This window comes from Streptomyces sp. NPDC008313 (genome assembly GCF_042956125.1).
GTDB lineage: Bacteria > Actinomycetota > Actinomycetes > Streptomycetales > Streptomycetaceae > Streptomyces.
Window position 1 is genome coordinate 173,014 of the sequence record NZ_JBIBFR010000008.1, and the last position, 114,462, is coordinate 287,475.

Below are 114,462 nucleotides of genomic sequence, written 5' to 3' on the forward strand. Positions count from 1 at the left end.
ACAAGGGTCGCCGACCGGAACCGGGACACCATCTCGCTCGAGGCGACCCCGGTCCAGAAGGAGGCCTTCACCACCCAGGGCAGCCTGCACGGCCACGCGGCGAAGACCGCCGACCTCCTGTACTGCGACCACCGCTCACCCCGACACCGACGACACCAACCCGAGAGGACGTTCTCATGTCCCGCCGCACACGACGGCACATCGCCCCGTTCGTCACCGCCGCCGGAACGGCGGGAGCGGTCCTGCTCCTGGCCGGGCCCGCCGCAGCACATGTCCGGGTCATCGGCGACGTCATCCCCGGCAAGCCCGCCACGCTCCAGTTCCGCGTACCCAGTGAACTGGCCGACGCCACCACGGTACGCGTCGTGGTAGCTGTCCCGTCCGACATCTCCGTCACCTCGGTGCCGGCGCTCGACGGATGGACGGAGAAGACCGTCACCGGGTCCGCCGGAAAGAGCTCCCAGGTGGCCTGGACGGCGGAGCCGGGGCACGAGATCGAGCCGGCCGCCAGCCAGACCTTCACGGTGAAGGTCGGGCCCGTACCGGACCGGTACTCCCTGACCTTCGACACGGAGCAGACCTACTCCAACGGCACGATCGCCGCGTGGAACCAGGAACAGACCGGGAAGAAGGAGCCGGAATTCCCCGCACCGGTCCTCGTCATCAACCCCGAGGCGAGCCCGGCACCCGGCGAGGCCGCCGACAGCCCGAAGTCGGGCACCGGGGAAAGCGCCGCTCCGCCGTCCGTCGCGGCGAAGCCCGCCGACACGGCTGCCGACGAGGACGAGGGGTCGTCCATGGGTCTGCCGCTCGCGATCGGGGCGGGAATCGCCGCGATCGGTGCGGCGGCCGCCGTCTGGGCGGCCCGGCGGCGCAGGGGTGGGGGTGCGTCGGCTTCGTGACGGCCGACTCCGCGGCCTGTCCCCGGCGCGGCGGATCTCCATGCGGGTGACCGGCTTCTGCCCGGTCGTCTCAGGTGCCCGGCCGGTGAGTACCCCTCTCCTCGAAAAGGTGTTCCGATGTCCGCAACCTTCGTTCCCGACCCTGCGGAGACCGCGGCGTCCCGCGGCTCCGTCGGCCGACGGGCCGCGGTCGCCCTGGCGGCGCGCGATCGCTGTGTCCGGGCGACACGCCGCTTCTCTGCCGCGGTCCTGGCACGCTGGGGAGTCCCCAGCGAGAAGTCCGAGGCGGCCGTGCTCATCGTGAGTGAGCTGGCCACCAACGCCGTACGGCACGGACGGTCCGACCTGACGGTCGCCCTCGCCCTCGTCGGCGACACCCTGCGGATCGACGTCACGGACTTCGGCGACCCGACGCCGCGGCCCGTGTCGTCCGCGGCCGGCGAGTGCGGGCGTGGCCTGGACATCGTCGCCTTCCTCGCCGACCGGACCGAGACGTGCCAGGAGGCCTGGGGCCGGCGGGTGACCGTCACCGTCGGAGTCACCGGTGTCCGGCACGAGGTCCGGCACGAGGTCCGGGCACCGGAAAGCCGCCCGCTCGTCGGGCAGGCCGCCACCGAGAAGGCACGCCTCAGCTGACCCACGACGGCAGACCGGTCCACGACGACGGGCCCCGGGCCCGTCCTTCGCAGGCCTTCCCGCCCCCTGTCCCCGAAGGCGGCCTGCCCCGTGCGGGAGTGTCGCGCAGCGGACTGTTCGCGGTGCCGGGCGGGCGGCGGAGGGCGAGTACGTGGGGCAACGGCTGCTGGAGGGCTGAGCACGCGCGGCGGATTCGTCGGCACGGTACTCCGGCCGGCACCGCGTCGGTCCGGACCGACGGGGCGGTCCGGACCGAGCGTCGGCGCCATGGGGCGGCGCCGAAGCGGCGCGGTCGTACGCGGTCGGACACCCGTCGAGTTCGTCGTACAGGCGCACGGGCGCACGCACGGGTGCAGTCGCACGAGCCCAGGACATGAGGGCGTACGGGCAAGAGGGCGTGAGGCCGGCCACGTGGGGCCGGGCACCGCCTACGCGGACGGGGCCTGGGGGAGCACGCGGAGTTGCAGCATCGCGGCGAAGCGCGCCTCGGGGCTGTCCAGGTCGATGCCGCCGATCTCGGTGAGGCGGCCCAGACGGTAGCGGAACGTGTTCGGGTGGACGTGCACCGCCGCCGCCGCCGTGCCGACGTCACCGAAGGCGTCCAGCCAGGCGCCCAGGGTCTCGATGAGATGCGCACCGCGTCGTTCGTCGTACGCGGCCAGCTTGGCGATGGGGCCGGTGAGTTCGTCGCCGCGGGCCGCGACGAGGTCGCGCAGTTCGCACAGGAGGGCCTCGACCTGTACGTCGGCGAGCCGGGCCACCCGCCGCCCGGTTCCTCCCGCGCGCAGTGCGCGCAGGGCACGGTCGGCGCCGGAACGCGCGTGGGCGAGGCCGCCGGCGTCCTGGCCGGCCGGGCCGACGCCGATCACCGCGTCGGTCCGCGACCCGACCCGGTCGAGGAAGTCGGCGGCGATACGCACCACCCGTTCCTCGCCGGCGTCGCCGTCCTGCTGGGCGGGGACGAGTCCGTAGGCGGTGTCGCCGAGCAGGGAGGCGGCGCAGTGCGGGTGCACCGCGCCGAGATGCATCGCGAACGCGTCGGCCAGGTGCTCCCGTTCGGTGGTCACGTCCGCGTCCGCCCCGGGGCTTTGCAGGCCGCCCGCGTCGTCCCTCGGCGCGAGGGCCAGCACCACGACCGGCCGGCCCGCCAGGCCGAGTCTGCTCAGCGCCTCGCGCGCACCGGCCCGCCCTTCGAGGGCGGTGCTCACCAGATCGGCGCGCAGCCTGCGTTCGACGTCGGCACCGGCCCTCAGCCGGAGCATGTGGAGCGCGACGATCTTGGCCGCGTCGCGCAGCGCCAGGCACCGCTCCGGGCTGAGGGGTTCGCGTACCGCGGCCCAGATCGACCCGATCGCCTCGTCGCCCGCGCGGACGGCGACCGCGACCCGCGGCACGGTGACGCCCTCCGCGCCGTCCCGCAGGGGCGGGATGCGGACGAGCCGGTTGCCACCGTAGAGGTCGCGGAAGACGCCGCGGGCGATGAGCTGCCGCGAGAAGCGCTCGGGGACGTGACGGCCGAGGATCGTCTCGGCCCGGGAGGCGTCGGCCTCGTGCTGCCGGCCCGAGAAGGCCAGCACCCGCCAGTGACGGTCCTCGATCGTCACGGGGGCGTCGATCAGCGCGGCGATCGCGTTGGCGACGGCGAACAGGTCGCCGGAGAGGGTGCCGCCCAGGGTCTCGGGGCCGTCCGTGCCGACGTCGCCCTCGGCGAGAACCGCGCGGATCATGGCGGAGACCTGGACCCAGGACGCCCCGGGGGTCAGCCCGAGGACGCCGACCCCCGACGCCTCGGCCGCCGCCGCCACCCTGGCGTCCAGTGGCACCGGGGCGCGTACCACCAGGGCGACGGCGTGCCTGCGTCCCAGGTCACCGAGCAGGCGGGCGATGCCGTCCGGTTCACGCAGCCCGACGCCGAGGACCAGGGCGTGCCGCGGCGGTGTGGAGTCCTCCACCGGGTCGTGGATGACGACCCCGCCGATGTCCTCGGTGTCGCGGGCGCCCGCGTGGACGACATCGAGCAGGGTGGCACCAAGGTTGTGCAGGACCCTGACAAGACCGCCGTGTACGTTCATGGACGGTGCCTCCCGGAGGCTTCAGTCAAGACAGCACCACACCTGGCGCGGACGGCGCAAGCCCCGCACGCGAACCAGCCGCCCGCGCACAGGGCGCTGGTCACGACCCGTCCCGGCCGGGAATCCACTCGACGAGCCGGGTGACATCCGCGAGCTCGGCCTCCAGCGGCTCCACGCCGATGCCGGGTCGGGTGGGTACCGTGAGGTGCCCGTCGCTCACGACGAACGGTTCGGTGATGTCGGTACGGTAGTAGCGGTCCGAGCCCGAGGTGTCGCCGGGCAGGGTGAAGCCCGGAAGGGCGGCGAGGGCGACGTTCGCGGCCCTGCCCAGCCCGGTCTCCAGCATCCCGCCGCACCACACCGGCACTCCCCGCGCGAGGCAGACGTCGTGGATACGCCGGGCCTCCAGATAGCCGCCGACCCGGCCCGGCTTGATGTTGACGATCGCGCAGGCACCCAGCCGGATCGCGTCCGCCGCCGCGCGCGCCGACGTGATCGACTCGTCCAGGCACACCGGTGTGCGGATGAGCCGCGCCAGGTCGGCGTGGCCGAGTATGTCCTCCTCGGGCAGCGGCTGCTCGATCAGCAGCAGGTCGAAGGGGTCCAGGCGGGCCAGGTGGCGGGCATCGGCCAGGGTGTACGCGGTGTTGGCGTCGACCTGGAGCGCCACGGCGTCGCCGAAACGTTCGCGCACCGCGCGGACCGGCTCCACGTCCCAGCCGGGCTCGATCTTGAGCTTGACGCGGACGTATCCGGCGTCGAGGTATCCGGCGACGCTGTCGAGCAACGCGGGAACGGAGTCCATGATGCCGACGGAGACGCCACACGCCACCCGGTCCCGCACCGCGCCGAGTTCCCGGGCCAGCGGACGCCCCTCGGCGCGCAGTTCGGCGTCCAGGACGCCCATCTCCAGCGCCGCCTTGGCCATCCGGTGGCCCTGGAAGGGTGCGAGCACCCGGGCCACGGCCGTGGCGTCGATCCGGCCGGCACCGGCGAGCGCCGGGACGAGGAAGCGGCGCAGGACGTCGGCGGCGGCATCGGCGTACTCGGAGGAGTACACCGGGCTCGCCATCGCCACGCACTCGCCCCATCCCTCGCCCTCGTCGGTGACCACGCGCAGCAGCAGTGCCTCACGGCTGGTGGCGGTCCCGAAGGACGTGCGGAAGGGTGCCACCAGGGGCATCTCAATGTGCCGTAGTTCGACACCTGTGAGCTTCATCGCTGTTCCTTGCCTGTCAGGGGAGAACCGTGTGTGCGAGTGCCTTCCGCGCCGGCGTCGTGGCCGGTGTCCTGGCCGGTGTCCTCGACACCGAAGGCGCCGGAGCGCCGTACGACGTACCAGCCGGAGCGGTCGAAGCCGGTGACGCGGGCGCCCTCGGCCATCAGTGTGCCGAGGACCTCACGCAGTGCCGAGCGCCAGTCCCTCGCCTGGTCCGGCGTCGTCAGGCGGAGCCGCTCGATGTCCGGGGGGACCGCGACGAGCAGGGTGGAGGCGTCGAGTGTGCCGGGGACCGGGGCCCCGCCCGGCCCGCTGTCCAGGGCCACCGCGGCGCCCGCCGCCCGGGCGGCGTCGGCGTCGGCCCGTCCGGGTTCACCGGCGCAGGCCGCGCGGACGGGCTCGCTGTCCAGTCGCCATCGCACGAGCAGACGGTCGGTCTCGTCGCCCGCGTTGATGCCGTCGTGCGTGTCGCCGTAGAAGTCGGTCAGGTACTCCTCGGGCCGCGCGGCGAGTTTGGCCAGGTTGAAGTACGAGTTGCGCCGTACCAGGGGGTCGTAGGTCCAGCTGATCTCCGACACGCCCCGCTGCATCGACCAGGCACGCTGGTGCAGTTTGAGGGCGAAGCCGACGCTGCGCCCGCGGGCCGCGTTGGACACTCCGGCGATGTGGCTGTGGACCGCCTCCTCCGCCGGGGCGCCGAAGAAGCCGACACTCGCGCCGACCAGTTCGTTCCCCTCGAAGGCTCCGCCGATGTAGTTGCCCGACTTCGCGAGGGCGCGCAGCAGTTCACCGGTCATCAGCGGACTCGCGGGCGAGGCCTGCCAGACGAAGTTGAACAGGCCCTGTATCGCGTCGAGTTCACGGCCGTCGCGCACCTCCCGGACCTGCACTCCCGACGCCTCGGCCGCTGCCGAGGCCAGGGCGGCGGCGTCGGCGGCACGGTGACCGGAGTCCCTGCTGCGGTGGTTCGAGTCGATCACAGGCGTGATGCCTCCTGCGGTGGGGGAGTCGGTCATGGACGGTCTGCCTGGAGGGGCCCGGAGGACTCGGTCGCCTGGCGCGCGTCGGTGAGCGGCGGACCGGCCAGCAGATCGGCCGTCAGGGCGGCCAGGAGAGCGCTGCGGCGGGGCAGTTCGGCGACGAAGACGTGCTCGTCGTCGGCGTGGGCTCCGCCGCCCACGGCGCCGAGCCCGTCCAGGGTCGGAGTACCGACGCCGGCGGTGAGGTTTCCGTCGGACGCGCCGCCGACAGCCACGCCGACGGGCTCGGGCATGCCGAGCCGGCCCGCCACGGCGACGGCGCGGGCGAAGAGCGCCGCGGAGGCGTCGCGCTCCAGCGGCGGGCGGTTGGGGCCGCCGCCGATCTCCAGCCGGGAACCGGGCAGGACCGCTCGCAGCGCCCGCATCGCGCGGTCCACCCGGGACTGCTCGGCCACGTCGCGCACCCGTACGTCGACCGCGAATCGTCCGGCGTCGGGAACGGTGTTCGTGGTGTTACCGGAGGTCAGCAGGGTCGGGGTCACCGTCGTACCGCGCCCGGGATCGGGCAGAGCGCTGACCGCGAGGACCTGATGGGCCAGTTCGACGGTGGCGTTGACACCGCGTTCCGGTTCCAGCCCGGCGTGGGCGGCGCGGCCGCGCACAGCGACCTCGTACAACGACACACCCTTGCGCCCGGTCTTGAGCGCGCCCCCGTCCGCGGACGCCTCCAGCACCAGCGCCGCCGCGCAGCCGGACGCCTCCTCCTCCACCAGGCGGCGCGATGTCGGCGAGCCCATCTCCTCGTCGCCGGTGACCAGGATGGTGACACCCGACGGGTCGGGCAGGGCCGCGGCGGCGTGGAAGGCCATGACCAGCCCGGCCTTCATGTCGAAGCAGCCGGGACCGCGTATCAGGCCGTCGACGATGCTGAAGGGGTGGCTGAGCAGCGAGCCGATCGGCCACACCGTGTCATGGTGCCCGAGCAGCAGCACCCGCCTCGGCGCGTCGCCCAGCCGCCACCGCAGATGGGTGCGCCCCTCGATGACGATCCGCTCCGGCCGGACACCGAGCCGGGCCGTCCCCACTTCCGCCACCACGTCGGCACTCGCCGCGACCGCGTCGAGGTCGGCGGACGGCGATTCGCAGCTGACGAGCGTTTCGAGGTCGGCGAGCATCCGGGGCAGCGCCTCCGTCATGTGCGCGACCAGCCCCGGGCCGGCCATCACGAGCCCGCCTTCGGGGTGGCGCGCACCTGGTGGTGCACGTACCGCTCACCGCTCGGCAGGGCGTAGAAGACCACCGGCTGCCAGGTCTGGCTGTCCGGTTCCCGGACGGCGAAGAGATCACCGGAGTCGTCGACGGGGATCATGGGGTACTCCTTGACGGGGTCGGGGACCAGAGCGGCGAGCGCGCCCGTGACCGTGGTGCGCAGCACAGCGCCGCCGTCCCCCTCCAGCACCTCGATCCGTGCCCCCGCCCGTTCGTAGACGCCGGTGTGCCGACGGACGTCGACGGACGGAGGACAGGGCGGGGGGGCCGGGGTGCGCGGCATGTCGACGTCCGCGAGCTCCGCGAGGATCTCGCCGAAGAGATCCGCGTACAGGTCGCGGCCGCCGTCGCCGTTGGTGAGCAGCACGACCGCGAGTCCCTGGTCGGGCAGCAGACGGAGGAAGGCGGACTGGCCGATGGTGTTGCCGTCGTGGCCGAGGACGAGTCGGCCGTCCCAGGTGGAACGGCTCCAGCCCAGGCCCCAGGAGTCGCCGAGCGTGTACGGGTCCGGAAGCACGGCGTGTCCGTCGGCCATCGCCGCGGTGCCGGCCTCGCTGAGCACACGGCCGCCGTGGGCGGTGCGCCCGCCGCACAGATGCGCGCGGGCGAAGGCCAGCACGTCGGCGGTCGTGGAGGTGATGAGCCCGGCCGGTCCGAGTGAGCGGGGCAGGCCCCACACCGGTGCCACCTCCGGAACGCCGCCGTCGCGTGCCGTGTGGCCCACGGCGGCCCGGTGCAGCAGCGCCTCCTCGGGCAGGGTCACGGTGTGCCGCAGCCCGAGCGGGGTGAAGATCCGCTCGCGCATCGCCTCGTCCCAGGTGGTACCGGTGAGTTTCTCCACGACCCGGCCCATGAGCGAGAATCCGGCGTTGCAGTACGACCAGGTGGTGCCGAGCGGGTGGTTCTGTGCCACGTCCGCCAGAGCGGCGACGTACTTCTCCAGGCAGTCGTCGCCGCGTCCGGTGTCGGTGAAGACGTCCCCGTCGATGCCACTGGTGTGGGTCAGCAGGTGCCGCATCGTCACGGCCTTCGTGGCCTGCGGGTCGGCCAGGCGCAGCTCGGGCAGCACCGCGGTGAGCGGTGCGTCGAGGTCGAGCAGCCCCGAGTCGACCAGCTGCATGACCAGGGTGGCCGTCCAGACCTTCGTGATGGAGCCGATCTGGAAGAGCGAGTCGGTGGTCGTCGGCACCCCCGTGTCCGTGTTGAGCACACCGTGGGCCGCCTCGACGAGCTCGTCGTGCCCTGCGCCGTCCTCGTCCGGACGTGTCCGCAGGATGCCCAGGGCCGCTCCGGGCACGTGATGCCGCTCGGCCAGGGCGGTGAGCCGCCGCTGCCAGTGCGCGGTGTCGATCGGTGGCCGGGCCGGGCCCGCGGGGTCGCCGGCGTAGCGTTCCACCCACTCGGCGACCCTGCGGTTGACGTCGAGCAGGTGCGACGGCGGGCCGTCCAGTATGAACATGTGCGAACCGCCCGGATACAGAACCAGCTGGGTCGGTACGCCGCGCTCGTGCAGGGCGGTGTGCCACTGATAGGCCTGCACCACCGGGCAGATGAGGTCCTGTGCGCCGTGGAACACCAGCGTGGGGGTGCGGACCTGGTCCACCCGGGTCAGGGGTGACATGGCCGCGTACTGCTCGGGCCGGGCCCAGGGCGGTCCGTCCAGTTCGTACGTGGCGAGGAAGTGCCCGTCCTCGGCGGAACCGGCCATGCCGGCGAGGTCGCTGACGACGCCGCCCGCGACCGCCGCGGCGAACCGGTCGTCGTGGCCGGTCAGGTAGCAGGTCATGTAGCCGCCGTAGCTGTACCCGGCGACCGCGAGGCGGCCGGGATCGGCGATGCCCTCGGCGACCAGCGCGTCCAAGGGTTCCAGGAAGTCCTTCGCGTCGGCCAGGCCCCACGCGCCGTGGATGGCGTCGAAGAAGCGTGCGCCGTAGCCGTCACTGCCCCGCGGGTTGAGAAGGAGTACGTTCCAGCCGCGGGCGGCGAGTGTCTGGTGGTAGAGGTGCACACGGTCGGCGGCGCCGTTCCACGCGTTGTGCGGCCCGCCGTGGATGTCGAGCAGCAGAGGACGCGGCGAGCCGTTCCCGTTCTCCAGGTCGCTGATCAGCCAGCCCTGCACCACGGTGCCGTCGGAGATCGTGAACTCCTGCTCCACACGCGGGAACAGCTCGACGCCGTCCAGGGCCGCGCCGTGCGCGGTGCACACGGTCTCGGCGCCCGAGGCGAGGTCGAGGGCGACGATCTCGCCGAAGGACGTGGGCGTGCCGAGGACGAGCGCCGCCGTGCCGCCTCGGACGGCCATGCCCGACACCTCACGCCCGGCGCCGCCGAGCACGAGGCGGGGCCGGTGTCCGTCCGCGCCGCCGTCGAGGTCGGCCGCGTACACGTGCGTGCAGCCGCGGTCGCGGACGCAGAACAGCACGGTGCGCCCGTCGTCGGTGAGTTGGGGCAGCGCGCCGGGGTATCCGGGGCCGCCGGGCATCACATTGCGGTCGAGCGCGGAGGCGAGGTCCGTGACACCCTCACCCGAGTCGTGGTCCAGAGGGACGTGCAGCAGCCCCGCATGGCCGACCGGACTCCCGATGTGGCCGACGACCAGCAGCGCGTCACCGTCCGCCGTCCACCCGGCGCTGAGGGCCCGGCCCTCGGTCGGTCCGACCCGCATCGGCACCGCACCGGTTTCCTGTGCGGCGATCACGTGGGCCGTGGCGTCGGCGGTCAGGTCGGCCCGTGGCGCCGTCGCGGCGGTGAAGGCCAGCCGGGTGCCGTCCGGTGACCAGGCCGGCGGCGAAGCGTGCCAGTCCCCGTCGGTGACCTGACGGCAGTGACCGGTGCCGGGATCGAGGACGTGCAGGTGCCGGCGGATCGTACCGACCAGACCGGTTCCGTCGGCCTGGTAGTCGAGCCGGTCGGCGACCACCGGCAGGCCGGGGGCCCCCGGGGCGTGCGTCCGCGGTCCGGCCGCGATGTCGACCGGTGCGGTGAACGCGATCCGCGTGCCGTCCGGGCTCCACACGGGTGCGCCGGCGCCGAGCGGCAGCCAGGTGAGCTGAGAGCCCTCACCACCGTCGACGGGCATCTGCCACAGTTGCGCCGGACCGTCGCCCGCACGCAGGAACGCGACGCGGGCCCCGTCCGGGGACCAGTCCGGCGCCTGGTCGTCGCCGCCGCGGGTCAGCTGCCGGGCGGCGCCGCCGGTCCGGGGCACCAGCCAGAGGGTGCGAACGGCCCGGTCGGTGTCCAGGTCACTGGTGCGCAGCACATACACGATCCGTTCGCCGTCCGGGGACAGCGTCGGCTGCTCCGGTGTCGCCACGTCGGCGAGGTCCTCGAGGCGCAAGGGCCGGGTCATGGGTGTCACTCCTTACTCGCGTGGGGGTGCGAAATGCTGAAGGGCTGGGGGAGCAGGACGTGTTCACCTCTTGGTAGGAGACCGGTCCGTCCCGTCCGGCAGATCCGGCAGATCCGGCCGACGGGTGGCGAAGTGGCAGGCGGCGACATGCCGATGGCCTCCGGTACCCGAAGAGGGGTCCAGGGTCAGGCAGTCCGTGCGCTCCGGCCGCACCGACGGCCCCACGGGGCAGCGCGGGTGGAAGCGGCATCCGGTCGGCACATGGTGCGGGTCGGGCGGTTCGACGTCCGTGACGGTGCCGTCCGCCTGCCCTGCGGTCTCCCACGCGTACCCGTCCCGCTGGGGCGCGGCCGCCAGCAGTTCGCGGGTGTACGGGTGCTGTGGGTCGGCCAGCACCTCGTGAGCGGGGCCGCACTCGACGATGCGGCCCAGGTACATCACCGCGATGATGTCGCTGACGTAGCGCACCACCGCGAGATTGTGCGAGATGAACAGCATGCCCAGCCGCATCTCCCGCTGGAGGTCACGCACGAGGTTGAGCACGGTGCCCTGGATGGACACGTCCAGCGCCGAGGTGATCTCGTCTGCGACGACCACCGAGGGCCGTCCTGCCAGCGCCCGTGCGAGGGCGACCCGCTGGCGCTGTCCGCCGGACAGTTCGGCGGGCCGGACGGCGGCGTGCCCCGCGTCGAGGCCGACCAGGTCGAACAGCCGGGCGACCTCGGTGCGGCGTTCCGCGGCGCCGGCGAGGCTGCCGCGCGGGATGGCCTCGGCCACCGAGTCGCCGACCCGCATTCTGGGGTCCAGCGAGGCGTACGGATCCTGGAAGACCATGTGCAGCGGCCTGTGCGCCCCGCGCGGCGTGCGGTGGTTCACCTCCTCGCCGTCGAGCAGCACCCGCCCGGCGGCGAGCGGCGCGAGGCCGACCGCCGCACGGGCCAGGGTCGACTTGCCGGACCCGGACTCCCCTACCAGGCCGACCACCTGCCCCGAGGGCACGGTCAGATGCACGGCGTCCACGGCACTCACCGCCCTGCGCCCCGTGCCGTAGCGCACGGTGACGCCTTCGAATCGCAGCTCGCTCACGGCCGTTCGTCCTTTCCGCCGGCGGGCCCGGCAGGCTGTTCGTCCCCTGACGGCGCGGCTGGACCGGTCTGCGGATACCAGCAGGCGACCCGGTGGCCCGGCTCGCTCACCCGTAGGGGTGGGTCGTCCGTGCGACACCGGTCCGTCGCGACAGGGCAACGCGCCGCGAAGGCGCAGCCGTCCGGGACCCTCTCCGGTGTGACAGGACGGCCCGGGATGACCACGAGCGGCCGGTCCAGGTCGGTCTCCATATGGGGCACGGTGGCGATGAGCGCACGGGTGTAGGGATGCCGGGCCGCGGTGAGCAGCCGGTCCGAGGGCAGCTCCTCCACGACGCGGCCCGCGTACATGACCAGGACCCGGTCGCAGGTCTGCGCCACCACGTTGATGTCATGGCTGATCAGCAGGAGCGCCACGCCGTCCGCCGCGCGGATGCGCCCCAGCAGGCTCAGCACCTGCCGCTGCACCGTGACGTCCAGCGCGGTCGTGGGCTCGTCGGCGATGATCAGCGTGGGACTGCCCATCAGCCCCAGACCGATCATCGCGCGCTGGCGCATCCCGCCGGAGAACTCGTGCGGGTACTGCGCCGCCCGCCGCTGTGCCGCCGGCACGCGTACCTCGCGCAGCCGTTCCACGGCCCGCGACAGTGCCTCACGCCGGTTCAGCCCCAGGTGCTGCTCGGCCACTTCGGCGAGTTGCCTGCCGATCCGCATGGCCGGGTTGAAGGAGGTCATGGGGTCCTGGAAGACCATCGCGAGGGATGTCCCCAGCAGGGTCCGCATGGCCGCACCGCCCTCGCCGGGGGAGAGCAGGGAGGTCCCGAGGAACTCCAGGCGGTCGGCGCCCACGACGCCCGGGTGCTCGACCAGCCGGCTCACGGCGAGTGCGGTGAGGCTCTTGCCGGACCCCGATTCCCCCACGACGCCCACCGACTCCCCCCGGCCGACGCTGAAGCCGACACCACGTACCGCGGTGACCGGGCCGCGGGCCCCGGGGAAGCTCACCCGCAGCCCCTCCACCACCAGCACCGGCTCCTCGCCGGACTCCGCGGTGTGGTGCGGTACGGACGGCGCCGGGGCGGCGGCGGGCGGAACATGGGTGCCGCGCGCGGTGGGGACACCGACGGCCTTCGCGACGGCCTCACCCGTGAGGTTGAAGGCCAGCCCGGCGATCACCACGGCGACGCCGGGCGCCAGGGCCGCGGCGGGGTGGGTGTAGATGCCGTTGAGACCCTCACCGAGCAGCCGCCCCCAGTCGTACGACGGCGCCTGGACGCCCAGCCCCAGGAACGACAGTCCCGAGAAGGCCAGCAGAGAGCCGCCGGCACCGATGGTGGCGTTGACGATCAGGGGTTCGGCGATGTTCGGCAGGACGTGGCGGGTGAGGACCCGCATCCTGCCGACCCCGGCGACGTGAGCCGCGCGGACGAAGTCCCGCTCGTCGACCGACGCCACCAGCGTCTGGGTGAGCCGGGCGAAGCCGGGTGCCGTCGCGAAGCCGATGGCCAGTACCGCACCCTTGGCGCCCACCCCGAACACGACGGCGAAGAACAGGGCGAGCAGCAGCCCGGGGAAGGCCACCGCGACGTTCACCACCGCCGTCACCACGCGTCCGGCACGGCGCCCCAGCAGGGCCGGCGCCGTGCCGAGCACCAGGCCGGTCACCACCCCGAGCAGCGTGGCCAGCAGCGCCAGAACGACCGACAGCCGGGTGGCGACCAGGACGCGGAAGAACACGTCGCGTCCGAGGCTGTCGGTGCCCATCCAGTGGCGGGCGGAGGACCCCTGGAGCAGTCGGCCGGTGTCGATGGCATCGGCCCGGCCGGACCACAGCAGCGGGCCGAACGCCGCCAGCAGCAGCACGAGCAGCAGGAGGCCGGCCGCGCAGAGGCCCAGCGGGGAGCGCAGCACGCCCAGCCACCGGTCGCCGCCCGGACGCTGGAAGACACCTCCGTCCCCGGTTCCGTTATGGGTCTCGTTTCCCTCGCCGGCCTTCGGGGCCCGGTGTTCCACCGCCATCGGTCAGCTCTCCCGGATCGTGGAACGGGGGTCGAGCAGGGCCAGGGCGACATCGACCGCGAGGTTCACCAGGAGGACACCCGTGCCGTAGACCAGGACGACGCCCTGTACGACGGGATAGTCCTTGGTGAGGATCGACTGGACGATGGTGCTTCCCAGACCCGGCCACGCGAAGACGTTCTCCACCAGCACCGTGCCGGCCACCAGGCTGCTCAGCAGCAGGCCGCCGATGGTGAGGGTGGCGGTCACGGCGTTGGGCAGGGCATGCCGCAGATAGAGCCTGCGCGGTGGCAGGCGTTTGGCCCGTGCGGTGCGGATGTAGTCCGTGTGCAGCACCGACAGCATCTCGATCCGGACGATGCGGGCCAGTACCGCCGCCGGCCCGGCGGCCAGCGACACCACCGGCAGCACATAGGAGGCGCCGCCGCTCCGGCCCGCCACGGGGAACCAGCCCAGCTCTACGCCGAACACCCAGACGAGACCGACGGCGAGCAGGAACTCCGGGACCGTGGCCACCAGGACGCTGGTCGTGGTGAAGGCCAGCTCCGTACGGTGACGACGGCCGCCGCGTGTCAGCACGGCCGCCCCCAGGCCGAACGGCACGGAAAGGAGCACCGCCAGCAGGAAGGAGGCCACGGCGAGGGCGACGGTGGCCGGCAGCCGGTCGCCGATCACCTGTGACACCGGGAGGCCGCTGGTCACCGAGGCGCCCAGGTCGCCCCCGGCCAGATCCCGCAGGAAGCGCACGTACTGGGTCATCAGCGGTTCGTTCAGGCCCAGTTGCTCCCGGCGCGCATCCACCACCTGCTGCGAGGCCGTCATCCCGAGCGCGCCCCGCACGGGGTCGCCCGGAATGAGATGGATCATCAGGAACGCGATCGTGACCAGCACCCACAGCGACGCCACCAGCCTGCTCAGGCGGCGTGCCGCGAAGCGCACCCAGGGGTGCTCCACCAGGCCGCGGGCCAGGCGGGGCGGGGTTCCCGCCTGCCGGGTGCCGGGGCCGGCCAGGAGCCCGTCGGCCGTCTGCGCCTTCATCTGTGCGCCTTCATCCGTGTGCGTTCATGGGCAGGTGCCTCGGGGGACGGCCGGCCGGTCATCCGACCATGCGGATCGAGGTCGGGGCGATGGCGCCGTCGACGAGGTCGAAGGTCGCGCCGTTGCCGAACGTCGGTGTGACCAGGTCGGCGAAGGGCACGACGTCGGCTCGCTCGAACAGTGCCTTCTCGGCGGCGGCCCACTCGTCGCAGCCCTTCGCGCCGGGGAGAGCCGAGGCGGCTTTGACATGGGCGGTGTACTCGGCGTTGTCGATGTAGCCGAAGTTGTTGCCGTGGGGCGGGGTGGGACCCGAGACGAAGGGCACGATCTGGGTGGGCAGGGTGACCGTCAGCGGCAGGAACAGCGCGTCCCACGAACCCTCGCCGGAGATGACCTGGTCGAACTGGCTGTCGGCCGCGCCCCGCAGGGTGACCTTCACACCGGCCTCCTTCCAGAAGGAGCGCAGCAGTTCGGCGGCGTTCTGCATCGGGGCGCCGCGGCTGGTCGGGTAGTAGAAGGTCAGGGCGAGCTTCTTCCCGCCCTTCTGCCGGACGCCGCCGGATCCCGCCTTCCAGCCGCGTGCCTCCAGGGCCGCCGCGGCGGCCGCCGCGTCGTACTCCGGCAGGTTGCCCTTGAGGGTGTCCTGGCTGCAGGGTGTCTGCCCCTCGGCGACCAGGCCGGCGGCCGGTGTGCCACCGTCGTTGGTGACCACCGTGCGCAGCTGCTTCAGGTCGAGGGCCTCGGTGAGCGCGCGCCTGACCTCGGGGTCGGCGGTCGGTTCGCCGTTCTTCTCGTTGAACCACAGTTGGCCCACCGGAGTTTGCATCGAGCGCTTGAAGCCGTGCCTGGCTTCCACCCGGGCCTTGTCCTGCCCGGTGATCACGGCCGCGTTGACCAGCTTGGCGAGCAGCAGGTTGGCCGCGGTGGCCTCGTTGCGGACGACCTTCAGCACCACCGTGTCGGGTAGCCCCTTGGCACCGGTCTTCCAGTCACCGGGGCCCCACGCGTAGTCCTTGCGGCGGGTGAAGGTGTAGTGGTCGTCGGCGACGGCCTGGGTGAGCGTGAACATTCCGGTGCCCGAGCCGCCCTGCTTGAGGACCGAACGGTCCTTGAGACCCTTGCCGCACACGATGGCCAGGCCGCCGATGTTGCGGCCGAGGAACGCGTCGGGGCTCGGCGAGGTCACGGTGACGGTCCTTGCCGCGTCGTCGGCCTCCGCCTTCGCTCCGGCGGGTACGTACAGGCCGGTCACGCTCGACCCGTTCTTCGGGTTCGCGACGTAGTTGATGTTGTCGGCGACGACGGTCGCGGTGAGCGGGGTGCCGTCGGAGCAGGTGACCCCCTCGCGCAGGGTGTAACTCGCGGTCGTCGACGTGCTCTTCCAGGAGCGGGCCAGCCTGGGGACCTCCTTGCCCGAGGTGTCGATGGCCACGAGTGAGTCGTACATGAAGGCGTCGACCTGGCCCGCGACGGAGAGTGTGGTCGCGTGCGGGTCGAGATTGCCGGGGTCGGCGGGGAGGGCGAGGGTGAAGGTCCCGCCCTCGACCGGCTTGCCGGACGTGCTGCCGCCGTCGGAGCCGCCGCACGCGGTCAGAGCGAGCGCCAGCGCGCCGGTCGTCGCGACCGCCGTCCACGTGTGTTTCATGGTGCCTCCCGCAGAAGGGTCGGACGGGCCGGCGCTGACCACCGGCCCGGGTGGTCACTCCGCCGTGCGGCGGTCTGCCCTGCCGGTGTGCAGGAACTGCGCGGGGCCGTCGGGGGCGCCGCCGACGAAGGCGTACGGCTGGTGGAATCCGCGCTCCGGCTCCTTGGCGATCAGCGTGTCGCCCTCGAAGGCGACCAGCTCGGACGTGGTGGTCTCCGCGCCCATCTCGGCGGCGAGTCCCTTGGGGACACACGTGACCCAGATCCGGCCGTCGTCGTCCTGGGTGACGGTGTTGTCGAACAGACTCGAGCCGTAGGCGCCGGTGTAGCGGCCGGCGTCGACGGGTCGGGGGTCGGCCGGGGGTGCGGGCAGCGGGGGGAGGTCGACACCGGCCAGCTCCCGCAGCACGTGCCCCACGACCTCGCGGTAGAGGCCGACGGGATCGCCGCCGTTGGTGAGCAGGGTGACGGCGAGGCCGTGTTCGGGCACCAGTCGCAGGAAGGACGCCTGTCCGATCGTGGTGCCGTCGTGCCCGACCATGCCGGTGCCGGCGCCGTCGAAGATCTCCCAGCCCAGGCCCCACGCGTCACCGAGCACACCGAGGCGGGGCACCTCCACCTGCCGCTCCCGCATGGTCTTCGCCGTGGCCTCGCTCAGCACGGTGGTGCCGTCGGCGGCCGTGCCGCCGTCGAGGTGCATCCGGGCGAAGGCCAGCAGGTCCCGCGGACGCATGGCCAGCATCGAGCCCGCGGGGGCGTTCGACGGGGCGAGGGACCAAACGGGAGCGGGCTGGAAGGCGTCCCCGGGGGACGGCTGCATGTGCCCGACCGCGGCCCGGTACAGGATCGCCTCGTCCGGTCCGCACGCGGCGTGGGTGAGGCCGAGCGGGCCGAACAGGTGGTCACGCAGACAGGCACCGTAAGGCTTGCCGCGCACCGCCTCGACCAGCCGGCCCAGCACGCAGTAGCCGGCGTTGTTGTACGAGAACAACCGCCCCGGGGAGAAGAGCTGCGGGGTGTCACCCAGTGTGGCGACGTACTTCTCCACACAGTCGTCGTCCTTGCCCGTGTCCGTGAAGATGTCGCCTTCGAACCCGGCCGTGTGGCTGAGCAGTTGCCTCACGGTGATCGCCGCCGCAGCGCTCTCGTCGGCGATACGGAACTCCGGCAGCCGGCTGCGCACCGGCGCGTCGAGGTCGACAAGGCCCTCGTCGACGAGCTGCATCACCAGCGTCGCCGTCCACAGCTTCGTGATGGAGCCGATCTGGAAGAGGGTGTCGGTGTTCACCTCCACCCCGGTCGAGAGGCTCAGCACCCCGGCGCCGAAGTCCGCGACCTCTCCCCTCAGGTCCACCGCGACCGCGGCGCCCGGCACGTCGTACCGGGTGAGCAGTTCAGGCAGCTGTTGCTCCCACCACGTCTGAATTTCGTTGAGTTTCGACATGCCGTGAACGTAGGGGGCGTGCGGGCGGCACGGATTCGTGCGGGATCACGAAGTAGGGCCCGCGGTTCCGTACGCGAGCACGAAGTCAGCAGCCGCGAGCCTGTGCTGGGGGTGGCCGTACACCGGCGGCCTCGGTGACCGAGCACCCGCGACACCGTCGAACGGCGCTGTTACGGAACCGGTGACGAGACGCGCGCAGCCCCGCCGTGTTCAGCCCCGACGACGCGTGGAGTCGCGGACGACCACCGCGCACGGCACGACCACGTCGCCCGGCTCCTTGCCGTCGAGCATGTCGATCAGTGTGGAGACGCACTCGGCGCCCAGGCGGCGGGCGTCCAGGCTGAGGGTGGTCAGGGGGACGTCCCAGTCGGCGGTGCCGGCAGACCGGTCGCTCTCCCGCATCACGCTGATCATGAGGTCGTCGGGGACGGCGAGGCCGAGCCGCCGGGCGGCGACCGCCAGTGCCTGGCCGTAGGTCTCGTTGAGGCCGTGGACGGCATCGGGCCGTTCGGGGGAGGACAGCAAACGCAGTGCCGCTTCCACAGGATCCTCCGAGGACGCCGGGGTTTCGACCAGGGGAGGCTGCCCGGTCGCGTCGCACCAGTCCCGGTAGAGGCGTTCGCAGTCCTGCGTGTAGGCGTCGGGCTCCGAGCCGGTGAGGAGGCCCGCACGTACGGCGCCGGCCTCGCGCAAGTGGTTGAGGACTTCGGTCATGCCCTGCTCCAGGTCGCTCTCCACGGTGGGGACGCCGTCGTACCCCGGATCGATGGGGCGTCCGTCGGTGACCACGGGCATGCCGCGGCGCGCGCAGTCGGCGAGCAGCGGGTCCTCGCGCACGGGGTCGACGATGATCAGCCCGTCCATGGGAACCCGTGCCCACAGACCGGATGCCGGGTCGCTGGGGATGGCCACGAGAGCGTAGTCACGTTCCACCGCGGCCATGGTGGCCCCCGCGGAGAAGGCGGCGTAGTAGGGCCGGTAGGTGCTCGCCCAGGGACGGTCCGACATGTGGCCGACGGCCAGTCCGAGGATGCCGGTGCGTCCGGAAACCAGGCCGCGGGCGACGGGGTCGGGGCTGTAACCGAGCTCCTCGGCGGCGCGGCGCACCCGGTCGCGGGTGGCCGGTGCGATCTGGCCCTTGCCTCGCAGGGCGTGGGACACGGTGGTGATGGACAGGCCGGTCGCCTCCGCCACATCGCGGATGCCGACGCGCCGGCCCGCCCCTTTGGCCCGTGCGGATCTACGGCTGGTCATGCCTCGGTCGCCCTCCCTTGTCGTGCCCGGTGCCCGCTACCGGTGCGGCCCCGCGAGGGGCCGTGGTGAGCACGGGCGTTCGTGGTCCCGTGAATGCCGGAGAAGATCGTTCCCGACTCCCGCGCCCCAAAACGTTTTGGTCTCTCCGCGTCCACGCTCTTGACGTACCCAAAACGTTTTGGGCACTGTAGCGCACCACCGGTTCCCGGCACGTCTCCTAGGAGCTCCATGCGTACCATCCGCACCATCGCCGTGCCCGCACTCAGCGCCGCACTTCTTACGGCTCTCACCGCCTGCGGCGGTTCCGCCTCCGGCAGCGGTGACTCCACCACCCACACCACCGACGCCAAGGGATCCCGCACCTACGGCCAGTGCAAGGTGACCGGTACCCGCGGCTCGATCCACCTCAAGACGGTCGAGAAGGACACCCTCACCGTCGTCGGAGACCTGCCCAGCCCCGGCTGGTGGAACGGCGACACCGTCCGCAAGATCGACAACGGCTACGAGTTCTGTATGGCCGCCAACCTGGCCTACCGGGCCGGCTTGCCCAAGCTCACCGTGCGCAACGTGTCCTTCGACGCACTCGTCGCCGGCAAGGCACAGGACTTCGACATGGCGCTCGCGGAGATCTCCATCACCGACGAACGCCGCAAGGTCGTCGACTTCTCGGCCCCGTACTTCGCCTCCAACATCGGAGTTCTGGTGAGGTCCGGCTCCAAGGCGACCCAGGACAACATCGCCGACCTGCGGCTCGGCGTGAAACAGGGCACCACCGGCGCCGACTTCGTCCGCGACAAGCTGCGGCCGAAGAAGGCACCGAAGGTGTTCGCCGGAGATGTCGAACTGCAGGCCGCCGTGCAGGCCGGCCAGATCGACGCCGCGCTCACCGATGTCGCGATCGTGTTGGGCAAGGCGCAGGACTCCGACGGGAAGTTCAAGGTGATCGGTCAGTACGACACCGGTGAGTCCTACGGGGCGCTCTACCCGAAGGACAGCGCGAACGCCGCCGCCCTCGACGGGGCCATCGAGGAGCTGAAGAAGGACGGCACGCTCAGCAAGCTCGCCTCGGAGTACCTGACCCGGGCCTTCGGCGGAGACCCCGAGTCGATCCCCGTCTGGAGCACCAAGTGACTCTCACATCCGCCTTGTCGACGACCAAGCGGACCGAGCCGCCGAGGAGCTCGCCCCCGCCGCCGGCCCTGCCGCTGGCCGCCGCGGCGGTGACAGCTGTCCTCGCCACCGCAGCACTGACCGCCATCACCGCCGTGTCCGCCAGCCGGGCGCTGCCCGGTGCCGTCATGCTGGTCGTCCCCGGGGCCGCTGTGGTGGCCGCCGCGGTGCTCACCCTGCTGAGACCCGCACTGCGAGCGGTGCGCTCGGCACGCACCGCCGCCGCGGCCTGGACCGAACAGCGCCGCGCCGATGCCCGCCGCGCCGCGTCCGAGGCCCGCGAGGACGCCTTGACGGCACTGGGCTGGTGCCTGGCCGCACTGGCGCTGCTCGGCGCGGTCTGGTTCCTGTGCACCAACGACCGCGCCGTGCAGCGCACCTTCTTCGACGGCGAGGTCATCGGGATCAGTTTCCGGGAGATCGTCTCCGCCTTCGGCACCAACCTGTTCATCGCCGTCGTCGCGCAGATACTGATTCTCGCCTGGGGACTGACCCTGGCCCTCGCCCGGATCGCGCCGGGCCGCGCGGGCCGCCCGCTGCGCCTTCTCGCCACCACCTACATCGACGGCTTCCGCGCCATACCGGCGATCATCATCATCTACCTGATCGGCTTCGGACTGCCGCTCGCCGAGGTGCCGATCCTCAGCGCCCTCAGCCCCGTCTGGTTCGCGATCCTGGCGCTGACGCTCACCTACGGCGCGTACGTCGCCGAGGTCTTCCGGGCGGGCATCGAGTCCATCGCCGCCGGCCAGACCGCGGCCGCCCGCTCCCTCGGCCTCTCCCAGCGCGCCACGATGCGCCACGTGGTGCTGCCCCAGGCGACCCGCCGAGTCGTCCCACCCCTGCTCAACGACTTCATCAGCCTGCAGAAGGACACCGCCCTGGTGAACGTCATCGGCACGATCGACGCCTTCAACCAATCGAAGATCTTCGCCTCGAACCACTTCAACCTCTCCTCGGTCACCGTGGTGGCGGGTCTCTTCGTCCTCATCACCATCCCGCAGGCCCGGCTTGTCGACCGCTTGGTCAGCCGGGAACAGCGGCGCGGCAAGGGAGCCTGACGTGGCCTTCATCGAGATCGACGCTGTCCACAAGAGCTACGGCGACACCGAAGTGCTCCGCGGCATCGACCTGGACGTCGAACAGCATCAGGTGGTGACCCTGATCGGCGCCTCGGGCAGCGGCAAGTCGACGCTGCTGCGGTGCGTCAACGGACTGGAGGACATCAACTCCGGTGAGATACGCGTCGGCGACGAGACCGCGTCCGGCCGCGGCACCGACCTGAACCGGTTGCGCCGCGACGTCGGCATGGTGTTCCAGCACTTCAACCTCTTCCCGCACATGAATGTCGTACGCAACGTCGCCCTCGCGCCGATGAGGGTGGCGGGAGTCCCGCGCGCCGAGGCGGAGGAACGGGCCCGCACCCTGCTCGCACGGGTCGGCCTCGCCGACAAGGCCGACCGCATGCCCGACCAGCTCTCCGGCGGACAGCAACAACGTGTGGCCATCGTCCGCGCCCTGGCCACGCAGCCGCGCGCCTTGCTGCTCGATGAGATCACGTCCGCTCTCGACCCCGAACTCGTCGCCGAAGTCCTCGCCATCGTGCGGGAACTCGCCGGGGACGGGATGACCATGCTGCTCGCCACCCACGAGATGGGATTCGCCCGGGAGGTATCGCACAAAGTGTGCTTTCTGCATCAAGGCGTCCTGCTGGAGGAAGGGCCTCCCGAGCAGATCTTCGAAGACCCGCAGGAGGAGCGCACCCAGGCCTTCCTGCGCCGCATCGTCGAAGCGGGCCGCCTGTGAACGCGCCGCGTGTGCTCGTCGTGGAGCACGAGAACGGCACCGGCCCCGCTCAGGTGGGCGACCGCCTCGCCGCTGACGGGCTGGACCTCGACCTCCGCCGGCCCTGGGCCGGTGAAGCACTTCCCCAGGGGCTGGGCACCTACGACGGACTGCTCGTCCTCGGCGGTTCCATGGGCCCCCATGACGAGGAGCAGGCTCCATGGCTGCCACGGGTACGGCACCTGCTGCGCCAGGCTGTGGCACACGACCTGCCCACCCTGGGCATCTGCCTCGGCATGGAACTGCTGACGGTGGCCTGCGGAGGCCAGGTCCGTCACTCCGAGCGGCCGGAGGTGGGCCTGTGCGAACTGACCACTCTGCTGCCCGCGTCCAGGGACGAACTGTTCGCCCCCCTCACGCAATTGGACACAGCGCCCTGCGCCGTCCAGTGGCACTGGGAGGAGACCTCCATCCTGCCCGAGGGCGCAGTCCCCCTCCTCACCAGCGAACGCTGCGCCCATCAGGCGTACCGTCTGGGGAAGGCCGTATGGGGAGTCCAGTTCCACCCCGAAGTGCTGAGTGGTGACATCGCCGCCTGGGGCGCGTCCGATGTCAGCCCCCTGCTGGCGCTGGGTCTCGACCCGGCCGCGATCCTCGCTCAGGTGGTCCGTGAGGAGGACCGGCTGCGCGCGCTGTGGGGCGGTCTCGCCGCGCGATGGGGCGGCATCGTGACAGCACGCCGGTCGATTGCCGCCGGCGGGTGACGGGGTGGTCGGAGCGGCTTCGCTCGAAGGTCTCCCGGGCGGCCGCTCCGACGGGCCACGCACCATCACGGTGTCCACACGCACGGCTCATGCTTGCCCCGCTGCCCCGCTGCCCCGCTGCCCCGCTGCCCCGCTGCCCCGCTGCCCCGCTGCCCCGCTGCCCCGCTGCCCCGCAGCCCCGCAGCCCCGCAGCCCCGCAGCCCCGCAGCCCACGGCGAGTGCGGGCACAGGTCCGATCCACCGCTGCCGACCACCACTGACCGATCCGCCCGGCCGGCCGGTGGAAGCCGCGGACCGGTCTCACCAGCCGAGCCGGTCGCCGAGCCGCAACCGCAGCCACAGCACCAGACGCTGGTCCGGGTCGGCCAGATCGAACCCGAAGATGTCCCCGGCCCGGGAAAGCCGGTACCGGATCGTGTTCGGGTGCACGGACAGCCGATGGGAGGCGACAGCGGTATCACCGTCGGCCTCCAGGTAGGCGAGGATGGTGGACGCGTAGGCGGTGCCGTGCTCGAGGTCATGGGCACGGACCGCAGGCCCGAGCCAGCGGGGGAGCACCTCGTGCGCGGCCAGCGTCCGAGCCAGCACGGACAGCGTCGCGCCGGCCCACACCTCGTCGATCGTGGCCACCTGGCAGGGTTCGGGATCCCCCGACCGCTCGGCGAGCACGCGCAGGACGAGATCCGCGTCGGCGCGTGAGCTCGCGCTCGAGCGCAGATCCTGGACGAGGGAGCCGAGTCCTGCCCGGATGGATACGCGCAGCGCGCCGTGGGCTCGCCGCGCGATGTCGGCGACGAGTTCACGGTGCTTGGGCGAAGACCCGCCCGGCAGCAGTGCGTAGACCGTTCTGTCGATCAACGCGCAGCCGTGACTGCCGTAGCGTGCCTCGCAGTGCAGGCTCACCAGGTCCGCGAGCCGGTCGGCCGTGTGTTCCGTGAGTACGTCCCCGGCATCGACGGAGGCGACGGCGAACGCGGCCACCGCGACGGGCAGGTTCGGGTCCAGGCCGAGCTGTGGCGCCACGGCGATGGCACTGCTCGGGTCGGTGAGCAGCCGCCGCAACAGGCCGGCGTACCCGCGCCGGACGGCGGACACCGCGGTACGGGCCGCGAGCAGGTGCAGCGCGACGTTGTCGGACACGTCGTGAAGAGCTTGTCCGGCGGCGGAGTCGAGGTGTTCCCCGGCGTCGACGACCCAGACCGAACCCAGTACCTCACTTCCCACGCGGACGGCGACACCGAGACGAGGCAGGCCTCCGGGAACGGCGGGGAACCGGCACGCGCGCTCCGCCCGGCTGAGCACACGGTACTGCTCGTCGTAGTCCGGGCCGTCCGGCACCTGGAGGCCGAGGATGCCCTGGCGGCGGCCCTCGTCGACGGCCTGGCCGGGCAGCGTGGAGTACGCGAGGATGCGCCGGTGCGGATCCTCGATCACCACGGCCCCTCCCACCATCCCCGCGATCGCGTTGGCCAGAGCGAACAGATCGCCGGCGGCCGGGACACCCGCGGTCTGCCCGGAACGCGCCGTCGGCGCGAGGGCCGACGAGATCATGGCGTCCAAGTGGTGCCAGGCCACGAGTTCATCGGCGGCGAGCAGCACGATGCCGGACCGCTGGGCGGCCTCCACCAGCTCGGTGACCGGCTCGCCGAAACTCTTGACCACCAGGCAGGCGTACCCGGCCTCGGCCGCCGAACCCACCAGCTCCTTCGCCTGCGCTTCGGCCGTCCCCACCCCGACGGCGAGCAGGATCGCGTCCCTGACGGGGGGAAGGGGCAGCGGGGCTCGCCGCTCGAAGACGAGCACGCCCGAGACCGGCACCGGACCGCTCGGCGGTACGGTCAACGGCCACATCAGCGACGGCCCCAACGCGTCGAGCACGTGGCCGAGATCGGGAACAGCCGTATCGAGCATCCTCACCTCTATGGCCAGACGCACAAAGCAGTCGTGGAATCTCTGGACAGGCACCGCATGTGGACGGCCGGGACAGACGCAACGCTGTACGCATGCCCATTCAAGCAGGCGTCTCACGGGCAGCCCCGACGACCGCCGGCGCCGCGGGCGGACACGGAATCCGCCCGCCCGCTCGCTGCAGAAGGAGACATCATGCGATACCGGACGAGTGCTGCCCTGGCTCTGGCGTTCGCAGCCTCTCTGGTGACGGCGCCCACCACGCCGGCCGCGACACCACAGTGTGACACCAAGCCCATTCGGACGGCGCTGAAGTCGCTGGAAGGTATCGGCGTCTCAGGGATCAGTGTGACGGTGAAGAGTCCGCTCTGCGGCGAGCGGAACACCGGTGTCGGCCTCGCCGACCTCAGGACGGGCCGTAAGGCCGTCGGCAACGAGCACAGCCGCATCGGCAGCGACACCAAGACCTGGACGGCCACCGTCGTGCTCCAGCTCGTCGGCGAGGGCAGGATCGAGCTCGACGACACCGTGGACCACTATCTGCCCGGTCTCATCCGCACCAGGTTCTACGACGGGCGCAGGATCACGGTCCGGCAGCTTCTGCAGCACACCAGTGGACTGCCCGACTACCTGGACGCGCCGTTCTGGGACGACGAGGAGGCGCACCGCTGGGACCACATCGAGCCCTTGCGGACGGTCGAGCAGGCGCTGACCCTGCCCCCGCCCGAAAGGACCACGTCCGGCTTCGCCTACTCCAACACCAACTACAATCTGGCCGGCCTGATCGTCACGAAGGTCACCGGCCGCAGCATCGGCACCGAGATCGAGGAACGGATCATCAAGCGCCTCGGACTGTGCGAGACGCAGTGGCCCGGCGACCGGACCACGATCCCCGGGCCGGACCTGCGCGGCTACGTGGAGCGGCGGGCCGGAACTCTGGTGGACAGGACGGAGTGGAACACCTCGGAGGCCGACGCGTCGGGGGCGCTGATCTCCGACGGGGCCGACACGACCGCCTTCTGGACCGCGTTGTTGACCGGGGAACTGCTGGCTCCGGCCCAACTCGCCGAAATGAAGAAGACCGTCCCGGACGACTTCCCGGGCGAGCGCTACGGCCTGGGACTCGAGCGCCACGAGCCCACCCCGGGCCTCGTCATCTGGGGACACAGCGGCAGTGTGGCCAGCGGCCACAAGTTCAGGAACGCCGTCACCGACGACGGCCGACGGGCCGTGACCCTGCTGATCGGCTCGGAGTCGTTCGACTCGGACAAGGTGGACTCCATCATGGCCACACTCGTGCACGACCTCCGCTGACCCTCTCCGCGCCGCCGTGAGGAGGCCTGGCAGAGCTTCCCGTACCCTCACTCGAACCCGCCCTGGTCCCTCGATCCCCCACGTGGGAACGGTGGATGCCGAGCCGGAGCGGGGAGACGTCGGATCTCCCTGCCCCGGCTCGACGACGCCGCCACAGCGGCGGTTTTCGATCGGCTGCCGCCGGTGGAGAGGGATCCTCGCGGCCCGTCACGTGGACGGCCGCCCGGCTGCATCCGCTTTCCCACGCGAAAGGCTCCGCCGTGTCCTTGGACCTGCATCACCGCGCCGTCGTCGCCGACGCCCACAACGACCTCCTCATGGCCGTCGCCGCCCGCCCCCCGAAGCTCTGGGGCGGCTTCTTCCGGGACCGGTGGCTGCCGCAGCTGCGTGAAGGCGGCATCGACATCCAGGTCCTGCCGGTGTTCATCGACGACCAGTACCGCCCCGAGGGGGCGCTCCGGCACACCCTCCGCATGATCGAATGCGCCCACGTCCTCGCCGAGGCCAACGCCGGACAGGTCGCTCTGTGCCTCGACGGCGCCGACATCGACGCCGCTCTCGCCGAGGGCCGGATCGCCCTCGTTCTCGCTCTGGAGAGTGCGCCGGGCATCGATGCCTCCGTCGAACTGTTCTCCACCCTGTTCCGGCTCGGTGTGCGGATCGCCTCGATCGCCCACTGGGGGCGCACCCCGCTCGCCGACGGCAGCCGGGAGGACGCCACCGGCAGCCGGCTGACCGCCCCGGGCGTCCAGGCGCTGCGGGAAATGGAACGCCTGGGCATGCTCTTCGACATCTCCCATCTGGGTGCGAGCGGCGTCAGCCACGTCCTGGAGCTCGCCACCCGCCCGCTGATCGCCACCCATTCCTGCGCCCGGGCTCTGAGGGACCACCACCGCAACCTCACCGACGACCAGATCCGCGGTGTGGCCGGCACCGGCGGCATGGTGTGCGTGAACTTCGTCCCGGACTTCCTCACCGACGACGAGGCGAAGGTGGGCGTCGAGCGGGTCGTCGACCACATCGAGCACGTCATCCGCGTGGCCGGGACCGACCACGTCGGTCTCGGGTCGGACTTCCTCCGTGAGGTCGTGGCGGACGTCACCCCGCCCTGCTGTGAGAACGCCGACGACGAGGAGCCCCAGTTCGACTTCCCCGACCTGGAGGGCCCGGCCGGCATGCCCCTGGTCACCGAGTCGCTGATCCGCCGGGGCCTGGCCGAGGAGGACATCCTGAAAGTACTCGGCGGGAACATGCGACGGCTCATGAGTGAGCACATGGGCTGACGCCCACTCGACCCGGCGTGGCGGCGTGCCCTCGGACGCCGGGCATCCGCGCCGGGCCGGGAAGCGACTGACGGCACGGCCTCATCGGTCACACCCACCCTCCCGGGCCGTTCACCACCTCACGAAGGACCGGCCCGTGCCGCATCGGAGCACTGAGATGAACGGATTCACCATCCGAGGACTACACCTCAAGGAGGACTTCGACGCCGTCAGCCTCCTCTACGCCGGCATCTGGGGCAGTGAACCCGGCAGTTCGCCTCTCTCCGCCGAGGCCATGCGGGCTCTCGCCTACGCCGGCAACTATGTGGCCGGAGCGTACGAGGACAGCCGGCTGGTGGGGGCGTCCGTCGCCTTCTTCGGCGAACCCATAGGCATCAGCCTGCACTCACACATCACCGGCGCCGTCATGGGCCGTGGTGTGGGCCTCGCCCTGAAGACGCACCAGCGGCAGTGGGCGATGGTCCGCCACCTGCGGCGCATCACCTGGACCTACGACCCGCTCATCCGCCGCAACGCCTACTTCAACCTCGTCAAGCTCGGTGCTCGGCCGAAGGAGTACCTGACGTCCTTCTACGGCGCGATGGACGACGCGATCAACAGCGGCGACGAGTCCGACCGGGTCCTTGCCGTCTGGGACCTCACCGCCCCCTCACCGCCCGCGATGTCCGAGCTGCCCGCCGGTGCCGCTCACGGTGTCCGCGATCACGAAGGCCGACCGGACACCGCTGAGACCGACGCCGAGACCGTGCTCATCGACCTACCCGACGACATCGAGTCCCTGCGCCGTACGGATCCCGTCGCCGCGATGGCCTGGCGGCTGGCCGTACGGCGAACGCTGGGCGGCCTGCTCGCCGAAGGCGCTCGCGTCGTCGGCTTCCACGAACGCCGCCGCTACGTCGTCCGGCGCCCCACAACCCGGTCCTGACCGCCCCGCAGAGGAGATCCCGGTAGTGAAGACGAAGATCTCCGGCGTCGAGTTGCGCCGGATCGCGATGCCGCTCGTCACCCCGTTCCGTACCTCCTTCGGCGTGGAGACCAGCCGCGACGTGCTGCTGGTCCGCGTCGTCACCTCCGACGGAGAGGGCTGGGCCGAGTGCGGAGCCATGTCCGAGCCCCGCTACTGCTCGGAGTACGCCGACGGCGCCCAGGCGGTCCTGCGCGAGTTCCTCGTCCCCGCCCTGCCGAAGGACGGCTTGGACGTGCAGGCGGTGCAACGGACACTGAAGCCCTTCACCGGCCACCGCCTGGCGAAGTCCGCGTTGGAGACAGCGTTGCTGGACGCCCGGCTCCGTAGCGCCGACGAGTCCTTCGGCTCCTACCTGGGCGCCGCCCGGGACCGGGTGCCCTGCGGTGTCTCCGTCGGGATCATGGACTCCGTGCCCGAACTCCTCGACGCGGTGGAGGAATACATCGCCGAGGGCTACCTCCGGATCAAGCTGAAGATCGAGCCGGGCTGGGACATCGAACCCGTACGCGCCGTGCGTGAACGCTTCGGCGGCGATCTGCTCCTGCAGGTCGACGCCAACGCCGCCTACACCCTGGCGGACGCCCGCCGGCTCGCGGGGCTCGACGACTTCGGCCTCCTGCTGGTCGAGCAGCCACTGGCGAACGACGACATGGTCCAGCACGCCGAACTGGCCAGGCGGCTGCGCACCCCGATCTGTCTGGACGAGTCCATCGAGTCCGCCGCCGACGCCGCGGCGGCCATCTCCCTCGGCGCCTGCTCCGTCATCAACATCAAGCCGGGCCGGGTCGGGGGCTATCTCGAAGCCCGTCGCATCCACGACCTCGCCCGCGCCCACGGCGTGGCCGTCTGGTGCGGCGGCATGCTGGAGACCGGCATCGGTCGCGCGGCCAACGTCGCCCTGGCCGCCCTGCCCGGCTTCACCCTTCCCGGCGACACCTCCGGCTCCAGCCGATACTTCGCCACCGACATCACGGAGCCGTTCGTCCTCACCGAGGGCCACCTCGAGGTCCCCGAAGGCCCCGGCACAGGCGTCGATCCGCTGCCCGACGTCCTCGACGAGGTCACCGTCTCGAGCGAATGGATAGCGCTGTAGGCACACCGACGGCAGGGCGCGGCCACTCGCCGGGACCCGGCTCCGGCCGTTGCCGGGTGGACCGAGGCCACCCGGCCGGGAGGCGACGAAGCCGCCTCCCGGGCCCCGGCCGGGCCCTCACAGCGGCAGCGTTATGCCGAGTTCCTGCATGGCGGCCGATGGAGGTCCGCCTTCGGAGCGCTCCGTCTTGTAACCCTTGACGCGCGGATCGAGAGTGCGGGGGTCGACCGCCTCGGCAGGCGCACCCTTGGCGTACAGGCCTTCGGGCCGGCTGTCGCGGTCGTGAGGCAGCAGCCAGAAGACCCGCCGGCGGAACGTACCCGAGGAACGGGAGGACTTGGCCTTCGGGCTCAGTCGTGCGTAGCCGACCATGCGTCCGTCCCGGTGGTAGGCGGGCTTGCCACCGCGCGTGGGCAGCCGGTCGAGGCTCTGACGGACGTAGTCGAGATGATCGATGTCCTCCAGCCACACGAGATCGGCTTCATGGCTGATCTCGTCCTCGGCGATCAGGGAGCTCATGGTGTCGCCTCCCCCTCGTCGTCGGTGAGCAGTCCGATGCCAGGGTAGTGCTTGCGCTGGTTGGAGAGGATCATCTCCTTGGGCGAGGCCAGCCCGACCAGTTCCCGGGTACGGGCAGCGAACGCACGCGAGGACATGGCCGGTGCGCCCTCGTTGCGACACCACGCCCGGTAGGCCGCGTAGAGGGTCGTCTGCTCGGAGCGCAGTTGGCAGCCGAGGCGGCAGCACTCGTCGTAGAAGCGGCCGGTGTGGTCCTCGGTCTCGGCGTACGCGGTGGTGGCGATGCGGACACGTTCGGGCCCGGTGAGGTCACGGTCGCCCGAGAGGTAGCGGCGCGCGCCGTCGATGAGCCAGCCGAGGATGCCGGGGCCTTCCTCGGCGACGAGGATGTCCGCCAGGTTGTCGATCTTGCGGTCGTCGGAGACGGTACGTTCGAAAGGGATGAGGCGCATACGGCGCCAGAACGCGAAACCTCCGGTACCGACCTCGGGCCGGTGATTTCCCAGCAGCCACAGTTTGTGGGTGGGCTGGAAACTGAAGAAGTCCTGCCGCATGCGCCGGGCCTTGATCCGGTCGCCACCGGTGAGAAGCTTGACCCGGGCCTCGTCGAATTTGTCCCCGTGCTTGACTTCGGAGCAGACGATGACGCGCCGGCCATGAAGTTCGGCCAGGTCAGTGGGGTGGCCCTCGTAGGGGCGAGCCATGAGGAAACCTGGTGGAGCGGCGTCCGCGTAGTCGCCGAGGAGCTTCATCAGCACGTCCAGCAGGACGCTCTTGCCGTTCTTTCCCGCGCCGAAGAGAAAGGGCAGGACCTGGCCGCCGACGTCGCCGGTGATGGAGTACCCGAGCAGCAGTTGCAGATAGCTGATCATTTCCCGGCCTTCGGTGTCGTCACCGAAGGTGTCGGTCAGGAAACGGTGCCAGCGGGGGGTGGGGCAGTGGTGCGGGCCGACGCTGGTGGAGCGGGAGTGGAAGTCCTTGTTCGGGTCGGGGGTCTTGATCAGACTCGAGCGCAGGTCGACGATGCCGTCGGGCGTGCACAGGGCATAGGGATCGGCGTCCAGACGGGCGGCGTTGAGGACCATGCCGGGCGCGGACCTGGCCTGACTGAGCATGGCGTTCATTCCGGTGGTGGACAGGGCTCGACGGCGGTGTGACTGCAGGGCCTGGGTGGTGTGGACGCCGCGCGGGTCGTGGACGGCGATGGCCTCGGCGAGGTCGCCGGCCGCCCAGAGCACGGTGTCGTCCTCGTCGATCTGCCAACGCGTGGTGTCCCACCGGTACCAGCCGATGCCGGGAACATGCCGGTAGTCGCGCCCGTAGAGCCTGACGAACAGTTTGGCATTGCCGCGGTCGGTGAGGGTGTCGGGCAGCAACCCGGCCGCTGTGGCGTCGCCGGCCGCCGCTTGCTGAGGGCCGGCCTGGGCGGGGAGGGGTACGGCGGCGGCCTGGGCGCGGATCTGGGCCGCGACGGCGGCGGGGTCGAAATCGAAGAGTGTCTCGTTGGCGGGGGAGGTCATTGACGCCATCCCCTCGGCTGCAGGGGGTGTTCGAGCCCTGCGGCGAGGCCACTGTCGATGATCTGCGCGGAACGGCGTTCCTGGCCGGGACGGACAGCGGCCGCTGTCTCCTTCAGAGCGCGTTCGGCGTCCTCCCGCGCGAGGCGGCCGGCTGCGACGAGCCCACCGAGCGTGTAGGCCGCACGGTTGAGGGTGTCGGTGAAGCCCGCGCCCTCGGAGACCTGACCGCAGGCCTGGAGGGGCTCGAGGATGGCGGTGAGCATGCGCTGGGCGCGGCCGCGACCGCCTCCGGCCGCGAATACGGCTTGCCGGGCGCGAGGCGGGACCGGTCGGGGCGCCGGGATGGTGAGCGCCGGCAGATGACCGGTGCGTTCCAGTTCCTGCGCGATCCACAGGGGCAGGCCGGCCGGTTCGCGTACATCGCCGATGGGTGTGTACGTGCCGTGCTCGGTGCTGGTGCCGGGAGCGATGATGTACCCCCCGTGCGCGCGGACGTCGACCTGCCAGGCGAGAGCACGGCCGGTGCTGGATCCGGAGGAACAGTGCCAACGCCGGTTGTCGACGGCCCGGTACCAGATGTGCATGCCCCCGGAGGGCGTCCGGACGCGCAGCGTTGCGGCATCCTCCGCCGGACTGGGCCGGCCCCGGAGGGCGGAGAGGACGGCGAGTGTGTGGAATCCGTTCGCCAGACCCGTGAGGTCGACGTCGTCGGCGATGGGAATGCCCGGCAGGATCCGGTCGCGGCCGGGGGGCTGGGTGGGATGGGCGTCGACATCGATCACGACGAGACGGGCGGGGCCACAGGCCACGCCGACCCCGAGTTCCGGGCGGGGCCCCCACCACTGGGCGATACGGCGCTGGTCGAGCGTCGCGGCATGAAAGCCATGACACCAGCGGCCGGCGGGGAGACAAGGGCATTCGGCGGGCGGATGTGACGCTCCGCGGCAGTTCGCGCAGTTCGCGACCGGGGTTTTACGACCAGCGGCGAGAGGATGCACGGGCCAGCCACGACGCGCACACCAACTGGCGGTGGCCAGTGAGCCGGCGACTGATGAAGCGGACGCCGACTGCTGTGGGTCGCTGTGAGAGAAACGCAGCTCAGCAGGCATCTTCACCCCCTATCAGCGACCGAAGCGACTCAACGACGGACACAGCGTATCGAACGTACCGGATCAGGTCATGGAACCTGCCGCGAGCGAGCTTCGTTCCGTGTCGATGATGCGACTGGCCGGAAACGATACAGCGACCGAGCTCGCTGAGAAGCGACTGAGCCATGTTCACCGGTGCCTCTGCGCGTGATGAAAAGGCCAGGTCACGGCCATCATCGACGGAGGTGAAGCGACTGAAACGGCCGAGGATGCTCAAAGTATGCCGAGCGGTGACCGCACAGTCGCTGAGCAGTTGGCCTGATCCCCTCCCCCGGACCCTGGGACGGCCTTGCCGACCGAGCGACGAGAACAGGCCCGGCGGTGGGCGCAGCACCACTACAGCCAGGAAGGCCGCAGTACACGCGAGACTTGTCCGCAGGGCGGCCAGAAGTCAAATCGCGGCGACGCGTCCGTCTCGTGACGCTGACCGGTGGTGCTCGAAGCGGACCCGATGAGAGTCCGTGACTCGCGGAAAGAAGTCTCGCCGGCCTTCAACACACGCAGCAGAAGCCGCGTATCCCCTGGCAAGTGAGCGTTCTCGGCGAAGGAGGGGTCGCTGTGGCGGCGAGGCGGACCACTCGATCGGCTCCGCCGTCCCGGCGACCGATACGGTCCCCTGGGCCGGCGCACAGGTGGGCCGACAGTGCTGGTGGATGCCCGATGGCTCATCACGGTGTCCCCCTGAGACCGGCTGGTGTGACGTGCTCAGCACATCAGCGGAGCTCCCGCGGGTCACTGCCGCGCACACCCCAGGACGGGGTACAGCAGGCTGTACCCCGTCCGGCTCGAGACGTCGACGGGGCTGGCGCTGCCCTCCACCCTGCTCCGCGGGTCGACCGCGGCCAGGGAGCCGAGTCCCAGGTCCGCCGGCTGGGCGTCCTCGTCGATCGCGCCGATCCCTTCCCGATGACCCGGCACCGAGGCCGCCAGGCCCGCACCCGTGTGAGCAGCGATCCGCTCCGCTCGCCCGGCGAAGTGGCGACCGGCCGACGGCGGCTCGCTACCCGGTAGCTCCTCGACGGTGTCGCTCATCCGGCGTCTCCTTGATCATCGGATCCGTCGTTCGTTGAACACTTCCGGCCTTCGTCGAACCCCTGTTTCCAGCGCGGCTGTTCGGCCGTCGGTCGGCTCGGCCCGCGTGCAGGAGTGGGCTCCTCCTGCACGCAGGAGCCCACTCCGGGGGAGACGCGTGAGGGGCTATTCCGTGCGCAGGCCCTCCGGGCGCATCATCCGCAGCAGCGGCGGCAGACTGATCAGCGTGACCACGCCGACCACGGCCGCGCCCACGCCGGTCATGGTGAGGACGCTCGCCCAGTCCATGGTCACCGGTGCACGGGTCATCTTCAGCAGTACCGCACCGAGGGTGACACCCACCGTCGTGGCCAGGACGAGGCCGAGCCCGACCGGGAGGGCCGTCTGCCACAGGACGGACAGGCTGAGTGTGCGGCGCCGGGTACCGAAGGCGACCAGCGCGGAGAGCAACTTCCTGCGTTCGCGCAGCTGTTCCAGCTGGGAGACCAGCAGGCTCGCGCCGATCAGTGCCAGCACGAAGGCGGATCCGACGAGCAGGCCGGTACGGATGGAGGTGTACTTGGCGTCCTCCCGGGTCGCCGACCAGCCGTAGACCTGTGCCAGGGGATCGATGCGGGCAGCGACGTTGCGTACGTACTCCCGTGAGTCCAGCACCGAGGGGTCCAGACGCAGGTAGACACCGTCCGCGAACAATGCGGGCGCGGCCTTTTCGGGCAGGGCGGCGGGGGTGGCCAGCAGACTGCCGGCGTCCCGCAGTGAGTCCTTGCGCGCGTCCACCACCCGTATGTTCGCCGGCACCGTCCAGGGCAGCTCCTTGCCGCGTTCGGCGGCGCCGTCGTACGACGGGTCGAGGTAGAGCCGCCGGCCGGGCTTCAGCAGGGTGATTTCGGATGCGTTGCTGGGGTCGGCGTACCCGCTCCGCGTTCGCGTGACGAACACGTCACCGTCCTTGCAGGAGGGCAAGGCGGCAAGTTCACGCAGGGCGGCGCAGTCGCCCACGGTCAGAGCGTTGCTGTTCTCCGGGTTGCGACGTGAGTCGCCGTAATCGGCGCCGGCCAGGGCCACCGCGGCCCGTACGCCCTTGGTGCCGGTGAATTCCCGCTCGATGCCGGACAGCGGCCTGGGGTCACTGAAGGTGACCTCCAGCTGAACCCGGCTGGGGTCCTGGCCGGTGTTCTCGACGTACTGGCTCTGCGTTCCCGTGAAGAGCATCTGCAGCGCGATGGCCCCGGCCACCGCCACGGCGATGCCGTTGACCATGCGGGCGGCGGTACCGCTGGTCAGCTGCAGCCGTCGCACGGCCAGCTGCCAGGACAGCCAGCCCTTGCCGAGCCGGACGACGACCGCCTCCACGCCCCAGGGCAGCAGGGCGGTGATGCCGATCAGCAACATCAGGACGCCGCCGATGACGAGGTACTGGTTGAAGTCGCCGTTCTTTCGGCCCTGGCCGATCATCGGGTACAGCATCGCGAGACCGGCCAGCGGCGGCAGCAGCCGCCACCACAGCCGGCGGCGGCGCTGCGCGGCCGCGCGCACGACACCGAGGGGTTCGACGACCACGCCGCGCATCGCCAGCAGCGTGACCAGCACCGCGGAAACCGGCACCGCCACCGCGACGAGCGCGGCAAGTGCGGGGGCGGGGTCGAGGTAGCTGGGCCAGACGCTCACGCCCAGCAACTCGCCGGTGCCCAGCTTCTGGCGGCCGAGCAAGAAGAAGCAGGTGCCCACGACCAGTCCGAGCAGGGCTCCGGCCAGCGCCTCGCCCGCCGCGATCCGCCGGGTCATCCCCCGGTCGGAGCCGACCAGGCGCAGCGCGGCGAGGCGGCGGTCGCGGCGTTCGCCGCCGAAGCGGACGGCGGCGGCGATGAACACGGCGACCGGCGTCAGCAGCACCACGAGCACGACCAGGACCATGAGCAGCAGTACCGGGTCGGTCTTCTTGGGTTCCGCGTCCGGCTTGCCGAACTCGGTCAGTCGCGTCACCAGGGTGGGGCCCTTGGGGTTCAGCCCCGCCGCGCCCGCGTAGTAGGCCAGTTCGTGCGAACCGATCAGCCCGCTCTCGCCGATCGTGCCGGTGATCTTGTACGACAGGCGCTCCCGCAGCAGTTTCGCGTCGTCCGAGTCCAGCAGGTCCTTGAGCGCGGGAGAGACCACCATCTCGCCCTCACCCGGGAATCGGTCGACCCCCGGTGGCAGGGGCGCCTTCCTGCCCTCGGGTTCTACGAGCCGGCCCATGATGTCGTCGTCGTGCCAGGTGGTGTCGGCGGCGGCGATCAGGAGCGTGTTGTCGGCCTTGGGCGGGTCCGTCGCGGACCACACGTCGGCGTAGCGGGCGTCCTCCACCGTGCTGCGGGAGGCGAACACGTTGGGCATCGCGGTGCACAACAGGAGCAGGGTGACGCCGAGGCCGACGCCGACCGCTGTCAGCGTCATGCGGACCCAGCCCTCGCGGCCGCCGGTGACGGCGAACCGGGCTCCCATGGTCAGGTCCCTGGACCACTGGCGCGGACTCATACGGCGCGCTCCATGTCCCGGGACTTTCCGTCGCGTACGAGGATCTCGCGGTCGGAGTAGGCGGCCACCCGTGTCTCATGGGTGACGAGGACGACGGCGGCGCGGGTCGAGCGGGCCGCCTCGGTCAGCAACTCCATCACGCGTTCGCCGTTGAAGGAGTCGAGCGCGCCGGTCGGTTCGTCGGCGAACAGTACCCGCGGGCCGGTCACCAGCGAGCGGGCAACGGCGACGCGCTGTCCCTGGCCGCCGGAGACCTCACCGGGACGTTTGCCGTTCAGGTCGGCGACCTCCAGGCGTTCCATCCAGCCGAGCGCCGTCCGCTCGGCTTCCTTGCGGGAGGTGCCGTTCAGCCTGAGCGGCAGGGCGACGTTCTCCACGCAGGTCAGTTCGGGCACCAATTGCCCGAACTGGAACACGAACCCGAACTCGGAGCGGCGCAGCGCGCTGCGCTGGGCATCGCTCATCCGCGTCAGCTCATGCCCGTTGTAGGTGATCGACCCGGAGTCGGGCGGAACGATTCCGGCGAGGCAGTGCAGCAGTGTCGACTTGCCGGAGCCGGAGGGGCCCATGATGGCGACAACCTCGCCGGGGCGGATGGAGAACTCGGCGCCGTCGAGGGCGTGAGTGTGCGCGTAGGTCTTGTGCAGGTCCTGCGCGGCGAGGAGGGAATCGGGGGAAGAAATTGTCATCGGGCTACAGCCTCACGGAGTCTGTCGAGTCGGGCGGCGGTCAGCTCCAGCCAGCGCAGGTCCGCATCCAGGTGGAAGAGGGCGTGGTCGCAGATCAACTGGTCCGCCAGATCGCCCTTGCGCTTGCGGTCGGTCAGTATCCGCATGCTGCTCAGGTGCTCGGAGCGTTGGGTGTCCAGAATCCCGGCGGCATCCCGGCGGGTGAGCAGCGCCAGGACGACTTTGGTGTAGAGGGCAGACCGGAGATACTCCTCCGCCTTCTGCGGGGTCGCGAGCCACTGCTCCACGTCGGTGACGCCGGCGTCGGTGATCGTGTAACGCTTACGCTCCGGGCCGTCGCCGGCCTCTACCCCGTCGACCTCGACGAGCCCGTTCTTCAGCAGCCGGGCCATCGTCGAGTAGACCTGACCGTAGTGCAGCGGCCGGTCGTGACCGAACTTCTCGTCAAAGGCCCGCTTCAGGTCGTAGCCATGACGCGGGCGGGATTCCAGGAGCCCTAAAAGGGTGTGACCAATGGACATGCGACCCACTATACACATCATGTATACATGGTGTGTATACAGCGAGCGTATAGTTCCTGGCAGGGCACGGCAGCACCGGGGAGAGAGCCGGAATCCCTGGTCGTCACCCCCCGCAAGCCGCACTCGCTGTTCGGCGACCGCGGCTACGACCACGGCATCTACCGCGACCAGGTCCGTGCTCGCGGCATCGTGCCCGCCAACGTCGGACGCGGAACCCGGCACGGCACCGGACTGGGCACTTACGGTGGGTCGTGGGGAAAACCTTCGTGCTGCTGCACGGCTTCCGACGCCTGCGGCTCCGCTGGGAACGCCGAGCCGACACCACGAAGCGTCATCCAGCCGCCGGCTGAACGGCCCAGCAGCACCACAGGTCCGCCGGCCGCGGCCGCGGGAACGGTGGCGGCCTGGGCGGTGACGAGGGCGTCCGCGCCGCACGTGACCCCGTCCCCGCGACCGGCGCCGCCGTCGACCGGACCACCGGTACCCGGACCACCGGTACCCGAGGTGACCACCCCGAGCCGGGAGCACGGCGGACGCGGTTCGGCGACCCACTGACGTACCACCCTCAGCGCCAGTCCGCCGCCCAGCGCACCGCGGCCGGCGGGCCCCGTCCGTCGCCGAGCGGCTCCGGTGGCGGCGGGTACGGCGCGACGACGACGGCCGGTGACGCGCCGCACTCCGCCAGGTCGGCGTACACCCGGACTCCCGAACCCGCGGGCGCGAGCACCTCCACCAGCGGTGCGCCGGCCGTGCCCAGGAAGGCGGTCTTCTCCCCGGGGCGCCGGGCATGCTCCCTCAGCGATTCCGGCAGCGGCCTGACGATGTCCGTGGCTGTACCCACCCGCTCGAATCCTCCTGTGTAGACCCGTGAGACCCGTGATGGAGGACGGTTTCGTGGTCCGCACGGTTGCCTGAGGACGGCTCGCAGGATTGCCTCCGGACGCCGCGCCGCCCGGCCGGCGGGCCGCTCACCACGGGCGCGTCAGTCGGTATCCGGATCGCCGGGCTCTTCGAGAAGATCGGAGGCGAGAGCGTCGGACCATGCCACGGCCCACGCGCGCAGAGCGGCGATGACGGCCTCGTCGAGGCCGTAGACGGCGAAGGCGTCGTCATCGGTCCACTCGGCGCCCGTGAGATGGGACTGCAGGTCCTCGCGTTCGAAGCGGCCGCGAGCGTGGCGGCGGCCGAACGCTTCGAGTTCGGCATTGGTCCAGCGGCGGGAAGCCGCGAACACGTCGATCAGATCGCGGGGGGCGCCGCGGTCCGCGAGGGCGCGGACCTTGGTCCCGATGACGTCCTCCTCCGCGAGGACGGGCCCGTAGGAGCTCTGGACGACCGGCCGCCAGAAGACCTCCTTGAGGATGTCCACTTCGCATTCCTGTCCGGTGGCCTGGTCGGACACGGTGAAACGGGCGGACAGCGGAGCGGTCTCCAGCGTGTGCACCTGCCAGCCCCGTGCCTCCAGCCCTCTGCGGAGCGCGGCCGCGATGTCGGCCATTGGGGCCGGATTCTCCGTGGCGACGTCCAGATGCTGGCTGGGACGGTTCACCAGACGGTGTGCCCGTACGGCGTACCCACCGGTGAGGACCGGAGGGTACGGGGAGCCGATGGCGATCACATCTGCCAGGAGCCGTGCGTGCAGCTCCGGCATGTCCGTCACGCGGCTGCCCCGGCACGGGAGGCGAGTTCGGGGAAGGCGTCTTCCCACACCGCGCGCACGGTGCGACCGACGAGAGTACGCAGCACTGGCCACATCCGCAGGAGCAGGTCCCGGTTCAGGAAGAGGGGAAGGTCGTCGTGCAGACCCTCGTGCAGGACGGTTCGGTACAGGCCCATGCGCCGGCGGGGTTCGGTCAGGTCGTACGAGGTCAAGCCGGACCAGGCCATGTGAAGCGGAAGGCTGACGACACCGGCGGCCGGGCCGTGCAACTCGTCCAACGACGCAGGCAGACGTCGCCGGAACTTCTCCCGGTACAGCGCGAGATCCTCGGCGTCCGCTCCCGGGAGGTTCCTCGGTGCGGGTGCCGGGTGTGACTGGCTGGAGACCATGGCTCCATTATGGCGGCCTGCGAAGCGGTGCGGGTCATCACATGGGAGACGGTGTCCGAAGCGGCCGTGGGCGGAGCCGCGGGGGAGACCCGCGGCTCCGCTCGCGGGTCAGGCGTGCGCGTCCGGGCCGCCGCCTATCCCCGGCACGCTGCATGCCGGGACCTTCGTCACCAACCGGGAGGACACCGCCCGGGTCGTGCCGTCGTCCTCGGACTCCGCCACGATGAGCAGCGTCTCACCGTCATGGATCAGGTCCGGGTGGATGTGGGCCTGCCAGGAGGGCTCCGAGTCGCTGAACGTCATCGGGTAGCGGTCGTGGGACCCGGGAGCCTCGGAGGGCGCGCCCGTCGCGCAGTGAGCGTCCCCCTCCAGGACGGCCGCCCGCACACCCATCTTGTTCAGTTGCCTCTGGAGGCCCGGCGCACCCTCGGCGCGACGCATCTCCAGGATCAGCGAGCCGTCGTCCTGCCGGGTCACGGCGTACGCGGGCGAGCTGCCCGAGCCGCTCACCGTCGGCACGACCACCGCCGCTGCCGCCGCCGCGGCGATGCCCGCCGCGATCGTGAACCGGACGCGGGGGCGACGGGCCGGGGCGCGGGTGGCCGTGGGAGCTGCTTCCGTGGCCGCCATGGCAGACAGCTCCGACGCCAGGCGCCGCTTGAAGTGGGTGGGCGTGCTCATGAGACAACCTCCAGGAGGGATTCTGTGTGTTCGGTGGCGGACGGACGTTCGGCACGCAGCTGCCGCTTGGCGCGGTGCAGCCGGCTGCGTACCGTCGCCCGGTTGAGCCCGAGGACCTGGGCGGCCTCACGCGGGGTGAGGCCGTCGACGGCCACCAGATCGAGGACCTCGCGCAGCGGCTCGCTCAGCCCGCTGTGCCGCTCGGCCAGCTCGCGCGCCGCCCGGCCCGCGTCGATCCGCTCCTCCAGCGCGGCGATGTCCTCTTCGTCCAGCAGCCGGTGCCCGTTCAGCCGGGCCACCGCGTGCTGCTCGCGGGCGCTGCCCCGGTAGTGGGAGGCCAGGACGTTGCGGGTGATGCCGTACAGCCAGGCGGCGGGCACCCCGCGCCTCGGGTCGTACTGGCCGGCGGCCTCCAGCGCGGCGACGAAGATGTCGGCGGTGAGGTCCGCGGCCACCTGCGGACAGGTCGTGCGCCGGGTCACGAAACCGAGGACGGCGTCGAAGTTCGCCTCGTAGAAGACCGCGAACCCGGCGGCGTCCGGCCGCGGTGGCGCGGCCCGGCCCGCACGTCGTTCGGGCCGTTTGGCCCGTTCGGGTATCAAGGGCACCCGTTCCTCCTCTGGTGGTCGGTGGTCCCTTCACCCGGTACTTGGTCCGGCGCGGGCAGGCTGTTTCACCGTGCCCGTCACGATGTCCGGGCGCCCCGGCGCATCGCGACGGGTGATAGGCAGCCTGGTGTCCGACGCGTGCGCCCCACCGTGTGACGTGGATCACGGGAACGGTGGCGGTGGCCCGGAGAGAAGAAGGTGTGAGGCACTCAGATATCGAGATACGCCGCCGGGTGCGCGACGGAGACCGCGAGGTCTTCGGCCAGCTGTACGAGGAGTTCGCCCGCGCCGTGTTCAACCACGCGCTGCGCATGACCGGTGACCGGTCGACGGCCGAGGACGTCATGTCCGAGACGTTCCTGACCGCGTGGCGCCACCGTACCCGTGTGCGGGAGGACGGCGGCACCCTGCTGCCGTGGCTGCTCGGCATCGCCACCCACAAGGCGGACAACGCCCGCCGCGGCGCATGGAGACGCCAGCTGTTCCTGGCACGTCAGCCCCGGCAGGGCCCCGTGGAGGACTTCGCGCCGCAGGTTGCCGGGCGCATCGACGACGTACGGCGCCTGCGGGCAGTGCAGGCTTCCCTGGGCCGGCTGCGGCAGCAGGAGCGGGAGGTGCTCGCCCTGTGCGTGTGGTCCGGCCTGGACTACCGGGAGACGGCCGAGGCACTGGGCATCCCGGTCGGCACCGTGCGCTCCCGTCTGTCACGCGCCCGGAAGAAGCTCGCCAGGCTCGCCGAAGAGGACACGGAACGACGCGCCGCCCACGGAGAGATGACAAGTGCGGCCGCCCTCGTGGTCGTGCCCGTGCGGAAGGAGCTCACATGAACGACCACACCGACTCCGCGTCCCCCGAGCGGCCTGGCGATCGCGAGGAGATCGCCCGCCTGCTGCCGGCCCCGGCCGACTGGGACCTTCCCCGCGAGCACCACCTTCGTCGCAGGGAACTCCTGATGGACCACATCGAACGCGACCGGGCCGCCACCCCCGTACGGCCGGCCCGCCGGCTGCTGCGGCCGGCCTTCCTCGCGCCGGTCACCGCCCTGGCCCTGGCCGGACTGCTGACGGCCGGAATCGCCCTGGGCGACGGTGACGGGAAGCCCGCGACCGGGACGGCCGCGGACATGCGGCCCGCCGCCGCGCTCCTGCGGCAGATCTCCGACGCCGCGGGACAGCGCGGCACCCTCGACGTCCGGGACGACCAGTTCGTCTACACCGAGGAGAAGGTCCGCGAGGCCGACCTGAGCAGTGGGAAGGCCGTGGTCTCTCCGCTGAAGGACTCCGAGAAGTGGATCGCGCAGGAGCCCGGGCCACTGAAGAAGCTCGGCCTGATCCGCAGCGACGGCGAGACGTTCCCCATGAACGCCGAACTCGGCGACACCGAGGGCACGCCCGCCGGGTTCAGCCGGCCCACCTACCACTGGCTCGGCTCCCTGCCGACGGACCCCGGTGAGCTGCTGGACTACCTGTACGCCAAGGCCCCGCACGCCGAGGGCCGGCAGCGGGACCAGGCGGTGTTCGAGCAGATCGGAGAGCTGCTCGGCGGGGTGGTACCGCCGCGGACGGCCGCCGCCCTGTACCAGGCGGCAGCGAAGATCCCCGGTGTCACCGAGGCTCCGCGCGCCCGGGACGCCATCGGCAGGTCGGGCCTCGGCATCGCCCGGGAGGACAAGCGTTACGGCGTCCACACCGAATGGGTCTTCGACGAGAAGGACTTCTCCTTCCTCGGCTCCCGCAGCTACCTGACCAAGGACGCGCCCTACGGCAAGGCCGGCACACTCCTGAGCAGCACGGCCGAGACCGGGACCGCCGTCGTCGACAAGGCCGGCCAGGTGCCCGGCGGTACGGACGGGACGCGGACCGCCCGCCGGAGCTGACGGCTCGGCACCACCGTCGCGACGCCCCGCCGGTCCGTTCACCGCCCGTCGGGGTATCCCGCTCTGTCTGCCGGATGACGCGCGGCACACGAGAACCCGCTCCCTGCGTGCGCTCGCCGGCCCGGCGTGCCGGCGAATGGCCGGTGTGCCCCTGCCTGGTACGGCCGCCGCACCGAACCCGGCCCTTCCCGGAGCGTCGGAGAATGAGCCGGTACGGTCCCGCCTGGGAGGTCGCGGGACCGTACCGGCACCGTGAGACGGCGGGCGAGGTGGAACACCGGGCCCATCCCAAGGCCGGACTTCCCCGCCTGCCACTCCCCGAGTGCTCCCCACCGCGGGGAGGCCACGGTCACCTGGGATACGCGGCTGCCGCGCCCTGTGTTGAAGGGCCACCGGAGAATTCCTCCCTCCGGGGCCATTCCCTTGCCCGTACAGGGGTGCTCAGCTGCCGGAGTCGTAGGCCGAATCCGTGGCTCCCGCCCGCTCTCCGTGGAACGGCCGCTCACCGGTGAGGTAGGGCTGCCGGCCGGCCCGGCTCTGCAGGAAGCGTTCGAAGAACGCGGTCACCCGGTGCTCGGTGACCAGGCGCTGATCATGTTCTCCGAGGCGAGGCTGGTCCACCTGCGGATGGTTCTGGCCGTAGTACTGGGAGGCGCAGGTTCCCGGACGGGTACCGGGCTGGGCGTCGTCGTGTGCGGCGACCTGGCCGCTGCTGGGGGACCACTGCCGGTTGTAGTAGTCGTGGTTGCCGCCGCTGGGTGCGTACTTGTAGAGGGGCGCCCGGTTGGCGTCGCGGTTGTCCTCGAAGTAGGAGCCGGTGTTGACCGCATCGCAGGTGCCCCACATGACGGCGAAGGGCGTCTTGGTCACCGGCTCGTTGTCCCAGTTGGAGGTGGGAGCGAGGGCGAAGGCGGCCTTGATGCCGATCCCGGCCGGCCAGTGGGTGGGCATCCGGCCCGTCGGCACGGCGTCGGGCGGATCCTCTACTGGGCCAATGGCCCAACTTTTCGGCGCATGATTGTCAGCCAGGTCACGACAACCCCATACTCCTGGCCCATCAGTACATTCTCGCGGTCCCGCCATGCCCGTCGACGGACATGCGGACATGCGTGCCACAGCGTGCAGGGGAGAGGGCGATGACGCCATCCGTCACCAAAGCCGAGCAGCAGACCGGCCGGCGCCTGCGGCTGGACGACCGCTATCGCACCGGAGAAGGGGTGGTGCACCTCTCCGGAATCCAGGCCCTCGTCCGCGTCCTCCTGGACCGGGCCGCGCGCGACCGCCGGAACGGGCTGCGCACCGCGACGTTCGTGTCCGGCTACGAGGGATCGCCCCTGGCCGGCTACGACATCGAACTCGCCCGGCGCGAGGCGCTGCTGCACGAGCACGACATCGTCCACAAGCCGGGGCTGAACGAGGAACTTGCCGCCACCGCCGTCATGGGCAGCCAGCTGGCCGGCCAGGTCGGCACCTCCCGCTACGACGGCGTCACGGGCATCTGGTACGGCAAGTCGCCCGGCCTCGACCGCGCCTGTGACGCCCTCCGTCACGCGAACCTGGTGGGCACCGGCCCTACCGGCGGCGCTGTCGCACTGGTGGGCGACGATCCAGGGGCGAAGTCGTCCAGTGTGCCGTGTGCCAGCGAGGCGACGCTCGCGGACCTGGCCGTCCCGACGCTCTACCCGGCCGACTCACAGGACGTCCTCGACTTCGGGATCCACGCGCAGTACCTCTCCCGGTTCAGCGGCCTGTGGGCCGGGCTGAAGATCGCGACCGCGGTGGCGGACGCGACGTCCACAGCACTTGTCGCGCCCGACCGGATCCCGGTCACCGACGGGGACGCGGACCCGAACCCGCACAGGCCGAGCGCGATGCTCCTGGGTGCCAATCTCATGGCCCTGGAGCGCAGCCTGCACGACACCCGGCTCCCGCGGGCCGAGGAGTACGCCCGGCTGCACGGCCTCAACCGTGTCGTCCAGCGCGGGCCGTCGGACAGGATCGGCATCCTGACGTCCGGCAAGACCTATCTCGACGTCCGCGAAGCCCTCCGGATCATCGGGCTCACCGACGCGGACCTCGCCCGGTACGGCATCAGGATCCTCAAGCTCGGCATGATCTTCCCCCTCGAACGCGACGCCGTCGTCGGGTTCGCGGACGGACTCGACGACCTGCTCGTCGTCGAGGAGAAGCGGCCGTTCCTCGAGGCCGCCGTCAAGGAGATCCTCTACGGCCGCCCGCGCGCCCCCAGGGTCTACGGCAAGGAGGGCCCGGACGGGCGGCCGCTGTTCAGCCGTTCGGGAGAGCTCGACGCGGACAGCGTCGCCACCGGACTGTCCAGGGTGCTCGCCCCGCTCGGCATCGAGTCCGCCCGCGCCTGGCGCCGGCGGCCCAGGCCCCGTACCCCGCTGTCCCTTCCGCTCCTGGCCCGCAGCCCCTACTTCTGCTCGGGATGCCCGCACAACACCTCCACCACCGCGGGCGGGGACTCGCTGGTGGGCGCCGGGATCGGCTGCCACGCGATGGTCGTGTTCATGGATGCCGAACAGGTCGGCACGGTCGTCGGCATGACTCAGATGGGCGGGGAGGGCGCCCAGTGGATCGGCATGGAACCGTTCGTCGACGACGACCACTTCGTGCAGAACATCGGTGACGGCACCTTCATGCACTCCGGCAGCCTGGCCGTGCGGGCGGCGGTCGCCGCAGGGGCGAACGTCACGTACAAACTGCTCTACAACGGAACGGTCGCGATGACCGGCGGTCAGGACGCCGTCGGCGCACTGCCGGTCGACCGGCTCGCCGCCACGCTGCTCGACGAAGGCGTGGCCAAGGTGATCATCACCACCGAGGACAGGAAGCGCGTACCCAGGGCCGGGCTGCCGAAAGCGGTGCGGGTCCTCGACCGGGCCGCCATCGAGGGCGCGCTGGCCGAGCTGAAGGCGACCGCAGGTGTCACGGTCCTCATCCACGACCAGGAATGCGCCGCCGAGAAGCGCCGGTCCCGGCGTCGGGGCAAGACCGAGACCCCGACGACACGCGTCTGGATCAACGAACGCATCTGCGAGGGCTGCGGAGACTGCGGCCGCAAGTCGAATTGCCTCTCGGTCCACCCCGCCCCGACCGAGTTCGGCCGCAAGACACGCATCGACCAGTCCTCGTGCAACCTGGACTACTCGTGCCTCGACGGCGACTGCCCGGCGTTCATGAAGATCACCCCGGCCGGCGTCGGACCGCGGCACACCGAACTCCCCGCCCTGGCGGCCGGTGACCTCCCGGAGCCGGCGTCCCGCGCGGCCGGTGGCGGCACCTTCGGCATGAGGATCACCGGCATCGGGGGAACCGGCATCATCACCGTCTCGCAGGTGCTCGCGACCGCGGCGGTCATCGACGGCCACCACGTGCGCAGCCTCGACCAGACCGGTCTGGCCCAGAAGGGCGGCGCGGTCGTCTCCGACCTGAAGATCACTCCCGGTCCCGTGGAACAGGGAGCCAAGATCGCCGAGCAGGGCTGCGACCTCTATCTCGCCTGCGACCCGCTTGTCGCGACCGACCCCAAGTACCTCCGTGTCGCCTCCCCCGACCACACGGTCGCCGTCATGAGCACGACCGAGATACCCACCGGACAGATGGTGGTCGACACGGAAGTCGGATTCCCGGTTCCCGACGCCATACGCCACGCCGTCGACGGCGCGACCCGCCAACTCGTCGCTCTGGACACCGGCGCACTGGCCACGCAGCTCTTCGACGACGAGCAGTACGCCAATATGCTGCTGGTCGGGGCCGCATACCAGACCGGGCGGCTGCTCATGACGGCGTCGGCCGTAGAAGAGGCCATCACCCTCAACGGAGTCGCCGTCGACCGCAACATCCAGGCCTTCCGCCGAGGCCGCCAGGCGATCGCCGACCCGGACGCACTGCGTGCCGCGACGGCCGGCCCGGCACCCGAGGAGCGGACGCCACCGCCGCTCCCCACCGGCACCACCGAACTCGTGGCCCGGGTCACCGGCCACGACGATCCCGGCTCCGAGCTGCACCGGCTCCTCACGGTGCGCGTGGCCGACCTCATCGGCTACCAGGACCGACGCTATGCCCGCGCCTATGCCGACTTCGTCCGGACGGTGGCGGACGCGGAGCGCGCTGCGATCGGTGACGACTCGACCGAGCTGACCGAGGCGGTCGCCCGCTGTCTGTACAAGCTCATGGCGTACAAGGACGAGTACGAAGTGGCACGGCTCGCCCTCGATCCGGCCGTCGACGAGCAGATCACCGCGGCGTTCGGCAGCGGGAGCCGACGCTCCTACCTGCTGCATCCGCCTGCTCTGCGTGCCGCGGGCGTGGACAGGAAGATCGCTTTCGGGAGCTGGTTCCGCCCGGCTCTCGCACTGCTGCGGGCGCTGCGACGCGTTCGGGGCACCCGTCTCGACGTCTTCGGGCTGCACCCCGTACGCCGCCTTGAACGCGAACTCGTCGATGACTACCGGCGGTCGCTCGGCGCCTCGCTCGCGCTGCTGACCAAGGACAATCTGGCCCTGGTCCGCCGCCTCGCTGAACTGCCCGACGTCGTCCGCGGATACGAAGGCGTCAAGCTGGCCGCCGTCGAGCGCTACCGGGCCGAGAAGGCGCGCATGATCGCCGAACTGGAAGAGGGTGCCGGACCGGTCCCGGCGGCTGCCGTGGAGGGCCCGTGACGCAGGCCCGGCCGTGGTAACAGCTGTTACCATACCGGTATGGCCAAGACACAGCTGGGCGCGCGGGTGGACGAGGACGTCGCGGAACTCGCGAAGAAGCGCGCCGCCGACATGGGGTTGAGCATCGGCGACTACCTCGCCCGCCTGGTACAGGACGACGCCAGCGGGCTGCGCGCCCGCGCGGTGGACGCCGCCGCCCGCTTCCTGGCCGAACACCAGATGGTCTTCGACGAAGCGGAGGACGCCCAGCGGACGTCCCGGGGAGCGCGCGCGGCCTGATGGACCTGCACATCGACGTTCCCTGGATCCTGCAGGTCGCCGAGGCCGCCGGGGTGAACGATCCGGCTCCCGACGACTACGGCGTCCCGGTCTCGGCGGTAGCCCGTCACCGGGCTGAGCTGTTCGAGCAGCCCGTCTACGACGGCCCCTACGCCAAGGCCGCCGCCCTGGTGCACACCCTGGGCCGGTGCCGCTGGCTGGAGCGCTCCAACCTGGCCGTCGCCGCCGCTGCCGGCGTCATGTACCTCGAGGCCGTCGGGATCACCGTCAAACCCGCCCGCGAGCACGCCGTCGCCCTCAAGGACCTGCTCCTCGACCCGGCCTGCACCGCCGCAAGGATCGCCACGGTGCTGCGGAGCTGGCCCACCGCCACCTGACCTGACCGACGCGCCCAGGCCCCGGGGGAATCACCTCCGCCCGGTCTTCGTCGACGCCGCTTCCTCCCGCCGGTCCGAGGGCGTGCCGGGAACAGGGCGAGAGTCCCCCGATCCAAACGAAAGACCCTGGGCGTTCACGTACGGCGCCAGTCCGCCCACGATGAGGGCCAGCCCTGCCTCGAACGCCGACTCGTGACCGATCGCCGGCACGTCGGGCGGGAGGTCCGCTGTGTCGCCGAGTGCGGCCTCCGCCTGCTCTTCCAGGACGCTGCCGACCGTGAAGCGGCCGGCAGCGAGCATCGCCATCTGGGCATGGCGCTCGGGTACGCCGGAGGTGACGAGGAACTCCATCTTGCGGCGGAGCCGGTCGAGGTCGGCGGTGGGGGTGCTGCCGGCGTGGAGCCGTGCACCGTCACGGCGCATGAGCAGGGTGCGCCTGAGGCTGCGCGTGTTCTCCAGGAACCATGCGTGCCAGTCCTCACCGGGCTCCGGCAGCGGGGCGGCCGCGTGAGGGGCCATGGCGGCCTCCGCCATGGCTGTCAGGAGGTCCTTCTTCGTGCGGAAGTACCAGTACAGCGACGGCTGTTCGACGCCCAGGCGTCTCGCCAGCCGGCGGGTGCTGACGCTGTCAAGTCCGACCTCGTCGAGCAGGTCGAGCGCCTCGGTGATCACCGTCTGCCGGTTCATCTTGGTCACGTTGACAATCTATCGCTGATAGATGACTCTGAGAAGGAATCATTCACCGATAGATTCTGAGGTGAGGGCGATGGCACGGCGATCAGGACCGGTGTCCTTGCGGGTACTCGTCGCGGGCGGAGGGATCGCGGGGCAGGCCCTCGCCTACTGGCTGGCCAGAGGCGGCCACCGGGTGACCGTGGTCGAGCGCTTCCCGGCCTTGCGGGCCACCGGAGCCCAGGTCGATCTCCGAGGGCAGGGCATCGAGGCCGTCAAGCGCATGGACCTCCTCGACACCGTCCGCGGCCAACTCGTCGACGAGGCAGGCGTCGCCTTCGTCGACGCCCGGGGCAGGCCCAGGGCGACGATCATGGCCAACACCTCCGGCCAGGGTCGGCAGAGCCTGACGTCGGAGTACGAGATCATGCGCGGAGACCTGGTGCGCATCCTCAACGAGGCGACCAGGGGCGACGTGGAGTACGTCTTCGGTCTGGGTGTGGACGGCTTCGAACAGGACGAACGCAAGGCCGTCGCGCACTTCTCCGACGGGTCTTCGGGCGAGTTCGACCTCCTGGTCGGCGCGGACGGGCAGGGATCACGTATCCGCAGGGAGATCCTCCCGGCGGGCTGCGACCCGTACTGGAGGGTCGGCGTTCACATGGCCTACTGGTTCATCCCGCGCATCGCCGCCGACAGCAACATCCGCGACACGTACATGGTCCCGGGTGGCCGCCAGATCATGCGCCGCAGTCACAACCCGACCGAGACGCAGGTGTACTTCGTGATGCGGGAGGAGTCCGAGGAAGCCTCGGCGATCCACCGGGAACCCGTGGAGCGCCAACAGGAGTTCTGGGCGGGCAGGTTCCGCGATGCGGGCTGGCAGACCGAGCGCTTCATCGAGGGCATGGGGACGAGCCCGTTCTTCTACTCCCAGGAGGTCGTCCAGGTGCGCACCGACACCTGGTCGAAGGGCCGGGTGGTCCTGGCCGGAGACGCCGCGCACTGCGCCTCCCCCTACAGCGGCATGGGAACCTCCGGCGGCCTGGTCGGCGCCTACGTCCTGGCCGGTGAGATCAACCGGCACCCGGACGACCTGCCGACCGCGCTGGCCGACTACGACACCGCGCTGCGGCCCTTCGTCAACAGGATCCAGAGCGAGGTCAACCCGCGCCTCCTCAAGCTCGGCATGCCCATGACGCAACGAGCGATCGACGCCTTCCAGGCCGCCACCTCGCTGGCCTGCTTCCTGCGCGTCCCCGACCTCGCCGCACGCTTCTCGAAAGAGGACCGCGGCGGTGACTGGCAGCTCCCGGACTACCCGGAGCCCCGAGCCGCCTGACCGTGCCGCACCCCCCGCCACGCCCCACGGTTTCTGTGCGAAGCCTCCCGGCCGAATCCGTGTCCCGGCCGAAACCCCGTCCGGCGCGAACCAGCCGTCAGGTGCGAACGGTCGTCAGGTGCGTCGCCCGGCCCGTCGAACTCCCGGCATCGGTGTGGCGGCGATCGTGCTGCTCATCACCTTCCGTACCCTGATCGCCGCCGGTCTGCCGCTGGTCACCGCTCTCATCGGGCTCGGCGCGGGTGTCTGCCTGATCATCGCCGCCGGCGTGGCCACCACGGCGATCACCCTCGCGCTCATGCTGGGGCCGGCCGTGGGATTCGACTACGCCCTGTTCATCGTCTCGCGGTACCGCACGGAACGGGCCGAGGGGCATACCGCCGAAGAGGCCGCCGGCCGGGCGATGGGCACCGCCGGTTCCGCCGTCGTCTTCGCCGGAGCCACCGTCGTCATCGCTCTGGCCGGACCGTCGGTGGCGGGCGTGCCCCTGTTGACGGACGTGGGCCTGGCCGCTGCCGGGACCGTCGTGATCGCCGTGCTGGTCGCACTGACGCTGCCGCCCGCCCTGCTGGGCTTCTTCCCCCGGGCCGTCCTGCCCCGGGCCGACCGCACCACGCGAAGGCGGGCCGCCGAGGCCAAGGAGCCCGCCGGCAGCCGCTGGGCACGCTTCGTCGTCCGCCGGCCGATGGCAGTGCTGCTGCTGAGCGTCGCGGGCCTGGGTGTCGTCTCCGTCCCCGCACTGGATCTCCAGCCCGCGCTTCCCGGCGACGAGTCCCTGCCCACCTCGACCACCCAGCGCCGCGCCTACGACGCGCTCGCCGACGGGTTCGGCCCCGGCTTCAACGGGCCCTTGACCATCGTCATCGACGCCCGGGGGGCCGACGACGCGAAGACCGTCGCCGACCGGGCCCGCAAGACCCTGAGCGCCACCGACGGCGTGGTTGACGGGTGCGTGACCAGGGCCCCGCGTGCCGGCGTGAGCGGGTTCCTGGGCAAGGGCATCGCCCCGCCGAACGTCTCAGCGCCATCCGCACGGTCGCGGCCGGTGACATGATCCTTTCCCCCCTCGCCACGCACACGGTGATCAGCGGCTACCTCGCCATCCCAGGCCCACCGACCGCGATACCACAGGCGCTTGAGACGCTCACTCCCCGCGAACGCGAGGTTCTGGCGCAGACGGCCAACGGAAGCCGATCTGCCGCAGGTTGACCAGCGCGGCCGCAAGGCCGCCCCCTCCACAGGTCGCGCACATGCTGTCCGGAGATCCGGGGGTCTAGGCCGACCACGTGAAAACGTGACATTGTATAGCCGGGGTCATGGACCGGACGCACGGAGGTACAACGATGCCGCCTCACCTCAAGCCGCGGTCGATCTCGGTTCAGACCCATCTGCGTGATCAGGTGGCCAACGCGCTCCGGGCGGCGCTCATAGCAGGCGAGCTCCGTCCCGGTATCGTCTACTCCGCACCCGCCCTGGCTGCGGAACTCGGTGTCTCTGCCACCCCGGTTCGTGAAGCCATGCTGGACCTGGCCCGGGAGGGGCTGGTCGAAGCAGTGCGCAACAAGGGGTTCCGCATCACCGAGATGACCGATCGGGACCTCGACGAGTTCACCGAGATCCGGACTCTCATCGAGGTGCCCACCGTGGGGCAGGTCGCTACGACCGCGAGCGTGGAGCAACTGGAGTCTCTGCGCCCGATGGCTCGGGAGATCGTGACGGCGGCCCAGGCGCACGACGTCCTCAAGTACCTGGAAGCCGATCACCGGTTCCATCTGGAACTGCTGGCCCTGGCTGGTAACCGTCATCTCGTCGAGGTCGTGGCCGACCTGCGTAAAAGGTCACGTCTGTACGGGCTGGGCGATCTCAATGAGTCGGGGCGTCTGGTGTCCTCCGCTCGGGAGCACATCGAGCTCCTCGACCTCATGGTGGCTGGTCAGGTACAGGAGGCGGAGAACTGCATGCGCCGTCATCTCTCCCATGTTCGTACTCTGTGGGCGGAGGGCCAGGCGGACTCGGAGAAGGCGCGACTCGGCTCCCGGTCTCGGTAGTCGGCCGTTTCGCGCATCGCGCTCATGCGTCTGTGCGGCGAAGGCGGCACCGCGGACCCGGCGCTGTTCAGTCATCGAGGAGCTGGGCCATCCACTCCTCCACCTCGGTCGCTTTGCGGGGCAAGGCGTCCGAGAGGAGCTTTGCGCCGTTGGCCGTGATGAGCAGGTCGTCCTCGATGCGAACACCCAGGCCGCGTAATTCCAGGGGCAGGGTCTCGTCGTCGGGCTGGAGGTAGAGGCCGGGCTCGACCGTCAGGACATGGCCTGCTTCCAGTACGCCGTTCGGGTACGTGTCCGCACGGGCCTGGGCGCAGTCGTGCACGTCGATGCCGAGCATGTGCCCGCTGCCGCACAGTGTGTATCGGCGGTGCAGGCCGTTGTCCTCGGCCAGCGCCTCCTCGGGGGAGACACGCAGGACGCCCCACTCGTGCAAGCCCTCAGCGATGACACGCATGGCCTCTCGGTGGAAGTCATCGAACAGGGCGCCGGGCCGCAGGGTGGCGATGGCGGCCTCCTGGGCGGCGAGAACCAGTTCGTACACGTCGCGTTGTGCGGGGGAGAAGCGTCCCGACAGGGGAAGAGTACGGGTGATGTCCGCCGTGTAGAGCGTGTCCGTCTCGACGCCGGCGTCCAGGAGCAGGAGCTGGGACGGGTCGAGCTCACCGTCGTTACGAGTCCAGTGCAGCACGCAGGCATTCGCTCCGGAGGCGGCGATGGTGTCGTAGCCGGTCCCGTTGCCCTCAGCCCGCGCGAGCAGATTGAACACGCCCTCGATCCAGCGCTCCCCACGGGGGTGGCGCAGTGCCCGTGGCAGGGCGCGCACCACTTCGTCGAATGCCACCGTGGTGTGGTGGACGGCCAGTTGAAGCTGCCCGACTTCCCAGGGTTCCTTGACGAGTCGCAGTTCTGACAGCGCGGTCTCCAACTCGGCGTCTCTGGCAGGGCTACGACTCTTCGGGGATACCAGGGGGTCCAGGCGTGGATCGGTGGTGGTCACCATACGGGTCAGCGGGCACGAGCCCGTGAGCAGCTTGGGAAGGTCGTCCAGGGGTTCACAGCGCAGGCCGGTCAGTGCTGCGGTCTCGTCCAGGCCGGACCGGCGGCCCACCCAGAACTCACCGTGGTGACGGTCGCGGTAGAAGCCGCTGCTGTCACGGGGGGAGCGAGGTCGTATGTAGAGCACGGCTTCGTGCCTGTCGGATCCGGCCGGCTCCAGTACGAGCGCGTGGCCGGCCTGGTCCTCGCCGGTCAGGCCGGTCAGCCAGGCGTAGGCGCTGTGCGGGCGGAATCGGTAGGCGGTGTCGTTGGAGCGCCGCTGCTGCGCACCGGCGGGTACGACGAGTCGTTCGCCGGGAAAGGAGGTGGAAAGCCGCTCCCGACGGTGCGTCAGGTCAGGATGGCCGGGATCCTGGTCGGCAGCGGGCACCGGGTGGGGCCCCCACCCGGTGGTCATGAACGAGTCCAGCGCCGCGGAGACCGGCCGGTCGTGGCTGCCGACGTGCGGGAGGGCGGCGAAGCCGGAGGGCATGAGCGCTCCTTTCGTGACGGGCGTGGCGAGGGGAAGGGCTTCACTGGACGGGGCGCCGCTTCGCTGTAAATAAAATTGCACATTACTATGTCACGGGTTACGTCCCACAGCACTGCTCTTCGCCTCGTCCGGCGACCTGTTCTCTTGTCCTGCAGCGGCGTCCTTGCCCCAGCGCCGCCAAGAGGTGCGTCCGTGGAGACGGCGGCACGCTGGTCACCTTCTGGCGTCTCCAACTTCCTTGCGTGGACGGTCTGTCGAGGAGATGGGCTCAGATCGGGAGTCAGCGATCCGGGCCTTCACAGGGGCGCTGCCCGAACCGAGCCAGAGACCTTCCCTGAACCATGTGATCTGTGCCATGGTACATGGCACAGGTTGTGGTCATGTCAATCTCTGGCATCCGTAGCCCTCTGCCAACGGGCGACGGCACCCCCAGATTCACGGCCTGCACACCCATCGGTCACGCACCCGCGTGGCCCTACCCCTCATGGGAGGCGTAGGTGAAACGCACATCCGTCCGGCGCAGGCTGGCCGCAGTGCTGCCCCTGGCCCTGGCTTGTGCCATGGGCGCGAGCCTGCTCGCGCCGTCGGCCCAGGCGCAGGCGAACTCTTCGACGCTCTCGGCACATGCCACACCCAAGGGCGCCGACCCGGCTCCCTTGGCCCAGTCCGCCACCGCCGACACCGGGCATGTCGCCAAAGGCCGCCTGAAGGCTTCTCAGCTCCCCCCGCTGGCCGCGGACAAGGATGCGCTCAAGGAGCCCTACGGCCGGCCCGAAACTCCGCAGGGCAAACCCACCAAGACGGTCAAGGGACAGAAGAAGGGGACGGCCAAGGGAAAGTCCGCAGCCGCGTGCAACAGCGCGGACTTCACCAGCCGTACCGGCAGTGCGCTGGTGCAGCAGATCAAGGCGTCCACGACCGACTGTGTGAACACGCTGTTCAACCTGACCGGGAGCGACGCCTCCGCCGCGTTCCGCGAGTCCCAGATGGCCTCCGTCGCCTACGCGTTGCGTGACGGCTCGGCGTCCTACCCGGGCAATGCGAGCACCGGCATGCCCCAGCTCGTGCTCTTCCTGCGCGCCGGCTACTACGTCCACTGGTACTACCCCAGCACGGTGGGCACCTACGGCAGCACCCTCAAGACCGCCATCCGCTCCGGCCTCGACGCCTTCTTCGCCAGCTCCCACTCCCGGGACGTCACCGACGCCAACGGCGAGACGCTGTCCGAGGCGGTCACCCTCATCGACAGCGCCGAGGAGAACGCCCGCTACCTGTACGTCGTCAAGCGGCTGCTGGCGGACTACAACTCCACCTGGAACACCTCCTGGTACATGCTCAACGCGGTCAACAACGTCTACACCGTGACCTTCCGCGGCCACCAGGTCCCCGAGTTCGTCAGCGCCGTCCAGGCCGACCCGAGCGTGATCGACGCCCTGTACGGCTTCGCCTCGAACCACCTCTCGCTCCTCGGCACCGACCAGGCCTACCTCACCTCCAACGCCGGGCGCGAACTGGGCCGCTTCCTGCAGCACTCCACCCTGCAGAGCAAGGTCCGCCCGCTGGCCTCCGGCCTGCTGAACCAGAGCGCGATCACCGGCCGCACCGCCCCGCTGTGGGTGGGCGTCGCGGAGATGACCGACTATTACGACAAAGCCAACTGCTCCTCCTACGGAACCTGCGACCTGTCGGCCCGTCTGAAGAGCTCGGTCCTCACGGTCGACTACACCTGCAGCTCCAGCATCCGCATCCTGGCCCAGCAGATGACCTCCGGCGAGCTGGCCTCCACCTGCTCCAGCCTGCGCAGCCAGGACGCCTACTTCCACAGCACCGCCCGGGACAGCGGGCCCGTCGCCCAGGACAACAACACCACCATCGAGGTGGTGGTGTTCGACTCCAGCACCGACTACCAGACCTACGCCGGCGCGATGTACGGCATCGACACCAACAACGGCGGCATGTACCTGGAGGGCGACCCCGCCGCCGCCGGCAACCAGCCCCGCTTCATCGCCTACGAGGCGGAATGGCTGCGGCCGGACTTCCAGATATGGAACCTCAACCACGAGTACACCCACTACCTCGACGGCCGCTTCGACATGTACGGCGACTTCGGCGCCGGCACCACGACCCCGACCATCTGGTGGATCGAGGGCTTCGCCGAGTACGTCTCCTACTCCTACCGGGGCGTCCCCTACACGGAGGCGATGACCGAGGCCGGCCGCGGCACGTACGCGCTCAGCACGCTGTTCGACACCACCTACAGTAACGACACCACGCGCATCTACCGCTGGGGCTACCTCGCCGTCCGGTACATGCTCGAAAACCACCGGGCCGACATGGACAAGGTCCTCGGCTACTACCGCGCCGGCGACTGGAACGGAGCCCGCTCCTACCTCACCAGCACGATCGGCACCCGGTACAACAGCGACTGGTACACCTGGCTGGCGGCCTGCGCCGCCGGCAACTGCGGCGGGGGCACCAACCCGCCCGGCAACCAGGCTCCGACCGCCGCGTTCACCGCGAGTGTCAACGGCCTCACGGCCGCCTTCACCGACCAGTCCACCGACTCCGACGGCACCGTAGCCGCCCGCTCCTGGAACTTCGGTGACGGCACCACCTCCACCGCCGCCAACCCCAGCAAGACCTACGGCACGGCCGGCACCTACACCGTCAAGCTCACCGTGACCGACGACAAGGGCGCCACCGCCACCGCCACCCGGACCGTCACGGTCGGCAGCGGCGGCGGAACCGTCACCGAGTGCACCGGAACGGACACCAGGGAACTGGGCAAGAACTGCCAGCGCAGCGGCCAGTCCGCCACCACCGGCAACTACGCCTACCTCTACCTCTACGTCCCGGCCGGCACGACCCAGCTGAAGATCACCACCTCCGGCGGCACCGGAGACGCCGACCTGTACTACAGCGGCAGCGGCTGGGCCACCACCGGCAACTACACCGACCGCGCCACCGGAACCGGCAACAGCCACACCCTGACCATCACTAACCCGCCTGCCGGCGCCAACTACATCAGCCTGTACGCCGCGTCCGGCTTCTCCGGAACCACCGTCACCACGCAGTACTGACGGACGCGCGACCGGAGCGACAGGTCCACCGCGGCTCGGGCGGCTCCCCCCGCTCCGGGCGGGGTCCGGGGAGGCGGCACGGTCCACGACCGCCTCCCCGGACCCCCGGGGGAACCACCCGGCAACGCCCGCACCACCGGCTCCGCTCCACCGAAGGAGGTAACCGATGAAGGCATCATCGACGCGTACCCGACTCCGCCTCTTATGGCCGATCCTCGCGTCCCTCACCGTCACCTGCGCGCTCGCCACGCCCGCCATGGGCAACAGCGACCGGGACACACCGCGGCTCAGCGCCTCGCAGCAGGCAGCCGCCACCCAACTCGCCGCAGACCACGACGTCTCCACCGCAGAGGCGCAGCGGCGTGTGCTCCAGCAGGATCACCTGACCGATGTGGCCACCTCACTGCGCAAGCGTCTGGACTCCCGTTTCGGCGGCGCCTGGATCGACCAGGAGCACGGTGGCAGACTCACGGTCGCCGTCACCCGGCCGGCAGCCTCGACACTCGCGAAGACCCAGGCGCCCGACACCGCCACCGTCGTCGTGCGCCACAGCCTGCAACAGCTCAACCGCATGTCGGACCGACTGGCCAAGCGCATCACAGCGGCCAACAAGGGAGCAGCCCACGGCCTCCAGTCCGCGACAGTGGTGCAGAGCAATCGGCTGCGCCTGGACCTGCCCAGGGGCAAAGTCCTCACCGGCTCGCAGCGCGCGGTCGTGCGGTGGGCGAAGCGCACCTTCGGCGACGCCCTCACCGTCAGCACCTACGCGCACGCCTCCAAACCCTTCTACTGCGGCGGTCAGTACTCCTGTGACCCGCCGCTGCGCTCGGGGCTGGCCATCTACGGCAGCAACATCCGCTGCTCCAGCGCCTTCATGGCCTACGACTCGTACGGCTACTACATGATGACCGCCGGTCACTGCGCGGAGGACAGCACGTACTGGGAGGTCCCCACCTACAGTTACGGCTACCAGTCGGTGGGCGGCGTCGCCGACTACTCCTTCGGCTACTACGGGGACTCGGCCATCGTCAGGATCGACGATCCCGGGTTCTGGCAGCCCCGAGGCTGGGTCTACACGTCGACGCGGATCACCGGCTGGGACCACGACTACGTCGGGCAGTACGTCTGCAAGCAAGGTTCCACGACCGGGTACACCTGCGGGCAGATCACTGAGACCGACGCGACCGTGTCGTATCCGAACCGCACTCTTTCCGGCATGACCTGGAGCACCGCGTGCGACGGGCCCGGTGACAGCGGAAGCGGCGTCTACTCCGGCTCCACGGCCCACGGCATCCTCAGCGGCGGCCCGAACAGCGGCTGCGGCATGATCCACGAGCCGATCAGCCGAGCACTGTCCGACCGCGGAGTCACGCTGTTGTCCGGCTGATCATCCAGTGCACTCGGGAGACCGCCGGGCAGTGGCCGGGGGCCGCGCTGTGAGCGGGCCCCGGCCATACGGTGTTCCTGGTCCCAGGGGCGGCTGCGGGCACCGGGCCCCCCGCGGGCCGGCGCCCGCGATGCGTACCGGCGAGCGACACGACAGATCCGTCGCACTGCCTCTAGAACTCCAACGGTCCGTGCCGAGGTCTCGGTACAGGGATGTGAGGACGCGCAACACGGCCACTTCTCCTCCCTCCTTGTCCGTACACCGCGACGGCGACCGCCAGGTCTTCCCATGCCATGCCGCTCGTCTTCACGACGGTGGGACGATCGGCCCGGACGTCCGCTTCCGAGCGGACCACATCGGTCATGGTCACCAGTGAGGCCGGATCGAGCCTGCCCTCCTGGACCGCGAGGACGACGTCGCCGGCCTCCCGGAGCGCGAGGTCGCGGCTCTCCACGACGACCGTCGCGCGTCCCATGAGCTCCCCGTCGAGCTCACGTACCGACGGTTCATGGGAGCCCACGGCCAGCACGACCGCCGAGTCGCGCACGAGACGTCCGTCGACAACCGGGTCGCGAGCCGAGGTCGCCGTGACGACGACGTCCGCCGCGCGAACGAGACCGGCGACGGCCGTGTCGCCCGTCGGCAGGTGACGATCCGCCCAGAGCGGGGTCGCGCCGCCGCGACGCGTGACAGCCGTGACCTCGCTGACGGGCATGTGCTCCCGGATCGCGTGCACATGCCCCTCGCCCTGCGGGCCCACGCCGAAGACCACGAGCCGCAGACCGCTGACGGAAGCGTTCGCGAGCCCGCGCAGCCGGTCCAGACAGGCCCCGACCGAGACTGCAGGCGTGCGCAGGGTCGTCAGCGCGGTACCGTCGAGGATCGCGGCGGGGGTCAGCGTCTCGCCGTCGTGGAGGATGTAGGTCGCATTGATCCGTCGCAGACCGCGCGCCGCGTTCTCGGGAGCGACGGTCGCAACCTTCACCCCGAACCAGCCGCCGGCCTCGGACGGCATGAGCAGCCCCTGGCCGTTGGCCAACGGGACGACGGAACGCCGCATGTCGTCGTCCGGGTCGAGCCCCGAGGCCAGGGCGTCGCGGATCGCGGCGACGGCGGCGACAGGGCCGAGCGAGAAGACGTCCTCGGCGTCGAGAACCACGCTCATCGCAGGACGAACCCTGGAACGAGCACGTCGCGGGGGTCGACGGTGAACCGGCACGTCCCGACCGCGTGGGCCGTGCCCGTCACTGCCGTGACGACCGCCGGTATTCCGTGTGCCGTGGTCTGTTCGGTGATCCGGGCGCGGAACACGGAGCCCACCACTGACTCGTGCCGCAGTTCGTCACCGGGGCGCAGTTCCCCGGCGGCGGCGAGAAGCGCGACCACGGCCGAGGTCCCCGAACCGCAAGGGGACCGGTCGACCTCCCCGTCCGCGAACACCGTGATGTTGCGCCGGTGCAGTTGTCGGCTGCCGTCGGCCCGCAGTCTCGCAGGGTGGACCTGCTCGGTGAAGACTGTCCCGTACAGCCCGGACAGCCGGGCGTCGGCCGGATGCTCGGCCGCGCCGGCGGCGTTGAGCGCGTCGCGGATCTCGCGACCCGCGGCGACGAGTTCCGGGACGTCGTCCGGCCGCACCCGCAGGCCCAGCGTCGCTGCCGGAAGCACGGCGTACATCGCACCGCCGAAAGCGATGTGGACGGCGACCGTCCCCCGTGCGGTCGCCATCCGGACGCGGGAAGCGTGGACATGGGCGGCGACGTTCGTGAACGTGACGTCCTCGACGAGACCCGCGCGGGTACGGACACTCGCCGTGACACGCCCCGACGGAACGTCGACCACGACGTCGGTCACACCGTCGGCCGGGGCCGGAACGCGACCGGAGGCCACCGCCCACGCTCCCAGGGCGATCGTGCCGTGCCCGCACGCCGTCGAGAACCCGTCCTTGTGCCAGAACAGGACTCCCAGGTGGGCCCCGGCGTCATCCGGCGGGACCAGGAAGCCGCCGTACATGTCCGCGTGACCACGGGGTTCGCTGCACAGCAGGGCCCGCGTCCACTGTGCGGCGTCGCTCTGCATCGCGACGATCCGGCGCTCGGCGACAGTGAGCCCGTCACCGGTCACCGCGGCAGGGCTGCCGGGTACGATCCGGAACGGCTCGCCGCCGGTATGCCAGTCGATCGTCTCGATCGGTCCCGTTCTCCCCATCATCCGTGTCACGCTCCCAGGTAGGCCGCGACGACCTGGGGGTCGGTACGCAGCTCGGCGGCGGATCCGGTCACTGTCACACGACCGGAGTCGATGACGTAGCCGCGGTGGGCGACCTTCAGCGCGGCTCGTGCGTTCTGTTCGATGAGCAGCACCGCCGCACCTGCCTGGTTGATCGATACGATGGCGTCCATGACCTGCGCCACGACCAGTGGCGCCAGCCCCATCGACGGCTCGTCCAGCATGACCAGCCGGGGTCCGGCAACCATGGCCCGGCCGATCGCGAGCATCTGCTGTTCCCCACCGGAGAGGGTGCCGCCCTGCTGGTTGCGACGGTCGGCCATGCGGGGGAACACGTCGTAGACCGTCTGGATCCGCTTGTCGATCGACGCGCTGTCGCGCACGGTGTAGCCGCCCAGCTGGAGGTTCTCGTGCACGGTCAGCCGCGAGAAGATCCGCCGGCCCTCGGGTACGTGCACGATCCCACGCTCGACGATCGACCAGGGCGTTGCCGCCGTGATGTCCTCTCCGTACGCCGTCACGGTCCCGGCCCGGGGACGGACCACGCCGGAGACCGTCGAGACCGTCGTGGACTTGCCTGCGCCGTTGTTGCCGAGCAGAGCGACGATCTCGTTCTCACCGACGGTGAGTCCGAGGCCCTTGAGGGCTTCCACCTTGCCGTAGGCGACCTCAAGACCCCTGATGTCCAGAACTGTGTTCACCACGCCACCTCCGTCGTGCCGCCCGGGCCCGCCTCGGCCGCGATCCGCTCGGCCTCCGCGTGCGCTTCCTCGTCCTCCGCGCCGAGGTACGCCTCGATGACCGCCGGAGTCGACCGGACCACCGCCGGTGTGCCGTCGGCGATCTCCTTGCCATGGCTGAGTACGACGATCCGTTCGGACACCTCCATGACCAAGCCCATGTCGTGCTCGATCAGGACCACCGCGATACCGAGCCCCGCGATGCGCCGCAGAAGGTGCAGCAGTTGTGTCTTCTCCCCGTAGTTGAGTCCGGCCGCCGGTTCGTCGAGCAGGAGCATGCGGGGCTCACGGGCCAGCGCTCGGGCGATCTCGACCCGCCGCTGTTCGCCGTACGGGAGATTGCGGATCTGCGCGGTCCGGTCGTACGCCATTCCCACGAAATCGAGCCACTTGTGTGCCTCGTCGGTGGCCGCCTCCTCGCCACGCCGGTAGCGCGGCGTGTGCAGCATCGCGTCGAGGCAGTTCTGCTTGATGCGGACGTGCATGCCCGCACGTACGTTGTCCAGTACCGTCAACTCGCCGAAAAGCCGGAGGTTCTGGAACGTCCGTGCGATCCCGCTCGCCGCGATGACGGCCGGCCGCTTCCCGGTGATGTCAGTGCCGTCGAACGTCACCGAGCCCGCAGACGGCCTGTAGAACCCCGTGATGCAGTTGAAGGCACTTGTCTTCCCGGCACCGTTCGGCCCGATGACCGAGAGCACCTCGCCCTCGTGGACAGAGAATGTCAAGCCGTCGACGGCACACACTCCACCGAACGAGACCGCCATGTCCCTCACGTCGAGGAGTACCTGGCTCATGACGCACCTCCTTGTGCTCGGCTTCCGCGTCGTCCTGGTTCGTGTGTCCGGGCAGGAAGCAGCCCCTGCGGCCGGAAGACCATCACGACGATCAACAGCAGACCGAAGATGAGGTAGCGCCAGTTCTCGGCGCCGCGCAGCAGCTCGGGCAGCAGCGAGATCGTCAGAGCACCCAGGACGACACCCGGCGTGGATCCCATACCACCGAGGACGACGGCCATCAGGATGAGCGCCGACCAGAGGAAGTTGAAGCTCGGCGGAGAGATCGCCGTCTGGTGGGCCGCGAACAGCATGCCGGCGATACCACCGAAGACAGCGCCGGCGATGTAGGCCGCGAACTTCACCTTGTAGGTGTGGATGCCCATGGCCTCGGCGGCATCCTCGTCCTCGCGGACGAATCGCCACGCCCGGCCTGTCCGGCCGCGCCCGAGCCTGCTCGAGAAGAGCACCGCGACACAGACGACGGCCGCGGTGATCCAGTAGAGCGTGATGTCGGCACGCAGGCCGACATCGCCGAAGTCGGGGATGCCGTACAGGCCGTTCGGCCCGCCGGTGAAGTCGAGGTTGTTCGCCGTGATGCGGATGATCTCCCCGAAGCCGAGGGTGACGATGGCCAGGTAGTCACTGCGCAACCGCAGCGTGGGCCCGCCGATGAGGAGGCCGCCCACGACCGCGGCGACCACGACCACGGGTAGGGTCGCGATCAACGGCCATCCGCACTTCGTGGTCAGGATCCCCGAGGTGTACGCACCGATCGCGAAGAACGCGGCGTAGCCGAGGTCGAGCAGCCCGCAGAAGCCGACCACGATGTTCAGCCCGACCGCGAGCATGATGAAGATGAGCGCGTCCACGGCGATCTGGATGACATACGTGCTGGAGTTGAGGTAGGGAAGCGCCAGCGCGGCAGCGGCCACACCTATGCCGAGCCACTTGCTCGCCAGGACGCTCGACGCCGCCTCCGCGACGGTCGTGCGGCTGGGCTTCGGCGTTCCGACTCCCTGGCCGGCGAGCGCGACGTTCGCCGGTGCGCGCTCCTCCACGGCGCTGACGTAGGCCGAGGCGTCCTCGCCGGTGTGCAGGGTCGATTCGTCGTTCATCACACACGCTCCGTGACACGCTCGCCGAGCAGCCCCGTCGGGCGCACGGTCAGGAAGAGGATCAGGAAGCCGAACGCGAAGACGTCACGCCACTCGCTGCCGAGGTACGCGACTCCGAACGACTCCAGCAGGCCGAGCACGAGCGCGCCGAGAACGGCTCCGCGCAGGTTGCCGATGCCGCCGATGACCGCCGCGGTGAACGCCTTGAGCCCGATGATGAATCCCATCAGGAAGTCGATCTTCCCGTAGTACACGCCTGCCATGACACCTGCGGCACCGGCCAGCGCCGATCCCAGGAAGAAGGTCCGCGAAATGACCCGGTCGACGTTGACCCCCATCAGCAGGCAGGCCCTGGGGTCCTGCGAGATGGCCCGCATCGCACGGCCTGAACGGGTCTTCCGTACCAGGATGTCGAGAGCGACCATGAGCACGACTGCGATCGCGGTCATCGCCAGTTGCGCGTAAGTGATCCGCGCGCCCGCGACGTTCAGTGTGCCGCCGCGGATGCCGATCTGATAGACCTCCGGGGTGGGGCCGAAGGCGACCGCGATGCCGTACTCGAGCGCGAAGCTCGCGCCGACGGCGGTGATGAGAACGGACAGCCGGGGCGCGCTCCGCAGCGGGCGGTAGGCCACCCGCTCAAGGACCATGCCGAAGGTGCCGGTCGCGATCATCGCGACGATCATGATGGCGATGAGCGCGACGAACCCGCCGCCGAGTGCGCCGGCGCCGAGGCTGAGCACGGTGAAGCCGGTGAACGCCCCGAGCATGTAGATGTCGCCGTGAGCGAAGTTGAGCAGTTTGATGATCCCGTAGACCATCGAGTAGCCGAGTGCGACCAGGGCGTAGAACGAGCCGACGAACAGGCCGCTGAGCACGAGTTGAACGAAGTGGTCCATGCGAGGTTCCCGGTGCGTGAGGGGAGGCAGCGACGGGTGGGTGACCGGCCGACGCGGACCGGCCACCCGGCCGACGTCACTTGTCGAGGACGAAGTCGTCGTCCTTGACGACGAGGATGTCGAAGCCGCCCACGCTCAGTGTGTGCTGAGGGGTGAACTTCAGCGGGCCGGAGAAGATCTTGAAGCCGTCAATCTGTTCGAGTGCCTTGGTGACGGCCCGGCCGTCGGTTGATCCGGCCGTCCTGACCGCTTCCGCGGCGACGCGCACCGCGTCGTACGCCTGAGTCGAGTAGGGGCCGGGAGCGGAACCGAACTTCTTCTTGTACTTCGCGACCCACGCCGCGCCATCGGGGATGGTCTGCGGGGTCTGCGTCATCGTCGCGAACACGCCCTGCGCGTTCTGCCGGCCGGCGATCTGGACCAGCTTGCCGTCTACCGAGCCGTCCGCGACCATGATCTTGCCCTTGTATCCTGCGGCCTTGAGCTGCTTGATGAGCAGGCCGCCTTCCTGGTAGTAGCCCGTCCAGTAGACGAAGTCCGCCTTGGAGTCGCGTACGGCGTTGACTGCGCCGGAGTAGTCCGACTCGCCCGCGGTGACCGACTGGTGGCTGACGACCTTGACGCCGAGCTTCTGCAGGTCGTTTCCGGTGCGCTTGGTGATGTCGGTCGAGTAGGAGGTGTTGTCGTCGATCAGGGCCACACCCTTGGCGGCCGCTGCCTTGATGAACTTCGACGCGGCATCTGCCTGTTGGATACCTGTGCCGTTGACCAGGAAGACGTTGCGCTGCTTCTGCGCGATCAGATCCGCGGAGTTGGCGGCAGGGATGAGCATCGGGATGTGCGCTTTGTCGAAGATGCTCAGTGTCGGGAGGGTCGCCGAGGAGCAGTAGCCACCGACCGAGATGTCGGTGCCGGCGCTGACAAGCTTGGCGGCACCGGCGGCGGCCGTCTTCGGGTCGCACGCCTCGTCCTCGACGGTGAGTGAGAGCTTGCGGCCGTCGACTCCGCCCCGAGCGTTGATCTCGTCGACCGCGAGTTGTGCGCCGTCCTTCATGTAGGGGCCGATGGCGGCCGAGCTGCCGGTCAGCGGCGCGAGCATGCCGAGCTTGATGGTTCCGGAGCCGTCGCTTCCGGAGTCGTCCTGGGTGATACTGCCGCCACATGCGGTGAGGGCGAATCCGAGTGTCATGACGGTGGCTGCGGTGATGCCGCGACGAATGAGGGTCATGCCTTGCTCCATCTCGCGGGGTCCGCCTGGCGCGGACCATCCGGTGGCCGAGGTGCACTGGCCGGCTTGAGAGGGGCCCCGCACGCGCATGCGAGGTGGGCCGTTGCTCGGCCAGTTGTTCTGGTGCCGCGACGGGATGTGTTCACCGTTCGTGCGGTGGAGACCGCCGCGGCACCGGTCGCTGCATGTCACAGAGCGTGGTGATGTGTGACATTGCACTGATGGGGGTGCTCTGGCTGGCAAGCCTGCCGGCGCTTGTGGCGGAGGGGTGACTTCAGCCGATTACATGTCGTTCACATCTACAATGTGTGACATTGCACTGATGCTAACCATCGATGGGGCGAGGCGGAAGCTTTGTGGTCCATTGTGATGAATGCGTGACTTCGGCGGTCTCGTATGCCGCTCTCCGCGGCATACGAGGTTCCTCAGAGGGCGAAGCCGGCCGGGTAGGGGTCCGACGGGTCGAGCATGTACTGGGCGGTTCCGGTGATCCAGGCGCGCCCGGTGACGGAGGGCAGGATGCCCGGGCGTCCGCCGACGGTCGTCTCGCCGAGAACGCGTCCGACGAACCGCGAGCCGATGAACGACTCGTTGACGAAGTCCTGGCCGACCGGAAGCCGCCCTCGTGCGTGCAGCTGTGCCATCCGGGCGCTGGTGCCCGTCCCGCAGGGCGAGCGGTCGAACCATCCGGGATGGATCGCCATGGCGTGCCGGGAGTGTTCCGCGGTCGATCCGGGGGCTTCGAGATAGACGTGGTGACACACGTCGATCTCCGGGTTCTCCGGATGGGCCACCGGGTTCTGCGTGTTGATCGCGTCCATGACGGCCAGTCCGGCGTCGAGCAACCGCTGCTTCTCCGCCCGGTCGAAGGTGATGCCGAGTTCGTCGAGCCGGACGATGGCGTAGAAGTTGCCGCCGTACGCCATGTCGTAACGTACCGGCCCGAATCCTTCGACGTCGACGACCTGGTCGAGTGCGTGGCAGTACGACGCGACGTTCTCCAGGGTCACCGACTCGGCACGCCCGTCACGGACCCGGACCCGGGCTGTGACCAGTCCCGCCGGTGTGTCGAGACGGACGAGGGTCTCCGGCTCGACGGCCTCGACCATTCCCGTCTCCACGAGGACGGTCGCGACGCCGATCGTCCCGTGCCCGCACATCGGCAGGCAGCCGGACACCTCGATGTAGAGCACGCCGAAGTCGGCGTCCGGCCGGGTCGGGGGCTGGAGGATCGCGCCGGACATCGACGCGTGCCCGCGCGGCTCGCACATGAGCAGGGTGCGCAGGTCGTCGCGTTCCGCGAGGAACCGCCGGCGGCGCTCGAACATGGTCGCGCCCGGGAGGACGCCGACACCTCCCGTGATCACCCGGGTCGGCATCCCCTCGGTGTGCGAGTCGACGGCGTGGTAACAGACGAGTGAACGCATCGTCAGTTCATCCCCGCGTCGATGAGGGCCTGGGTGGCGGCGCGCACGTCCGCCTCCGTCTCGGGGGTGAGGGGCTGCCGCGGCGGGCGGCAGACACCGCCACGCCGGCCGATCATGTCCTGGCCCAGCTTGACGGCCTGGACGAACTCCGTCTTGCTGTCCCACCGCAGGACCGGGTGCAGTTGACGGTACAGCGGCAGCGCCGTGGCGAGGTCGCCGGTGACCGACGCGTTGTACAGCGCGAGGCAGGCGCGGGGGAAGACCTGCGGGTAGCCGGCGACCCAGCCCTTGGCACCGGCGACGCCGACCTCGAGAACGGTGTCGTCGGTACCGATCATGAGGTCGAGTCCCGGGGCGAGTTCACTGATCTCGTAGCAGCGCCGGACGTCGCCGGAGAACTCCTTGACACCGACGATGAAGCCCTCGGCGTGCAGTTTGGCCAGCAGTTCCGGGCGCAGGTCGACCTTCGTGTCGATGGGATTGTTGTACGCGGTGACGGGCAGCCCGACCGAGGCCACCATCTCGAAGTGTTCGAGGACCGCGCGGTCGTCGGCACGGTAGGCATTGGGCGGCAGGCACATGACCGCCTGGCAGCCCGCGTCCCTGGCGGACTGGGCGTGGCGCCTGGCCTCGCCGCCGCCGTAGGCACCGACGCCCGGCATGACGGTGAACCCCTCGGGTGCGTGGGCCACGGCCGTCTCGACGACGCGGTCGCGTTCCTCGTCGGTCAGGGTCTGGTACTCGCCCAGCGATCCGCTCGGCGCGACACCATGCAGCCCCTGCTCGGCGAGCCAGGCCACGCTCTCTCCGTAGGCTCCGAAGTCGACCGTGAGGTCGTCGTTGAACGGCAGGCTCGTCGCGACCAGGACGCCGTGCCAGGGCTTGCGGATCTCGCTCATGGACACTCCTTGTTGGTTATTCATGTTCTTCCTCGAAATCGACGAGCGCACCGAGGGTCACGGGCGTCGCGATGAGTCGTTCCGCGGGCGTGTATGCCCGGTCCTTCGTGACCAGGCAGTGCACCGCCGGTCCGCACATCCGGCCCTGGCACCAGCCCATGCCTGCCCGGGTCAGTTGCTTGATCTGCCGGTGGTCACGTGCCCCGCCGGGGCCGCGGGCGTCCTGGACCGCGTCCAGGGTCACCTCCTCGCACCGGCATACGACGGTCTCGCCGGTCTGCCAGGAGAGCCACGAGGATGGGAGCGGGTGGGCGAGGTTCATCACCCGTGCGAAGGCACGCTGTCTGGCCACTGTGGTGCGCACCGCGGCCAGCCCCTTCCTTCCCAGCAAGTGAGCAGCTCCGGAGTCGACGAGGACCGACTCGGCGGCAAGGCGTCCCTCGCCCACCGCGAGGGGCGCTCCGCCCACGCCGCACACCTCGCCCGCCGCGTAGAGCCCGGGAACGGTGGTGCGCTGCCCGTCGTCGACGGCGACGACCGCGTTGCCGTCCTCGGCGTCCACGAGTGCGCAGCCGAGGGGGACGAGCAGGTCGAGTTGCGGGGCGAAACCCCAGCCGACACCGACGGCGTCGACGTCGATCCGTCGTTCCGTGCCCGGGCGCGGACTGCCGTCGGCGGTGAGGGAGGCGATCCGGACCGAGGTCACCCGGTCGCCTCCCTCGGCTTGGACGATCGCCGTGCGCGGGCGGACGCGGATACGGTGCCGCGCGAGGGCGACGGCGTACCCGGCGCCTTCGGTCCACTTGGCGGGGTTGCGCAGGAGGGGAACGGGATGCCTCAGCCAGGCCAGCGGGTTGGCGGCCTCGCACACCGCGACGACCTCGACTCCGCGTGCCGCGAGGCCTGCGGCGACCGGCAGCAGGAACGGACCGGTGCCGCCCAGCGCCACGCGGCTGCCCGCTGCCACCCCGCCGCCCTTGAGCAGTGCCTGCAGGCCACCGATGGTGAGCACGCCGGGCAGGTCCCATCCGGGGAAGGGCAGTTGGCGGTCGTACGCCCCGGTCGCCACGAGGAGCTTCGGCGCACGCAGGACGACGGCTCTCTCCTCGGGCGCCCGGCGCCGGTCGACCGTGTGGACCGCGAACCCGTCGTCCTCACGCACGGAGGTCCACACGTGGTGCGCCAGGCGCAGGTCGAGCCGTCCCTCCTCCAGGCCGGCTGACAGCGCACGGGACAGAGCGCGGTACTCACGCAGTCCGTGATGAAGATCCTCGGTCGGGACCTCCGACCGCGCATGCTCCGGCGGGTGCCTCCAGAACTGCCCCCCGACGGCAGCGCCCGAGTCGACGAGCACGACGCGCAGGCCACCGGCCAGAGCCGTGACGGCCGCGGCCATGCCTGCCGGACCCGCGCCCACGACAATGAGGTCGCTTGCTTCACTCATGGTCACCCTCGCCGGTCATGACGGTCATGCCCGGACGTGCCGGCACCATGCAGGCGCGCTGGTTGCCGGCGCCGTCGATCGTCACGAGGCAGTCGAAGCAGACACCGATCCCGCAGAAGACGCCGCGCGGGCGGTGTCCGATGCGTGTGGTGCGCCAGGCGACCCGGCCCGCGGCCACGAGGGCGGCGGCGACGGTCTGCCCTTCCACGAACGGCAGGGGCCTGCCGTCAATGATGATCTCGCTCACTGGGACTCACCTCCGGAGGCGATCAGACGGGTGGGCAGGAGGCCCGCGTGCGCTGTCGGGTCGGCGCCGCGCCAGGGACGGCCGAGCAGGTGGGCGGTCACGAGCGCGCCGGTCGCGGGGGCGAGGCCGATTCCCGCGCCTTCGTGACCGCATGCGTGGACCACCCCCGGGACCCGCGGATCGGGGCCGATGACCGGCAGGTGATCCCGGCAGTACGGACGGAAACCGCGGTACGCGCGGATCAGGTGGACCGCGCGCAGGAAGGGGAACAGCCGGCATGCCTGAGCGGCGAGCCGCATGACCACGGCCGGATTCATCGTCATGTCGAAACCCACACGCTCCCGGCTGGCACCGATGAGAACGGTGCCGCCGCGCGTGCCCTCGACGACGCCCGATGTCTCCAGGCCGGCCTCGGACGAGGCGACGTTGGCGACGTAGTCGGCGGAGTAGACCTTGTGGCGGATCATCGGCGGCAACGGCTCGGTCACGAGAACGAAGCCCCGGCGCGGGAGCACCTCGATGGGCGCACCGAGCAGGCGGCCGACCTCACCGCCCCACGTTCCGGCGGCGTTCACGACAGCATCGGCGGGAAGGACATCGCGGGCCGTGGTGCGGATCCCGGTGACCCGGCCGTCTCGACCGGTCACCGCGGCGGCGACGTCACCCGTGCGGAAGCGGGCGCCACGTGCCACGGCTGCCCGCAGCAGGGCGGCTGCCGCGAGGACCGGCTGCACCTGTGCGTCCTGCGGATAGTGAACTCCGCCGGCAACATCGGGCGCGAGATGGGGTTCGAGGTCGTGGACGCGGTCGACCGGCTCGACATGGACGCCGGCCGCGGCCTGCGTGGCGGCGAACGCGCGGAGAGCGGTGAGACCTTCGCCGGTGCCGGAGACGACCAGGCCGCCTTTGGGTTCGAGCTCGATGGCGTCCCGGCCGAGTTCCTCACCGGCCTCGTCCCACAGTGTGCGACTCAGGTGAGCGAGGTCGAGTTCGGGCCCTGGCTTCTTGTCGGAGAGGAGGATGTTTCCCTCCCCGCGGCTTGTCGTTCCGGCAGCGACGGGGCCACGGTCGATGACCGTGACGTCCATGCCCGCCGACGCGGCGTGGAAGGCACAGGCGGCGCCGATGACGCCTGCGCCCACGACAACGACCTTCACGGTCCCTCCTCTGTGCAATGTCACATGCCATTGCCTAGGCTATACACCTGACCGACCTGAAGACAACGACGACGACAACGTGAATCTCGTCCCGCGTGGGACGAGGGATGGAGAAGCCATGCATCTGACCGGGCATTCGATCGTGGCCGGCCGTGACGTTCCTGGTGGAGGCGGTGCGTGGCGCGGCATCGTAGCCGCCTCCGGCGAGTATCAGGGCCCGTGGCTGCGAGACGCCGAGCCGGACGACGTCGCCCGGGCCGCGCGGCTGGCCGCCGAGGCCGCGCGCGACTACCGGGCCCTGCCGGCGGGTCGACGGGCCGCGTTTCTCGATGTCTGCGCCGAGGAGATCAAGGCGCTCGGCGACGGCCTTCTGGAGCTCGCGGCGAGTGAGTCCGGGCTGCCGGTGGAGCGCCTGGCCGGCGAACGCGGGCGCACCTGCGGGCAACTGCACATGTTCGCCGACCTGGTCCGAAGCGGAGATGCGCTCGGCGTCCGTGTCGACTCCGCGCTTCCCGGGCGCCGTCCGCTTCCCCGGGCGGACCTGCGCATGCGCGGAATTCCCGTCGGTCCCGTCGCCGTCTTCGGGGCAAGCAACTTTCCGCTGGCCTTCTCCGTCGCCGGTGGCGACACGGCGTCCGCTCTCGCCGCCGGCTGCCCGGTCGTCGCCAAGGCTCACCCGGCGCATCCGGGCACATGCGAACTCGTCGCCCGTGCCGTCGTCGCCGCAGCCGAGGCCACCGGCATGCCCGCAGGTGTCTTCTCGCTGCTGGTCGGCCGCGGTAGCGCGGTCGGGCAGGCGCTCGTGGGCGACCCGCGGATCATGGCCGTGGGCTTCACCGGTTCCCGGGCCGGCGGGCTCGCCCTGGTCGAGGCCGCCAACGCCCGGCCGGTGCCCATCCCGGTCCACGCCGAGATGTCGTCGGTCAACCCCGTGGTCGTCCTCGAAGGAGCCCTGGCCGATCCCGTGTCGCTTGCCACCGCGTATGTCGCGTCGCTGACCAACGGCGCCGGGCAGTTCTGCACGAACCCCGGTCTGCTGTTGCTGCCGGCGGGCGCGGCAGGCGACGCCTTCTGTGCGGCCGTGGCCCAGATCGTTGCCGGCATGGCGGGGCAGGTCATGCTCACCCCGAGCATCGCTCAGGCGTATGCCGAGGGGGCGGCACGCTGGGCGGCCGTCGACGGTGTCTCCGTGGTGGCCCGGGGTGTGCCTGGCGAAAGCCTGTACGCGCCGAGCCCCGTGGTCCTCGAATGTGACGGGGCCACCTACGCGGCCCATGAGGACCTCACGGGGGAGGTCTTCGGCTCCGCGGGGCTCGTCGTGCGGTGGTCCGGGGCCGACGAACTTCTCGCCCTGCTGGAGGGGGCTGAAGGGCAGCTGACAGCCACCCTGCACGGGACCGAGGCCGACCTGGCGACGGCTGAGCGTGTGCTGCCGGTTCTGGAGGAGCGAGCGGGGCGCATCCTGTGGGGCGGCTGGCCGACAGGGGTCGAGGTCACTCACGCCATGGTGCACGGCGGCCCGTGGCCGGCGACTTCCTCGCCCGGTACGAGCAGCGTGGGGACCTTGGCGATCGAACGCTGGCTCCGACCCGTGTGCTATCAGTCGTTCCCCGACGCCCTCCTGCCCGGGGAACTGCGCGGCGGCAACCCGCTGGGTGTCACCCGGCTCGTTGACGGAACTCTCGCCCCGCGGCCGCGGTAACGGGCTCGCGCCGGAGCGGCAGACGCTCACGTCATGAGCCGTCGGAATCCAGATCACCGTGACGCTGACTGCACTGCAACGTGCAGTCGCTGCGACCGAGGGGCTGACGTCGGGGCATGGAGGATGGCGGAACGGACAGCCCCCTGCCGCCGGTTGCGCGGGCCGTCCGGGCCACGAGGGCGAAGTGCTCGGGCCCGAGTCGGCCCGAGTGCCCGAGTCGGCCCGAGGTGCCTTCACCACTCAAGGGAAGTCGGGCCGGCGGGCGTGCGTGCCGTCGGCGTGCCGCTGGGCAACGGACGCCTCCGTCGGCCTCCTCGCCGACGAGTGGACGTCGGCTGTCACGGCCGGCTGGACACAGCTCGGTAACGAGAGCGGTGCAGGTCTCGGTCAATAACATTTCACATTGCTATGTTACGCGTCACACTTCACGGGTGGGCCGTCCACCCCGTTGAGCAAGGAGTGGCCATGTCCCGTCATGCTCGTGTTCTGTCCGCGTCCATGAGCGCCTCACTCGCGCTCGTCCTGCTGGGTGCCTGCACCGGGCAGGAGAGTGACGACGACTCCGGGAGGCGTTCACGGCCCGGCGTCGCCACCGGAACGGTCATCGGCGGTACGCCGAAGAAGGGCGGCACGCTCACCGTGCTGTCCAACCAGGACTTCGCCCACCTGGACCCCGCTCGCAACTGGGTGATGCCGACCATGGACTTCGGCACCCGCCTGCTCTACCGCACGCTGACCACGTTCAAGGCCGAGCCGGGCAGGAAGGGCAGCGAGATCGTCCCCGACCTCGCCACCGACCTCGGCCGGCCCTCCGACGGCGGCCGGACATGGACGTTCACGCTCAAGCCCGGCCTCAAGTACGAGGACGGAACACCGATCAGGGCGCGGGACATCAAGTACAACGTGGAGCGCTCCTTCGCTCCGGACCTCGCGGGCGGCCCCGACTACGCGCAGCGATACCTGGCGGACGCCGAGGGCTACACCGGGCCGCTGGAGGGCAAGCACCTGAAGTCCATCAGGACTCCCGACGACCGCACCATCGTCTTCTCCCTGCGCAGACCGGTCGCCGAGTTCTCCTACACGGTCACGCTGCCCACCTTCTCGCCCGTGCCCGAAGCCCGGGAGAAGGGCGTCCAGTACGATCTGCGGCCCTTCTCCTCGGGACCGTACAAGATCGACAGCTATGCGCGGGGCAAGAAACTGGTGCTGGTCCGCAACCCGCACTGGGACCCGGCCACGGACTCGGTGCGCAAGGCGTATCCCGACCGGATCGTCGTGCAGCAGGGTATGAAGGGCGGTCAGATCGACGACCGGATCATCGCCAGTTCGGGAGGCGACTCCTCCGCGGTCGAATGGTCGGACCTGCAGCCGGCCAGCATCGCCAAGGTCCTGCCGCGACCGGAGATCAGGAAGCGGCTGTCCGCCGAGCAGACCGGCTGCACCGACATGCTCGCCCTGAACACCTCCCGGCCTCCCTTCGACAACCTGAAGCTGCGACAGGCGATGCAGTACGCCGTCGACAAGGACGCCCAGGTCACCGCGAACGGCGGGCCCGCCCTCAACGACATAGCCACCGCCTACCTGCCCCCGGCCCTCACCAACATCCGCAGGGCCGACTTCCTCTACGGCCGGTCGACCACCGGCGACGTGAAGCGGGCCAAGAAGGCCCTGGCGGAAGGGGGCAAGCCGCACGGCTTCGCCGCGACGATCACGGTGTCGACGGGGGACAAGACCAGGGCCGAAGCGCTCCAGCAGAGCCTGTCGCGGGTCGGCGTCCGCCTCCAGATCCAGACGGTCGACCCGTCGGTCTACTACGACACCATCGGCGACACCGAGCACGCCCCGGACATGGCCATCAGCGGCTGGTGCCCGGACTACCCCTCCGGCTCCACCTTCCTGCCCTTCGTCTTCGACGGCCGCACCATCAAGAAGAAGGGCAACCAGGGCAACGTCTCCCAGTTCCGGGACAAGGCCGTGAACAAGCGCATGGACGAGATCGCCGCGATGTCCGACGCCGCCCGCGCCAACCGGGCCTGGGTCGACCTCGACCCGGCCATCCAGCTCAAGTCACCCGCCGTGCCCCTGCTGTGGGAGCGCAAGCCGCTGCTCGTCGGCGACAACATCGCCGGAGCCTTCGGCCATTCCGCCTGGACCGGCCAGTTCGACTTCGGAGTGATCGGCCTCAAGGACCCCGACAAGGGCCAGGGCTGAGCGGCCGGAGACGAACCACCATGACCCTTCCGCCGAACACGGCCGCGCCGGCCGACGCGGCACCCCTGCCCGACAACCTGTGGCGGGCCGCCCGGCACCGGCTGCTCCGTGACCGGGGCAGCCGCATCGCCCTCACCGCCGCCGCCCTGCTGATCCTCGTCGCCCTCACCGCACCGCTGCTCAGCCGGCTCGGCGGCTGGTCGCCCACCGCCTTCGACCGGAACGCCATCGACCCCTACCTCGGCGGCCTGCCCCGCGGCCCGCTGGGCGGCGTCAGCGCCGAACACTGGCTCGGTGTCGAGCCGGCCACCGGACGCGACCTGTTCGCCCGCGTGGTCCACGGCGCCCAGGTGTCCCTGCTCATCGCCTTCGCCGCCACCGCCATCGTCGTCGTCACGGGCACCGCCGCGGGCATCGCGGCCGGCTACTTCGGAGGCCGCGTCGACACCGTGCTGAGCCGGCTCATGGACCTGACCATGTCCTTCCCGTCACTCATCTTCATGATCGCCATGATGTCCGTGGCGCAGGACGTCAACCGGGTGGTGCTGATGACGGTCGTCATCGGCGTCTTCGGCTGGCCGGGGATCGCCCGGGTGGTGCGCGGCGAGGCCCTGTCCCTGCGCCACCGCGAATACGTCGAGGCCGCCAGGGCCTGCGGATCCACGCCCTGGCGCATCCTCACCCGGGAGGTGCTGCCCAACATCGCCGGGCCCATCATCGCCTACACCTCCCTGCTGATCCCCGGCATGATCAGCACCGAGGCCGCACTGAGCTTCCTGGGGGTGGGGGTGCGCCCGCCCACCTCCTCCTGGGGGCAGATGATCGCCGAGGCCGTCACCTACTACGAGACGGACCCGATGTACTTCCTCGTCCCCAGCGCCTTCCTCTTCACCGCAGTCCTCGCCTTCACGGTGCTGGGCGACGCCCTGCGCGACATCCTCGACCCCCACGGCGGCCGACTGTGACCAGTTACCTCGTGCGCAGATGCCTGGGCGTGGCCGGAGTGCTGCTCGCCATCTGCGCCGTCACCTTCGTCATCTTCTACGTCCTGCCCTCCGACCCCGCGGCCGCGGCCTGCGGCAAGACGTGCAGCCCCGAGCGGCTCGCCGAGGTCCGCCACTTCATGGGCCTGGACCAGCCGGTGTGGCGCCAGTTCACCGACTACCTGATCGGCATCTTCGCCGGGCGCGACCTGGGCAGCGGCCCGCACGCCCTGCACTGCGGCTTCCCCTGCCTGGGCTACTCCTACGAGAACGCCCTGCCGGTGTGGGACCTGCTGATGGACCGGCTGCCCGTCTCCATGTCCCTGGCCTTCGGCGCCGCCTGCATGTGGCTCGTGCTGGGACTGGGCGCCGGGGTGACCGCCGCCCTGCGCAAGGGCGGCCTGCTGGACCGGACCCTGATGATCACAGCCGTCGCCACCGCTTCGCTCCCCGTCTACTTCACCGCCGTGATGCTCATCTACGGACTGGTCCGCGTCGGCGGAATCCTGCCCTACCCCACCTACACCCCGCTCACGGACGATCCCTTCGGCTGGGCGGCCAACCTGCTGCTGCCCTGGACCGCCCTGGCCCTGCTCTACGCCGCGATGTACGCCCGCCAGAGCCGCAGCTCCATGATCGAAGCCATGGCACAGCCGTACATCCGCACCGCCCGCGCCAAGGGCATGCCCCGACACGTCGTGGTCGTCAAGCACGGCCTGCGCTCCGCCATGATGCCGGTGCTCACCCTCTTCGGCATGGACCTCGGCGCCCTGCTCGCCGGAGCCGTCATCACCGAGTCCATCTTCGGAATCCCCGGCGTCGGACGCCTCTTCTACGACGCCCTGCAACGCTCCGACCAGCCGGTCATCCTCGGCGTCACCCTGCTGGCCGCCTTCTTCATCGTGGCGGCCAACGTCGTCATCGACCTGCTGTACGCCGTCGTCGACCCGAGGGTGAGGAACTAGTGGCGTCCCCAGTCACCGATACCGACGTGCCGCTGCTGCGCGTACGCGACCTGCGTGTCGAGTTCGACACCGCGGCCGGTGCCGTCCGAGCGGTCGACGGGATCTCCTTCACCGTCGAGGCCGGCCGCACCTTGGGGCTGGTCGGCGAGTCCGGATCCGGAAAATCCGTCACGTCGATGGCTGTCATGGGATTGCACGGGCGGGGCCGGGTCAGCGGCTCGATCGTTCTGGCCGGGCAGGAACTCTGTTCCCTGACCGACCGGCAGCTGAGCCGGCTGAGGGGCCGACGGATGGCCATGATCTTCCAGGACCCGCTGTCTGCCCTGCACCCCGCCTACACGGTCGGCGAACAGATCGCCGAGGCACACCGCCACCACTTCGGTTCCGGCCGCCGGGCGGCCCACCGGCAGGCAGTGGACATGCTCGGCGAAGTCGGCATCCCAGAGCCGGCTCGCAGGGCGAGGGAGTACCCGCACCAGTTCTCCGGCGGGATGCGCCAGAGAGCCGTGATTGCCATGGCGCTCTCCTGTGAACCGGATCTGCTCATCGCTGACGAGCCCACCACAGCCCTCGACGTCACCATTCAGGCCCAGATCCTCGAACTCATCGCCCGGCTCCAGGAGCAGCGGCGACTGGGCGTTCTGATGATCACCCATGATCTGGGTGTGGTGGCCCGCGTCGCCCACGACGTACTCGTCATGTACGGCGGGCGCGCCGCCGAACAGGCCCCGGTCGACAACCTGTTCCAGCAACCCGCCCACCCCTACACACGGGGCCTCCTCGACTCCCTGCCGCGGTTGGACGACCCCGACGACGCCCCATTGCGCTCCATTCCCGGCAGTCCGCCCTCGCTCACCTCACCGATCCCTGGATGCGCCTTCGCTCCGCGCTGTGCGCGCGCGGCCGAAGCCGACGAGGCTGTTCGCCTGCGCTGCGCTGACGAACAGCCAGGGGCAGCGTCCTACGCTCCGGGCCGGCTGGTCGCCTGCCATCTGCCCCTGGGCGTTTCGGCCGATGCCACGCCGTACGGCACCCAGCCCCCCGCCGAGGAGGCTCGATGATCCACCTGAACGCCCCCGCCGTCGAACAGCCGACCGGCACCGCGCTGCTGTCCGTGCGCGACTTGACCAAGACGTTCCCCAGTAGGCGTGGCTTCGGGCGCCCTCCCGCCCTCATACGGGCCGTGGACGGGGTGAGTCTCGACCTGAGGGCAGGCGAGACTCTCGGGCTGGTCGGCGAGTCCGGATGCGGCAAGTCCACCACCGGCCGGATGCTGGTGCGGCTGCTGGAGCCGACCACCGGCACCCTCGCCTTCGCCGGCCGGGACATCACTCACGCTTCTCAGCGCCAACTGCGTCCGACACGGCGGGATCTGCAGATGATCTTCCAGGACCCGTTCGCGTCCCTGAATCCCCGGCAGACCGTCGCTCGCATCATCTCCGAGCCACTGCTGGTCCAGGGCAGTTCCGTCCGGGCCGCACGCGAGAAGGCCGCGGAACTGCTGGATCTGGTGGGCCTCGCGTCGGAGCATCTGGACCGTCACCCGCACCAGTTCTCCGGCGGCCAGGCCCAGCGCATCGGCATCGCTCGCGCACTGGCCACCGGCCCGCGACTCGTGGTCGCCGACGAGCCCGTCTCCGCGCTCGACGTCTCCGTACAGGCCCAGATCGTCAACCTGTTGGAGCGCCTGCAACGCGAACTGGACCTCGCCCTCCTCTTCATCGCCCACGACCTGTCAGTCGTCAAACGGATATGCGACCGGGTGGCGGTGATGTACCTCGGCCGCATCGTCGAAATAGGCGACAAGCAGGACGTCTACGGAGCGCCGGCCCACCCGTATACCCGGGCACTGCTCTCCGCTGTTCCGCTCCCCGATCCCGTCGCGGAGCGCCGCCGGGAACGCATCGTGCTTCTGGGTGATCCGCCGAGCCCGGCCGCGCCACCCAGCGGCTGCACCTTCCATCCGCGGTGTCCGAAGGCGCAGGACATCTGCCGTACCCAGCGGCCGGTTCTGGAAAAGGTCGGACCCGGATCCAGGGAAGCGGCCTGCCACTTCCCTGAGAACGACTGACGCCGAAGGTCGCCCTCTTGGCCGAGGAACGGGGGGAAGGGCCGGGCCCGAAAGCGATCTCGCGGATGTGGTCAGCCCGGTCGATTCGGGAACACAGGCCCAGCGGTGCCCACCTGAACCGTACGGCCTCGCGCTGTTTCCTCAGGTCGCCGGTCACTGCAAGGACGGGGGAAAGCCGAAGCCCTTCCACTTGCATAGAGACGAGGCAGCGATGTAACCGCGGCCCGAAGCATGCTCGTTCATCACGGAATCCGAGTTGGTCGATGCCGATGTCATAGTCGTCAGGCTTGTCAGGATCGGGAACGGTGATAGATCAGGGACAATGAGTACCGTGTGCGCACGTTATTGGCGTGACTTCTCATTGCTGCCACAGACGGGCGCACTGTGCTGCTGGGCATTTCTGCGCTCTGACGGGTTTTCGGCGGAGGGACGGTGAAGACTGTGGATCGGTTGCCATTCCGCCTTGGGTATCACATTCTGAATGGCGTGTCGTACGACGTGTACAGTTCAGATATGGACACCACAGGTTCACCTCGCGTCCTCGTCATCGGGCTTGATCCGTATCGGGTGCCCGGACCACAGCGATCGAGGCGGGACTCGCGAGATTCGCCGAACACGGCGTGGGCGTCGAGACCTGCCTCATCGGTCTTGACGGAAGTGACGACGTGGAGGCGGTAGTCGGAAACGCGCTGCGAGCGCGTCCGTGGGAGTGCGTCATCGTCGGCGGTGGCCTGCGGCACTCAGACGATCAAGCCGAACTCCTCGAGCAGGTGATCAATCTGATCCGACGGCATGCACCCGATGCGGCCATCGCGTTCAACAGCACGCCGGCCACTACCTATGAGGCCGCAGCCCGTTGGATTGAGTGACAGCAGCAAGCCGGGCCGCAGCCTACTTCCCGAAGATTCGGTGAGTATGATGATCTGATCAAGATCTCTCGGGCCGCCTTCTCTGTCTGTCGCGCAGGTCGGCCCAGCAGATGTTTGAGATCCATGCGAGGTCGCGCGGAACCTGCGGGCCACCGCGCGCGAACGCCATACTCAACCGCGAGGGAGCCGGCCGCGGCCGACGCCGTGTCGTACAACTGACGCAGACCGCTGGACTGCAGGGCCGACACCGCAGACGGCGGCACCAGACCACGTACGGTGAAGCCCTGTATCGCGGAGTCACGTCAAACACAAGGAGGGGAGGAATGCGATGCGCGCCAACTCGTCGGCGCTGGCGGCCGGAAGGCGTCATTCGGTCGGACGTCGCTGGGATGGCACCGTTCTCGCCGTGGGCAATTCCGCACACGCGGAATGTCGAGTCGAGCGTTGGGAAGACGTCGTCGCGGTGTCAGCCGGCAACGTCCATGCCGCGACGAACACGGGCCGGTCTCATACGGTGGGACTCCGTTCGGACGGGTCGGTGCTGGCAACGGGGTGGAACGGCGATGGGCAATGTGATGTCGCCGGATGGCGAGGCGTCACGGCTGTGGCCGCGGGCTGGCGCCGCACGCTCGGGCTGCTCGCGAACGGCCGCGTGCTGGCGGTCGGCCGGAGTTCAGAAGGACAGTGCGACGTGCAGTCCTGGCGCGAGATGGTCGTCCTCTCGTGCGGTGACTGGCACTCGGTCGGCGTCCGGTCGGACGGCTCCGCACTGGCTGCGGGGAACAACCGACGACGGCAGTGTGCCGTTGAAGAGTGGCGTGACCTGGCCGCTATTTCGGCTGGGTATCTCCATACCGTCGGCCTCAGAGCCGACGGGCGGGCAGTAGCGACTGGAGACCGGGCAACCGGGGCGTGCGAGGTCGATGAGTGGGAAGACGTCGTGGCACTCGACGCCGGCAGCTACCACACCGTCGGAGCCACAGCGTCCGGGCGGGTCCTCGCAGCGGGAGACAACAGCTACGGGCAGTGCGAAGTCGGCGATTGGCGCGACATCGTCGCCGTGGCGGCCGGTGCTACGCACACCCTCGGCCTGCGTGCCGACGGCACCGTCGTGACCGCAGGGAACAACGCCGACGGACAGGGCGAAGCCGATGACTGGTCCAGAGTCCAGCCCCCGTGAGACCTCAACACCGGCATACACACGCTCGGGGCCTCCGCTCCCAGGCTCTGCAGCTCCGCAAGCGGATCCTCCTTGCGGCACGAGGCCGTTCATGATCGCGGTTGTGGTGACCCTCCGTGGCCTGAGCACGGAAAGTGATCCAGAACCAAGATTCAGGAACCGTTGACACCGCGGGCAGGTGTGGTCCGAGGGACCATCCCCGCGGGTGCGGGGAACAGTCCACTGCGGTGTCGCCGTTGACCACGGCGTCGGGACCATCCCCGCGGGTGCGGGGAGCAGATCGGCAACGACTGGCAGTCCAGCACGCGGGTGGGACCATCCCCGCGGGTGCGGGGAGCAGCCAGGGGGTGATGTGGAGGTCGCGGGGCATGGGGGACCATCCCCGCGGGTGCGGGGAGCAGGAAGCCCTCGGACTCGACGAAGACACCTACCTGGGACCATCCCCGCGGGTGCGGGGAGCAGACCAGCGTGCACCGGGCCGAGCCGGCGTTGCCGGGACCATCCCCGCGGGTGCGGGGAGCAGCCGCGTCTGCGTGTGCTCGCTCAGGCAGCGTCGGGACCATCCCCGCGGGTGCGGGGAGCAGGACTGCGACACGTGTGGATTATGTGATCGAAGGGGGATCATCCCCGCGGGTGCGGGGAGCAGTGCTCCGCCTGCGTGCGCGGGGGGCCGTCGCAGGGACCATCCCCGCAGGTGCGGGGAGCAGTGCTGGCAGCAGCAGGCGGCGTCCGGGCCGCCGGGACCATCCCCGCGGGTGCGGGGAGCAGAAGTGCCTTAGCCGTTGTAACATCCGTGCGGAGGGACCATCCCCGCGGGTGCGGGGAGCAGTACGAGCGGCAGGGCGGTGTCCGCGACGGGGCGGGACCATCCCCGCGGGTGCGGGGAGCAGTGGCCACCGCCCCACCACACGGGGCTCAGCAGGGGACCATCCCCGCGGGTGCGGGGAGCAGCGATGCCTACGGGATTCCCCAGTCGCTCCCCGGGGACCATCCCCGCGGGTGCGGGGAGCAGACTGTGTGACCTGCGGGTTTACGGGGCGTGGACGGTGGTTTTCATGAGTTCCGCTGAATCCGACATAGTTCGCGTATTGCTCTTCGTGGTTCATGGTCTGGTCTCGGGTCAAAGGACTGACTCTAATGTGCACGCCTGTCCCCCCAGGGACAAGAACTCCGCCCGCGTGATGCTGGTCCGGGCTGGTCTCAACCCGGCTGGTGCCGAGGGCGTGAGACCCCCGGGAGCGCTGCTCCCGGAGGCAGCCTGAGCCAGGAATCCTCTCCCTTCAGGGCGGGGAGGATGTCAATTGGACACACGACAGGGAAGGCGTCCGGGAGCGCGTTCCGGTCGTGCAACTGCGTGGGGAGGGCTGATGCCCTCCTGGGGGTGCGTTGCGGGCAGTTCCTCGACCTGGCAGCCACGGCTCCTGATCCACCGGGTGAGGTCCCGGGCCTTGCGGTCGTCCAGGGACAGGACGAAAGGCCCGGGCAGCAGCAGCACCTTGTAGTAGTCGGCTTCGATGGCGCTGAGTAGCCTGTCCAGCTGGGGAAGCGGTGCTCTGGAGAGGCAGCCGTTGTCGAAGAATATGTCAGGTGTGGGAAGCGACAGGTTCTCGGCGTGTTGCAGCAGGGCCGTGCGGTGCAGAGCCATCTGCCATCTGTCGTAGGGGTGGCACCGCAGGTAGACGGCAGTAGGAGCCCCGGTCAGGGGTTTGCACAGATGGATGTGTGCCATGGCCGGCTCCGATGGTGAGGGGGACTGACACTGCGGACTGTGTCCGCGGGCAGCGCTTCTGTGTCCAGCCAAGCCGACCGATGAGTAGCATATCAATGCGTATGTGTACCTATTCGTGATGCTGAATGGTGGGGATGCGGTCGGCTCGTGTGGTCCGGCCGGCTGCGAACGCGGATGGAAGGCTAATACCGTCGCTGCGCCGCTGAGTGGACTTGGTCCCTGGTGACTCGCAGCTTGCGGAGCACCCGCGCAACGTGATGCTCGACGGTCCGGGGCGAGAGGAAGAGCGCTTGTGCGATGGCCGGGTTGGACAGGCCCTGGGCCAGTAGATCGGCGACTTCACGTTCGCGTGGGGACAGCTGCTCGCCGTAACCGCGCCGGCCACGCGGCGAGGGGCGGGACCAGCCGATTTCCCGCAGGGTGCGCCGGCAGCGGGCGCTGTCGGAGGTCGCGCCGAGCCGGTCGTACTCCTCCATGCACCGGTCGAGGCGGCTGGCTGCCTGTCCACCGTCGGTGTCGGCGACCGCGCCCGCAATGCGCTCATCCGCCCTGGCGCGCTCGTAGGGGCGTCCCATGTCATCCCACGCCGCGCGGGCCCGGTCGAAGGACTCTGCCGCGGCGATATCGTCGCAACCGCGGAGCAGCACCCCGCGAGCCACCTGGAGTTCAGCGGCGGCAGCGGGCGCGTCCTTGTCCACGAGGCCGGCAGCCGCGTCGTCCACGAGCCGCTGCGCCGCCGAGCGGTCCTCGCAGGCCAGGGCTGCCTCGACCGCCACGGGAACAAGGCCCGTACCCCGTGCCCACGCTCCCGTCGCACGCAACTCCGATACGGCGGACGTGACGCTCGTCCATGCGTCCCGAGGCCGGTTCTGGGCGAGCCTGACCGCCGCCTCGCCCGAGGCGGCCCTGAGCAGGATGGTGACCTGCCCCTCCTTCTCCCCGGCGTCGAATGCCCTGGCGAAGTATGTCAGAGCCTGGTCGTGCTGCCCGCGGGCTGCGGCCAGGGCTCCCAGCGTCAGTGCCTCCTCGTCGGACTCCATGGCGAGGTCCGGAATCTCGGCGCTGAGCTCGGCGAAGCGCTGTTCGAGGCCTGTCCACCGGCCCGCAAGTGCTTCCAGGCGCAGCAGGTCGATGCGTACGTAGAAGTCCAGGTACTGGTGGCCTGCCTGCCTGCCAAGTTCCAGGCTCTCCGAGAGGAGCTCCGCGGCACGCCGATCGTGGCCCAGCTCGATGGCAAGATCCCCGACATTGTAGAGGGCGCGTGTGGTGTGCCTGAGAATCTCCAGGTCATCGGCCTGCCGGGGCAGTTCCGCGATCATGGGCCATACGGACGGGTCTCCGGCTCTGGCCAGCAGGGTGAGCCGGGCGGCTCGGACAGCGGCCCGGGCCACCTCGTCGTGGTTTCGCCGAAGGATTTCTTCCGCACGGTCCAACCACATGCCCGCACGCTCCGAGGCGCCGTCCCGCTCGTTGATGGCGAGGACCGTCATGGCCCGCACCGCCCGGCCTGGCCGGCCGGCGAGCTCGACGGACGCCTGCTCGATCTCCAGGTAGCCGGTCCTGTCGCCTGCCTGCACGACCCTGAGCATGCCCAGTGCCAGGCGGACCTCGCCTCGGTCGGTGGTGGGCAGATGTGGATCGGCGAGGATGCGAGCGAGGACCCGTTCGCTGTTGACGGTGTCGACGCCTTGCGTGGCGATCCGGGCGAGGGCCAGAGCGGCACGACTCCGCAGATCCCCTCTGAGGCGCGGCTGGGCGAGGATGTCGTGGAGCACCGTGGTGGCGGTGCCGGCGTCCCCGATCTCGATGGCCTGGTCGGCTGCGGACTCGGCCCAGGTCAGCCACCCGTCTCGGTCACCGAGGGCCAGTGTGTGGTGCGCGATCTGCATGAGCGGCTGAGGCGTCTGCGCCCGGAGGATGCCGAGCGCACGCTGGTGCAATAGCTGCCGCCGGGGCCCGGGGATGCTCTCGTACACCGCCTGCTGCGCGAGTACGTGCCGAAAGGTGTAGCGCGTCGGTCGGCTCTCGTGGAGCGCGAAGGTCCTCAGCGCCTCTGTAAGGCTTTTGCTCCCCTCGTCCGCCTCCAGTCCCGCGACCTGAGTGAGGAGGTTCTCGGAGGACGGGACCGCCAGCACGGCCGCGGCCTCCACGATCGCGGCCCCGGGCGGCGACAGGTTCGCCACGCGTTCGCTCATGGCCTCGCGCAGCACTGTCGGCACTGACGCGTGTTGGAGGTCGGCGGCAAACACCTCGGCACTGGCAGGGGCGCCCTGCCGGACCCGCTCACTCAGGGTGAGGAGGTCTTCCTCCGCAATGAGCGGAAGGCCCTCACTGCGGTGGTAGAGCACGTGCACCAGGTGCGGGGCGACGTCGTGGCCGAGCGCTGCTGCGGCCATGTCCCGCACAGCCGACTCGGCCAGCGGGCCGAGGTGGATCGTGGCTCCGTGGGTTCCGGGCGGCCTGCGGTAGGCGGAGCCGAGAACGTGGCCGCTGGACGCGATGTCCTCCGCGCGGTAGGTCAGCAGGATACTGAGATTCGCCGGCAGGTCGCGGGCGAGCAGGAGGAGCAGTTCCCGTGTGGCGTCGTCGACCCAGTGCAGGTCCTCGACCACCAGCACCGTGGGACCGAGCATCTCCAGGAAGGAACGCACTCCCTGGATGCGCTGGTGCCTGACGGCTTGTCCCCCTTCGGGAACAGCGGGTACGGGTGGCAGTCGCCCGGCTAGATCTGGCAGCAGCGGCGCGAGCGCGCCGACTGTGGGCGGCATGTCAGCGGTCCGCGGAAGCCACGGACCCGCCTTGCCAAGTGCGTCGACCACAGGGCCGAGGGCAAGCGGCTCGTGCAGCGGGTGGCACAGGCCGACCAGCACCGGTCGCCCCTCGGGGGCCAGCGCGGTGACGGTTTCGTGGACCAGACGCGACTTACCGGCCCCCGCTTCCCCCTCAACCAGCAGGACGGCCGGGGGGTGTGCCAGCACGTCGAGGACCTGGTTGAGTTCCCGCTGCCTGCCGACGAACGGGAAGCCGGTTTCGGACGCGGAGGATCCACAGCCGGAGTCGGATGCCACATCGTCACCTGCCCTGTGACCGCCGCACGTGGTGGGACCCGTACGGATCACTGTCGCCCATCCATTGTCACCGACCCGGCGCCGGCCGACATGCCGAGCGCCGGCAACCAGCATCGGCGCCCAGTTCCGCTGCCGGGACTGTAAATCGTTCGGCCCTGGCAAGCCGATCGTGCTCATCTACTGGCGGACGCCGGCCTTGCGGCAGGCGTCGGCGAAGGCCCGGCTGGTGTACTGGGCGCCGTGATCGGTGTGCAGGACCGCCCCGGCGAGGCTGCCGCGGGTTTGTTCGGCGGCGGCCAGGGCGTCGGTGACGGGATCGGTGCGCATGTGATCCGCGATCGCCCAGCCGGCAAGGCGCCGTGAGGCGAGATCGATGACGGTGGCCAGATAGAGGAACCTCCCGCCGTCCACGGGGAGATAGGTGATGTCGCCGACGTACTTCGTGTTCGGCTTGCCTGCGGTGAAGTCGCGGCCGATGAGGTCCGGGGCCTTCGCTGCGACCCGGTCCGCAACAGTGGTGCGGTGTCTGCGGCGCAAACGCACGCCCGCCAGACCGGCACCCCGCATCACGCGCGCGATCCGCTTGTGGTTGACGCGCTCGCCCGCCTCGCGGAGCTCGGCGGTGATCCTGGGGACGCCGTAGGTGCCGTCCGGCTCGCGGTGCACGGCCTGTATCCGTGCGGCGAGAGCGGCGTCGGCCGCCTGCCGGGCGGCCCGGTCCGCAGCCGTGTGGCGCCAGTAGTAGAAGCTGGAGCGGGCGATGCCCAGGATGGTGCACAGCCGCTTCACGCCGTAGCGGCGCTGGTGGTCGGCGACGAACTGGAAGCGGTTCACAGCGCGTCTCCCCGGCGAAATACTTCGCCGCCTTCCGCAGGACGCGCTCTTCCTCCAGCTCACGCACCTTCTTCCGTAGAGCGGCGTTCTCCGCCTCCAACGGCGTCGGCGGCTCGGCCGGCACCTTTGCCCGGCGCCCCCGGGACCGGCTCGCTCCCGCCGCCCGCACCCAGTTCCGCAGGGTCTCGGGGTCTATCCCCAGATCAGCGGCGACCTGCCTGACCGTCACCTCGGGCCGCGACCGGTACAACGCGACCGCGTCCGCCTTGAACTGCGGCGGATAGTCCTTCATGACCACGAGATGTCCGTTCTCAGATCCTCAGGATCCAGTGTCTCGTGCGTCCAGGATCAAGGACCAAGGCCTGCAGCAGCATGCGGATGACGGATTTGTCGGCTCGGGAGCAGGGCCTTTGGGGGCCTGCTCCCGAGCCGCGTACCTCTACAGGGGCGAGCTCGTCGCGGCGCCCGCCGGGAGCAGCGGTTGGCAGTAGTCCTCGCGGCGATTGGCCGGGGACTATCCCTGACTGGCGCAGGGGTCGCAGCAGGAGGGGGCCCGTTCGACGCAGACGCTGACGGTGTCGGTGTTGTTGGTGGTGTCGGGATCCTTTTCGTTGCCGGTGGCGGTGGCGGTGTTGCTGACCAGGCCGGCTTCGGTGGCCTTGGCCCGCAGTACGAGGCGGGCGGTGGCGCCGTCGGCCAGGTCACCCACGGTCCACTGCCCGGCGGCCGGGTCATAGCTTCCGGGCGTGCCGTCGGCGGACAGGAAGGTGAGGCCGTCGGGGAGCTGGTCGGTGACGGTCACACCGGTGGCGTCGTTCGGGCCGGCGTTGTGGACGGTGATGCGGTACGTCACGGTCTGGCCGACGGTGACGGTGGTGGCGTCGGCTGCCTTCGTCATGGTCAGGTCGGCCGCCGGCTTGACCTGTGTGACCTGCTCGTTGGAGGTGGATGTCAGGGGCTCCGGCGTGTCACCGAGCCGATTCTCGTAGGAGGCGGTTGCGGTGTTGCTGATCTGCTTGCCGCCGGCGGCCCGGTCGATGACGGTCCGGTACTCCACCGTGGTACCTGCCGGCAGCGTTTCGGTGCTGGGCAGGGTGCCCCCGTCCGCGGCGGTGGCGCCGTTGCCGAGATGGACGACCACCTTGTTCGCCGCGGCATCGTAGTACGCCTGGTCGTCACCTTCCGCGTCGCTCTTCACTCCGGCGTTCGGACCGTCGACGATACGCAGGGAGCCGGGCAGGTACGTCGTGCCCTGCGGGATGACGTCGCTCACGATGAGGTTCTCGGCTCCGCCGCCGCCTTCGTTCTTGGCGGTGATGCGGTAGGTGACGACGTCGCCCACCTCCAGCGGCCCCGCGGGGATGGCGGTCTTGGCGAGTTCCACGTAGGGAGCGGTGCCGAAGAAGATGCCGTCCAGGAAGTTGCCCATACTGCGGTTGCCGCCGGCGGCCGAGATGGAGCGGAAGGCGAAGCGTGTCAGGGTCTGGCCGGCCGGGACGGTGTAGATGCCGGTGTAGTAGCCCCAGGCGGTGTTGCCGTCGGTGAAGCGCCTCTGCTCCGCCATGGAGCCCGGCGCACCGATGTCCAGTGCCATGGTGTCGTCCCCCTGGCGGCCACGATGGTACAGCCGCCAGTACAGCTTCGTACCGGGCGTGGTCGGCAGGTCCTGGTAGAGCGTGGAGACCTCGTTCGCGTTGAGTTCGGCGAACTGGGCACCGTCGGCTGCCGGCACTCCCTGAAAGCCCGAATGCCACAGCTCGATCTTGTGGTCGGAGGCGGTGGTGAGCCAGCCGGGGACCCGCTTGGACGCCGTCTGCGAGGCGTCCGGCAGGATCTCGTAACCGGTCACGGCGGGCTGTTCGAAGCTGCCGTTGACCAGGGCGACGCGGAGCGGAGCAGCGGGAGGTGTGGTCATGGTTCTTCCCCTCGAACGCTTCTGGAATGCGCCGCCGGCCGGCCGCACAGTGCGCGCCGTGGCGGAGCCGAAACATCACGTAGCGCATCGCATCCAAGCTGATACGTAAAGTGATCAGTAGGGGAGTCTGGCCAATCCCGGAAGGCACGTTTGCCGGATCCGCCCCCCAAAAAACCACTCCCTCCACGCCGTCATGCAGGAGGTCAAGGCGGCCTCGGTCGCCACACACGCCTCTCAACTCCCTCCAGCCCGCCCCGTCATGGCCGGAAGTCCCCGTTGATCCTTTGCGGTTGTCTCTGCTCAGAGTGAATCGGCCACGGGTGAAGTTGACGCACTGGCGCAGTGGCACGCCAAGCGGGACAGGGCATCAAGCCGGGTTGGGGTGCCGCCGCCCGTGCCTGGCTGCCGCTCGGGCACGGCAGCTGGGAGTCGTACTGCGCCGCGGAGCTCGACATCAGCCGCGCGCAGGCGTGTCGGCTGCTCGACGTCGCCCGCTCACTCGCAGCGATCCACGGGGCGGTCACCGCCGGCATCGAGACGTCTCGCACCTGAGACAGTGACCCCGACTGCGCGCCCGCGCTCGACTACGGCCTGTCCCAGCGTGCCCCGATCGCCGTCGCCGGCCGTAGCGGCGACGGCGCGGAGCCTGATTCACGCGCCGACTCTCCGCGCTGGCTCGCAGCGGCCTCCAGGCCCTCGACGCGGCCACGGTGCGCGCGGTGGTCCGCCAGGCGGTCCGTGACGTCGGTGCCGCGTCATCCACGGGTGAAATGCGGCGGTGCTGGTGGATTTCGCCGCGTGCGAGATGAAATGATCACGGTCCGGAGTCCGCTCGATTGGGCTGCGGCCGGGGCGTCAAGATCGCGCCGTGGCACCGAATGAAGGACTGGGACCGACGGCAACAGGCCACCCGGGGACCGATAGGGAAGGCAAGCGTCACAGGTCAGGGCCCTCCGCCCCTCGTTCCTCCACATCCGCTGTCCCGAGGTGAGCGACACCGTTGCGCAGCCCGATCAGACCGTCCAGAGTGACGAGGTCAGCTCCCCGGCCAGCGGCACGGTCTGAAACACCCCTGCTGCCACAGCTCTCCCCGGCATCTGTTCCTCCTCCTGTCCCGGCGCACTGACCGGCTACAGCTCGAACTCGAGGGCGACGAGGTCTTTGAGCTCGACCTCGAGGCCGTGGGCGCGGCGGCCGTTGTCGCGGAAGTACACCTCGCCCAGCGCCTCGGCCGCGACCTGACGCATCTCGTCCTCGTCGACCCCCGCCTCCTGGGCGGCAAGGAGGCGGGCGGCGTGGCGGGGCGGCAGGGCGACGGTGAGGTGGCGTACGCGGGCCTGGTCGGTGCTGCCGGGGGCGGCGGTGTAGCCGAACCGGGCGTGGACGTCGATCATGATGCCGCTCGTGGTGGCCGCGGCCTGTTTCGCCTTCGCCCTGATCTGCGGCTGCCAGCGTGCGCGGACCTCACGCTCGAGGCGGTCGGCGAGTTGCGGCCGGGGCTGTTTGATCTGGTTTTTCACATAGCGTTCGACGGTGCGCTGGCTGATGCCGAGCAGCTCGGCCACGCGCCGGGTGCTGCGCTGGTGCTGTCGGACGAGGTAGCGCATCTGCGCCCCCGCCGACTTGGGAACAGGGCGCGTGAACGCCCCCTGCACCGCCTTGTCGAGTTCTTCCCCGACCGTGACCATCGGCGTAGTACTCCTATTCTCCGGTGTCCTTGGCGGTGACCTCGCCGGTCTTGATGTAGCGGGCGAGGTTGGCGACATGGCCGTCGGCGCCGAGCTGTTCGAGGACGTCAGCCCCCCACAGCACGCTCTGGGTGCCCTCGTGCTTGACCATCCCGGGCGAGACTCCCAGCCGGAAACTGCCCGGCACCGTCTTGCCATCGGAACCGTACGGCAGGACGTCCAGCGGGCTGGGTCCGTCGGCGGCGTACACCGCGCAGTCGGACAGGACCGCGACCGGGTAACGGCCGGTGGCCGCCGCCAGGGTGAGCATCTTGCGGTGCATGTTGGTGCGGGCCCGGGAGATGACGGTCGCGCGAATGTCCGGCCGCCAGGTCGGGCGGGCGAGGGCGGCCCAGGCCTGCCCCGGCTTCCAGCCTCCGCCGCGCGCTTTCTCCTGCAGCTTGCCGATCCCGCCCTTCACCGTCATCTTGACCGCGTCCACCACGATCCCCAGCTCCGGATCACGGCTCTTGTAGCCGCCCATCGCCTCCAGGAACTCCGCCGGGGACAGCTTCTCCGCGACGCCGAGGTCCGCCATGGTGGCGACGTAGGCATCGCGCAGCCGCTTGTACCAGCCGTCCAGCAACCGGCCGCTCTCATGGCGCACCCACGCCTCCACGGGCGCGACGTCGTAGCCGAGCTCGACGGCGTACGCCACGGTGGGTGTGGCGTACCAGGCCGGCCCCGTCGGGCGTTCGCCGGTCGGCGTGAACGGGCTGGGCAGCAGATCGCCGTCGAGCTCGCGCCACTGCTTGCCGACCTTCACCCTGGAGAGGTCGACGTGGGAGAGGTCGACCAGCCAGGAGCCGGGCAGTGCCGGGTCGAAGACCGGGGTGGTGACGTGCGCGGGCGGTGAAGCAAGGCCGACGACGGCGCCGTTGGCGGCCGCACCGAAGGCGAGGTTGACGTCGAGGCCGACCAGGTAGCGCTGCATGCATTCGGCATCGGTCAGATCCCGTGCCCAGTCGTAGGCCTCCTCGAACAGCCGCTCGTCGGGGCCGCGCACGTGGAAGCGGGGCAGATGGGCCAGGACGGGGTGTCCGTCAGTCGCCTCGCACGGCGCCGGGTCCACCGGCTCGGTGCCCAGTGAGCCGGCCCGGTGCTCGCGGTGCCGCCTGCCGTCGGCGTCCGGCTCGCTCGCGCGGGTCGGCGGGTTCAGCGCGGTCATCAGGTGCAGCCCCGTCACGGCGGTGGAGCCGACCGGCGTCATTACCCGGGCCGCGTACACACCCAGCACCCGGGCCAGCTCCGCCGGCTCAAGCTGCGCGGCATGACCCCACGCGCGGCCGTCCAGGGCGCGCCAGGAGGGGATGCACAGCTGCACGCACTGGCGGTGGCCTCCCTGAGCGGGGCGGTAGATCCGCGCCCACGGCCCCAGCCCGCGCTTGGTGAGCCGCCAGTCGGCGCGCTGGAGCTGCTTGACGGCCTTGTGTCCTTCCGGGAGCCGCCCGGCGAGCCGCTCGGAATCCGAGAGGGCGGCGGGCAGGCCGTAGCGCTCGCACGCCGCCTCGGTGAGCACCAGCAGCGGGTCGGCGTCCTTGCCCGAGCCGTGCAGCTTCTCCGACCCCAGCTGTGCCTCGTTGAGTGTCCACTCCACCAGCGCGGGCAGCGACTTGCCGGGCACGTCCAGGATCAGGCCGCCAACGCCGTAGCCCGTCACCCTCCGCTCGGAGTCGGCGTCGAGGACGAGCAGTGGGCCGTGCGTGTACGCACCTCCGGATACGGGCGTGCCGGCGGGGGCGGCTTTCTTCGTGCCCGGGCGGCGCGAGGTCTGCGGCGCCGGGGCGGCATGCGGACGCGAAACGGCGGCCGGTGCGGCAGCAGCCGCTGGGGCGGCGGCGTGGGCGGCCTCTTCGGTCTCAGATGCGACCGTCGCCTCCGGGGCTCCGGCCGGGGGATGAGCCTGTGCTGCGGGCGCCTGCGTGGTGAGCGTGTGTGCCCTGGCGGTCTCTTCCTGCGGGGCGCCGGTGTCCTGGGGGGCGGGGTAGAGCTGGGCGAGCTGCTTCAGCAGGCGCGCGTACGCCTCCCGCTCCGGGGGGCGCGGCTCGGCCTTGCCCGACTCCCATCCGCCGACGGTCGCCCGCCGCACGCCCAGGGCGGCGGCCACTTCATCCAGGGTGAGGGCGTGAGCCTGGCGAAGCCGCCTGCGCTCGGCCGGCAGCGGCAGTGCGGACCGGGACGCGATCAGCGCGTCGACCGCGTCGAACAGCTCGGACATGAGACACCTCCACCTCCTATCCTACCCTTAAAACGCCCCCATTGCGTACCAATGGCGTACGAGTGACGTATATTTAGCGTACGTGAGGTGTTCGGGGTGATAGGGTCGTGCGTCAGCAGTCTTGAGGGGATGCCAACGGGCGGGGCCGACGACAGCATGCGAGGGGTCGGAGGGGGAGCGGTGGCAGCAGAGAGTTGACGGCTGGGCGGGCATGGGCGGGGACTGGACGGATGCCGAGGACATCCGCCGGCGCCTCGACGAAGGAGCCGATCCGCACAGCTGGAGCGGGGGTCGGCCCCTGCATCGGGCAGTGGTGTCGGGCTCGCCGGAGGCTGTTGCGGAACTGGCCCGCCGGGTTGTGGATGTGGACGCGCTTCAGGCGCTTCAGGACGGAGTGACGGCACTGTGGGAAGCCGTCGTCTCCGGGAAGCCGGACAGCGCACGAGCCCTCGCCGCGGCCGGTGCCCCCGGCGGCTGTCGCTCGGCGGCTGGTCACCGGGGCGGCTGAGCCTTGCCGGACCGACGCCCGAGCTGTTCCCCATGCCAGAACGGGTGTCCCTGACCGACACCGAGCGTGCGGCAGCGCAGGAGGCCCATCGCCTCACCACGGCACTGGGCGAGTTCTACTACGACGGCACGGGCCTGGCCTGCGCGGCCGGCATCGGCGCGGCCGAGGCGATGCGCCGTCTGCAGGCGACACCGGGAGTGGCTGGAGGTGCTCGAACGGGACCACTCCCACCCGGCGATCGTCGGCTGGTGCCCCATGAACGAGACCTGCAGGAGTCGAGGACCAGATCACCGTGCTGGACGACGTGCTGCGCGCGATGTTCCTGGCCACGAAGGCCCACGACACCTCCCGTCCGGTGCTCGACACCTCCGGGTACGCGCACCGGATCACCGGGTCGGACGTGTTCGACAGCCACGACTACGAACAGGACCCGGACACGCTCGTGGCGAACCACGCCGCACTCGGCGCCGGCGAGCCCTATGTGAACCGCGCGTACGGCACCGGCGATTCCTGGTCCGTCGGCCATCGCGGCCAGCCCTTCTTCGTCAGCGAGTTCGGCGGCATCCGGTGGGATCCGGGCGAGGCGGAACGGCCCCAGTCGCAGGCCACCTCCCGGGGGTAACCGGGTGCACGACGTCGAGCACTTCCACGCCCGCCTCGAGGGACTCGTCGGAGTACTGCTCGACCACCCGGACCTGTGCGGATACCGCTCCACGCAGTTGACCGACGTCTTCCAGGAACAGAACGGCATCTACGCCTTCGACCGGTCGGAGAAGTTCGGGACCCGGCGCATCCGCGCGGCCCAACTCCGGCCCGCGGCGATCGAAGCCGCCGCGCGTTCGGCGCGCTGACGGACCGTCCCTGTGCGGTGTCGGTGACGTGTCGGTGACCTGTCGGTGCCGTCGGCCGGATGTCGGTGCGGCCCGGCATTGTTCGACACGGCCCCGGAGTTCACCCGGCGGCCCATCCCGAAGGAGCCACCATGCACACCCCCGTCACGATCATCGGCGCCGGACTCGGCGGGCTCACCCTGGCCCGTGTCCTGCACGTCCACGGCATCCCGGCCACGGTCTACGAGGCGGAGTCCTCCCCGACGGCGCGCTCGCAGGGCGGACTGCTCGACATCCACGACTGCACCGGGCTGCGCGCACTCGAGGCCGCCGGTCTGACGGACGCGTTCCACGCCGCCGTCCTGGAGGGCCGCCAGGCGATGCGGATCCTCGAGCCGGACGGGACCGTGGTGCTGGACCGGGCCGACGACGGCACGGGCGGACGCCCCGAGGTGGACCGCGGTGACCTGCGGAGGATCCTGCTCGACTCCCTTCCGGCGGACACCGTGCGGTGGGGCCGCAAGGCCGACCGCGTCCGTGCCCTCGGCGGGGGCCGCCACGAAGTGGCGTTCTCCGACGGCGACACCGTGGTCACCGACCTGCTGGTCGGCGCGGACGGCGCGTGGTCACGGGTCCGGCCCCTGCTGTCCGCCGCCACTCCCGACTACCTCGGCAAGTCGGTCGTGGAGACCTACCTGTACGACGCCGTCACGCGGCACCCGGTCGCGGCGAAGACGGTCGGCGCGGGGATGCTGGTCGCCACCGCACCGGGCAGGGAGATTTTCGCCCACCGCGAGAAGGACGACACCCTGCACGTCTACGTGGGGCTGGCCGAGCCGCAGGACTGGTTCGCCTCCGTCGACTTCACCGACGGCGCGGCGCCCACCGCCCGCATCGCGCGGGAGTTCGACGGCTGGGCGACGGAACTCACCGCCCTGATCACCGACAGCGATGTGACACCGGTCCTGCGCCCCCTGTACGCCCTGCCGACCGGGCACCGGTGGGACCGGGTGCCGGGGGTGACCCTGCTCGGCGACGCCGCGCACCTCGCGGCGCCCAACGGCGAGGGAGCCAACCTGGCCATGCTCGACGGCGCCGAACTCGGTGCGGCCCTGGCCGCGCACCCCGACGACATCGAGACGGCGCTCACCGAGTACGAGCAGGCCATGTTCCCCCGCAGTGCCCAGGCAGTCACCAACGGGTCGCCCGAGATCGAGGCCGTCCGCGACACGGCCGGGGCCTGATCACGGACGCCCCGGGGTGAGCCCTCTCCCGAACACCCCTGCTCGAGCGGGGGTGTTCCGCAGCAAGCCGCCGTCAGAGGGTCACCGTTCACCCGATGGCGAGAGGGGTCAGCAGATCCGGCTCTGTCGGCTTCTCCCAGGGGTGCGGGTCCGCAGCAGCCGCGCGGGGCCGCCGCACCTGTCAGCCTTCCTTGACCGGGAGGTCAGGCCGCCGACCTCGGGTCGATCTTCCAGCGCATGTTGGTGGGCGCGTTGGTTCCGGTGAAGTGCTTGAGGGTCACGTACACATCAGGGTGGGGGTAGTTCTGCGACTGCGAAGTGATTGCCCACTGCCGGAAGTTCGCTCCGGCCGGGGTGATGGTGTAGGTCTCGGAGGTGCCGTCCTCGCGGACGATCCAGTCCTGTGCCGGACCGCCGTTGCAGTTGGTCACGGTCAGCGGGCCGTTGTCCTTCGCGCTGTCCGGCACCGTCAGGCAGGCCGGGGTCGGGTTCTTGATCGGTTCGGTCTCGATGACGTAGTGGTCGCCGTACTTCTGCTTGAGTCGCCAGACCGACCCCGAGCCTTCATTGGCCAGCGGCCAGGGGTACCACACCTGGACGTACTGCGGCCGGTTCTCATTCTGAGTGTCGGTCTGCAGGTAGAAGCCGGTCGAGGCGTTGCTGATGACCACCGCCTGGTTGCTCGGGGGGTAGCCGGGGCCGTTGGCTGCGGCCGGGGCGGCCGCAGTCACGCTTGCGGAGAGTGCCAAACCGAGCAGGAGAGCGATCTTGCGCATGGACGGTCCCTTTCGTCGAGCGGCATCTGCCAGTGGTATCTGTCGTCGACGTCCTTGCCCATACGGTCGACTGTCAAAAGAGCCCGCCCTGGAATGACTCCGAATGAGGGAGGGGTGTTCGGATTGGCGTACGGCTCGACGGCCACTTGATCGCGTTGTGGAGATCGTGCAGGATGCGGCCGTCGAGGCCGACGAGAATCGCCCCGGCGGTGACGTGGCCGGGCAGGGGTTTGCGGCTGGTGAGGTCGTCGCCGTCGTCCAGGAGGCCGAGGAACCGCACCGACATCCACCAGGCCGCAGTCAGGCTCCACCCCGTTCGGGTGGGTTCTCTGGCCGTGGTGGAGGGCCGGGACGGTAGCGTGAAACGCATCGGATCCGGACCGGACGGAGGCCCCCCGACAGGCTCGACGGGCCGCAGGATCTCGACCCGTGTTCGAGCCGGGACCGTCGGATTCTCCGATCCGCGGTGGACGTCGGGCATGGGCATTGGTTCGGCCGGCGGAGAACGGTCGGGCCCAACTTGGCCGAGGCCGACGCCCCCTTGGGGCGTCGGCCTCGGTCCGGGGTGTGAGGCTCAGCTCCTGCGGCGGCGCTTCTCCTGGGTCTGGGCCAGGCGGAAGCTGTCGGTGCCGGTCTCGACGATGTGGGCGTTGAAGGTGACCCGGTCCACGATCGCCGAGCAGAGCCGCGGGTTGGTGAAGGTCTGCTTCCACTCCGAGAACGGAGCGTTCGACGCGATGGCGACTGCCCGTCGTTCCTCGCGCTCGGTGAAGACCTGGAACAGCAGCTTCGCGCCGGTCTTGTCCAGGTCGAGGTAGCCGAACTCGTCCAGACAGAGCAGGTCAACGCGCCCGTAGCGGGCCAGCGTTCGGTTCAGCTTCTTCTCGTCCGCGGCCTCGGCCAGCTCGTTCACGAGGTTGGCCGTGGTCGTGTAGCGGACCCGCAGACCAGCCTCGGCGATCGCGGTGCCGATCCCGATCAGCAGGTGGGACTTGCCGGTGCCGGAGTCGCCGGTCAGGCAGAGCGGCAGGCCGGCCTTCCCCCAGGCCGGGTCGGCGAGGGTGTTGACCTGCTCGGGGACGATGTTCGGGTTCTTGTCGAACTCGAAGTCCTCCAGCCGCTTGGGGCGGGGGAAGTTCGCCTCCCGGACCAGCCGGGCCTTCTTGCGTTCCTCGCGCTGGAGGCACTCGGCTTCCAGCAGGTCGGCCAGGAAGGCCTTGAAGGTGGCCCGTTCCTTCAGCGCGGTGGCGGCCAGGTCCTCCCAGCGGGAGCGGATCGTGGGCGAGTGCAGGGTCCGGCAGGCTTCATCGATCACGGTCTCGACCGCGCCGGCCGCGGCCGGGTCCTTGGCCGCGTCGTGCGTCAGGGCACTGTGGCGGAGCCGGTGGAGAGTCCAGCCGTCCAGGTCCTCGATGTCCTCGGGTGAGGCGAGGGGGTTGGCCAGCAGTCGGGTGTTCTCCTCGAAGATCTCCTCAGCCCGGCGATAGGAGAGCATGGATGCTGATACTCAGTTTCCGGTGGTCGCGGCTCGGGCACTGACTGACGCCCTGCTGGGCTGTTCTCATGGCTCCGGCCGGGAGGGACATGACCTGACAGGAGCCTGGCCGGAAGCCTCCTCGATGTCCTGTCTGCGCCCTCGGCCGGTGCCGCCACCGACTGGAAGGCGTCATCGGCATGACATCAGCGGTCGCAGCGGACACCGCGGACCAGTACGTTTTCGGCGGGGTCGACTCCCATGCCGACACTCCACGTCGCGGTCATCAGCGACAACGGCGGCCATCTCGCGGACGCCGAGTTCACTACCACCGCCGGGGATACGCGGCGGCTCTGGCCTTCGTGAACGCGCACGGACAAGTGATCGCTGTCGGCGTGGAAGGCACCTCGTCCTGGCCCGACGGCATGGCGCGCACAACGAAGTCGTGCGCGCCATGCGGGGGTCAGGCCGGCTCAGTGGCGTCGAAGAAGGTCAGGAGGGGGAGATCAGTCGCCAGACCGTACGGGTTCCAGTTTGATGCTGAAGTGGCGGAGGATCGGCGACTGGCCCGTGACCCGGTAGCCGCCTACGGACTCGGGGTTCTTCGCGATGTCCGCCAGGGTGGCGGCGACATGGTCGTAGTGGCTGCGGGTGTAGACCCGGCGGGGGAGCGCGAGCCGTACGAGCTCGTACGGGGCCGTCTTGATGGTGTTGCCCTGCTCGTCCTCTTCCCCCAGGTACAGCGTGCCCAGCTCTGCCGAGCGGATGCCTCCGCGGAGGTACAGCTCCACCATGAGCGCGGTGCCGGGGTACTGGTGGGGAGGGATGTGGGGCAGAAGCCGCCCGGCGTTGAGGTACAGGGCGTGGAGGCCCGAAGGCTCCACGATGTCGACCCCGGCCTCGCGGATGCGTGCGGCGAGATAGGCGGCTATGTCGGCGCGTTCGGCAAGGTAGGCCGGTTCGGTGACTTCCAGGAGTCCGCGGGCCATCATGTCGAGGGCACTGCCGGCCAGGCCGCCGTAGGTGGTGTGCCCCTCGGTGGCGATGAGCAGGCCCCCGCACCGTTCGGCGAGGTCCGGATCCTTCAGGCCGATGATCCCGCCGATGTGGACGATGCCGTCCTTCTTCGCGCTCAAGACGCAGCCGTCCGCGAGTCGGAACGCCTCCTCGGCGACCTGGCGCGGGGTGCGGTCGGCGTAGCCGGGCTCGCGCCGGGTCACCAGCCAGGCGTTCTCCGCGAACCTCGCCGCGTCCAGGATCATCGGCACGTGGTGGCGGCGGCACAGTTCGGCGGTCCGGTGCAGGTTCTCCATCGAGACCGGCTGGCCGCCGCCGCCGTTGTTGGTGATGGTCATCAGTACGGCGCCCACGGGCGCCCGGTCCGCGTTCCGCAGCGCCTCTTCGAGCGCGAGCAGGTCTATGTTGCCCTTGAAGGGGTAGTCGCTGTCGAGGTCCTTCGCCTCGGCGCAGGGCAGGTCGTACGCCGTGCAGCCGGTCAGCTCCACGTTGGCACGAGTGGTGTCGAAGTGCGTGTTGGACAGCACCCGGTCGCCGGGCTTGAGCAGGGCCGAGAACAGCACGCGCTCGGCCGCGCGACCCTGATGGGCCGGCAGGATGTGCGGGTAGCCCGTGAGGTGCGAGACGACCTCGTGCCACCGGTAGTAACTGCGGCTGCCGGCATAGGACTCGTCGCCCTGCATGCTTGCGGCGAGCTGGTCAGCGGAGATGGCGCCGGTACCGGAGTCGCTCAGCAGGTCGATGGTGATCTCGTCGGCCCGCAGCTCGAACGGGTTGTAGGCGACCCGCTCCATGGCCTCCTGGCGCTGCTCCCGGGTGGTGAAGGCGATCGGTTCTACGACCTTGATGCGGTAGGGCTCCACGTGACTTCCTTCTGTGCGGTGTACGGGCTGACGTGACCGGTGGCCCGGTCTCCCGGGCCCAGGACACTCCGGGTGCGTTGGGCAGACATCCAGGTGCCCCGCGGGTACTGCTCCTGCGGCGGCCGGACGCGGTAGGCCTCGGAGGACAGGTAGGCGGTGAACCGGGGCGGCCGGCCCCGCTCAGACACCAGAGCCAGGTAGGCGATCAGCCCCACACCGTCGGCGAGCGGGCGCTGTGTGAGCGCTCCCAGGCTTCGGTGCAAAAGCGCGGGGTCGATGCCGGCCCGGGTCAGTAGGGCTGTCGCGCGGGCGAGGGCTTCCTCATCGTCGCGCACGTAGTCCCGGACAGGGATGTGGAGCGTGAAGCCGCTCGGGGTGCTGTCACCCTCGGTGAAGGAATGGCAGGTGAGCGCGGGCCGCCGCACCAGCCTCAGGGTGTCGTCCCCGCCGCGCCCGGACGACGCGAAGGAGCCCGCGGCCGCGTGGAAGAAGGCTCGGATGTCGAGCGCCGCGGCGTCAGCGGTGCGGCTGAGTGCGCAGGCGTCATCGGCCGACATGCGCGGGTGTCGCACGTAGACCTTGACCCGGGGGGACTTCCAGGCGCCCAGGTCCAGGGCGAGGAACGGGTAGCCGACCGCCGGGGGTAACTGCTCGAAGGCCTGGCCGTAGCCGAGCCGGCGCAGCGCCTCGTGCACGGTGCGGGCCGCGTGTTCCGGCCCGGAGGCGGAGGGGTTGAGGTAGACCTTGACCCCGGGGACCCTTCCGACGCGCAGGTCGAGCGCGTACCACAGGGCCAGGGGGCCCTGGGCGCCTGCGGGGAAGAACAGGTCGGCGACGGTGTCGAGTGGGGCGGTGGAGAAGCCCCAGCGGGCGGCCATCGCGCGGATGGCCTCAAGTCCGGCGCGGCCGCTGTCGCCCATGTCGGCGTGGGCCCATCCGGGCTCCACGAGCACGCGCAGTGCCGGTGCGGCGCCGGGGGTGCTGGCAAGGGAGAACTCGACGGGGGTATGGTCGTCGCTCAGGAAAGTGGGCGAGGCCGGGGGCTGGGACAGCGGCCGGTGGGCGGCGCCCGTGAGGGAGTCGAGCAGGACCTGTCCGTACAGCTCGGTGTCCGCCTCGCTCAGACCCACCACGGCACCCAGGCGCCGCAGTTGGCCGAGTACGTGGTCGCCGAGCGTCGTCTCGCCGGTGCTGGTCGCTGGTATGTCAGGGCCCGGCCGTGAGGTCATCGCGTGCCTCGCACGAGAGCGGCGGGTATTCGGTCCTGCGCATGATCAGGGTCGCCGCCCCCGTAGGGGTCCCGTCTGCTGCGGGCAATGCGTTGTCGGCCCGGCCGGTCGCCGGTGGAACGGGGCGCGGAGGTACTGAGGTCCACTGCCTCTCCTTCGACTTGTGTCACTCCAGACACTCCGCGCCGTCCTACCCAGGGAGTTGATCTATCATGCGGGCGACATCAACTGCCTGTGTCACATGCGCCACAAAGGGCGTGGCTACTGGCCCGTCAGCCACCTCATGAAGTTGCTCCAGCGCCCAGGCCTGCCGGTGGGTTGCGGCGCCGCAGGCGTGGGTGCGGGCGAGACAGAGCGTGCCTGGTCGCGGGAGACGGCCGTCGGCTCGGGCGCGGCCGCAGGGCGCGGGGTGACGGCGTCGAATCGGACCGGCAAGGAGGCCAGGGCCCGGTTGAAGGGGCCGGGCCGCCAGGTGAGGCTGCTTGCGGGGACGGCGAGTTCCACGTCGGGCAGCGCGTTGAACAAGGTCTCAAGTCCGGTCAGGGCGATCAGCCGGGCCGGGTCCTTGGACGGGCAGGCGTGCGGGCCGGCGCTCCAGGCGAGGTGACCGCGTGTGTCGGCGCCCCGGTCGGCGAGCGCCGTATTGGCGGCGCCGAAGGACACCAGGCACAGCTCACCGGCGCGGACCTTGTCGCCGGCCACGTCCGTGTCGGCGACCGGATAATGGGGCGCGTAGTTGGACATGGGCGCGTTGCGCCACAGGGTGTCGTCCACGGCCTTGTCGAACTGGCCGAGCCGCGCGAACTCCTCGTTGGTCAGCATCGTGTAGAAGCTGTTGCCGATGAGGTTGCCCTCCGGCTCGCCGCCCGCGCCGAGGAGCAGCACCAGCGTGTGCGCCAGCTCTTCGTCGCTCAGCTGCGCCGAGTGCTGCATCAGGTAGGACGTGATGTCCTCCCCGGGCCGGGAGCGCTTGAGTGCCACCAGCTCGCTGACCGCGCCGAGCAGGACCTGGCTGGCCTGTTCGGCGTTGACGCCGTCGAACATCCCGGAGATGCCGAACAGCACCCGGTCGCCGATCTCCGCCGGGCAGCCGAACAGCTCGTTGAACACATACAGCGGGAGCTGCTGCGCGTAGTCCCTGAGCAGATCCGCGCTGCCGCGGGCGCTGAACTGGTTGATCAGGAACTGGGCGGCAGTGGAGACGATCCGGGCCAGCCGCTTGTCGCTGACGCGGGCGAAGGAGTCGGTGATGGCCTGGCGCAGCCGCACATGCTCGGCGCCGTCGGTGAACATGGCGTTCGGCCGGTAGGCGAGCAGCGGCAGGACCGGGCTGTCGGGGCTGACGCGGCCCTCGGCCAGGGCACGCCAGCGGCGGGAGTCCTTGCGGAAGTTCGTCGCATCCTGGAGGAGATCCAGGGCCGCGTTGTAGTCGGTGACCAGCGTCGCCTCGACACCGGGGGCGATGGTGACCTGTGCGGTGGGGCCGAGCTCGCGCATGTAGCGGTAGTACGCGTGCGGGTTGGCCGCGAACTCCGGCGAGTCGAGGGGTATGCGCTGCCCGCTGCCGTGCGCGGGGCAGCCGGGCGGCGGTACTGAGGGGGTAGTCATGCGTGCTCCAGTTCGGCGCGCTCTTGCAGATAGCGGACCAAAGTGATCAGGGCGTCGACGGACGACTTCTTGTCGCGCGCGTCGATGGTGACGACGGGGGTGTCGGGCAGGAGATCAAGCGCTTCTCGGACCGCTTCCGGGGTGTGGGTCGTGCCGCCGTCGAAAGCGTTGATGGCCACGGCGAAGTCCAGGCCGTAGGACTCGACCAGGTCCATGACCTCGAAAGAGCTGGCCAGGCGCTCAGGGTCCACCAGTACCAGGGCGCCCAGCGCACCGCGGGCCATGTCGTCCCAGAGGTTGACGAAGCGCTGCTGCCCGGGGGAGCCGAACAGATACAGGACGATGCGCTCGCTGAGGGTCAGGCGGCCGAAGTCCAGGGCGACGGTGGTGGTGGTCTTGCCCTGCACGCCGTTGAGGTCGTCGACGCGCTCCGAGAGCGTCGTCATCTGCTCCTCGGTGGACAGCGGCGTGATTTCGGACAGTGAGCTGATCAGCGTGGTCTTGCCGACGGCGAAGTGCCCGACGACCAGGACCTTCACCGCGGTCTGGTGTGCGCCGCTGCGCACGTAGGCGTCCTCAGACAGGGAGAGCCTTGAGGCCATCGAGCACCTCCTGATAAAGAGCCTTGTTGGCGAGACGGGCCGAGGGCACCGGCGCCCGGGTCACGAGATGGCCCCCCTCGGCGAGGGAACTGAGCAGCACCTTCACGACACCCAGCGGCAGTTGCGAGTGCGCGGCGACCTCAGCGACCGAGAGGTAGCCGCTGGAGCACATCTCCAAGATCTGCTGCTCCTCGGGCGAGAGCCGCTGGGGGCGCTGCTGCTCGTCGGAGGCCGCCGTGACGAGAGTGATGAGGGCGAACGCGCCCTCATGGGGCAGGTCACGGCCACGGGTGATGACGTAGGGCCGGACTAATTCTCCGGCCTCGGACACGAACTCGGGCTCGGCGGGGTCTGTCATGAGGTGACCGTGTCGCTGCGCAGGCCGGTCGACATCGCCTTGCCCAGCCGGCTGACCAGCTGCTGCATCCGGTACGTGATGTCCTGCATGTCGACCTCGACCGACGCCGCCACGGCGAGATAGCTGCCGCCGCCCGCGGCGTTCAGGAACACCCAGCCCCCCTCGAACTCGATGAGCGTCTGGCGCCAGTTCAAACCCTCGTCACCACAGAAGAAGCTGACGGACCGGCTGAGTGACTGCAGTCCGCTGACGGCGGCGGCTACCTTGTCGGCGTCGTCCCGGCCGATCCCGGCGGTACGGGACATCTGGAGGCCGTCGGCAGAGATCAGGACCGCGGCGAGGGCATGGGGAATCTGCAGCGCATCCTCGAGCATCCAGGACAGGTCGTCGCTCACGGGGCATACCCTTCGTGTGAATCGGCAGTGGTATCACGAGCACTTTCGGCGGCCGGTACCCCCGCACTTCGGCCGCTCACAGTGCCGCGCTGAAAGGCGCCCATGGCCGCCACCCGTGCCTCTGCCGACCGGGCCGGCGGCGCGGTCGCCGCTTCGTCTCGCTGGCTGTCGTTCTGCACAAGCGCCATAGCGCGCTTGTTCCGTCGCTGAGGCAGCCCGCCCGGTGTCGTCGCAGGGGCCGACCCGCCCCTCACGGCGGCGGTACTGACCTCTTGCGTGGTGGTGGGCTTCTCGGGCTCCGGCATGTCGGTCAGCAGCTCCTTCGGCACCCTCACCACGGCGCGGACGCCGCCGTAGGGAGAGGTGCTGTCGATGGTGACTGTGAACCCGAACCTGGCACACAGGGCACCGATCACCGCGAATCCGAATGCGGGAGGGTTGCCGAGTTCGGAGACGCTCACCGCGGACCCGCTGGACAGCAGAGAGGTGGCGTGCGCCCTTTCTTCCTCGCTCATGCCCACACCGGCGTCGTCGATCACGATGACGATGCCGGTGGGCACGGGACGCACCTCGACGTCGACCGTGGTGGACGGATCGGAGTAGCTGGTCGCGTTGTCCAACAACTCGGCCACCGTCAGCGCGATCGGCTCGACGGCGCGGCTGGTCACCGCGAAGTTGACCCGCGAGGCGATGTCGACGCGCTGGTAGTGCCGGATACGGCCCTGCGCTCCGCGGATCACGTCATGGACGGCCGCGGCCTCCCGCTGCCGGCCGAGCCACCCTCCGCACAGCACGGCGATGGACTGCGCACGCCGGTTGAACTGGGAGTTCATGTGGTCGATGTCCAGCATGTCCCGCAACACGGCGGAGTCGCCGTACTTCTTCTGCAGCCCCGAGATGGCCCGCTGCTGCTCTGCGGCGAGACCCTGCAGGGTCCGCATGGCGGACTTCAGCACGGTGTTCGTGGCGTCCTCCGCCTCTTCCTTCGCCTGGCGGACCACCTCGTCATAGCCGCTGCGTAGCTCGGCGACGTTGACATGCAGGGCGGAGACGTTTCCCTGCGATCGGGTCAAGTCACCTTCAAGCCTCTGCTTCTCTCCCCGCAGCGCCCTGATCGTGTTTCGCTGGCGTGTGATGACCCAGATGGCGACAGCGACGCCGACGACGAGCGCCCAAACTGCCGGATTCTGCGAAAAATTCGTCATGTGACTCTCTTTGAGCGGCTGGAGTCCAGCTCTCGGAATCTGTCCAAGCGGACCCTCGGCCATGGGCATACCTCACCGCCCGGAGAGCCCTCCTGGCTGTATCCATGCCGAGGCGAAAGCTCACGTGGCATGTGCACGGGAGCGTATCACCGGACGATCATGACGCCCTGTCAAGTCCGTTACGCCGGTGCGACATTGGCGCAAAACTCATGCCCATGACAGTGGAGACACTGTGGTGGCCGGGTGAAGGTCCGTAGCGCCGGACCGCTCCCCGGACCGCCGGAGCCGGTGGCATCCGGGTCTTTGCAGCTCGGCAACGCACGCTGCCCTACCGAGGGACTGTAAATCGTTCGGCTCTAACCCGTAGTCGGTGGTGAAGTCGAGTAGCCATCCTCGGTCATGATCTTGTGATGGATGTCGACTCCCTTGTCGGAACGGTGTATTCCGGGCTGTTGGCGCTCGTAGTCGAGGACGTGGCGGACGGTGGTGTCGCGGTGGTGGTCACGGCCCGCACTCGAGATGTGGCGGTGCCGTGTCCGGTGTGCCGAACGCCGACGGCGCAGGTGCACGGGTACCAGCGCCGCATGGTGCGGGACGTGCCGGTTGACGGCCGCCCGGTTGTCGTCCACCTGCGCATACGGCGGCTGGTCTGTCCGGTTCGGGGCTGCTCGCGGCAGACCTTCCGCGAGCAGATTCCCGGGCTGCTGAAGCGTCATCAGCGCCGCACGGTGCGTCTTGCCGGGCAGATATCGCAGGCGGCGCGGGAGTTATGCGGCCGGGCGGCCGCACGCCTGGCCAACCTGCTGGCCGTGCCCGTCTCCCGCAGCACCGCACTGCGTCATCTGCGACGCCTGCCGCTGCCGCAGCCGGCGGTCCCGCGGGTGATCGGTGTGGATGATTTCGTCCTGCGCCGGCGCCACCGCTACGCCACGATCATCACGGATGCCGAGACCGGCCGACGCGTCGCGGTGCTGCCCGACGGCGAGGCGGCCACTCCGGAGTCCTGGCTGCGGACACATTCTGGTGCCGAGGTCGTGTGCCGCGACGGCTCGGCGACATACGCCGAGGCCGTCCGTCGCGCCCTGCCCGGCGCAGTGCAGGTCAGCGATCGATGGCACCTCTGGCACAATCTCTGCGACAAAGTCCAGCTCGAGGTCAGTGTGCACGCCGGATGCTGGGCCACCATCAACCCGCCCCGTCCCGGCGGAGTACGCGAGCAGACCACCCGCGAACGCTGGAACAAGGTCCACGATCTCCTCGGCCAGGGCGTCGGGTCGCTCGACTGAGCCCGCCGCCTGGGCGTGGCCCTGAACACCGTCAAACGCTACGCCCGGATGCCCGAACCCCAGGCCCTGCGCCTCACCCCCTCTTACCGGCCCACCCTCGTCGACCCCTACCGCGAGCATCTGCGCCGGCGCCGCGCCGAAGATCCGGCCGTCCCGGTCACCCATCTCCTCCACGAGATACGGAAGTTGGGCTACGCCGGCAGCGCGAACCTCCTGGTCCGATATCTCAACCAGGGCCGCGCCGAAGGCGACCGGCCCGTCACCACGGTGCGCCACGCCGGCCGCCTCCTACTCACGGACCCCGAGAACCTGCGCCCGAAGGAAACGGTTCTGCTGGAGAAGATCGCCGCGGCCTGCCCGGAGATGACCGCACTCGCCGATCTCATACGCGGCTTCGCCGCCCTGCTGAAACCGACCGAGGGGTAACGACGTGAAACTCACCGAGTGGATCACGACCGCCCGGGCCATCGACCTGCCTCACCTGCGCAGCTTCACCAACGGTCTCGAAATCGACCGATCCGCCGTGAACGCCGGTCTCACCTTGCCCTACCACAACGGCCGCACCGAAGGCGTCAACACCCGCACCAAGAGGATCATGCGGCAAATGCACGGACGCGCCGGATTCGACCTCCTCCGCCACCGCATCCTCCTGCCCTGACGGCTACTCGACGTCACCACCGACTACGGCCAGAGCCGCTGGTTTGACAGACCCGGTGGATGAAGTCATCGGGAAGCCAGGTCATGGCGTCCGACCGTAGCAGTGCGTGGCCGTCCGTTCCCCTATATTTTTCCCGTGTACGGCCGGGCCCTGCTCCCGCGCCGGGCAGGGCAGAGCCCGTCTCACGCGCCTGCGCCCGGAGGCCGGCTGGGTGGAGGACGAACTGGACGGCGGGGCGCTGCCGGCCGGCGAGTGGTGGGTCGTGGATCCGGCCGAAGGCAACGTCAACCACGTGCACGCCCTGCCGGAGTGGGCGGTGACCGTCACCCTCGTGCGGGAGAACCAGCCGGTGCTCACCGTGGTGCACCTGCCGTTGACCGGTGAGACCTGCACCGCGCTCACCGGCGCGGGCGCCCGGCTCGACGGCCGGCCGCTGCACGTCTCGCAGACCGCGGATCTGGGCCTGAGCATCGTGGCCACCAGCCAGGCCCGGCCCGACGAGGACGAAATGGTCGTACGGCGCGTCGGCTCCTCCATCACCGCGATGCTCTTCGACGCACTCGTCGTCCGTGTCGCCGTGCCCGCGACCCTGCACCTGCTGAATGTGGCAGCCGGTCGCATCGACGCCTTCTGGCAGTTCGCCGGCGCCCGCGCGGACCTGCTTCCCGGAGCGCTGCTCGTCACCGAGGCCGGCGGACGGATCTCCGATGCCGAGGGCCGCCCCTGGACCCCGCAGAGCGAGAGCTTTCTGGCTGCCGCGCCCGGCGTCCACGCCGAGGCCGTCTCCACGCTCTCGCGTTGACCGCTCACCACCACCCGCACGCACGGAAAGAGCAGATCATCGTGACCACGATCGCAGTGCTCGGAAACGGCCGCGTCGGCGGCAACCTGGCGGCAGCCCTCGCCCGGGCAGGACACGACGTGACCGTGGCGGACCGCACGGCGGGCTCCGCCGCCGACGCCGCACGGACCGCCCGGATCGTCATCAACGCCACCCCGGGGGCCGGCTCGCTGGACCGGCTCGCCGCCCTGCGCGACGAACTCCGCGACAAGATCCTCGTCGATGTCTCCAACGCCACCACCGACGGACCGGACGCACTGCCCGCCGATCTGCTCTACCCCGGCTCGGGCCTCGCCGAACTACTCCAGACAGCGCTCCCCGAAACGCGCGTCGTCAAGACACTCAACACCATGCTCTTCTCGGTGATGACCTCACCGGCCACCCTCGCCCAGACGCCTACCGCATTCCTGTCCGGCGAGGATCCGCAAGCCAAGCAGACCGTCCACGAACTGCTCACCGACCTCGGCTGGCGGAAGGAATGGATCACCGACCTCGGGGGGATCCGGACCGCCCGCGCCACAGAGGCCGCGATCCTGTTCGTACCGCACGTCATCCGCTCCACCAAATTCACCCCCTTCGCGATCTCCGTCACCCGCTGACGGCCGAGGCGCGCCGCTGACACGGCCGAAAGGAATGGCCGCGTCCGGCCCGGACGGCCTCAGCAGGTCGAACGCGGAAGGGCGCGTGTTCCCCGAACTCCGCAGCCGCAGTACGCCGAACCCGGGCGTCAGTTCCCTGTAACCGGGGGAGCTCGTGCGAGTTCACCAGCCTCGCCCGGGGCCAGAGGGGTACATCCGGTCGCGGATGGTGGCGAGTGTTGAGCCATGATGCCGTGGTCTGTCGAAGCCGGCGCCTGGGACGGGAGCGGGGCCGGTTCTGTCGGTGCAGGCGTGTGCGCCTGCCCGCCGTGTGCCAGGGACCGGACCGCGTTCCGGGCCCCTGAGGCTCAGGCCGCCGACCGGAGCCCGGCGGGACGACGCCGGAGAGCGGTCTCGAGCAGGGCCGGGGCCGGTATCCCTGGTCGAGCAAGGTGACGTCGGTGCCCGGCGGGACGATCTCGTCGATCCGGTCGAGGAGGTCGTCGGACAGCTCGGCGTCGGCCCCGGCCGGAAGGTCGTCGAGGTGATCCATGGTGCGCGGGCCGAGGAACGCGGCGCTGACGCCCAAGGTGGGCGATGGTGAAGGCCACGGCCAGGTGGGCCAGGGGCAGTCCGGCCTCCTTCGCGAGCGGGACGAGCCGTTCGACGACGCCGATGCGGCGCTCGTCGGACAGGTGACGGGAGAACCGGACGCGCGTGAGGTCGTTGTCACCGCCCTTGCGCAACCGGCCGGACAGCAGCCCCGGCCGAACGGGCCCCACATCATGACGCCCATGCCGTACTCCTGCCCGAGCGGGCAGCACCTCCCGTTCGGTGCCACGGTTCAGATCGAGTACGGCGGCTGCTCGGTGCACAGCCGCTGCAGCCCGGCGCGTTCGCCGACCCACTGGGCCTGGGCGATCACCGAGGCGGGCGTGGTCGACGAGCCGATGGCGCGCACCTTGCTGGCCCTGACGAGGTCGCTCAGGACGGCAAGGGTCTCCTCCAGAGCGGTGTCCGGGTCGGGCGGCCGGAGCTGCTGGACGTCGAGGTGGTCGGTGCTGAGTCGGCGCAGGGAGTCCTCGGCGGCGGTGGTGATCCAGCGGCGGGAGGCGCCCTTATGGTTGGGGCCCTCGCCTATGGGCAGGCCGACCCTGATGGCCAGGACCACCTCGTCGCGCCGGCCCTTCAGGGCTCGTCCGACGACGTCCTTTGAGTCGGCGTAGCTCATCGGCGATGCCGATGAGGTCGATCCCGGCGTCGATCGCCTTGTGGATGATCCGAACCGACTCGTCCGGGTCCTTCCGGATGCGCGTGACCGGCATCGGCGGCACCGGCATCGTCTCCCAGGTGCTGGCAACCGCTGCCGTCATCGAGGGCCGCGCCGTGCGCACCCTCGACCAGACCGGCCTCGCCCAGAAGGGCGGCGCCGTCGTCTCCGACATCAAGTTCACATCGGACGCCGTCGAACAGGGCGCGAAGATCACCGAGCAGAGCTGCGACCTCTACCTCGCCTGTGACCCGCTCGTCGCCACCGATCCCACGTACCTGCGCGTCTCCGTCCCGGGTGGTTTCGTGGGTGTCTTCGTCCAGTTCGAGATCGTCGACGGCCGGCATCGAGGTGGCCGCCCGCTCGTGTGTCATGCCCGCTCGTGTGTCATGCCCGTGTGTGTGTCATGCCCGCGCGGCGTAGCAGGCCGCGCAGTCGCGTGACGAGTTCGCCGGGGCTGAACGGCTTGGTCACGTAGTCGTCGCTGCCCGCCGTGATCCCCGTGATGCGGTCCTCGACGGTGTCGCGGGCGGTGCCGGACAGCACACACACGTGGGGCTGTTCGGCACGCAGGTCGTGCAGGACCGACAGGCCGTCGCGGTCCGGCAGCGTGATGTCCAGGATGACGGCATCGGGCTGGAAGGCGCGGGTTTCACGGACGGCGGCGCGTGCCGAGGCCGCACCGCGTACCTCCCAGCCCTCGTAGCGCAGGGCACCGGTGACGATCTCCGCGAGGTCGGGCTCGTCGTCGACGACGAGGACGCGCACGGGGGTGCCGTCGGGGCGGGTCAGAGCTGTGGGGCGTGTGTCCATGGCCTCCCCAGCATCCCCCGGAACCCTCTGGGTTTGCTCTGAATCCCTTCCGCGACTTCCTGGTACGGCCGAACCGCGGTGCTGCTGAGAGCCCGTTCAGAGGTTGCGGCCCCACAGTGGGCAGCCCATCCGCTTCCTGAGGAGACCTGCATGGCCACCGCGACCGACCGACCGCCGCCGGCACGGCACCGCGCGACCGCCGCGCCGTGGCGCGGGTCGCCCTGCGTACCGCTGCTCACCGCCGGGTGGACGGGCGGCCTCGCCGTGATCGCCCTGTGGTGGCGGGACACGGACGCGGTCGTCGGTGCGGCCGGCTGGCTCACGGGCGCGGGCCGCGTCACCGGGCTCCTGTGCGGATACATGTGTGCCCTGCTGGCCGCCCTGATGGCGCGTGTTCCGTGGCTGGAGAACCGGGTGGGCAGCGACCGTGTCACGCGCCGGCACGCCTCCGCGGGGCGCTGGACGATCGGCCTCCTGGTGAGCCACGTCGTGCTGATCGTGCTCGGCTACGCGGCACAGGCGCACGCAGGGGCACTGAAGGAACTCGGCACGATCGTGTTCGACCTGCCGGAGATGCTCAAGGCCTCGGCGGCCACCCTGATACTCCTGGCCGTCGGCTGCACCTGCGTGCGTGCCGTGCGCCGTCGGATGCGCTACGAAACCTGGTACCACCTGCACGTGCTCACCTACGCGGCGGTCTTCCTGGCCTTCGGGCACCAGCTGGCCATCGGTGCCGACTTCGTGGCCGACGCGCCCGCCCGCGCCGCTTGGTACACGCTGTACGGCTCGGCGGCCTGCCTGGTCCTGTGGTTCCGTGTGCTGACGCCGCTGCGGCTCAACCTGCGGCAGGCAATACGCGTCGTGGCCGCCGTACCGGAGGCACCCGGCGTGTACTCCGTCTGGCTGCGGGGCCGTCACCTGGACCGGCTCGGCGCCCGCCCGGGACAGTTCCTGCGCTGGCGCTTCCTGACACCCGGCATGCGGGGCGCCAGTCATCCGTACTCGCTGTCGGCCCTGCCGCGCGGTGACCTGATGCGCATCACCGTCAAAGCGCTCGGCGAGCACAGCGCGGCCGTCGCCACCCTCTCCCCGGGCACCCGCGTGTGGGCGGAAGGGCCGTACGGCGCCCTGACCGCCCGAACGGCGCAGCCGCCGGGAAGTGCTGCTGATCGCGGGCGGTACGGGCATCACCCCTCTGCGCACCCTGTTCGAGACGCTGCCCGCCGCGCCCGGCGACCTCACCCTCCTCTACCGGGCGCGCACCGCCCAGGAGCTGGCGCTGCGCGGCGAGCTGGAATCCATCGCCGCCGCGCGCGGTGCCCGCCTCGTGTACGCCCTCAACCACCCCGACGGTACGCGGGCCCGGATCACCGCGGACCGGCTCAGGGCGCTGCTCCCGGACATCGACCGGCACGACGTATACCTGTGCGGACCGCGAGGCCTGTCACTGGCCGCGTTCGACGCCTTGCGGGACGCCGGAGTGCCCGCGTCCCGCATCCACCACGAGTCCTTCGAACGGTGAGCCCCGCCATGCGCGCCCACCCCGTCCGCCGCACCGCACTGACGTGTGCCGCCACCGTCACCGTGACGGTCCTCGCACTGTCCCTCAAACCCCACCACATGACGTCCGGTGCCCTGCCGTCCACCGCGACACCCGCACCGGGCACAGGCTCCGCCGGCTCCGCAGGATCGTTTGCCGGCTCCCGGACGGTCACCGGTTCCACCGTTCAGACCCGATACGGACCGGTCCAGGTGGAACTCACCCTCGACGGGCCGGGGATCACGGCCGCGCGGGCCGTCCAGTACCCCGGCGGCGACCCCCGCAGCCGGCAGATCAACGCGTCCGCGGTGCCCGTTCTCGTCCAGGAGACCCTGGACGCGCGAAGCGCCCACGTCGACGCCGTCTCCGGCGCGGCCTGTACGAGTGAGGGCTGCATCGGCTCGCTGCAGAGCGCACTGGACCAGGCGCATGGCTGACCGGGAACTGCTCCGCGTCGTGCACACGATGGGCACCGTGTTCTCCTGCACGGTGCGCGCCGAGCCGGCCCCCCGGCCTCCGCGGGGCGTTCGACGCGGCCGAAGCACTGCTGCGCCACGTCGACGAGGTCTTCTCCCCGTTCCGCCCCGACAGTGCCGTCTGCCGCGTCAGGCGAGGGGAGCTCGTGCCCAAGGAGTGGCAGCCGGAACTGCGCGAGGTGCTCGACCTGTGCGAAGACGCCCACCGGCGTACCGACGGCTGGTTCGACGCCTGGCACTCGGGCGTCTTCGATCCCAGCGGTCTGGTCAAGGGCTGGGCGGTGGAACGCGCGGCGCTCCTGCTGCGCGACATGGGGGCAGAGCACGTCTGCCTCAACGGGGGCGGCGACGTGCAACTGCACGGCGGACCCTGGCGCGTGGGCATCGCCCACCCCCTCGTGCCCGGTACCTGCGCCGGAGTCGTCGAGTGCGTCGAAGGCCCCCTCGCCGTCGCCACCTCCGGCCCCGCCGAACGGGGCTGCCGCATCGTCGACCCGCGCACGGGCGCGCCGCCCTCCCACGGCCTCGCCTCGCTGACCGTGACCGGCGCTTCCCTCACCGAGGCCGACATGCTGGCCACGGCGGCGTATGGCATGGGCGCCGGGGCCCGGGAATGGCTGTCCGGGCTGCCGGGCGTTTCCGCGTTCGCCGTGACGCGGGACGGAGAGACCTGGACCGGCCCCAAGGGGCGAACACGCCTCCCGCAGGGCTGATCCGGCCTTCACGAGCCCTCGCCCGGCCGGAAGCGAGGGCGGCCCACGCCAGGCGAGCGTCCTCTACCGCGGGCAGCCCCCGATCAGCGCAAGCACCCGGAACAGCGTCATGGAGCGGGGACCGGCCGGGTGAGGTTGACCGGGTTGCCGTCGGGGTCCTTGATGTGCGCGACCCGCTGTCCCCACGGCATGTTGTCGGGGCCGCTGCGGACCGTGCCACCCAGTGCCTCCACCCGGCCGAGCGTCTCGTCGACATCGTCGACACCGATGCTGAGCAGGATCCGCGATGCCTCCCGGTCCCCGGGGTCCGCCTTGGCCACGAGCCCGAGGTCGGTGTCGCCGATGCGCAGGCCGAGGTAGAAGGCCGGGCCTTTCTCCGGTACCCGGAAGATCTGCTCCGCGCCGAACAATCGCGTGTAGAAGCGGAGCAGGGCGTCGAGGTCCGCTGTGGTGATCACCGGCTGGATGGTGGACATGGCACTCCTGTCGAGAACGGTCGTGTCACCGGGCAGACGGTTCGAGGACGGCGAACTCATCGGCGAATCCGCCCAGCCGGACGATCCACGTCCCAGACCGCTTCCCGTAACCAGTACGAGCCCACCGAAACGGGGTCACACCCGCCCGGGGTGTAGAAGGAGGGCACGAACACGTGGCGGGGGACCGAGGCGAACGCATTCCTCCACGCGCTGGTGTGCGTGGGTGTGAGAGCAGCGGCGAACTTCTTCCGCAACCCGTCCGCGGTGTCGTTGTCCAGCAAGGTCATTCGCAGGCTCCTCGCACGTAGTCGGCGTGTGCGGCAGCGATCGGTAGCCCGGTGCCGGTGTGGTTCTCCACCCATGCCCGGGTTCCGGCAGGGTTGTTCTCGAAGAACACCCACTCTCCGTCCAAAGTCACGGCGAAGTCGAAGCTGCCGCACACGATGCCGTAGTAGGCCAGGAAGCGCCGCACGCCTGTGGCGATCTCCTCGGGTACGTCGACCGTGCCGTAGGTGATGTGCTCGTAGTCGGTGCGCCAGTCGGTGCGCGCCTTCTCCGGGGACGTGTGCAGGGTGCCGCCGAACACCCGGTCGGCGACGGCGACGAGCCGCACCTCGTAGGCCTTCTCGATGGCTTCCTGGAAGTAGTGGCCGGTGGTGCGGATGCTGCCGTCGAACGCGGCGGGATCGACGTAGTGGGTGGCCACCATGAGCTTTCGGCCCTCGTCCACCGGCAGACGTCCACCGAGGACCGGCTTGCAGATCAGAGGCCCGTCGACCTGCTTGGCGAAGTCACGGGCGGCGTCCGGATCGTTCGTGATCAGGCTGCGGGGCACGCGGAGACCGCAGCGTGTGGCGGTGACGAGCTGTTGGGGCTTGTGGGCGGCGATCCGGTCATGGTGCGGGTTGTTGATCCACCGGGCGCCGGGCAGAGCCGCAACCACGTCGAGGAGCGCGCATTCGGCCTGGTTCTGCGGCCACGTGGCGTAGGGCCCGGGAACGGCGTCGGCGATGACGGGGCGCCCGGGCCGTCTCCAACAGACGGCCCGGACGTCCTCAAGCCGCGCCGTCCGGCGCCCATCGTCAAGGATCCCCGTCCGGCCCGGCTCTGTCGGCGCGTGGCCGGCTGAGAGTGTGAGCTGCTGGGGGAACTCGGCGGCGTCGAAACGGATCACGGGAACGTCGCGCTGGTTGAGCTGGTCCACGACCATGTCCGCTGACGGGTCGAGTCGTTCAGCGACGACGAGCACGGGGCGGGCGGCGGCGGTCATGACGCAGGCGCGAAGTACGGGTCGGTGACGTCGTCGCCCTGGCCGTCCTGGTTGGTGTCGGTGGTCGACGCCGCCAGGGCGGAGGTGTGCCACGGCGTGCCGTCGGCCTGCAGGTTGAGCTGACGCTCCTCGTTCCAGGTCACGTCCTCGATCGAAGTGGTGACCAGGCACGGGTCTGTGTAGCGAGTGGTGGAACTCGGTCGGTTTTGTTCAGCGGCGTCCGGTGGTGAGCCGGCCGTCGAAGGTGATGTCGAAGGCTTGGAGCGCGGCCTTCCAGCGCATGGTCCAGCGTTTGCGTCCGGTGCCGGTCGGGTCCAGGCTCATGACGGCCAGGTAGACGCACTTGAGGGCGGCCCGGTCGGTGGGGAAGTGTCCCCGGGCCCTCACGGCCTTGCGGATCCGTGCGTTGATGCTCTCGATCGCGTCGGTGGTGCAGACGATCTTGCGGATCTCCACGTCGAAACTGGAGAAAGGGCACGAACTCCGCCCAGGCCGACTCCCAGAGCCGGACGATCGCCGGATACTTCCCGCCCCAGACGTCGGTGAACTCCACGAACCGCTCCAGGGCGGCGTCCTCGGTCGGCGCGGTGCAGACGGGCCGGAGCGCCTTCGCGATCTTCTCCCAGTCCTGCCAGGCCGCGTAACGGAAGCTGTTCCGCAGCAGGTGAACGACGCAGGTCTGGATGATCGTCGCAGGCCAGACGGTGTTCACCGCGTCCGGCAGGCCGGTCAGGCCGTCGCAGACCAGCATCAGGACGTCGGCCGCGCCGCGGTTCTTGACCTCGGTCAGGACCCGGAGCCAGTACTTCGCGCCCTCACCACCGTCACCGATCCACAGGCCCAGGATGTCCCGGTGTCCCTCGGCAGTGACCGCCACCGCCATGTGCACCGGCCGGTTGGCGACCTGCCCGTCCCGGACCTTGGTTCTGTCGACGATTTTGTGATCCGGATGGGCTGGACTCATCGCGCGAGCAGGACGCGTTTGCGAAGGAGATCGAGGCTGGCCCGGCCGAACATCTGGCGTTTCAGCATCTTCAGCCGGTTGA

Annotated in this window: 94 protein-coding genes, 9 pseudogenes and 1 CRISPR repeat array (1 of these 104 only partly in view); of the genes and pseudogenes, 41 read left to right on the forward strand and 62 right to left on the reverse strand. The window is 70.3% G+C overall.

Annotated elements, in window-relative coordinates:
* Positions 1-176 precede the first annotated feature (176 nt).
* Both ACFY93_RS13120 and ACFY93_RS13125 read left to right on the forward strand, forming a co-directional pair.
* Positions 177-902 carry a DUF1775 domain-containing protein gene (locus tag ACFY93_RS13120; protein WP_391357116.1) on the forward strand — a complete coding sequence of 242 codons (726 nt, stop codon included), beginning with the start codon at positions 177-179 and terminating at the stop codon, positions 900-902.
* 117 nt (positions 903-1,019) lie between these two features.
* A complete protein-coding gene (locus tag ACFY93_RS13125) occupies positions 1,020-1,538 on the forward strand; it encodes an ATP-binding protein (protein WP_391357119.1) in 519 nt (172 codons plus the stop codon).
* Between the two features lie 428 nt (positions 1,539-1,966).
* On the opposite strand, the gene ACFY93_RS13130 is transcribed toward ACFY93_RS13125, so the two are convergent.
* From ACFY93_RS13130 to ACFY93_RS13180, 11 genes are all read right to left on the reverse strand, one after another.
* Positions 1,967-3,610 carry a helix-turn-helix domain-containing protein gene (locus tag ACFY93_RS13130; protein ID WP_391357122.1) on the reverse strand — a complete coding sequence of 548 codons (1,644 nt, stop codon included), beginning with the start codon at positions 3,608-3,610 and terminating at the stop codon, positions 1,967-1,969.
* Positions 3,611-3,710: 100 nt separating this feature from the next.
* On the reverse strand, positions 3,711-4,829 hold the full coding sequence (gene menC / locus ACFY93_RS13135) for an o-succinylbenzoate synthase (RefSeq protein WP_391357124.1): 1,119 nt from the start codon (positions 4,827-4,829) through the stop codon (positions 3,711-3,713).
* Positions 4,826-5,845 carry a GNAT family N-acetyltransferase gene (locus tag ACFY93_RS13140; protein WP_391357127.1) on the reverse strand — a complete coding sequence of 340 codons (1,020 nt, stop codon included), beginning with the start codon at positions 5,843-5,845 and terminating at the stop codon, positions 4,826-4,828. Before ACFY93_RS13140 ends, menC (ACFY93_RS13135) begins: the two co-directional genes overlap by 4 nt.
* A complete protein-coding gene (locus ACFY93_RS13145; RefSeq protein ID WP_391357130.1) occupies positions 5,842-7,032 on the reverse strand; it encodes a M20/M25/M40 family metallo-hydrolase in 1,191 nt (396 codons plus the stop codon). Before ACFY93_RS13145 ends, ACFY93_RS13140 begins: the two co-directional genes overlap by 4 nt.
* On the reverse strand, positions 7,032-10,430 hold the full coding sequence (locus ACFY93_RS13150) for a serine hydrolase (protein WP_391357133.1): 3,399 nt from the start codon (positions 10,428-10,430) through the stop codon (positions 7,032-7,034). The genes ACFY93_RS13145 and ACFY93_RS13150 overlap by 1 nt, the downstream gene beginning before the upstream one ends.
* A 63-nt stretch (positions 10,431-10,493) precedes the next feature.
* Entirely contained in the window at positions 10,494-11,516 is a 1,023-nt protein-coding gene (locus ACFY93_RS13155) for an oligopeptide/dipeptide ABC transporter ATP-binding protein (RefSeq protein WP_391357136.1), read from the reverse strand.
* Positions 11,513-13,534, reverse strand: coding sequence for an oligopeptide/dipeptide ABC transporter ATP-binding protein (locus tag ACFY93_RS13160; protein WP_391357139.1), 2,022 nt, complete (start codon positions 13,532-13,534; stop codon positions 11,513-11,515). Before ACFY93_RS13160 ends, ACFY93_RS13155 begins: the two co-directional genes overlap by 4 nt.
* A 3-nt stretch (positions 13,535-13,537) precedes the next feature.
* Positions 13,538-14,572, reverse strand: coding sequence for an ABC transporter permease subunit (locus ACFY93_RS13165; protein WP_391357142.1), 1,035 nt, complete (start codon positions 14,570-14,572; stop codon positions 13,538-13,540).
* Between the two features lie 58 nt (positions 14,573-14,630).
* Positions 14,631-16,217 (reverse strand): ABC transporter substrate-binding protein, encoded by a 1,587-nt coding sequence (locus ACFY93_RS13170; RefSeq protein ID WP_391357144.1) that lies wholly within the window; start codon positions 16,215-16,217, stop codon positions 14,631-14,633.
* 54 nt (positions 16,218-16,271) lie between these two features.
* Positions 16,272-17,660, reverse strand: coding sequence for a serine hydrolase (locus tag ACFY93_RS13175; RefSeq protein ID WP_391357146.1), 1,389 nt, complete (start codon positions 17,658-17,660; stop codon positions 16,272-16,274).
* 210 nt (positions 17,661-17,870) lie between these two features.
* Positions 17,871-18,914, reverse strand: coding sequence for a substrate-binding domain-containing protein (locus tag ACFY93_RS13180; protein ID WP_391357149.1), 1,044 nt, complete (start codon positions 18,912-18,914; stop codon positions 17,871-17,873).
* Positions 18,915-19,142: 228 nt separating this feature from the next.
* Between ACFY93_RS13180 and ACFY93_RS13185 the strand changes: the two genes are divergently transcribed.
* From ACFY93_RS13185 to ACFY93_RS13200, 4 genes are read left to right on the forward strand one after another with little or no spacing between them, the layout of a single operon-like run.
* Positions 19,143-20,045, forward strand: a complete 903-nt coding sequence (locus tag ACFY93_RS13185; protein ID WP_391357151.1) for a transporter substrate-binding domain-containing protein — start codon at positions 19,143-19,145, stop codon at positions 20,043-20,045.
* Positions 20,042-21,145, forward strand: coding sequence for an ABC transporter permease subunit (locus ACFY93_RS13190; RefSeq protein ID WP_391357154.1), 1,104 nt, complete (start codon positions 20,042-20,044; stop codon positions 21,143-21,145). Before ACFY93_RS13185 ends, ACFY93_RS13190 begins: the two co-directional genes overlap by 4 nt.
* A gap of 1 nt (position 21,146) precedes the next feature.
* Complete coding sequence (locus tag ACFY93_RS13195; protein ID WP_391357157.1) at positions 21,147-21,890, forward strand: ATP-binding cassette domain-containing protein; 744 nt, start codon at positions 21,147-21,149, stop codon at positions 21,888-21,890.
* On the forward strand, positions 21,887-22,633 hold the full coding sequence (locus ACFY93_RS13200) for a gamma-glutamyl-gamma-aminobutyrate hydrolase family protein (RefSeq protein WP_391357160.1): 747 nt from the start codon (positions 21,887-21,889) through the stop codon (positions 22,631-22,633). Before ACFY93_RS13195 ends, ACFY93_RS13200 begins: the two co-directional genes overlap by 4 nt.
* Positions 22,634-22,933: 300 nt before the next feature.
* Here ACFY93_RS13200 and ACFY93_RS13205 read toward each other — a convergent pair whose 3' ends face one another.
* Entirely contained in the window at positions 22,934-24,544 is a 1,611-nt protein-coding gene (locus ACFY93_RS13205; RefSeq protein WP_391357162.1) for a helix-turn-helix domain-containing protein, read from the reverse strand.
* A gap of 351 nt (positions 24,545-24,895) precedes the next feature.
* Between ACFY93_RS13205 and ACFY93_RS13210 the strand changes: the two genes are divergently transcribed.
* The 4 genes from ACFY93_RS13210 to menC (ACFY93_RS13225) all read left to right on the forward strand — a co-directional run bounded on the left by ACFY93_RS13210 (position 24,896) and on the right by menC (ACFY93_RS13225) (position 29,198).
* Positions 24,896-25,855, forward strand: a complete 960-nt coding sequence (locus ACFY93_RS13210) for a serine hydrolase (protein ID WP_391357165.1) — start codon at positions 24,896-24,898, stop codon at positions 25,853-25,855.
* 260 nt (positions 25,856-26,115) lie between these two features.
* The gene (locus ACFY93_RS13215) at positions 26,116-27,138 is read left to right on the forward strand and encodes a membrane dipeptidase (RefSeq protein ID WP_391357168.1); all 1,023 of its coding nucleotides are present in this window, start codon (positions 26,116-26,118) and stop codon (positions 27,136-27,138) included.
* Positions 27,139-27,295: 157 nt separating this feature from the next.
* Positions 27,296-28,063 carry a GNAT family N-acetyltransferase gene (locus tag ACFY93_RS13220; protein WP_391357171.1) on the forward strand — a complete coding sequence of 256 codons (768 nt, stop codon included), beginning with the start codon at positions 27,296-27,298 and terminating at the stop codon, positions 28,061-28,063.
* Between the two features lie 25 nt (positions 28,064-28,088).
* A complete protein-coding gene (gene menC / locus ACFY93_RS13225) occupies positions 28,089-29,198 on the forward strand; it encodes an o-succinylbenzoate synthase (protein ID WP_391357173.1) in 1,110 nt (369 codons plus the stop codon).
* Positions 29,199-29,315: 117 nt separating this feature from the next.
* On the opposite strand, the gene ACFY93_RS13230 is transcribed toward menC (ACFY93_RS13225), so the two are convergent.
* From ACFY93_RS13230 to ACFY93_RS13260, 7 genes are all read right to left on the reverse strand, one after another.
* Positions 29,316-29,717 (reverse strand): DUF6009 family protein, encoded by a 402-nt coding sequence (locus tag ACFY93_RS13230; RefSeq protein ID WP_391357175.1) that lies wholly within the window; start codon positions 29,715-29,717, stop codon positions 29,316-29,318.
* Positions 29,714-31,237: a phage/plasmid primase, P4 family gene (locus ACFY93_RS13235; RefSeq protein WP_391357178.1), complete on the reverse strand. Its 1,524-nt coding sequence runs from the start codon at positions 31,235-31,237 to the stop codon at positions 29,714-29,716. Before ACFY93_RS13235 ends, ACFY93_RS13230 begins: the two co-directional genes overlap by 4 nt.
* Positions 31,234-32,346, reverse strand: coding sequence for a bifunctional DNA primase/polymerase (locus tag ACFY93_RS13240; protein WP_391357181.1), 1,113 nt, complete (start codon positions 32,344-32,346; stop codon positions 31,234-31,236). Before ACFY93_RS13240 ends, ACFY93_RS13235 begins: the two co-directional genes overlap by 4 nt.
* Before the next feature lie 771 nt (positions 32,347-33,117).
* Positions 33,118-33,417, reverse strand: a complete 300-nt coding sequence (locus tag ACFY93_RS13245) for a hypothetical protein (protein WP_391357184.1) — start codon at positions 33,415-33,417, stop codon at positions 33,118-33,120.
* A 165-nt stretch (positions 33,418-33,582) separates the two neighbouring features.
* Entirely contained in the window at positions 33,583-35,931 is a 2,349-nt protein-coding gene (locus ACFY93_RS13250) for an FtsX-like permease family protein (protein ID WP_391357187.1), read from the reverse strand.
* Positions 35,928-36,620 (reverse strand): ATP-binding cassette domain-containing protein, encoded by a 693-nt coding sequence (locus ACFY93_RS13255; protein WP_391357190.1) that lies wholly within the window; start codon positions 36,618-36,620, stop codon positions 35,928-35,930. Before ACFY93_RS13255 ends, ACFY93_RS13250 begins: the two co-directional genes overlap by 4 nt.
* Positions 36,617-37,141, reverse strand: a complete 525-nt coding sequence (locus ACFY93_RS13260) for a helix-turn-helix transcriptional regulator (protein ID WP_391357193.1) — start codon at positions 37,139-37,141, stop codon at positions 36,617-36,619. The genes ACFY93_RS13255 and ACFY93_RS13260 overlap by 4 nt, the downstream gene beginning before the upstream one ends.
* Positions 37,142-37,252: 111 nt before the next feature.
* Between ACFY93_RS13260 and ACFY93_RS13265 the strand changes: the two are divergent.
* A pseudogene (locus ACFY93_RS13265) lies at positions 37,253-37,461 on the forward strand (IS5/IS1182 family transposase); the annotation flags it as partial.
* Between the two features lie 245 nt (positions 37,462-37,706).
* Here ACFY93_RS13265 and ACFY93_RS13270 read toward each other — a convergent pair.
* From ACFY93_RS13270 to ACFY93_RS13290, 5 genes are all read right to left on the reverse strand, one after another.
* A complete protein-coding gene (locus ACFY93_RS13270) occupies positions 37,707-37,982 on the reverse strand; it encodes a hypothetical protein (protein WP_391357196.1) in 276 nt (91 codons plus the stop codon).
* A 141-nt stretch (positions 37,983-38,123) separates the two neighbouring features.
* On the reverse strand, positions 38,124-38,792 hold the full coding sequence (locus tag ACFY93_RS13275) for a nucleotidyl transferase AbiEii/AbiGii toxin family protein (protein ID WP_391357372.1): 669 nt from the start codon (positions 38,790-38,792) through the stop codon (positions 38,124-38,126).
* Between the two features lie 5 nt (positions 38,793-38,797).
* Positions 38,798-39,190, reverse strand: coding sequence for a hypothetical protein (locus ACFY93_RS13280; protein WP_391357198.1), 393 nt, complete (start codon positions 39,188-39,190; stop codon positions 38,798-38,800).
* A 108-nt stretch (positions 39,191-39,298) separates the two neighbouring features.
* Positions 39,299-39,871 (reverse strand): hypothetical protein, encoded by a 573-nt coding sequence (locus ACFY93_RS13285; protein WP_391357200.1) that lies wholly within the window; start codon positions 39,869-39,871, stop codon positions 39,299-39,301.
* Positions 39,868-40,479, reverse strand: a complete 612-nt coding sequence (locus ACFY93_RS13290) for a sigma-70 family RNA polymerase sigma factor (RefSeq protein ID WP_391357203.1) — start codon at positions 40,477-40,479, stop codon at positions 39,868-39,870. Before ACFY93_RS13290 ends, ACFY93_RS13285 begins: the two co-directional genes overlap by 4 nt.
* A gap of 221 nt (positions 40,480-40,700) precedes the next feature.
* On the opposite strand from ACFY93_RS13290, the gene ACFY93_RS13295 reads away from it, so the two are divergent.
* The gene (locus ACFY93_RS13295; RefSeq protein WP_391357375.1) at positions 40,701-41,306 is read left to right on the forward strand and encodes a sigma-70 family RNA polymerase sigma factor; all 606 of its coding nucleotides are present in this window, start codon (positions 40,701-40,703) and stop codon (positions 41,304-41,306) included.
* Complete coding sequence (locus ACFY93_RS13300; protein ID WP_391357205.1) at positions 41,303-42,355, forward strand: CU044_5270 family protein; 1,053 nt, start codon at positions 41,303-41,305, stop codon at positions 42,353-42,355. Before ACFY93_RS13295 ends, ACFY93_RS13300 begins: the two co-directional genes overlap by 4 nt.
* A gap of 441 nt (positions 42,356-42,796) precedes the next feature.
* Here the strand turns inward: ACFY93_RS13300 and ACFY93_RS13305 are convergent, their stop codons facing one another.
* Complete coding sequence (locus tag ACFY93_RS13305) at positions 42,797-43,306, reverse strand: hypothetical protein (RefSeq protein ID WP_391357208.1); 510 nt, start codon at positions 43,304-43,306, stop codon at positions 42,797-42,799.
* Between the two features lie 185 nt (positions 43,307-43,491).
* Here ACFY93_RS13305 and ACFY93_RS13310 point away from each other — a divergent pair, with 185 nt between their 5' ends.
* Genes ACFY93_RS13310 through ACFY93_RS13320 form a run of 3 tightly spaced genes read left to right on the forward strand, consistent with a single transcriptional unit; the run spans position 43,492 to position 47,696 of the window.
* Entirely contained in the window at positions 43,492-47,040 is a 3,549-nt protein-coding gene (locus ACFY93_RS13310; protein WP_391357211.1) for an indolepyruvate ferredoxin oxidoreductase family protein, read from the forward strand.
* Positions 47,041-47,079: 39 nt separating this feature from the next.
* Positions 47,080-47,319 carry a hypothetical protein gene (locus ACFY93_RS13315; RefSeq protein WP_391357214.1) on the forward strand — a complete coding sequence of 80 codons (240 nt, stop codon included), beginning with the start codon at positions 47,080-47,082 and terminating at the stop codon, positions 47,317-47,319.
* Complete coding sequence (locus ACFY93_RS13320) at positions 47,319-47,696, forward strand: fic family toxin-antitoxin system, toxin component (protein WP_391357217.1); 378 nt, start codon at positions 47,319-47,321, stop codon at positions 47,694-47,696. Before ACFY93_RS13315 ends, ACFY93_RS13320 begins: the two co-directional genes overlap by 1 nt.
* Positions 47,697-47,726: 30 nt before the next feature.
* Here the strand turns inward: ACFY93_RS13320 and ACFY93_RS13325 are convergent, their stop codons facing one another.
* Positions 47,727-48,383 (reverse strand): TetR/AcrR family transcriptional regulator C-terminal domain-containing protein, encoded by a 657-nt coding sequence (locus ACFY93_RS13325; protein WP_391357378.1) that lies wholly within the window; start codon positions 48,381-48,383, stop codon positions 47,727-47,729.
* A gap of 79 nt (positions 48,384-48,462) precedes the next feature.
* Here ACFY93_RS13325 and ACFY93_RS13330 point away from each other — a divergent pair, with 79 nt between their 5' ends.
* The 3 genes from ACFY93_RS13330 (at position 48,463) to ACFY93_RS13340 (ending at position 51,758) form a co-directional block, all read left to right on the forward strand.
* Positions 48,463-49,710 (forward strand): FAD-dependent oxidoreductase, encoded by a 1,248-nt coding sequence (locus ACFY93_RS13330; RefSeq protein WP_391357219.1) that lies wholly within the window; start codon positions 48,463-48,465, stop codon positions 49,708-49,710.
* A 118-nt stretch (positions 49,711-49,828) separates the two neighbouring features.
* Complete coding sequence (locus ACFY93_RS13335) at positions 49,829-50,764, forward strand: MMPL family transporter (RefSeq protein ID WP_391357222.1); 936 nt, start codon at positions 49,829-49,831, stop codon at positions 50,762-50,764.
* Positions 50,765-51,053: 289 nt separating this feature from the next.
* Complete coding sequence (locus ACFY93_RS13340; RefSeq protein WP_391357224.1) at positions 51,054-51,758, forward strand: FCD domain-containing protein; 705 nt, start codon at positions 51,054-51,056, stop codon at positions 51,756-51,758.
* A gap of 67 nt (positions 51,759-51,825) precedes the next feature.
* On the opposite strand, the gene ACFY93_RS13345 is transcribed toward ACFY93_RS13340, so the two are convergent.
* Positions 51,826-53,286 carry an aminopeptidase P N-terminal domain-containing protein gene (locus ACFY93_RS13345; RefSeq protein ID WP_391357227.1) on the reverse strand — a complete coding sequence of 487 codons (1,461 nt, stop codon included), beginning with the start codon at positions 53,284-53,286 and terminating at the stop codon, positions 51,826-51,828.
* Positions 53,287-53,783: 497 nt separating this feature from the next.
* Between ACFY93_RS13345 and ACFY93_RS13350 the strand changes: the two genes are divergently transcribed.
* Positions 53,784-56,366 (forward strand): collagenase, encoded by a 2,583-nt coding sequence (locus ACFY93_RS13350; RefSeq protein WP_391357230.1) that lies wholly within the window; start codon positions 53,784-53,786, stop codon positions 56,364-56,366.
* Positions 56,367-56,532: 166 nt separating this feature from the next.
* A complete protein-coding gene (locus tag ACFY93_RS13355) occupies positions 56,533-57,753 on the forward strand; it encodes a S1 family peptidase (protein ID WP_391357233.1) in 1,221 nt (406 codons plus the stop codon).
* Between the two features lie 172 nt (positions 57,754-57,925).
* Here the strand turns inward: ACFY93_RS13355 and ACFY93_RS13360 are convergent, their stop codons facing one another.
* The 12 genes from ACFY93_RS13360 to ACFY93_RS13415 all read right to left on the reverse strand — a co-directional run bounded on the left by ACFY93_RS13360 (position 57,926) and on the right by ACFY93_RS13415 (position 69,914).
* Positions 57,926-58,918 (reverse strand): ornithine cyclodeaminase family protein, encoded by a 993-nt coding sequence (locus ACFY93_RS13360; protein ID WP_391357235.1) that lies wholly within the window; start codon positions 58,916-58,918, stop codon positions 57,926-57,928.
* Positions 58,915-59,961: a proline racemase family protein gene (locus ACFY93_RS13365; protein WP_391357238.1), complete on the reverse strand. Its 1,047-nt coding sequence runs from the start codon at positions 59,959-59,961 to the stop codon at positions 58,915-58,917. Before ACFY93_RS13365 ends, ACFY93_RS13360 begins: the two co-directional genes overlap by 4 nt.
* Before the next feature lie 5 nt (positions 59,962-59,966).
* The gene (locus ACFY93_RS13370; RefSeq protein ID WP_391357241.1) at positions 59,967-60,683 is read right to left on the reverse strand and encodes an ATP-binding cassette domain-containing protein; all 717 of its coding nucleotides are present in this window, start codon (positions 60,681-60,683) and stop codon (positions 59,967-59,969) included.
* A complete protein-coding gene (locus ACFY93_RS13375) occupies positions 60,677-61,516 on the reverse strand; it encodes an ATP-binding cassette domain-containing protein (RefSeq protein WP_391357243.1) in 840 nt (279 codons plus the stop codon). Before ACFY93_RS13375 ends, ACFY93_RS13370 begins: the two co-directional genes overlap by 7 nt.
* Positions 61,513-62,613, reverse strand: a complete 1,101-nt coding sequence (locus ACFY93_RS13380) for a branched-chain amino acid ABC transporter permease (RefSeq protein WP_391357246.1) — start codon at positions 62,611-62,613, stop codon at positions 61,513-61,515. Before ACFY93_RS13380 ends, ACFY93_RS13375 begins: the two co-directional genes overlap by 4 nt.
* Positions 62,613-63,512: a branched-chain amino acid ABC transporter permease gene (locus ACFY93_RS13385; protein ID WP_391357249.1), complete on the reverse strand. Its 900-nt coding sequence runs from the start codon at positions 63,510-63,512 to the stop codon at positions 62,613-62,615. The genes ACFY93_RS13380 and ACFY93_RS13385 overlap by 1 nt, the downstream gene beginning before the upstream one ends.
* Positions 63,513-63,588: 76 nt before the next feature.
* A complete protein-coding gene (locus ACFY93_RS13390; protein WP_391357251.1) occupies positions 63,589-64,740 on the reverse strand; it encodes an ABC transporter substrate-binding protein in 1,152 nt (383 codons plus the stop codon).
* Between the two features lie 425 nt (positions 64,741-65,165).
* The gene (locus tag ACFY93_RS13395) at positions 65,166-66,167 is read right to left on the reverse strand and encodes a proline racemase family protein (protein WP_391357253.1); all 1,002 of its coding nucleotides are present in this window, start codon (positions 66,165-66,167) and stop codon (positions 65,166-65,168) included.
* A 2-nt stretch (positions 66,168-66,169) separates the two neighbouring features.
* Positions 66,170-67,066: a dihydrodipicolinate synthase family protein gene (locus ACFY93_RS13400; RefSeq protein ID WP_391357255.1), complete on the reverse strand. Its 897-nt coding sequence runs from the start codon at positions 67,064-67,066 to the stop codon at positions 66,170-66,172.
* A 16-nt stretch (positions 67,067-67,082) separates the two neighbouring features.
* Positions 67,083-68,510: an FAD-dependent oxidoreductase gene (locus tag ACFY93_RS13405; RefSeq protein WP_391357257.1), complete on the reverse strand. Its 1,428-nt coding sequence runs from the start codon at positions 68,508-68,510 to the stop codon at positions 67,083-67,085.
* Positions 68,503-68,757 carry a 2Fe-2S iron-sulfur cluster-binding protein gene (locus tag ACFY93_RS13410; protein ID WP_391357258.1) on the reverse strand — a complete coding sequence of 85 codons (255 nt, stop codon included), beginning with the start codon at positions 68,755-68,757 and terminating at the stop codon, positions 68,503-68,505. The genes ACFY93_RS13405 and ACFY93_RS13410 overlap by 8 nt, the downstream gene beginning before the upstream one ends.
* Complete coding sequence (locus tag ACFY93_RS13415) at positions 68,754-69,914, reverse strand: FAD-dependent oxidoreductase (protein ID WP_391357259.1); 1,161 nt, start codon at positions 69,912-69,914, stop codon at positions 68,754-68,756. The genes ACFY93_RS13410 and ACFY93_RS13415 overlap by 4 nt, the downstream gene beginning before the upstream one ends.
* A gap of 118 nt (positions 69,915-70,032) precedes the next feature.
* Between ACFY93_RS13415 and ACFY93_RS13420 the strand changes: the two genes are divergently transcribed.
* From ACFY93_RS13420 to ACFY93_RS13460, 9 genes and pseudogenes are all read left to right on the forward strand, one after another.
* Entirely contained in the window at positions 70,033-71,616 is a 1,584-nt protein-coding gene (locus ACFY93_RS13420; RefSeq protein WP_391357261.1) for an aldehyde dehydrogenase family protein, read from the forward strand.
* 465 nt (positions 71,617-72,081) lie between these two features.
* A complete protein-coding gene (locus tag ACFY93_RS13425; protein ID WP_391357264.1) occupies positions 72,082-73,827 on the forward strand; it encodes an ABC transporter substrate-binding protein in 1,746 nt (581 codons plus the stop codon).
* Between the two features lie 20 nt (positions 73,828-73,847).
* On the forward strand, positions 73,848-74,792 hold the full coding sequence (locus tag ACFY93_RS13430; protein WP_391357267.1) for an ABC transporter permease subunit: 945 nt from the start codon (positions 73,848-73,850) through the stop codon (positions 74,790-74,792).
* Positions 74,789-75,775, forward strand: a complete 987-nt coding sequence (locus ACFY93_RS13435) for an ABC transporter permease subunit (RefSeq protein ID WP_391357270.1) — start codon at positions 74,789-74,791, stop codon at positions 75,773-75,775. Before ACFY93_RS13430 ends, ACFY93_RS13435 begins: the two co-directional genes overlap by 4 nt.
* Positions 75,775-76,836 carry an oligopeptide/dipeptide ABC transporter ATP-binding protein gene (locus ACFY93_RS13440; protein WP_391357273.1) on the forward strand — a complete coding sequence of 354 codons (1,062 nt, stop codon included), beginning with the start codon at positions 75,775-75,777 and terminating at the stop codon, positions 76,834-76,836. Before ACFY93_RS13435 ends, ACFY93_RS13440 begins: the two co-directional genes overlap by 1 nt.
* Positions 76,833-77,846 carry an oligopeptide/dipeptide ABC transporter ATP-binding protein gene (locus tag ACFY93_RS13445; protein WP_391357277.1) on the forward strand — a complete coding sequence of 338 codons (1,014 nt, stop codon included), beginning with the start codon at positions 76,833-76,835 and terminating at the stop codon, positions 77,844-77,846. Before ACFY93_RS13440 ends, ACFY93_RS13445 begins: the two co-directional genes overlap by 4 nt.
* Before the next feature lie 620 nt (positions 77,847-78,466).
* A complete protein-coding gene (locus ACFY93_RS13450) occupies positions 78,467-78,715 on the forward strand; it encodes a hypothetical protein (protein WP_391357280.1) in 249 nt (82 codons plus the stop codon).
* Positions 78,716-78,825: 110 nt separating this feature from the next.
* Positions 78,826-78,963, forward strand: a pseudogene (locus tag ACFY93_RS13455) (IS3 family transposase); the annotation flags it as partial.
* A gap of 80 nt (positions 78,964-79,043) precedes the next feature.
* Entirely contained in the window at positions 79,044-79,895 is an 852-nt protein-coding gene (locus tag ACFY93_RS13460) for an RCC1 domain-containing protein (RefSeq protein WP_391357283.1), read from the forward strand.
* A gap of 189 nt (positions 79,896-80,084) precedes the next feature.
* A CRISPR array of direct repeats spans positions 80,085-80,907; the repeat unit is 29 nt; unit sequence GGGACCATCCCCGCGGGTGCGGGGAGCAG.
* A gap of 285 nt (positions 80,908-81,192) precedes the next feature.
* On the opposite strand, the gene ACFY93_RS13465 is transcribed toward ACFY93_RS13460, so the two are convergent.
* From ACFY93_RS13465 to ACFY93_RS13480, 4 genes and pseudogenes are all read right to left on the reverse strand, one after another.
* Entirely contained in the window at positions 81,193-81,624 is a 432-nt protein-coding gene (locus ACFY93_RS13465) for a hypothetical protein (protein ID WP_391357285.1), read from the reverse strand.
* A gap of 182 nt (positions 81,625-81,806) precedes the next feature.
* A complete protein-coding gene (locus tag ACFY93_RS13470) occupies positions 81,807-84,692 on the reverse strand; it encodes an AAA family ATPase (RefSeq protein ID WP_391357287.1) in 2,886 nt (961 codons plus the stop codon).
* A gap of 186 nt (positions 84,693-84,878) precedes the next feature.
* A pseudogene (locus ACFY93_RS13475) lies at positions 84,879-85,824 on the reverse strand (IS3 family transposase); the annotation flags it as partial.
* Between the two features lie 216 nt (positions 85,825-86,040).
* Positions 86,041-87,441, reverse strand: a complete 1,401-nt coding sequence (locus ACFY93_RS13480; RefSeq protein ID WP_391357290.1) for an isopeptide-forming domain-containing fimbrial protein — start codon at positions 87,439-87,441, stop codon at positions 86,041-86,043.
* A gap of 342 nt (positions 87,442-87,783) precedes the next feature.
* Here ACFY93_RS13480 and ACFY93_RS13485 point away from each other — a divergent pair, with 342 nt between their 5' ends.
* Complete coding sequence (locus ACFY93_RS13485; RefSeq protein ID WP_391357292.1) at positions 87,784-87,993, forward strand: hypothetical protein; 210 nt, start codon at positions 87,784-87,786, stop codon at positions 87,991-87,993.
* A gap of 578 nt (positions 87,994-88,571) precedes the next feature.
* Here ACFY93_RS13485 and tpg read toward each other — a convergent pair.
* Positions 88,572-89,129 carry a telomere-protecting terminal protein Tpg gene (gene tpg / locus ACFY93_RS13490; protein WP_391357295.1) on the reverse strand — a complete coding sequence of 186 codons (558 nt, stop codon included), beginning with the start codon at positions 89,127-89,129 and terminating at the stop codon, positions 88,572-88,574.
* A gap of 13 nt (positions 89,130-89,142) precedes the next feature.
* Positions 89,143-91,386 carry a telomere-associated protein Tap gene (tap, locus tag ACFY93_RS13495; RefSeq protein ID WP_391357297.1) on the reverse strand — a complete coding sequence of 748 codons (2,244 nt, stop codon included), beginning with the start codon at positions 91,384-91,386 and terminating at the stop codon, positions 89,143-89,145.
* A gap of 800 nt (positions 91,387-92,186) precedes the next feature.
* Here tap and ACFY93_RS13500 point away from each other — a divergent pair.
* The 3 genes from ACFY93_RS13500 (at position 92,187) to ACFY93_RS13510 (ending at position 93,968) form a co-directional block, all read left to right on the forward strand.
* Positions 92,187-92,516, forward strand: coding sequence for a hypothetical protein (locus tag ACFY93_RS13500; RefSeq protein WP_391357299.1), 330 nt, complete (start codon positions 92,187-92,189; stop codon positions 92,514-92,516).
* Positions 92,517-92,520: 4 nt separating this feature from the next.
* A complete protein-coding gene (locus ACFY93_RS13505) occupies positions 92,521-92,745 on the forward strand; it encodes a hypothetical protein (protein ID WP_391357302.1) in 225 nt (74 codons plus the stop codon).
* 131 nt (positions 92,746-92,876) lie between these two features.
* A complete protein-coding gene (locus ACFY93_RS13510) occupies positions 92,877-93,968 on the forward strand; it encodes an FAD-dependent monooxygenase (RefSeq protein WP_391357304.1) in 1,092 nt (363 codons plus the stop codon).
* 203 nt (positions 93,969-94,171) lie between these two features.
* Here the strand turns inward: ACFY93_RS13510 and ACFY93_RS13515 are convergent, their stop codons facing one another.
* The 10 genes from ACFY93_RS13515 to ACFY93_RS13560 form a co-directional block, all read right to left on the reverse strand.
* A complete protein-coding gene (locus ACFY93_RS13515) occupies positions 94,172-94,744 on the reverse strand; it encodes a hypothetical protein (RefSeq protein ID WP_391357306.1) in 573 nt (190 codons plus the stop codon).
* Positions 94,745-94,817: 73 nt separating this feature from the next.
* Complete coding sequence (locus ACFY93_RS13520; RefSeq protein WP_391357309.1) at positions 94,818-95,030, reverse strand: hypothetical protein; 213 nt, start codon at positions 95,028-95,030, stop codon at positions 94,818-94,820.
* Between the two features lie 288 nt (positions 95,031-95,318).
* Positions 95,319-96,239 carry an IS21-like element helper ATPase IstB gene (istB, locus tag ACFY93_RS13525; RefSeq protein ID WP_391357312.1) on the reverse strand — a complete coding sequence of 307 codons (921 nt, stop codon included), beginning with the start codon at positions 96,237-96,239 and terminating at the stop codon, positions 95,319-95,321.
* A gap of 485 nt (positions 96,240-96,724) precedes the next feature.
* Positions 96,725-98,098 (reverse strand): tryptophanase, encoded by a 1,374-nt coding sequence (locus ACFY93_RS13530; RefSeq protein ID WP_391357316.1) that lies wholly within the window; start codon positions 98,096-98,098, stop codon positions 96,725-96,727.
* Positions 98,071-99,327, reverse strand: a complete 1,257-nt coding sequence (locus ACFY93_RS13535) for a tryptophan dimethylallyltransferase family protein (RefSeq protein WP_391357317.1) — start codon at positions 99,325-99,327, stop codon at positions 98,071-98,073. The genes ACFY93_RS13530 and ACFY93_RS13535 overlap by 28 nt, the downstream gene beginning before the upstream one ends.
* 261 nt (positions 99,328-99,588) lie before the next feature.
* Positions 99,589-100,935, reverse strand: a complete 1,347-nt coding sequence (locus tag ACFY93_RS13540; protein ID WP_391357320.1) for a cytochrome P450 — start codon at positions 100,933-100,935, stop codon at positions 99,589-99,591.
* Positions 100,932-101,537 carry an ATP/GTP-binding protein gene (locus tag ACFY93_RS13545; protein WP_391357323.1) on the reverse strand — a complete coding sequence of 202 codons (606 nt, stop codon included), beginning with the start codon at positions 101,535-101,537 and terminating at the stop codon, positions 100,932-100,934. Before ACFY93_RS13545 ends, ACFY93_RS13540 begins: the two co-directional genes overlap by 4 nt.
* The gene (locus ACFY93_RS13550; RefSeq protein WP_391357325.1) at positions 101,512-101,895 is read right to left on the reverse strand and encodes a DUF742 domain-containing protein; all 384 of its coding nucleotides are present in this window, start codon (positions 101,893-101,895) and stop codon (positions 101,512-101,514) included. Before ACFY93_RS13550 ends, ACFY93_RS13545 begins: the two co-directional genes overlap by 26 nt.
* Positions 101,892-102,290, reverse strand: a complete 399-nt coding sequence (locus ACFY93_RS13555; protein ID WP_391357327.1) for a roadblock/LC7 domain-containing protein — start codon at positions 102,288-102,290, stop codon at positions 101,892-101,894. Before ACFY93_RS13555 ends, ACFY93_RS13550 begins: the two co-directional genes overlap by 4 nt.
* Positions 102,287-103,495: an ATP-binding protein gene (locus ACFY93_RS13560; RefSeq protein ID WP_391357331.1), complete on the reverse strand. Its 1,209-nt coding sequence runs from the start codon at positions 103,493-103,495 to the stop codon at positions 102,287-102,289. The genes ACFY93_RS13555 and ACFY93_RS13560 overlap by 4 nt, the downstream gene beginning before the upstream one ends.
* A gap of 437 nt (positions 103,496-103,932) precedes the next feature.
* On the opposite strand from ACFY93_RS13560, the pseudogene ACFY93_RS13565 reads away from it, so the two are divergent.
* The 3 genes and pseudogenes from ACFY93_RS13565 to ACFY93_RS13575 all read left to right on the forward strand — a co-directional run bounded on the left by ACFY93_RS13565 (position 103,933) and on the right by ACFY93_RS13575 (position 106,879).
* A pseudogene (locus ACFY93_RS13565) lies at positions 103,933-105,439 on the forward strand (ISL3 family transposase).
* Between the two features lie 172 nt (positions 105,440-105,611).
* A pseudogene (locus ACFY93_RS13570) lies at positions 105,612-106,241 on the forward strand (inositol monophosphatase family protein); the annotation flags it as partial.
* A 41-nt stretch (positions 106,242-106,282) separates the two neighbouring features.
* Positions 106,283-106,879, forward strand: a complete 597-nt coding sequence (locus ACFY93_RS13575; protein ID WP_391357334.1) for an NAD(P)-binding domain-containing protein — start codon at positions 106,283-106,285, stop codon at positions 106,877-106,879.
* An 823-nt stretch (positions 106,880-107,702) separates the two neighbouring features.
* Here the strand turns inward: ACFY93_RS13575 and ACFY93_RS13580 are convergent.
* The gene (locus ACFY93_RS13580) at positions 107,703-108,089 is read right to left on the reverse strand and encodes an aldo/keto reductase (protein ID WP_391357336.1); all 387 of its coding nucleotides are present in this window, start codon (positions 108,087-108,089) and stop codon (positions 107,703-107,705) included.
* Positions 108,090-108,166: 77 nt separating this feature from the next.
* Between ACFY93_RS13580 and ACFY93_RS13585 the strand changes: the two are divergent.
* Positions 108,167-108,376: pseudogene (locus ACFY93_RS13585) on the forward strand (2-oxoacid:acceptor oxidoreductase family protein); the annotation flags it as partial.
* A 36-nt stretch (positions 108,377-108,412) separates the two neighbouring features.
* Here ACFY93_RS13585 and ACFY93_RS13590 read toward each other — a convergent pair.
* A pseudogene (locus tag ACFY93_RS13590) lies at positions 108,413-108,941 on the reverse strand (response regulator); the annotation flags it as partial.
* A 150-nt stretch (positions 108,942-109,091) separates the two neighbouring features.
* Between ACFY93_RS13590 and ACFY93_RS13595 the strand changes: the two are divergent.
* The 3 genes and pseudogenes from ACFY93_RS13595 to ACFY93_RS13605 all read left to right on the forward strand — a co-directional run bounded on the left by ACFY93_RS13595 (position 109,092) and on the right by ACFY93_RS13605 (position 111,670).
* Positions 109,092-110,463, forward strand: a pseudogene (locus ACFY93_RS13595) (ferric reductase-like transmembrane domain-containing protein).
* Positions 110,464-110,471: 8 nt separating this feature from the next.
* Positions 110,472-110,918: an FMN-binding protein gene (locus ACFY93_RS13600; protein WP_391357338.1), complete on the forward strand. Its 447-nt coding sequence runs from the start codon at positions 110,472-110,474 to the stop codon at positions 110,916-110,918.
* 110 nt (positions 110,919-111,028) lie between these two features.
* Positions 111,029-111,670 carry an FAD:protein FMN transferase gene (locus ACFY93_RS13605; RefSeq protein ID WP_391357380.1) on the forward strand — a complete coding sequence of 214 codons (642 nt, stop codon included), beginning with the start codon at positions 111,029-111,031 and terminating at the stop codon, positions 111,668-111,670.
* Positions 111,671-111,777: 107 nt separating this feature from the next.
* Here ACFY93_RS13605 and ACFY93_RS13610 read toward each other — a convergent pair whose 3' ends face one another.
* The 5 genes and pseudogenes from ACFY93_RS13610 to ACFY93_RS13630 form a co-directional block, all read right to left on the reverse strand.
* Positions 111,778-112,146, reverse strand: a complete 369-nt coding sequence (locus ACFY93_RS13610) for a VOC family protein (RefSeq protein WP_391357340.1) — start codon at positions 112,144-112,146, stop codon at positions 111,778-111,780.
* 283 nt (positions 112,147-112,429) lie between these two features.
* On the reverse strand, positions 112,430-113,416 hold the full coding sequence (locus tag ACFY93_RS13615; protein WP_391357342.1) for an MvdC/MvdD family ATP grasp protein: 987 nt from the start codon (positions 113,414-113,416) through the stop codon (positions 112,430-112,432).
* Positions 113,413-113,559: a hypothetical protein gene (locus ACFY93_RS13620; protein WP_391357345.1), complete on the reverse strand. Its 147-nt coding sequence runs from the start codon at positions 113,557-113,559 to the stop codon at positions 113,413-113,415. Before ACFY93_RS13620 ends, ACFY93_RS13615 begins: the two co-directional genes overlap by 4 nt.
* 67 nt (positions 113,560-113,626) lie before the next feature.
* A pseudogene (locus ACFY93_RS13625) lies at positions 113,627-114,338 on the reverse strand (IS256 family transposase); the annotation flags it as partial.
* A gap of 38 nt (positions 114,339-114,376) precedes the next feature.
* Positions 114,377-114,462, reverse strand: the final stretch of a protein-coding gene (locus tag ACFY93_RS13630) for a transposase (RefSeq protein ID WP_391357348.1). It continues 601 nt past the right edge of the window; 86 of the gene's 687 nt are visible here — the last part of the coding sequence; the start codon falls outside the window, past its right edge; it ends in the stop codon at positions 114,377-114,379.

Bases quoted from the DNA above. Each gene is read 5' to 3' on its own strand.
- ACFY93_RS13140 (WP_391357127.1), bottom strand. From the start codon at position 5,845: ATGACCGACTCCCCCACCGCAGGAGGCATCACGCCTGTGATCGACTCG.
- ACFY93_RS13545 (WP_391357323.1), bottom strand. From the start codon at position 101,537: ATGGCCTCAAGGCTCTCCCTGTCTGAGGACGCCTACGTGCGCAGCGGC.
- ACFY93_RS13425 (WP_391357264.1), top strand. From the start codon at position 72,082: ATGTCCCGTCATGCTCGTGTTCTGTCCGCGTCCATGAGCGCCTCACTC.
- ACFY93_RS13250 (WP_391357187.1), bottom strand. From the start codon at position 35,931: ATGAGTCCGCGCCAGTGGTCCAGGGACCTGACCATGGGAGCCCGGTTC.
- ACFY93_RS13405 (WP_391357257.1), bottom strand. From the start codon at position 68,510: ATGAGTGAAGCAAGCGACCTCATTGTCGTGGGCGCGGGTCCGGCAGGC.
- ACFY93_RS13345 (WP_391357227.1), bottom strand. From the start codon at position 53,286: ATGCCCTCCGGCTTCGCCGCCCTCCCGCACGTCGGCAGCCACGACCGG.
- ACFY93_RS13240 (WP_391357181.1), bottom strand. From the start codon at position 32,346: ATGCCTGCTGAGCTGCGTTTCTCTCACAGCGACCCACAGCAGTCGGCG.
- ACFY93_RS13230 (WP_391357175.1), bottom strand. From the start codon at position 29,717: ATGAGCTCCCTGATCGCCGAGGACGAGATCAGCCATGAAGCCGATCTC.
- ACFY93_RS13510 (WP_391357304.1), top strand. From the start codon at position 92,877: ATGCACACCCCCGTCACGATCATCGGCGCCGGACTCGGCGGGCTCACC.
- ACFY93_RS13550 (WP_391357325.1), bottom strand. From the start codon at position 101,895: ATGACAGACCCCGCCGAGCCCGAGTTCGTGTCCGAGGCCGGAGAATTA.
- ACFY93_RS13480 (WP_391357290.1), bottom strand. From the start codon at position 87,441: ATGACCACACCTCCCGCTGCTCCGCTCCGCGTCGCCCTGGTCAACGGC.
- ACFY93_RS13355 (WP_391357233.1), top strand. From the start codon at position 56,533: ATGAAGGCATCATCGACGCGTACCCGACTCCGCCTCTTATGGCCGATC.
- ACFY93_RS13600 (WP_391357338.1), top strand. From the start codon at position 110,472: ATGCGCGCCCACCCCGTCCGCCGCACCGCACTGACGTGTGCCGCCACC.
- ACFY93_RS13395 (WP_391357253.1), bottom strand. From the start codon at position 66,167: ATGCGTTCACTCGTCTGTTACCACGCCGTCGACTCGCACACCGAGGGG.
- ACFY93_RS13460 (WP_391357283.1), top strand. From the start codon at position 79,044: ATGCGCGCCAACTCGTCGGCGCTGGCGGCCGGAAGGCGTCATTCGGTC.
- ACFY93_RS13340 (WP_391357224.1), top strand. From the start codon at position 51,054: ATGCCGCCTCACCTCAAGCCGCGGTCGATCTCGGTTCAGACCCATCTG.
- ACFY93_RS13310 (WP_391357211.1), top strand. From the start codon at position 43,492: ATGACGCCATCCGTCACCAAAGCCGAGCAGCAGACCGGCCGGCGCCTG.
- ACFY93_RS13165 (WP_391357142.1), bottom strand. From the start codon at position 14,572: ATGAAGGCGCAGACGGCCGACGGGCTCCTGGCCGGCCCCGGCACCCGG.
- ACFY93_RS13235 (WP_391357178.1), bottom strand. From the start codon at position 31,237: ATGACCTCCCCCGCCAACGAGACACTCTTCGATTTCGACCCCGCCGCC.
- ACFY93_RS13170 (WP_391357144.1), bottom strand. From the start codon at position 16,217: ATGAAACACACGTGGACGGCGGTCGCGACGACCGGCGCGCTGGCGCTC.
- ACFY93_RS13385 (WP_391357249.1), bottom strand. From the start codon at position 63,512: ATGGACCACTTCGTTCAACTCGTGCTCAGCGGCCTGTTCGTCGGCTCG.
- ACFY93_RS13380 (WP_391357246.1), bottom strand. From the start codon at position 62,613: ATGAACGACGAATCGACCCTGCACACCGGCGAGGACGCCTCGGCCTAC.
- ACFY93_RS13520 (WP_391357309.1), bottom strand. From the start codon at position 95,030: ATGTCGGTGCGGTTCCTCGGCCTCCTGGACGACGGCGACGACCTCACC.
- ACFY93_RS13465 (WP_391357285.1), bottom strand. From the start codon at position 81,624: ATGGCACACATCCATCTGTGCAAACCCCTGACCGGGGCTCCTACTGCC.
- ACFY93_RS13610 (WP_391357340.1), bottom strand. From the start codon at position 112,146: ATGTCCACCATCCAGCCGGTGATCACCACAGCGGACCTCGACGCCCTG.
- ACFY93_RS13220 (WP_391357171.1), top strand. From the start codon at position 27,296: ATGAACGGATTCACCATCCGAGGACTACACCTCAAGGAGGACTTCGAC.
- ACFY93_RS13280 (WP_391357198.1), bottom strand. From the start codon at position 39,190: ATGGTCTCCAGCCAGTCACACCCGGCACCCGCACCGAGGAACCTCCCG.
- ACFY93_RS13245 (WP_391357184.1), bottom strand. From the start codon at position 33,417: ATGAGCGACACCGTCGAGGAGCTACCGGGTAGCGAGCCGCCGTCGGCC.
- ACFY93_RS13150 (WP_391357133.1), bottom strand. From the start codon at position 10,430: ATGACCCGGCCCTTGCGCCTCGAGGACCTCGCCGACGTGGCGACACCG.
- ACFY93_RS13300 (WP_391357205.1), top strand. From the start codon at position 41,303: ATGAACGACCACACCGACTCCGCGTCCCCCGAGCGGCCTGGCGATCGC.
- ACFY93_RS13125 (WP_391357119.1), top strand. From the start codon at position 1,020: ATGTCCGCAACCTTCGTTCCCGACCCTGCGGAGACCGCGGCGTCCCGC.
- ACFY93_RS13535 (WP_391357317.1), bottom strand. From the start codon at position 99,327: ATGACCTCACGGCCGGGCCCTGACATACCAGCGACCAGCACCGGCGAG.
- ACFY93_RS13260 (WP_391357193.1), bottom strand. From the start codon at position 37,141: ATGTCCATTGGTCACACCCTTTTAGGGCTCCTGGAATCCCGCCCGCGT.
- ACFY93_RS13365 (WP_391357238.1), bottom strand. From the start codon at position 59,961: ATGATGGGGAGAACGGGACCGATCGAGACGATCGACTGGCATACCGGC.
- menC (WP_391357124.1), bottom strand. From the start codon at position 4,829: ATGAAGCTCACAGGTGTCGAACTACGGCACATTGAGATGCCCCTGGTG.
- ACFY93_RS13420 (WP_391357261.1), top strand. From the start codon at position 70,033: ATGCATCTGACCGGGCATTCGATCGTGGCCGGCCGTGACGTTCCTGGT.
- ACFY93_RS13515 (WP_391357306.1), bottom strand. From the start codon at position 94,744: ATGCGCAAGATCGCTCTCCTGCTCGGTTTGGCACTCTCCGCAAGCGTG.
- ACFY93_RS13285 (WP_391357200.1), bottom strand. From the start codon at position 39,871: ATGAGCACGCCCACCCACTTCAAGCGGCGCCTGGCGTCGGAGCTGTCT.
- tap (WP_391357297.1), bottom strand. From the start codon at position 91,386: ATGTCCGAGCTGTTCGACGCGGTCGACGCGCTGATCGCGTCCCGGTCC.
- ACFY93_RS13185 (WP_391357151.1), top strand. From the start codon at position 19,143: ATGCGTACCATCCGCACCATCGCCGTGCCCGCACTCAGCGCCGCACTT.
- ACFY93_RS13315 (WP_391357214.1), top strand. From the start codon at position 47,080: ATGGCCAAGACACAGCTGGGCGCGCGGGTGGACGAGGACGTCGCGGAA.
- ACFY93_RS13430 (WP_391357267.1), top strand. From the start codon at position 73,848: ATGACCCTTCCGCCGAACACGGCCGCGCCGGCCGACGCGGCACCCCTG.
- ACFY93_RS13320 (WP_391357217.1), top strand. From the start codon at position 47,319: ATGGACCTGCACATCGACGTTCCCTGGATCCTGCAGGTCGCCGAGGCC.
- ACFY93_RS13330 (WP_391357219.1), top strand. From the start codon at position 48,463: ATGGCACGGCGATCAGGACCGGTGTCCTTGCGGGTACTCGTCGCGGGC.
- ACFY93_RS13275 (WP_391357372.1), bottom strand. From the start codon at position 38,792: ATGCCGGAGCTGCACGCACGGCTCCTGGCAGATGTGATCGCCATCGGC.
- ACFY93_RS13305 (WP_391357208.1), bottom strand. From the start codon at position 43,306: ATGCCCACCCACTGGCCGGCCGGGATCGGCATCAAGGCCGCCTTCGCC.
- ACFY93_RS13130 (WP_391357122.1), bottom strand. From the start codon at position 3,610: ATGAACGTACACGGCGGTCTTGTCAGGGTCCTGCACAACCTTGGTGCC.
- istB (WP_391357312.1), bottom strand. From the start codon at position 96,239: ATGCTCTCCTATCGCCGGGCTGAGGAGATCTTCGAGGAGAACACCCGA.
- ACFY93_RS13180 (WP_391357149.1), bottom strand. From the start codon at position 18,914: ATGACCAGCCGTAGATCCGCACGGGCCAAAGGGGCGGGCCGGCGCGTC.
- ACFY93_RS13580 (WP_391357336.1), bottom strand. From the start codon at position 108,089: ATGAGCTACGCCGACTCAAAGGACGTCGTCGGACGAGCCCTGAAGGGC.
- ACFY93_RS13390 (WP_391357251.1), bottom strand. From the start codon at position 64,740: ATGACCCTCATTCGTCGCGGCATCACCGCAGCCACCGTCATGACACTC.
- ACFY93_RS13360 (WP_391357235.1), bottom strand. From the start codon at position 58,918: ATGAGCGTGGTTCTCGACGCCGAGGACGTCTTCTCGCTCGGCCCTGTC.
- ACFY93_RS13400 (WP_391357255.1), bottom strand. From the start codon at position 67,066: ATGAGCGAGATCCGCAAGCCCTGGCACGGCGTCCTGGTCGCGACGAGC.
- ACFY93_RS13325 (WP_391357378.1), bottom strand. From the start codon at position 48,383: ATGAACCGGCAGACGGTGATCACCGAGGCGCTCGACCTGCTCGACGAG.
- tpg (WP_391357295.1), bottom strand. From the start codon at position 89,129: ATGGTCACGGTCGGGGAAGAACTCGACAAGGCGGTGCAGGGGGCGTTC.
- ACFY93_RS13255 (WP_391357190.1), bottom strand. From the start codon at position 36,620: ATGACAATTTCTTCCCCCGATTCCCTCCTCGCCGCGCAGGACCTGCAC.
- ACFY93_RS13120 (WP_391357116.1), top strand. From the start codon at position 177: ATGTCCCGCCGCACACGACGGCACATCGCCCCGTTCGTCACCGCCGCC.
- ACFY93_RS13175 (WP_391357146.1), bottom strand. From the start codon at position 17,660: ATGTCGAAACTCAACGAAATTCAGACGTGGTGGGAGCAACAGCTGCCT.
- ACFY93_RS13205 (WP_391357162.1), bottom strand. From the start codon at position 24,544: ATGCTCGATACGGCTGTTCCCGATCTCGGCCACGTGCTCGACGCGTTG.
- ACFY93_RS13540 (WP_391357320.1), bottom strand. From the start codon at position 100,935: ATGACTACCCCCTCAGTACCGCCGCCCGGCTGCCCCGCGCACGGCAGC.
- ACFY93_RS13615 (WP_391357342.1), bottom strand. From the start codon at position 113,416: ATGACCGCCGCCGCCCGCCCCGTGCTCGTCGTCGCTGAACGACTCGAC.
- ACFY93_RS13560 (WP_391357331.1), bottom strand. From the start codon at position 103,495: ATGACGAATTTTTCGCAGAATCCGGCAGTTTGGGCGCTCGTCGTCGGC.
- ACFY93_RS13160 (WP_391357139.1), bottom strand. From the start codon at position 13,534: ATGGCGGTGGAACACCGGGCCCCGAAGGCCGGCGAGGGAAACGAGACC.
- ACFY93_RS13445 (WP_391357277.1), top strand. From the start codon at position 76,833: ATGATCCACCTGAACGCCCCCGCCGTCGAACAGCCGACCGGCACCGCG.
- ACFY93_RS13375 (WP_391357243.1), bottom strand. From the start codon at position 61,516: ATGAGCCAGGTACTCCTCGACGTGAGGGACATGGCGGTCTCGTTCGGT.
- ACFY93_RS13145 (WP_391357130.1), bottom strand. From the start codon at position 7,032: ATGGCCGGCCCGGGGCTGGTCGCGCACATGACGGAGGCGCTGCCCCGG.